Below are 115,343 nucleotides of genomic sequence, written 5' to 3' on the forward strand. Positions count from 1 at the left end.
GCCGAAGCCATATTGCTGGCGATGGGCCAGCAGCCGGACCTCTCGGCGGCCGCGGGCGAATACATGCGCATGTTGATGTGGGGCATATTGCCCTTCTACGGCTATGTCGTCCTGCGCTCATTCATCTCGGCACTGGAGCGGCCCGGCTGGGCGCTGGCGATCGTCTTCGTGGCGGTCGGCTTCAACGTGCTGGCCAACTGGTGCCTGATGTTCGGCCATCTCGGCTTCCCGGCCATGGGAATTGCCGGCTCGGGTCTTGCCACGACGCTGTCCAATCTCCTGATGTTCCTCGGCCTCGCTGCCGTCGTCTCCTACGACCGGACATTCTGCCGCTACCACGTGTTCGGCCGCTTCTGGCGGGCAGACTGGCCGCGTTTCCGCGCACTGTGGCGGCTCGGCCTGCCGATCGCGGCCATGGTCGCGTTCGAGGTCACCATCTTCAACGTCTCGGCGTTCTTGATGGGCCTCATCGACGCCCCCTCGCTCGCCGCTCACGCGATTGCGCTGCAGATCGCCTCGATCAGCTTCATGGTGCCGCTCGGCCTCGGACAGGCGGTGACGGTGCGCGTGGGCCGAGCCTATGGTGCCGGCGATGCCGGAGGCGTCGCCCGGGCCGGATGGACAGCCTACTCCCTGTCGCTCGCCTTCATGTCTGTGATGGCGCTGACAATGTTCGCCTTCCCGCGTGAACTCATCGGCCTCTTCATCGATGTGAACGACCCGGCCAATACGGCCGTGCTTGCGATCGGCGTGTCGTTTCTCGCCTATGCTGCGCTTTTCCAGATCGTGGATGGGGCCCAGGCGGTAGGCAGCGGCATGCTGCGCGGTCTGCACGACACCACCGTGCCGATGATCTTCGCCGGGATCGGCTATTGGGGGATCGGCCTTCCGCTGGGGGCTCTTCTCGCCTTCCGCTTCGGATTTGGCGGCGTCGGCATCTGGATCGGCCTGTCGACCGGCCTGGCGGCAGTGGCGCTGCTTTTGCTGATGCGCTGGCTCATGCGGCCGCGGCCGCAGCGGGTTTCCCCCTAGGGGCCGGCCAAAGGCAGGGACTCAGGCCTGCCGCTCCGGAATCCTCACGACCAGGCCGTCGAGTGCGTCGCGCACCTTGATCTGGCAGGACAGGCGGGAATTCGGCTGCACGTCGTAGGCGAAGTCGAGCATGTCCTCTTCCATCGCTTCCGGCTCGCCAACCTCATCGGTCCACGCCTCGTCGACATAGACATGGCACGTCGCGCAGGCGCAGGCGCCGCCGCATTCGGCCTCGATGCCGGGGATGGCATTGCGGATCGCGTTCTCCATCACCGTGGAGCCGTTCTCCGCCTCCACGTCGAAACGCGTGCCGTCGAAGGCGATGTATGTCAGCTTTGTCATGGGACATTCCGGAACAGTATTCCCCGCAGATAATCACTCCGGGGGCCATGTCAACCGCGCAGAATCAGCGGCTGATCGACGCGATGAAGTCCTTCACCTCGTCGATGCTGTTGGCCAGGCGCAGCAGCAGTGGCTTGTCATGCGGGTCCCGCTCGATCTCCGTCGCGATCGCGGCGACGCCGAAGGCACCGATGCCGGCTGCCGAGCCCCTGAGGCCGTGAGCGAGGAATGTACGCTCGGCCGCGGTCGCCGCCGCGATTCGATCCCTCACCGTCGTTGCCTGCTGGACGAAAAGCGCCAGTACCTCGCGCTCCAGTTCCCGGTCGCCGAGCGTCTGCCGGGCGAGGTGAACGAGGTCGACCGGTCGGCCGCGTGACGGCGGCGACGCCTCCCCGCCCGGATTGGAAAAAGCCACTGTCTGCAGATTCGTTTGCGGCATCGGCTCGGTCCCGGTGTCCATTGTCGATGCAGACATTATCCACGCTCCAACCAACAAGCCGTTAACGACGTCACACGCCATCCGGGTCCGCAACGCGGCGGATTCCGCTTACGAGCCGCGCTGTTAACCGTATCTTTAAAGTTTTACACATGGGCTGGAATGCAGGTTTCAATTGCCGGGCCGTGCCATTACGATACGGGTCTGGGTATTTTCGCGTTGCGCGCGGGCTGCTGGGAGCCGGAAACGGTTGGGTCGCGCACTTAGTAGAGGGTTGTAGCTGCATGGCGCGTAAACCGAACAACACTTCTCCCATCGACCGCGACGTGGAAAAGGAACTCGAGAAGGCCCTCGATTTCGACCTCGGCGAAGCCAAGGACGTCGACTTCTCGTCATCGATGGAAGAACTCGAGGCGCAGATATCGCAGGCGGCCGACGAGCTCGTCAAGGAGAGCCGTGCCGGCACGACTTCCTCGAAGACGCGCGACGCGTCGAGCGCCGCGGCTCCCGAGGTTTCCACCAACACCACCGGCAAGAATGGCAGTGCGAAGGCCGCGAATGCGCCCAAGGCGCCCGCTCCCGCCAATGTCGGTGCCGAGAGCAGAAAGGGCGAGCCGCTTCGTCCGGTCGAAGCCCCGGCGGGCAACGCCGTGCCCGCCTCGTTCCAGCCCGCCAACGACGACCGCCAGCGCGACTTCACCTCGCTGCAGCAGACTTTCGCGCGCGCTCCCTCCAGCACGCTTTCCGCATCCATGTGGCTGCTGAGCCTCGTATGGGTCGCCGGCGGCCTCGGCCTCGGCCATCTCCTTTATGCGCCGCAGATCTGGCAGATCCGCTCCGTCGACCAACTGCTGGCCATCCCGCAGGTGATCGCGCTCGCGGTAGCGATCGTGGTGCCTCTGCTCTTGTTCTGGGCCTTCGCAGCGATGATGCGCCGCGCGCAGGAGATGCGCCTCGCCGCCCAGTCGATCGCCGAGGCGGCGTTCCGCCTGTCCGAGCCGGAAAGCCTGGCTCAGGACCGCGTCCTCAAGGTCGGCCAGGCCGTCCGCCGCGAAGTTCAGGCCATGGGCGAAGGAATCGAGCGCACGCTGGCACGTGCCGTCGAGCTCGAGACGCTTGTCCACACCGAGGTGAACGAGCTCGAACGCGCCTACGCCGAAAACGAGATGCGGATCCGCTCGCTGGTCGACGGCCTCGGCAGCGAGCGCGAGGCGGTGATCACCCACGCCGAGCGCGTACGCGCCTCGATCTCCGGCGCGCATGAACTGCTTAAGGAGCAGCTCACCTCTTCGAGCACGATCATCCACGACAGCGTCGCGGATGCGTCGACCAAGCTGACCTCGATGATCATCAGTTCCGGCGATTCGCTCGTCGGCCGGATCAACGACAGCGGCCGCGCCATCTACACGGCGATCGACGACCGGATGGACACGATCTCCGATCGTATCGTCACCTCGGGCGAGGCTTTTGCTAGCCTGCTCGACACACGAATTGCCACGCTTAACGATCAGACCGACGAGGCGTCGCGTGCCCTTTCCGAAATGCTCGACAGCCGCACGTCCAACATCGTCTCCCTGCTCGGGGGCACGTCGAACGCGCTGGCGGAGGAGTTTGATTCGCGCCTTGCGGGTATCGAGCGCACGCTGGCTGAGCGCGGCCAGGCGCTGATCAGCGAGTTCGAAACGCGTGTTCAGGCGCTTGATCAGGGCACCGCCACGCTCAGCGCGGCGCTCGAAGCCCGTGCGCGCCAGATCAACGAGACGCTGGTCGACCGCGCCCGCGAGATCGCCGGTGCCTTCAACGCTGGCAAGGAGGGCATGGCCGGCGTGATCGAGGAGACCAAGTCGCGGATCGGCTCGGATCTCGCCGAGCTCGTCATGTCGACCTCGACCATGCTCGAAGGCCGGGCGAACGAGTTCACCCAGCGCATCGAGAGCGGCCGTCAACTTATCTCGACGGCGCTGGAAGCCGACCTTGCCCAGCTCACCGACGCGCGCGCAGCCCTCGACGAGACCGTAGGCTCGCATGCGATGAAGCTCGCGGAAGGTCGTAACTACCTGTCGAGCATTCTGCAGGAGGATCTCGCACGCGTCGCCGAGTCGCGCGCCGAGCTCGAGCAGCGCCTGGAAAACCATGCCCAGGCGGTCGCGCAGGGCCGCACTGCGCTCACCTCCGCGCTCGACGACGACATGCGTCGCCTGGCCGAAGCGCGCGCCGAGATCGACGCGCGCATCGCCGAGCACACCGCCACCCTCAATGAAGGACGCTCCTTCCTGTCGCGGGTGCTCGACGAGGACCTGCAGAAGCTCGAGCAGATCCGCGGCGAGATCGACCGGCGCGTCGAGGCGCATTCGAGCCTGCTGTCGGACGGGCGCACCGCGCTTACCGGCGCCCTGGACGAAGACCTCGCCAAGCTGGCGCGTGCCCGCGCGGCGATCGACGCCTCCGTGGAGCGTCACGTCGAGAAGCTGGCCGAAGGCCGCGATATCATGACCCGTGCGCTCGAGGCAGACCTCGACAAGCTCACCGACACGCGCGCCGAGATCGACAACGCGATCCAGCTCGGGATCGCACGTCTCGCAGACGGCCATGGTGAGGTCGGCCTCGCGCTGTCGCAGGAGATCGCCAAGATCGAGGATGCCTTCCGCAGCCAGATCGGCGTGGTCGAAGGCCGCACGCAGGCTATTGAGGCGGCACTGGCCAACGGCGTCGAGAATGTGCGCACGGTGCTCGAACGCAGCGCCGGCGCCGTCGCCGGCGCATTGCGCGACCGCGTGCTGGAGATCACGGCGGCCCTTTCCGAGGATGCGGGACGCGCCCTAGAGGACGCGGACCAGAAGATCGCGGAGCGCATCGACCTCGCCAACGCCGCCTTCTCGGCGCGCGCCGCCGAGATCGCCCAGGCCTTCGACAATGTCGATGGTCGCATCGTCGGCCGCATCGACCAGGTGTCCGACGTCATCTCGCGCCGCACCGACGAGTTTGCCCTCACCATCGACCATGTCGACGGCAAGTTGGCGGAACGCATCGACCTCGCGTCAGGCGTCATCCTCAGCCGCGCCGACGACCTGGCACGCACGATCGACCAGGCCGACGGCAAGCTGGCGGAACGCATCGAACTCGCGTCGGGCGTTCTCCTCAACCGAGCCGACGACTTGGCGCGCACCATCGGCGAGGCCGACGGCAAGCTGGCGGAACGCATCGACCTCACGTCGGGTGTCATCCTCAACCGCACCGACGAACTGGCGCGCACCATCCACCAGGCCGACGGCAAGTTGGCGGAACGCATCGACCTCGCGTCGGGCGTCATCCTCAACCGCACCGACGAACTGGCGCGCACCATCGACCAGGCTGACGGCAAGATGGCCGCTCATGTGGAGCAGGTGGCGAGCGTCATGTCTGCCCGCGCAGGCGATCTCTCTCGTGCCTTCGAGGAGGTCGACAGCAGGTTTGCGACCCATGTGGAGCAGGCTGCCGGAATCATCGCCGCCCGCGCGGACGACCTCTCCCGTGCATTCGAAGATGTCGACAGCAGGTTTGCCGGCCATGTTGAACAAGCTGCCGGCATCATCTCGGCGCGTGCCGACGACCTCTCGCGTGCGTTCGAGAGCGTCGACGGCAAGCTGACCGAGCGCATCGACCTCGTGTCGGGCATCATCGCCAGCCGTACCGACGATCTGGCGCGCACCATCGACCAGGCCGACGAGAAGATGGCGGCCCGCGTCGACCAGGCGTCCGGCATCATTTCGGCACGTGCTGGCGACCTCGCCCGCGCCTTCGAAGATGTCGACGGCAAGCTGGTCGAACGCATCGACCTCGCCTCCGGCGTGATCTCCGCTCGCGCGGAGGAACTGACCCGCGCCGTCGAGCAGGCGGACGAAAAGCTGAGCGAGCGCATCCAAGACGTCACCGGTGCTGTCGCCACCCGCGTGGGCGATCTGTCCCGTGCCGTTGCAAAGGTCGACGAAAGGCTGTCCGAGCGCATCGAACAGACCTCCTCAGTGATCAACGCACGGTCGGAAGAACTGGCCCGCGCCATCGACCAGGCCGACGGCAAGTTCAGCGAACGTGTCGAAATGGCGTCCGGTATCATCTCGACCCGCGCGAACGATATCGTCCGCGCAGTCGAGCAGATCGACAGTCGCCTCGCCGAGCGGATCGACCAGGTCGCCGGCACGGCGGACGCCCGGGCGGAGGATCTCTCCAAGACGATCCAGCAGATCGACGGCAAGATCGCCGAACGCATCGTGCTCGCATCGGACCTCATCGACGCCCGTGCGCGTGACCTGTCCAGTGCCATTGAGCAGGTGGATGACAAGCTGGCGCAGCGCGTCGACATCGTGGCCGACAAGATATCCGGCCGCGCCCAGGACCTGGTCCGCGTGTTCGACGATGCGGATTCGAAGCTAGGCGAGCGTATCGAACACGCCTCTGGCGTTCTCAATGCCCGCGCCGAGGATGTGGTCCGCACCTTCGCGGATGTCGATCGCACGATCGCCGATCGTGTGAACGTCGCAGCCGATACGCTTGGCGACAAGGTCATCCAGCTCGGCCGCGCCTTCGACGGCGTCGACCAGAAGTTCGCCCAGCGCATCGACCTCGCCGCCTCGGCCATGTCGGCGCGCGCGGACGATCTGTCGCGTGCCTTCGACAATGTCGACCAGAAGATCGCGGACCGGATCGACCATGCCGGCAGCGCCCTCTCCGCCCGCGCGGAGGACTTCGCCGGCGTGTTCGACGCAGCCGACCGCAAGCTGTCGATGCGCATCGAAGAAGGCTCCGCCGCGCTGTCGCACCACGCCGACGGCATCGTGCGTGCCTTCGACGACGTCGACCGCAGGCTCGTCGAGCGCGCCGAGCAGACGGCCGGGGAACTGCACGCCCGCGCCCGCGCCATCGACGACACGCTGTCCAATGTCGAGCAGCGGCTCGGCGACAGCGCCAGCTCGATCGCGGCGCAGATGGGAGACCAGATCAGTTCGGTCGAGCGTCGTCTCGCCGAGGGTGCGGAACTGGTCGGCCAGAAGCTGGTCGAGCAGGTGTCGGTGTCCGAGGCACAGCTCGTCTCGCGCGCTAATGTGATCGCGGAGACCTTCGCGGCCGTGAACAAGCATATCGGCCAGCGCACCAACGAGGCCGCGTCCACCTTCGACGCCCACACGCGCGAGCTGGGCGAGATGCTCGCCAGCCGCACGTCGGAGATCAGCCGGGTGCTCGAGGAGCAGGCAAAGCCGCTTGTCGACAAGTTCTCGGAAAGCGGCGGCGAGCTGCAGCGCAGCCTGGAGGAGGCGACGCATGCCGCGACCGAACGGCTCAGGCAGGAGAACGCCGCCCTGGTCAACGCGCTCGTCAGCCGCACGGCGGAGACGCTCGCGGCAGTCGACAAGGCACGCAACAGCCTTGGCGAAGGCGTCGCCGATCTGATCGAGCGACTCTCCTCGTCGAACGCGCAGCTCGGCCACCTGATCAACGTGGCGACCAACAACCTCTCCGAACTCGAGGAGCGCCTCTCCGGCACGACGCATACGTTCGCGACGTCGGCGGAGAAGGCCGCGCAGACCTTCTCGAGCTCGGCGCGCCTCATCGACGTCAACGCATCGAAGCTTACGGAGCTGTCCTCCAGCACGCTGAAGGACATCGCCGCGATCGCGCACCGCTTCGACGACCACAGCCGCGTGCTTTCCTCAGCGTCGGACCTGCTCGGTTCGGCGCAGTCGAACCTCGCCTCGACGCTGGACGATCGTCAGTCGGCCCTGGAGACGCTGGCCGTCGGCCTCGTCAAGAAGTCGGAAGACATCGAGCGGATGATGCGCTCCGTCGAGGGCATCGTCGAGCGTGTGTTCGAGAAAGCCGAGGGCCGGACCCGCGAGACCACCGAACAGATGCGCACCGCCGTGTCCGAGGTGGTGGAGTCGGCGACGCAGCGCTTTGCCGACGCGACGCAGGAAATCCGCCGTTCGGCGAGCATCATCCGCTCCGAACTGGAGGAAACGCGCAGCGAGCTGCGCAAGGGCGTGCTTGACCTGCCGGAAGAGACGAAGGAGACGACCACCGCCATGCGGCGCGCGGTCGCCGAGCAGATCAATGCGCTCAAGGAACTGTCGGACATCGTCGCCCGCTCGGGCCGCAGCTTCGACAGCAGCAAGCCGGGCTCCCTGCCGAGCTCCGCGCCTCCCGCAGCCCGTCTCGACGCTCCCGCGCCCCGCACACCGGCGGCGCCGAAGCAGCCGCAGCCGGCCGCGGCCCAGCCCGCACCGGCAGCCCCGCGCGCTGCGGCTCCGCGCCAGGCGGAAGCCCCTGAAGGCGGCTGGGTGACCAACCTGCTGCGCAGGGCGTCCGAGGAGGAGCAGGCCGAGCCTGCCTCGCCGCCGCGCGCCGAGGCGCCGCAGCGCTCGCCGCTCCACGTGGTCGAATCGCTCAACTCGCTGTCCGTGGACATCGCACGCGCCATCGACCACGAGGCCTCGATAGAACTGTGGGACCGCTACCGCCGTGGCGAACGCAACGTGTTCACCCGTCGCCTCTACACGCTGAAGGGCCAGCAGACCTTCGACGAGATCCGTCGCAAGTACCCAAGCCGAGCCGGAATTCCGCACCGCGGTCGACCGCTATTGCGACGACTTCGAGCGGCTGATCGCCGACGTGACGCGGACCGACCGTGACTCGATGATGGCCCAGACTTACCTCTCGTCTGACACCGGCAAGGTCTACACGATGCTGGCACATGCGAGCGGTCGCCTGAAATAGACGCCGCAAGCGCCTGAACAGGCAAAGAAAAAGGGCGGCGCCGAAGCGCCGCCCTTTTGCATTTCCACCCTGCGCCGCCGGCGCGGAACCTCAGCCGCGCAGAATGCCCTTGCCGGCGTAGCGGGCCTGCTTGCCGAGCATTTCCTCGATGCGGATCAGCTGGTTGTACTTCGCAAGCCGGTCGGAGCGGGCGAGAGAGCCGGTCTTGATCTGCCCGCAATTGGTGGCGACCGCGAGGTCGGCGATGGTCGAGTCCTCGGTCTCGCCCGAACGATGCGACATCACGGCGGTGTAGTGCGCCTTGTGCGCGGTTTCGACGGCGTCGAGCGTCTCGGTTAGCGAGCCGATCTGGTTGACCTTGACCAGGATCGAATTGGCGACGCCCATGCGGATGCCGTCGCGCAGGCGGGCGGAATTGGTGACGAACAGGTCGTCGCCGACGAGCTGGCACCTCGCGCCAACCAGGTCGGTCAGGATCTTCCAGCCTTCCCAGTCGTCCTCGGCCATGCCGTCCTCGATCGAGATGATCGGATAGTCGGCGACCAGCTTGGCGAGGTATTTGGCCTGAGCCTTCGGATCGCGCGTCTTCTTCTCGCCCTCGTAGACGTAGTTGCCTTCCTTGAAGAACTCGGTCGAGGCGCAGTCGAGCGCGAGCGCGATCTCCTCGCCCGGCTTGAAGCCGGCCGCCTCGATCGAGGCCATGACGAAATCGAGCCCGGCCTGCGCGCTCTTCAGGTTCGGCGCGAAGCCGCCCTCGTCGCCGACATTGGTGTTGTGGCCGGCATCCTTCAGCCGCTTCTTCAGCGTGTGGAACACTTCCGAGCCCCAGCGCACGGCCTCCTTCAGCGACGGCGCACCGACCGGCATGATCATGAACTCCTGGAAGTCGATCGGATTGTCGGCATGCGCGCCGCCGTTGATGATGTTCATCATCGGCACCGGCAGGACGCGGGCGGACGTGCCGCCGACATAGCGATAGAGTGGCAGGCCGGAGGCGTCCGCAGCAGCCTTCGCGACTGCCAGCGACACGCCAAGGATCGCGTTCGCTCCGAGTCGGCTCTTGTTCGGCGTGCCGTCCAGCTCGATCATGGTCTGGTCGATATGGATCTGATCCTCGGCCTCAAGGCCGCCGATCGTCTCGAAGATCTCGCCGTTCACGGCCTCGACCGCACGGGCCACGCCCTTGCCGAGATAACGTGCCCCGCCGTCGCGAAGCTCGACGGCCTCGTGCGCACCAGTGGAGGCGCCCGACGGCACCGCCGCGCGGCCGAAAGCGCCGTCTTCGAGAGTGACATCCACTTCGACCGTTGGGTTGCCCCGGCTGTCGAGAATTTCACGGCCGACAATGTCGATGATGGCGGTCATGGATCGGTCCTTTGCAAGGCTGCGGGAGAATTCGTCACGCTCTTAGCGAATGCGCGAAGCCAAGAAAATCCCGGCATGAAAAGAAAAGGCTCCGCGCAAGGCGGAGCCGAACCGATGCGTCAGCGCTGAGCGCCCTCGCCATCCGTCAATACCAGTATGGCGGAACCTTGTAGTAGTCGTAGGAGGCGTCGCGCGCCGCCTTGCCGTCGTCGCCGGTCAGTTCATTGATCGAATAAGCCGGCGCTGCCTTCAGCTGGTCCTGTGAGAATGGCACGACATAGCCGCCGCGGCTCTTCTCGTAGTCGAGGACCGACCACGGAATGGCGTGAAATTTCTCGCCGATGCCCAGAAAGCCGCCGAAGCCGATCACGGCGAACATGATCCCGTTGGATGTCTTCTCCAGCATCACGTCCTCGATGACGCCGATCTTCTCACCGGACGTGCTGTAGACGTCGGTGCCGATCACTCTCGAGGCGGGAATTGCGGCGGTATGCCCGGTGTGCGTTGTCATGGCGTGCTCCCTTCAAGAATTGCTGCCTGAAAGGAAACCGGCATCGCTGCCGGCAGTTGCTAAAGCGTATTCTCACGTTTCGTTGCAGCCGGTAACGAAACGCGATCAATCTCCGTGCTTTGCCACGCGGTCGAAGGTCATCAGCCGCTCGATCAAGCCGCGCATGTCGTCTAGGCGGACCATGTTGGGGCCGTCGGAGGGCGCGTTATCCGGATCCTGGTGGGTCTCGATGAACACGCCGGCGACGCCGACGGCCACCGCGGCGCGCGCGAGCGTCTCGACGAAGCGTCGCTCGCCACCGGTCGAACCGCCCTGCCCGCCGGGCTGCTGTACCGAATGGGTCGCGTCGAAGATCACCGGCGTTCCAATCTCTGCCATGATCGGCAAGGCACGCATGTCCGACACAAGCGTGTTGTAGCCGAAGGAGACGCCGCGCTCCGTGACGAGCACGTCCGGATTGCCGGATTCGGTGATCTTGGCGACGACGTTCTTCATGTCCCAAGGCGCAAGGAACTGGCCTTTCTTAACGTTGACCACCTTGCCGGTCTGCGCCGCGGCGATAAGCAGGTCGGTCTGGCGGCAGAGGAAGGCCGGGATCTGGAGCACGTCGACGACCTCGGCGACGATCCGGCATTGCCCTTCGGTATGCACGTCGGTCAGTACAGGCACGTCGAGTTCGCTGCGGAGCGCCTCGAACACCGGCAGTGCGCCCTCCAGCCCCACGCCGCGCTTTCCGGAAATCGACGTCCGATTGGCCTTGTCGTAGCTCGTCTTGTAGACGAAGCCGATGCCGAGCTCGGCGGTAAGCTCCTTGAGCGCGCCGGCCATGTCGAAGGCATGCTGGCGCGATTCGAGCTGGCAGGGTCCGGCGATCAGAGTGAGCGGACTGCTGTTGGAAAAAATCGCCCGACCGACGGCGACGGTGGTATTCGGTTGCATCAGTTCGGTCTCCTGAAAATGAAAGTCGCGCCTTGTCCGACGGCCGGCGGAACGACAAGTCCGGCTGGCGTTGCGAGATAGTCGATCCCGCCCGCGTCGAACAGATGCGACACTGCGTCCAGATCCCTCACAGTGAACGCGATCGCCGCAAGCGTCGCACCGCTCTCGCCGACACCGGGAGGATCATCCGGGCCGACCATCCGCATGGCGACGTTGGTGAACTCGACGGCATGCGTCGTATCATGTGGGCTTCGGCCGACGGCGCGCTCGATCAGCCGGATGAAGGAGCCCGCATGCTCGCCCGCGACGATCTCACAGATACCTGTCGCGCCATTGGCATGCCGTTCCAGCGAACCGCGGTCGATGGCCGGCGCATCGATGCGCTGGCAGGTGAACAGGAACGCGTCGGCGGTCTCGATGTCCGCCGCGAAGGCGAGCTTGAACGTCGCGGTGCCGACCTTGCCATGCGCATCGGCGGACGGCCGGGAGAAGGTGAGCATGTCGCCGCCCGAAATGTCCAACCTCGCAAAGGCTGCATGATCGCGGTCCGCGTCGTCGCTCGCCAGCACGATCGCCGAAAACCCCTCCTCGCCGCGCATGGCGCGGAAGACGTGATCGCGGGCGACGAAGACGTTTCCGTGCGCGATCGCCGTGGCGGCCGCCTCGCCGTCGCCGAGGGCCAGCGCCTCCAGAAAGGTGCCGCCCGTAAAATAGACGCAGGCATTGACCGTGCCGAAGGGATGGACGCCGTTCGGCGCAACCGTGAACCCCAGACGCGTCAACCGGTCTCGCGCAGCATCCACGCTGGCGGTGGGCAGAACGAGGTGATCGAGCGCGCGCTGTGTCATCGCGGCACCATGTGGCGCATTATCAGCCCGATTGGAAGCCCAGGCGGGCTTTAGTGATTGTCGCGTGGGACGCCGCTGGTATGTGCGACGTCGCGGTATTTCACGGCGGGCTTCAGAACCATGCCTTCGGAGAGCTGGTCGACCATGGAGCGCTGGATCTCCTGCCAGGGCGTCTGGTGCTTCGGATAATGATAGCCGCCATTGTTCTGTAATTCGGCGCGACGCCGCGTGATCTCGTCGTCGGTGACGAGGATGTCGGCCGTGCCCTTGCGCAGGTCCACCCGCACCCGGTCGCCCGAGCGCAGCAGCGCAAGACCGCCGCCGACGGCTGCCTCCGGCGAGGCGTTGAGGATCGAGGGGCTGCCCGACGTGCCGGACTGCCGCCCGTCGCCGATGCAGGGCAGCGAATGGATGCCCTTCCTGATCAGATAGGCGGGCGGCTGCATGTTCACCACTTCGGCCGCGCCCGGATAGCCGACCGGACCCGCGCCGCGCATGAACAGGATCGTGTGCTCGGTCAGGCCGAGCGCGGGATCGTCGATGCGGGCGTGATACTCCTCCGGCCCGTCGAAGACCTGCGCCGTGCCTTCGAACGCATCCGGATCGCGCGGATTGGACAGGTAGCGGTCGCGGAACTCCTGCGAGATCACGCTGGTCTTCATGATCGCGCTGTCGAACAGATTGCCCTTCAGGTTGATGAAGCCGGCATCCCGCTTCAGCGGCGAGGAGACCGGGCGGATGACCTTCTCGTCCATGTTCTCGGTAGTGGCGCAGTTCTGCCCCATCGTCCTGCCGTTCGCCGTCATCGCGTCCGGGTTCGGCAGCAGTCCGCCCTTCATCAGTTCGGCAACCACGGCCGGCACCCCGCCGGCATGGTGATAGTCCTCGCCGAGATATTCGCCGGCCGGCTGCAGGTTGACCAGCAGCGGCACGTGATGGCCGATCGCCTGCCAGTCGTCATTGTCGAGTTCGACACCGAGATGACGCGCGATGGCGTTGAGATGGATCGGCGCGTTGGTCGAGCCGCCGATCGCCGAGTTCACCACGATGGCGTTCTCGAAGGCCGCGCGCGTCATGATGTCGGACGGCTTCAGGTCTTCATGCACCATGCCGACGATGCGCTTGCCGGTCTCGTAGGCCATCTGGCCGCGCTCGCGATAGGGCGCGGGGATCGCCGCGGCACCGGGCAGCTGCATGCCGAGCGCCTCGGCAAGGCTGTTCATCGTCGTCGCCGTGCCCATCGTGTTGCAGTAGCCGACGGAGGGAGCAGACGAGGCGACGATCTCCATGAACTGGTCGTAATCGATCTCGCCGGCCGAAAGCCGCTCGCGCGACTTCCACACGACCGTGCCGGACCCGGTGCGCTCGCCCTTGTGCCAGCCGTTCAGCATCGGGCCGACCGACAGCGCGATCGCCGGGATGTTGACCGTGGCGGCGGCCATCAGCAGCGCCGGCGTGGTCTTGTCGCAGCCGATGGTCAGCACGACGCCGTCGAGCGGATAGCCGTAGAGCACCTCGACCAGAGCGAGATAGGCCAGATTGCGGTCGAGCGAGGCTGTCGGACGCTTGCCGGTCTCCTGGATCGGATGGACCGGGAACTCAAGCGGCACCCCGCCCGCCGCCACGATGCCGTCGCGCACGCGCTTGGCGAGCTCGATATGGTGGCGGTTGCAGGGCGAAAGGTCAGAGCCGGTCTGCGCAATCCCGATCAGCGGCTTGCCCGACTGCAACTCCTCGCGCGTGAGGCCGTAGTTCAGATACCGCTCCAGATAGAGCGCCGTCATGCCAGGATTGTCGGGATTGTCAAACCACTCCCGCGACCGCAGGCGCCTGGCTCCGTTTGCAACCGCCATAGATTCCTCCGCACTCTTCCATACTAGGGATATGGCATCGGCCATTTGTCGGCAAGCCGCGCGCGAGAGCCGATCGGGCCGGACTTTGGTGCGATAGACATCCTCGACCCGCTCCGATAGTCCGATCGAGGCACCATTCAAAACGAGGCACCCAGGGAGGAACGTCATGGCCGTTGACATGCAGGGAGAGGAGCGCATCGAGGCTCCGATCGCCAAAGTATGGGAAGCACTCAACGATCCGGAGGTGCTGAAAGCCTGCATTCCGGGCTGCGAGTCGCTGGAGAAGAAGTCCGACACCGAGCTCTCGGCGACGGTCGCGCTGAAGATCGGGCCGATCAAGGCGCGTTTTGCCGGAGAAGTGGAACTGCAGAAACTGAAGCCACCCCACTCCTACACGATCTTCGGCGAAGGTAAGGGTGGCATCGCAGGTTTCGCCAAGGGAGGCGCCGACGTCGTGCTAAAAGAGGAAGGGCCTGACGCTACGCTGCTCACCTACACCGCCAAGGCAGACGTCGGCGGCAAGATCGCCCAGCTCGGCAGCCGGCTGATCCAGTCGACGTCGAAGAAGCTCGCCGCCCAGTTCTTCTCGGAGTTCAACAAGAAGGTCAGCGCCGGTTAGCAACAGCCAGCGCTCGATACGGAATCCGGTCTAGACCAGCCGGCTCTGCTCAACCGCCGCGCCGATGAAGCTCGAGAACAGCGGGTGCGGCTCGAATGGCTTCGACTTCAGCTCGGGGTGATACTGTACGCCGATGAACCACGGATGGTCGGGATACTCGACCGTCTCCGGCAGCACCCCGTCCGGGGACATGCCGGCGAAGACGAGGCCGCAATCCTCCAGCCGCTCCTTGTAGTCGATGTTGACCTCGTAGCGGTGGCGGTGGCGCTCCGAGATATCCGTGTCGCCATAGATGTCGGCGATACGCGAGCCCGACGCGAGCCTCGCATCATAGGCGCCAAGCCGCATCGTGCCGCCGAGGTCGCCGGCTGCCTGGCGCTTCTCCAGCATGTTGCCCTTGAGCCATTCCGTCATCAGGCCGACCACAGGCTCCTTCGACGGGCCGAACTCGGTCGACGAGGCGCCCTCGATGCCGGCGAGTGACCGGGCGGCCTCGATGCAGGCCATCTGCATGCCGAAGCAGATGCCGAAATAAGGAACCTTGCGCTCGCGGGCGAACTTGGCCGCGAGGATCTTGCCTTCCGAGCCACGCTCGCCAAAGCCGCCCGGCACGAGAATGCCGTGCACCTTCTCCAGCCAGGGTGCCGGATCCTCCTTCTCGAAGATCTCGCTCTCGATCCAGTCGAGCTTGACGCGCACCTTGTTGGCCATGCCGCCATGCGACAGCGCCTCGATCAGCGACTTGTACGCATCCTTGAGGCCGGTATATTTTCCGACGATCGCGATCGTGACCTCGCCTTCCGGATTGTGGATGAGGCGCGACACCTCCTGCCAGCGCTCCATGCGCGGCTTGGGCGCCGGGTCGATGCCGAACGCCGCAAGTACCTCCGAATCTAGCCCTTCCTTGTGATAGGCAATCGGAACATCGTAAATGTGGGCCACGTCGAGCGCCTGGATGACCGCGCTTTCGCGCACGTTGCAGAACAGCGAAAGCTTGCGCCGCTCTTCCTTCGGGATTGGACGGTCGGCACGGACCAGCAGTATGTCCGGCGCGATGCCGATCGAGCGCAGTTCCTTGACCGAATGCTGCGTCGGCTTGGTCTTGAGTTCGCCGGCGGCCGGGATGTAGGGCATCAGCGTCAGGTGGATGTAGACGGCCCCTCCCCGCGGCAACTCGTTGCCGAGCTGGCGGATCGCCTCAAGGAACGGCATCGCCTCGATGTCGCCGACCGTGCCGCCGATCTCGCACAGGACGAAATCGTAATCGTCATTGCCTTCGCGGACGAAATTTTTGATCTCGTCCGTGACGTGCGGGATCACCTGCACCGTGGCGCCGAGATAGTCGCCGCGCCGCTCCTTCTCGATGATGTTCTTGTAGATGCGGCCGGTGGTGATGTTGTCCTGTTTGTTCGCGGAACGGCCGGTGAAGCGCTCGTAGTGGCCGAGATCGAGATCAGTCTCGGCACCATCGTCGGTGACAAAGACCTCGCCGTGCTGGTAGGGCGACATCGTGCCCGGATCGACGTTGAGGTAGGGATCGAGCTTGCGGATGCGGCAGCGATAGCCGCGCGCCTGTAGCAACGCGCCGAGTGCGGCCGCTGCAATGCCTTTTCCAAGCGAGGAAACCACGCCGCCAGTGATGAATACGTATCGCGCCATGGGATTCATCGCATAGCGCCGCGAACCTGATTCCGCCAGCCGAAAATCGCTTCGACTGCGTTTTCCCCCGGCATAGCCGCCATGCAAAAAGGCCGGGCAAGCCCGGCCTTTGAAAATCGCAATGTTTGCAGCTATTTAGAGGACGACCATGTCGGCACCGACCCGGACCCGCGTGTAGAGGTCCATGACGTGCTCGTTGACCATCCGGAAGCAGCCGTTGGACGAGTCGGTTCCAATCGTCCACGGCTGGTTGGTGCCGTGTATGCGGATGTGGGTGTCCTTCTTGCCCTGGTAGAGATACATCGCGCGGGCACCGAGCGGATTGTCCGGGCCGCCGGGCATGCCGTCCTTGTAGCGTCCGTATTTGGCCGGATCGCGCTTCTGCATCTCCTGTGTCGGGATCCAGCGCGGCCATTCCTGCTTGTCCTGGATCTTGCCGTTACCCTTGAACTTGAGGCCGTCCTTGCCGACCGCGATGGCATAGCGGCGCGCCTTGCCATTGGATTCGATGAGGTAGAGGAACTTCTCCGACGTGTTCACCACGATCGTGCCGCGGGAATAGCTGCTCGGGAAATCGACCACCTGCGGCACGAAGTCCGCCTTGACCCTGAATTTCTTTCCCTTCTCGTCACGGCTGCGCAATTCCGCGTCGCGGCGCTGGGTTTCGGGAAGCATCTGCTGCGGCGCGCCGAACAGCGTGCTGAAAAGACCGCGCTCCTGATTGTAGCTGCGCAGCTCGACCGGCGGCGTCGCGGCGGCGAGTTCGACGGGCTTTTCCTTCTTGGTGCCCTTTTTCACCTCGACCTTGGCGGACTTCTGGTCCGTCTTTGCAGGCTTCGTCGGTTTCTTTTCGGCCTTCTTCTCGACCTTTTTCTCGGGCTGCGTCGCGGAGGCCGTGCTCTTGACCGTCATCGAGAACGGCACCGCGCCCGACTCGGCGAATGCCGGCGCACCGATGCACACGGATGAAACCATCCCCGCCAGAACGATGGTCCTGATCTTCATTTTCACAAACCCCAATCCAATGCTCTTTGGCCGCCCAACAGCCGTGCGGCCGGTCCCCTCCTGTGGAAACCGGACACAACCTATGAGTTCTTATAGTTTCGAATCGGTAACGCGCTCAAGCAGCCGAAGACGCCTCGACACTTCACATTGGCGTCAATTCGGAGCCACACCGGCAAATGAACGCAACTTGTTGCGTTGCGGCAACAATTCTCTGGCCGGGCGGCGATAAGCCGCCCGCCGCGGGTTACTGGCCGGAGGGGACGCTCGGCGTGGCCGGCGTCGCGGGCGCGAGCGGGGTGAGCGGCGCGATCGGAACCGCGCCCTGGCCTTCCGCCGGAGTGCCGGCCGCGGGAGCCTGCTGTTCGCCGGAAGGCGCGGCGGGCGTCGTCGACGGCGCGCCCTGGCCGCCGAGCTGATCGAGGATACCGCTGCCCGAAGGCGCCTGCTGCTGGCCGGTCGAGGACGGCACCCGGTCGAGGATGTCGATCGGGCGCTCGCCGTAACGGGCCATGATGGACAGGAGCAGCGAGGTCGCGAAGAAGATCGCCGCCAGGATCGCCGTCGCGCGGGTGAGCGCATTGGCCGCGCCGCGCGCGGTCATGAAGCCCGAACCGCCGCCGATGCCGAGACCGCCACCCTCCGAGCGCTGGAGCAGCACCACGCCGACGAGCGCGAGCACGACCATGAGGTGGATGACGATAATGACGGTTTCCATGCGGGTATCCGGGCAATCTTGGCTGGATCTACGCGCAGTCCGGCGCGTGGCCGCGGGTCAATACACGGCTTTGCCCGCAAATCCAACCCCTGCGGCAATCTCGGCACCGGATATGGGAACTTAAGCGGTCATTTTACAATGGCCGCGCCGCAAAGCTCAGCCGATGGTCAGGTAAGCTTCGGCGATGGCAAGGAAATCTGCCGCTTTCAGGCTCGCGCCGCCGACCAGCGCACCGTTGACGTTGTCGATCGCGAGCAGCTCGCGCGCATTCGACGGCTTGACCGACCCGCCGTAGAGGATCCGCGTCGTCGCGGCCTGTTCGCCGATAAGTCCCGAAAGTTCCGAGCGGATGTGGGCATGCGCCTCGGCGACGTCCTCGACGGTCGGCGTCAGGCCGGGTACCGATCGCCCATACGGGCTCGTAGGCTATGACCGTGTTCGCGGCCGTGGCCGAAGCGGGCACCGATCCCGATATCTGGCGCGACAGGACGGCGAGCGTCTGGCCGCCTTCCCGCTCCGCTCTGGTCTCGCCGATGCAGATGATCGCCGTCAGGCCTGCCCGCCAGGCGGCCTCGGCCTTGGCACGCACGATCGCGTCGGTCTCGCCATGATCCGTCCGGCGTTCGGAATGACCGACGATGACGAAGCTCGCGCCGGCATCCTTCAGCATCTCGGCCGAGACATCGCCGGTATGCGCGCCGCTGGCATTGGCGTGGCAGTCCTGCCCGCCCGTCTTCACCGGCGACGATTTGAGCACGTCCGCCGCGCGTGTCAGAAGCGTGGCTGGCACGCAGATCAGCGCTTCGGTCTCTGCGTCGAGCCCTTGCATGAAGCCGTTGGCGATCGCATGCAGTTCCGGCATCGAGGCCGAAGTGCCGTACATCTTCCAATTGCCGGCGACGAGCGAACGTATACCGTGGGTCATGCGCGTCCTCCTGCTGCTGCGCGGCGGTCACTATCAAAATGCGGCCATAAAGCAATCGACAGTCGCCCGGAAGGGCGCTATTGCCGGTCCGGCAACGCAAGAAGATGCCGTTCGCGGCGGAAATTCCGGGAGTTTCGATGCTTGACTCGTTGAGAAAGGCCGCAGGCACGTGGGTCGCCAAGCTGCTGCTGCTGCTGCTCGTGGTGAGCTTCGCGATCTGGGGAATCTCCGGTCAGCTGCTGACGGGAACCGGGTCGAGCAGTGTCGTCACCGCCGGCGGCACCAAGGTCTCCTTGCTCGACTATCGCCTGGCCTATGACCGCCAGCTGCAGATGATCTCGCAGCAGCTCGGACAGCGCATCACGCGCGAACAGGCCGCGATGTTCGGCATCGACCAGCAGGTGCTGACGCAGCTCACCGCCGGCGCCGTGCTGGACGAACAGGCACGACTGATCGGGCTCGGCGTCTCGCGCGACAAGATCGCCCAGCTGACGGCGGAAGACCCTGCCTTCCGCGGCGCGGGCGGCCAGTTCGACCGACGGCAGTTCGAATTCGTGCTGAACCAGGTCGGGATGCGGCCGGAGGACTATTTCCGCAATCGCGAGCAGGTGGCGGTCCGCCAGCAGATCGTCGAGGCGGTTTCCGACGGTCTGAAGGCGCCCGATACGTTCCTGCGCGCGGTATCGCTCTATCAGGGCGAGAACCGCACGATCGAATATGTCACGCTGCAGAAATCGATCATCGGCACCGTGACTGCTCCGGCCGACGATGTGCTAGCCAAGTGGTTCGAGGACAACAAGACGCGCTACGCGGCGCCGGAGTATCGCAAGATCGCCTACGTCAAGCTCGAGCCCGAGGATATCGCCGACGCGGCGGCAATCAGCGATGAGGACGTGGCGAAGGACTACGAAGCCAACAAGAAGCGCTACACGACGCCCGAGACCCGCACGATCGAGCAGCTGGTCTTTTCCGACAAGGCTGCCGCTGACGCTGCCGCCGAGAGCATTCGCGGCGGCTCATCCTTCGATTCCGTCGTGACGGCGCAGGGCAAGACGATGGCCGACATCCAGCTGGGCACGTTCGAGAAGGACAAGGTGGCCGACGCGGCAGTGGCCGACGCCGCCTTCAAGCTGTCGCTGAACGAAGTGAGCCCGGTCGTCGAAGGCGCGTTCGGCCCGGTGCTCCTTCGCGTCACCGATATCAAGCCGGAAGTGGTCAAGCCGCTTTCGGAGGTCGGCGAGCAGATCCGCAAGGACCTGGCCCTGGTCGAGGCCAACACACAGTTGCTCAACGTGCACGACAGCTATGAAGATGCCCGCGCCAGTGGCCAGACAATGGAAGAAGCGGCAGCGGCCGCAAAGCTGAAGGTGGCCACCGTTGAAGCAGTCGACCGCAACGCGCAGGACCCGGCCGGCACGGTGATCTCGACCATCCCCTCCTCCCGAGAACTGCTGCAGGGTGCCTTCGAGACGCAGCCGAACGTCGAGAACCCGCCGCTGTCGCTCGGTTCGAGCGGGTTCGTCTTCTACGAGGTCAAGGAGGTCACCCCTGCCCGCGACCGCACGCTAGATGAAGTCAAGGACAAGGTCGTCGCCGACTGGATCGCAGAAGAAAGCGACCGCCTGTTCTCGACCAAGGCGGCGGAATTGGAAAAGCGCGTCAAGGACGAGAACTCGCTCGACACGGTCGCGACCGAACTCGGTCTCGAAAAGCAGGTGAAGCGCGGTCTGCGGCGTGGGGCGGAGGACGTCGACCTCGGCCCCGACGGTGCCGCCGCGGTCTTCGCCGTCGCGCAGAGCGGCGCGGGGGTCACCACGCCGGCGGACGGCAACACGAAGATACTCTTCCGCGTGACAGAGGTGTTCGAGCCGGCCGGCGCAGGAGCCGAGGCCGTGTCGGCCGAGAATCGGCAGGCCTATGCATCGGGCATGGCGGACGACCTGCTCGACCAGCTGGTCGCGCGGCTCCAGGGCGAGTTCGCCGTGACGACCAACCCCACCGCCATCCAGCAAGCGTTGAGCTTCTGACAGGACAACCATGGCCGACTTCAAGCCCTTCATCGCCAAGGTCGCCGCTGGAAAGGCGCTCACCTTCGAGGAGGCGCGCGAGGCGTTTGACATCGTGATGTCGGGCGAAGCGACACCGTCGCAGATCGGCGGCTTCCTGATGGCCCTGCGCGTTCGCGGCGAGACCGTGCCGGAGGTGATGGGCGCTGTCGCCACGATGCGCGACAAGATGCTGCGCGTCGCAGCCCCTGGCAACGCGATCGACATCGTCGGCACGGGCGGCGATGGCACGCACAGCCTCAACATCTCGACCGGGTCCGCCTTCGTCATCGCCGGCTGCGGCGTGCCGGTGGCCAAGCACGGCAACCGCAACCTCTCCTCGCAGTCGGGCGCGGCGGATGTGCTGATGGCGCTCGGGATCAGGATCGACCTGTCGCCCGAAGCGATCTCGCGCTGCATTGCGGAGGCCGGCATCGGCTTCATGTTCGCACCGGCTCACCATCCAGCGATGAAATATGTCGGCCCCTCGCGTGTCGAGCTCGGCACGCGCACGATCTTCAACCTGCTCGGACCGCTCTCGAATCCCGGCGGCGTGACACGGCAGCTGGTCGGCGTTTTCGCGCCGGAATGGGTGGGACCCGTCGCGGAAGCCCTGAAGGAACTCGGGTCCGAGAAGATCTGGGTCGTCCATGGCGACGGTTATGACGAGATCACCACGACCGGCGAGACGCGGGTCGCGGAACTCTCCGATGGCGTGCTTTCCGAGTTCACGATCACGCCGGCGCAATATGGCCTGGCCTGGCACACGCAGGCTGAGCTCAAGGGCGGCGACGCCGCCTTCAACGCCAGGGCACTGCGGGATATGCTGGCCGGCGCGCCCGGCGCCTATCGCGACACCGTGCTGATGAACGCCGGCGCGGGGCTTGTCGTTGCCGGTGTGGCGGCCGACATGAAGGAAGGCATCGCGCTGGCCGTCCGGTCCATTGATGACGGCAAGGCGCTGGCGCGGCTGGAGAAACTGGTGCAGGTGTCCAACGCATGACCGATATCCTGCGCAAGATCGAGGCCTACAAGCGCGACGAGATCGCCGCCGCCAAGGCGCGCACGCCGCTCGCCGAACTCAAGGCACGGATCGCAGGCGGCGAGCAGCCGCGCGGTTTCCTCAAGGCCCTGCGGGCGAAGCGCGCCAAAGGCGAGTTTGCTCTGATCGCGGAGATCAAGAAGGCGAGCCCCTCGAAAGGCCTGATACGGGCGGATTTCGACCCACCGTCGCTTGCCGCCGCGTATGAGGCCGGCGGTGCCGCCTGCCTCTCCGTCCTCACCGATGCCCCGTCCTTCCAAGGCGCGCCGGAATTCCTGACCGAGGCGCGCTGCGCCTGCGCCCTGCCCGCGCTGCGCAAGGACTTCATGTTCGACGCCTACCAGGTGCTCGAGGCGCGCGCCTGGGGTGCGGACGCGATCCTGCTCATCATGGCGAGCCTCTCCGACGACGACGCGAAGTCGCTCGAGGCCTGCGCGTTCGATCTCGGCATGGACGTTCTCGTCGAGGTGCACGACGAAGCGGAGATGGAGCGCGCGCTGAAGCTCGCCTCATCGATGATCGGCGTGAACAACCGCAATCTGCGCACCTTCGAAGTCTCGCTCGACGTGTCGGAGCGGCTGGCCCGCATGGTGCCGGCCGACAGGCTGCTCGTCGGCGAAAGCGGCATCTTCACCCATGCCGACTGCATGCGGCTCGCACGCCACGGCATCGGCACCTTCCTGGTGGGCGAGAGCCTGATGCGCCAGGCCGACGTCGCGGCGGCTACGCGCCTGCTGCTCAACGGCGCCGCCGCAGCGGCGGCCGAGTGACGATGACCGCCCCCTCGCCGGGCCTCACCCATATCGCCGCCGACGGGCAGGCCGATATGGTGGATGTCGGCGCGAAGGCCGAGACGCAGCGCGTCGCGATCGCCGAGGGCTCGGTGGTGATGAAGCGCGAAACGCTCGACATGATCGTCGCCGGCAATGCGAAGAAGGGTGATGTGATCGGCGTCGCCCGCATCGCCGGCATTATGGCGGCCAAGAAGACGCACGAACTGATCCCGCTCTGCCACCCGCTGCTCCTCGACAAGGTGGGCTTGGAGATCGAGCCCGATGCAGCCCTTCCGGGCCTGCGCGTCACGGCGACTGCGCGCGTCACCGGCAAGACCGGCGTCGAGATGGAGGCATTGACCGCGGCTTCCGTCGCCTGCCTCACCATCTACGACATGGCCAAGGCCGTGGACCGCGAGATGGAGTTGACGGGCATCCGCCTGGTCGAGAAGACCGGCGGCAAGTCGGGCGACTACCGCCGGACGAACGGCTGATCCAATGGCGCTGATGCCGGTGAAGGACGCCCTGGCCCGCCTCCTCGACGGGGCTGCCCCGCTCGCATCCGAAACCGTCGCGATCGGCCAGGCCGCGTGGCGCGTGCTCGCCACAGACATCGCGGCGCTGCGCACCCAGCCGCCCTTCGACGCCTCCGCGATGGACGGCTATGCGGTCCGCGCCGCCGACGTCGCATCGGTGCCCGCGACGCTGCGTGTCATCGGCGAGGCGCCGGCCGGCAAGGGGTTCACGGGCACGGTTGGCCCCGGCGAAGCGGTCCGCATTTTTACCGGCGCACCGGTTCCTGCCGGGGCCGACGCCGTGCTGATCCAGGAGAACACGCGCCTCTCGCCCAATGGTGTGGAAGCATTGGAGCCCGTCGCGGCCTTCCGCAACATCCGCCGGCAAGCTCTCGACTTCCGCGAAGGTGAGCCTCTGCTCGAGGCGGGCCGGCTCCTCGATCCCGCCGCCGTCTCGCTGGCGGCTGCCGCCAACCACGCGGCGCTGCCGGTCATCCGCAAGCCGCTGGTCGCTATCCTCGCCACGGGCGACGAACTGCTGCCGCCGGGCAGCGAGACCGGGCCGGACCAGATCATCTCCTCGAATGCCTATGGCGTGGCTGCCGTGGTCGAAAAGATGGGTGCCGTCCCCCTCGATCTCGGCATCGTACGTGACGACCGCTCTGGGATCGCCGCGGCGATAGATGGCGCACGCGCAGCGGGCGCGGACATCATCGTCACGCTCGGCGGCGCCTCGGTCGGCGACCACGACCTGGTGCGCGAGGTGCTGAGTTCTGCCGGTATGACGCTCGACTTCTGGAAGATCGCGATGCGGCCCGGCAAGCCGCTGATGTTCGGCCGATTGGGCGACGTGCGGGTGCTCGGGCTCCCCGGCAATCCGGTGGCCTCTCTCGTCTGCTCGCACCTTTTCGTCGCGCCGCTCGTCGCGCAACTGGGAGGACGGCCCCATATGTTGGACATTCGGGACGCGGTTCTGGGTGTCGACATGACCGAAAACGACCAGCGTGAGGACTATGTCCGCGCCCGTGTCGAGAGTCGCGACGGCCAACTCGTTGCAGCGCCCTTCCCTGTGCAGGATTCTTCGATGCTGCGGATTCTGGCCGACGCCAACGCCCTCATCGTCCGTCCGCCCTTCGCTCCCGCAGCCCCTGCGGGCTCTCCCTGCCGCGTGGTTCTGCTGCGATGAGAAGCCGGCTCGGCAAATAGCCTGAACGAACGGTAAACAAATTCACTAAAATTTAAGCGGTTGCAGAACACATATCGAACAGATAGTGTTTGTTCTGGTTTTGTTTGTCTGGCGATTCTTGGAGGGCGAAATGCTGACGCGCAAGCAACACGAGTTGCTGATGTTCATCCACGAGCGGATGAAGGAGTCCGGCATTCCCCCTTCCTTCGACGAGATGAAGGAGGCGCTGGACCTTGCCTCGAAGTCCGGCATCCACCGCCTGATCACGGCGCTGGAGGAGCGCGGCTTCATCCGCCGCCTGCCCAACCGGGCGCGCGCGCTGGAAGTCGTCCGCCTACCGGAATCGATGTCTCCCGCCCTCGCCGGCCCGCGCAAATTCTCCCCGAGCGTCATCCAGGGCAGCCTCGGCCAGAAGCCGGCCGAGCCGCCGCGCGCGCCCGTTGCCAGCAACGATGCGGGCAGCGCGATCTCGATCCCCGTCATGGGCCGCATCGCGGCCGGCGTGCCGATCGACGCCATCCAGCACCAGACCCACGCGATCATGGTGCCGCCGGAAATGCTGTCGGGCGGCGAGCACTATGCCCTTGAAGTGAAAGGAGATTCGATGATCGAGGCCGGCATCTTCGACGGCGATACGGTCATCATCCGCAACACGAACGCGGCCACCCCCGGCGACATCGTCGTGGCCCTGGTCGACGAGGAAGAAGCCACACTCAAGCGCTTCCGCCGCAAGGGCGCCTCGATCGCTCTCGAAGCCGCCAACCCGGCCTACGAGACGCGGATCTTCGGCCCGGACCGGATCAAGGTGCAGGGTCGTCTCGTCGGCCTCATCCGGAAATACTGAGCGTCGCGAAGAGCCGACGAGTGGTTCAGGAAGCCGGCTTCGTGCCGGCTTTTTTGTTTGCGGGCTCGTAAGGAGCCATGCCTCTGGCGGCGCGCGAGAAGCGGCGGTGGTCGTGCCAGGGACGCGTGCCGGACAGGGCGTAGGTGACGGAAGCGTTTCCCACACCGTCGAAGCGGATCTCTGCGCTGCCGTCCAGCGCAAGCCGTCGCGCGGTGATGATTTGCACTTTGCTGTGCGGGCAGGGATTGGCAGCCGTCGGATCGGCGATGACGATTACGCTCGCCGTGTCGCAGGCCTGCTCGGCGTCGGGCATCGTCAACGCATGAGCGACCACGGCTCCCGACTCATGTTCGACCCGGCACAGGTCGCCCGCGCAGAAGAATCGCGCCGGAGAAATATCCATGACGGTGCCAGTGGTTCCGGCTTCCGTCTCCTTTGCCGGCTTCATGATACCGGTTGCCATCGTCGCCCGCGACCAGTCTTCGACCGTAAACGCATTCGGACGGTCGCGGTTGACTGCCAGCATGCCGTCCCGCGTCCTGATCCCGACCAGTCGCGCATCCTCGGAGACGTAGGCCTGCGGCAATTCGCGAAGCGTCAGGCTTGCAAAGCCCACGACGGCGAGCGGGACCGCGAGCAGTCTCACCGCGGTCGTCGTGGCAAGCGTGAGCGGCACCAGCGCAAGCGCGAGCAGGACAACGGAAGCGGAGGGAACCGCGCCGATCGCATCGACCGGCGTGCGCTCGGCGAGCCAGCGGACGATGGCAAGTGCCAGCGACAGCCCCTGCCCCATGATTATGAAGACTGGCCCATCGAGGCCGAAAGGCATCAGCACCATTCCGGCCACCGCCGCCGGCATCACGACGACCGAAAACACGGGCATGGCCGCGAGGTTTGCGACAAGGCCGAGCGGCGAGACACGCTGGAAATGCCAGGCGCCGAAGATGCCGGTCGCGACGCCGGCGATCAGCGACGTGGCCGCCAACCCCGCGGCGTAGAAGACGACCGTTCGCGCAATCCGCAGGAGCGCGCCACGCTGTGCAGGATTCGGTTGTGCTCGGCGCGCTCTGCGTTCCGCCCACCAGCCATAGGCGGAAACGAGCGCGGCCGTTGCCGCGAACGACATCTGGAAGCTTGGCCCGACGACCTCGTGCGGCGAGAGCACGATGATGATCAGGGCGGCGATCGCCAGGTTGCGCATCGTCAGCGCCGCGCGATCGAAAAGCAGCGCGACCAGCATCACCGCGATCATTAGGAAGCTGCGCTCGGCGGCGACCTGCGAACCTGAGATAAGAAGATAGGCGGCAAGTGCTGCCAGCGCGCCGACAGCCGCGTATTTCCGCACCGGATGGCGCGAGGCAAATCCGGGAAAGGCGGCAAAGCCGAGCCGCAGCGACCCGATCACCACGCCCGCCACCAGCGCCATGTGCAGGCCGGAGATCGACAGCACATGCGCGAGCCCGGTGATGCGCAGCGTCTCGTTGACATCCTCCGGGATTCCCGCACGCACGCCGGCGACGAGCGCGGCCGCGATCTCGCCCTCGGGCCCACCGATATGGCCGCGGATGCGCCCGGCAAGCGCGAGGCGCCGCGCTTCGATCCAGGCTTCCACGCGCGCGCGCAACGAACTCTCGTCCGCCGCCGGCAAAACCTCAGGCCGCTTGAGAAAGAAGCCGCTCGCGCCAATCCGGTCGAAATAGCTTTCGAAAGCGAAATCGTAGGAGCCGGGACGCAACGGCCCGAGCGGCGGCGCGAGCCGCGCCAATCCCGTCACCGCAGCACCCGGCTCAAGGCCCGGCGGCGCGGATCGGGCCGTCAGGCGCACGCGGTCGGGCTGATAGCGCAACTTCGGCCGCTCTGTCGCCATCACCGCGAGCGTCAACCTTATGCGCCCCTTCTCGCGGGTTTCGATCGTCTCGACACGCCCCGTCAGCCGTGTGGTGATTTCGCCGCCGATCACCTTCGTGCTGGAGCGCCAGGTTTCCACCTTGCCGAAGAAGGCACCACCAACGAGGAGCAGAAGTGCCAGCGCGAGATATCTCGCCACCGCGACATTACGGGCCAGCCAGGCAACGGCTCCGAAGAGACCAGCCAGCGAGAGGATCGGCGTCCAGCCTGGCTCGAAGTCGAGTGCGAAATAGACGGCCGCTCCGGCGCAGAGCAGCACGGGCACGAGGAGGAATGCGCCGCCCCGATCTATCTCGAGCTGAACGGCCGATGCCGCCTGTTCGGACGCGTGGACGGGACCCGCTTCCACGCGCCCTGCCGCGATCATGCGCCGCGGCATCGGCGGGCTCAGGGCAGGTAACGGCTGATTGGACAGTCCGGTTTGATCTCGCGCGGCCGGCAGCGCCTGCAGCGTCGCAAAAGCCGGCGAGAACAGGCCGCGCTCGTCCTGTCTCTGATCGCTCCCCTCGCCGTCCATGCGACAGCCACCCGACGACCTTGCGCCTCAGACACTTCATGCTACATGAACCGCAACGAAACGCTACCCGCGCGGCCTGCGCCGCCATCCGGAACAGTCCATGTCCAGTCCAGTCGTCACGCGCTTTGCGCCCTCGCCCACGGGCTACCTCCACATTGGCGGCGCCCGCACCGCGCTCTTCAACTGGCTCTATGCCCAACACACCGGCGGCAGGATGCTGCTGCGCATCGAGGACACCGACCGCGAACGCTCCACCGAGGCGGCGACCGCCGCGATCCTCGACGGGCTGAGCTGGCTTGGCCTCAACTGGGACGGCGAGCCGATCTCGCAGTTCGACCGCGCCCCACGCCACCGCGAGGTCGCCGAGCAGCTCGTCGCTACGGGCAAGGCCTATTATGCCTACGAGACGCCGGCCGAGCTGGACGCCATGCGCGAGAAGGCGAAGGCCGAGGGTCGTCCGCCCCGCTACGACGGCGCCTGGCGCGACCGCGACCCGTCCGAGGCACCCGCGGGCGTGAAGGGCGCGATCCGCATCAAGGCGCCGCACGAGGGAGAGACTGTCGTGCACGACCGCGTCCAGGGTGAGGTCCGCTTCCCCAACAAGGATCTCGACGACTTCATCATCCTGCGTTCGGATGGCAATCCGACCTATATGCACGCCGTCGTCGTCGACGATCACGACATGGGCGTCACCCACATCATCCGCGGTGACGACCACCTGACCAATGCCGCCCGCCAGACCGTCATCTACCAGGCGATGGGCTGGGACGTGCCGTCGATGTCGCACATCCCACTGATCCACGGCGCCGACGGCGCGAAGCTTTCCAAGCGCCATGGCGCGCTGGGCGTCGAGGCCTACCGCGCGATGGGCTACCTGCCCAAGGCCCTGCTCAACTATCTCGCGCGCCTCGGCTGGAGCCATGGTGACGACGAGGTGATGTCGATCGAGGACATGATTTCGTGGTTCGAGATCGAGGACGTCAACAAGGGCGCCGCCCGCTTCGACTTCGCCAAGCTGGAGGCGCTCAACGGCGTCTGGATGCGCCGTACCGATGACCGCGAACTGACCGACACGCTGGTGGCGACACTGCCCTTCCTTCCCGGCGGAGAGGAGATGCTGGCCAAGCTGACGGACGCCAGGCGCGCCCAGCTCCTGGCTGCCATGCCCGGCCTGAAGGAACGCGCGAAGACCTTGGTCGAGCTTGCCGACAGCGCCGGCTATCTGTTCGCGCAGCGGCCGCTTCCGCTGGATGAGAAGGCGGCAGGGATTCTCGATGCCGACGCGCGCGCGGTCTTGGCGAAGGCGGCAGAAGCCCTCGCCTCTGTGCGCAACTGGACAGCGCAGGATACCGAGGCGGCCGTGCGCGATGTCGCCGAAGCTGGAGGGCTGAAGCTAGGCAAGGTTGCACAGCCCTTGCGCGCCGCCCTCACCGGCAGGAGCACCTCGCCCGGTGTGTTCGACGTCCTCGCCGTGCTCGGCCGCGATGAATCGCTTGCGCGCATCCGCGACCAGGCAGGATGATCCGGGAAAGGAGCCAAAGGACGATGTTCAAGCTCTATGGCAGGCCGGGCTCAGGCTCAGGAGCGGTCGAGGCGATCCTGCGGCTCGCCGACATCGAGTGCGAGGTTGTCGACCTGGCGCGCTGGCCGGAGGGCGAACCTCCGGCCGAACTGCTCGCCATCAACCCGCTTGCCCAGGTGCCCGTGCTGATTCTGCCAGATGGGAGCGCCATGACCGAGTCGGCCGCCATGTGCGTGCATCTCGTCGATCTGCACCCATCCGCCGGCCTGTCGCCGACAATCGGCGAGCCCTCGCGGGCGGCCTTCCTGCGATGGATGTTCTATCTCTCCACCAACATCTACATGAGCGAGCTGCGCTACTTCTATCCGCACCGCTACACGGCCGACGCGTTCGGCGCCGACGCGGTCAAGCAGGCCTCACTCGATCGCAAGAGCTTCGAATGGTCCGTCTTCTCCGAAGCCCTCGGCAACAGGTCCTTCGCTCTTGGGGACAGACTGTCGGCCGTCGACATCTACGCTGCGATGCTCATCAGCTGGATCGAGGATCTAGACGAGTTCTGCGCCCGGTTTCCGGCCTTGCGGGGCCTCTATCATCGCGTTGCGGAAGTGCCTCAGATCGCCAAGGTCTGGGCGCGCCATGGCATGCCGACATAGGTTAATGAATTCTCAGATGGTCTCCGAAAATTCACTGGACCGCCCGTGTTTTGCATTGCAGCATCAGGCGAACGGTCAACTTGGCACCATGTCGTAAATGCGATAGCACAAGCCGGCATAAACACCGGGCGGGTTCATCTCTTCGCGCCGCATCATCCATCCTCGCGGCGCGTTTCTGGGGCATCGAAGGGAGTTGCAATGACAAACAAGACGGCGAAACTCGAATTTGGCGGCAAGTCCTTCGACATGAAAGTTCGAAGCGGGTCCGTGGGGCCGGACGTGATCGACATCGCCCCCCTGTTCAAGGAAACGGGCGCCTTCACCTACGACCCGGGCTTCACCTCCACCGCCTCCTGCGAGTCGGCCATCACCTATATCGACGGCGACGAGGGGATCCTGCTGCACCGCGGCTATCCGATCGACCAGCTCGCCGAGCACGGCGATTTCCTGGAGACCTGCTACCTGCTGCTCTACGGCGAATTGCCGACCAAAAGCCAGAAGGAAGACTTCGACAACCGCGTCACGCGCCACACCATGGTGCATGAGCAGATGGTCAACTTCTTCCGCGGCTTCCGCCGCGACGCGCACCCGATGGCGGTAATGTGCGGTGTGGTCGGCGCACTTTCGGCCTTCTATCACGACTCGACCGACATCTCCGATCCGCACCAGCGCATGATCGCCTCGATCCGCCTGATCGCGAAGATGCCCACCATTGCGGCGATGGCCTACAAATATCATATAGGCCAACCCTTCGTGTATCCGCGGAACGATCTCTCCTACGCCGCGAACTTCCTGCGCATGTGCTTTGCGGTGCCGGCCGAGGAATACGAGGTCAATCCCGTGCTGGCGCGCGCCATGGAACGCATCTTCATCCTCCATGCCGACCATGAGCAGAACGCATCGACCTCGACCGTTCGTCTTGCCGGCTCGTCGGGCGCCAATCCCTTCGCCTGCATCGCCGCCGGCATCGCTTGCCTGTGGGGGCCCGCACATGGCGGCGCCAACGAGGCCGCGCTCAACATGCTGTCTGAGATCGGCACCGTCGACCGCATTCCGGAGTTCATCGCCCGCGCCAAGGACAAGAACGATCCGTTCCGCCTGATGGGCTTCGGTCATCGCGTCTACAAGAACTACGACCCGCGCGCGAAGATCATGCAGCGTACGACGCATGAGGTGCTCGGCGAGCTCGGCATCAAGGACGATCCGCTGCTCGACGTCGCGATGGAACTGGAGAAGATCGCGCTCACGGACGACTACTTCATCGAAAAGAAGCTCTATCCGAACATCGACTTCTACTCCGGCATCACGCTGAAGGCGCTCGGCTTCCCCACCACCATGTTCACCGTGCTGTTCGCAGTCGCCCGCACGGTCGGCTGGATCGCACAGTGGAAAGAGATGATCGAGGATCCGCTGCAGAAGATCGGACGTCCGCGCCAGCTCTACACCGGCGCGACCGAGCGCGATTACGTGCCGATCGCCAAGCGCTGATCGGAACACGCGCAGGAATCGAGACGGGCGCTTAGGCGCCCGTTTTTTGTTTGATGTAGGACATCACCACGCCTGCGGCGGTCTCCCCAGGCGGCCGGTCCGTGGCGAGGCGTCGGCGGACCTCGGCGAAGCCTTCGCGCTGCCAGGCTCGCATTTCCGTGTCGGTGAACAGGCATTCGAGCGAACGGGCAATGTGCTCCGGCCGGACATATTGATTGTAGTATTCGGGCGCCACCGGCCGGTCGGCGATGAGGTTCGGCAGGAGGGCAGACCATGAGGTGATCAAGCCCTCGAACTGGCGGGAGAGCCAGTCGAACTTGTAGCAGGAGACGAGCGGGACGCCGGCAAGCGCGAGCTCCAGCGACACCGTTCCGGACGAGATGAGGGCCGCATCCGCCGCGCCGAAGGCCTGCCACTTCTCATCCGCCCCGACAATGATCTCAGGCGCCTGTCCCCATTCTGCAACACCTGCGGCGACACGGTCGCGCAGGCGCGGTAATGTCGGCAGGACAATACGCAGCCGGTTGCCGCGCGCGCGCAGGATGTCGATCGTCTCGCCGAACGGCTTGAGCAGATGACCGATCTCCGACCCGCGCGAGCCGGGAAGGACGACCAGCGTCTTCTCGCGCCCGGGCGCGAGGTCGCGTGCGATCGCCTGCGCAGCCACGGCCGACCTCACTCCGGGATCGGCCGTCAGCCGATGCCCGACGAAGGTGCCCTTTGGCCCGCCCAACTTGTCGAGCACGTCCGGCTCGAACGGCAGCACGCATAGGATGTGGTCGACATGGGGCTTCATCGCCCGCGCCCGGCCGGGCCGCCAGGCCCACACACTCGGGCAGACATAGTGGACGATGGGAATGGAGGGGTCGGCGGCGCGTACCTTCTTCGCGACGCGCAACGAGAAGTCCGGACTGTCGATGGTGACGAGGCAGTCGGGCTTTGCCGCCACGATCTCCCGCGCGGTCTGTCCGATCCGGCGGATCAGGCGCGGCAGGTCGCGCACCACGGCTGCGACGCCCATCAGGGCGATTTCGGATGAATTGAACAGCGACGAAAGGCCCTGCGCCTCGAGGTGCCGCCCGCCAATCCCGGTAAGGACGATGTCGCGGCCTGATGCGGCGAGCAGCGCGGTCACCAGGTCGGCGCCTAGCAGGTCGCCCGACTCCTCCCCCGCGACGACCGCGAGACGCAGCGGCCGGTCGGTCATGTCGTCCAGTCCCGTTCGACCAGGCCGACGACGAACAGGCCCAGTTCGTCTGCACGCGCCGTGACCGCTCCCATGTCGAGCACGATCGACCGGTCGGCTTCGACGCCTATACCTGCAAGCCCGGCCGCATGCGCGAGTTCAACTGTTCCGACCCCTATGGTCGGAAGATCGACGCGGAGCTCCTGCGCCGGCTTGGCACATTTCACCAGCGCGCCGCCTGCACGTCCCTCGATACGACCGTTCGACCGCAGTTCCACGGTGCGCTGCAGCAGCCCGTCGGTTCCTTCGATGCCTTCGAGCGCCACAGCCCTTCCCCCGATCGCGATCGCGGCCTGCCCTATGTCCAGCGCGCCGATCGCGCGGGCGGCAATCGCAGCCGCCTTGAGGTCGTCGCGGTCCCGCGCGCTCGGCGCCCTCACGGTCAGCACGCCGGGCGGCGCAAGCAGGTCGGGCAGGATCTGGTGCGCTCCGACGACCGTGATGCCCAGCCTTTCATAGTAGCGGACGATCGCGCGCAGCAGATTGTCGTCCCCCCGCGCGAGCGAGGCCACAATGCGCGGCGCCATGTGGAGGATACCAAGGCTTGGACGCACGGAACGCAAGCGCGGTCGACGGCTCACGCCGCCTGCCATGACGAGATGCGTCACCCCTTCGCGCCTGAATCTTGCCGCCAGTTCGCCGATCCGCTCGAGCGGCATGATCCAGTGGTCCTGGCCGGTCAGCACCGTCGACGCGGCATCGGCTTCGCCTTCGATCAGCACGACGAAGGGACGATGACCGGATGCGGCCAACGCATCGACAAGTTCGATGGGCAACTTGCCGGCGCCGGCCCCGACGGCGATCCGCTCGCCCGGACGAAGCTGGAACGCCGATGTCCGCTCAGACCTCGCCATCGTCGTCAGACTGGTCTTCCCTGCCCCGCCACGGGGTTGCGTAGGAACGGCGGCCAGAGGAGCGCATGAAGGCAAGCACGTCCAGCACCGCGGGAGAGTCGGCAAAGCGCTTCTCGGCTGCTGCCATGTTCTCGTCCATAGTGCGCGAACGGTCGAAGATGGCCTTGAAGGCGTTCCTGACCGCATGGATCTCGGAGCGGGACATTCCTGACCGCTTCATCCCGATCAGGTTCAGGCCCCGCAACGCGCCGTTCGGTCCGCGCAGCATTCCGTAGGGAATGACGTCCTCGAACACGGCCGTCATGCCGCCGATGAAGGCGTGGTGGCCGATGCGCGTGTTCTGGTGCGCCGCCGAGAGGCCGCCGAAGTTGACGAAATCACCAACGACGACATGGCCACCGAGCGTTGCGAGGTTCGCCATGGTGACGTTGTTGCCCACAGTGCAATCATGCGCGATGTGCGTGTAGGCGAGGAAATAGCCGTTGTCTCCGACGACGGTTTCGGCCTTGCTCGTGTCGCTGCCGAGATGCATCGTCACGCCTTCGCGGATCAGGCAGTTGCGCCCGACGACCAGCGTGGTGCGTCCGCCCTTGTGCTTATTGTTCTGAGGTGCCGCACCCAACACCGCCTGCGGGAACACCTTGCAGCCCTCACCGAGGCTGGTGGCGCCGAGGATCGAGACATGGCTGACCAGTTCCACGCGATCGCCGAGAACGGCATCGGCGCTTACATGGCAGAATGGCCCGATCCGGACGCCGGCCCCGAGCTGCGCACCCTGCTCGACCACCGCAAGCGGGTGAATGATGGTTTCGCCTGCCACGCCGCTCATGCTCCGGTGCTGCCCGCCGGCGTCGTCATTGCGGATATGATCGCTTCGGCGACCTTGGTCCCGTCAACGACCGCCTCGCACTTGAACTTCCAGATATTCGCCCGCTGACGCTCTTTGGCGACCTTGATCTCCAGCCGGTCGCCCGGCACCACCGGCTTGCGGAACTTTGCCTCGTCGATCGTCAGGAAATAGACGAAGGAGGGCTTCTCCGACCTCAGCGAATGCAGGCATATCGCGCCGGCTGTCTGCGCCATAGCTTCGATGATCAGCACGCCCGGCATCACCGGCTTCTCGGGAAAATGCCCCTGGAAGTGCGGCTCGTTCATCGTGACGTTCTTGATGCCGGTCGCGGAATTGTCGCCGTCGATATCGACGATCTTGTCGACGAGCAGAAACGGATAGCGATGGGGCAGCAACTTGAGCAGCCGGTCGATATCCAGTGTTTCCAGTTGTTTCGCGCCCGGTTCAGCCATTGCCGTTCTTTCTCCTGGACCTGTCCTGCGCCATGCCGCGCAAGAGCGACACCTCGCGGAGCCAGCTCTTCATCGGCTGGGCAGGCGCACCTCCCCATCTTTCGCCTGCGGGAACGTCATGCATCAGCCCGCTGCCCGCCGCAAGTTGCGCGCCGCTTCCGATCGTCAGGTGATCGCCAATGCCAACGCGTCCGCCCAACATCACGTAGTCGCCGATGACGACGGAGCCGGAGATGCCGACCTGTGCGGCGATGGCGCATGAGCGCCCGATGCGCACGTTGTGGCCGATCTGAACCAGATTGTCGATCTTGGTCCCTTCTCCGATGATCGTGTCGCCGAGCGCACCCCTGTCGATCGTGGTATTCGCGCCGATCTCGACATTGTCCTGAATGATGACGCGGCCGATCTGCGGCACCTTCTCCAGCCCGGAACGCCCGGCTACAAACCCGAAACCGTCCGCACCGATCCGCGCTCCGGCATGGATGATCACCCGATCGCCGATCAGCGCCGCCTGAATGCTGGCGCCAGGACCGATGAAGGTGTTGCGGCCGATCTGGCATGACGGCCCGATGACCGCGTTGGGCGCGATGACTGCGCCGGCACCGATCATGGCGCCCGGCCCAACGACCGCGCCGGGCTCTATGGTCGCACCGGCCTCAACCTTCGCATCGCTCGCCACATGGGCTGAGGGTGAAATGCCGACGACGGGAGAAAACCACGGCGCGGGTTTCGTCGCTTCAGGGAAGAGATGACGCGCAACGAGCGCAAATGCCTGCTGCGGGCGCGGCGTTACCAGCACGGCGACACCCGCCGGGACCGAGGGCGCGAGGTCCGCCGTGCACAGAACCGCGCCGGCCCGAAGCCGGGGCAGCAACCCAAGGCCCCTGCGCCCTTCCAGGAATACAAGGTCACCGGGACCACCCTGATCAGCAGGGGCGATTCCGGTTATTTCCACACCACCGGCATCAGGGTTCCCGAGAGATGCACCACATAGCTCTGCGACCTGCGCCGCATCGATCCGGCGGACGGGCGAGAAGAACACCGGATCGCTCATGAATGCCCCAGACTTCCGGGCCAGACGCCCGGAAGGGGTACCAGTAATTTTTAGAACTTGGCCGACATGCCGAAATTGAGGTTCTGCACGATGTCGGTGTCCTCCTTCAGAACCGGGATCGCATAGTCGATCCGGATCGGACCGAACGGCGACGCCCAGATCAGGCCGGCACCGACCGACGCGCGCCAGCGCATGTCGAAGGAGGCCTGGTTGGCCCCAGGAACAACCCCGGAAACACCTCCGTCAACACCGAAGAGCGTGGCAGCGTCGGCGAACAACGCGCCCTTGACGCCTATGCTGGGAGGCAGCACAGGCAGAGGGAACTGTGCCTCTGCGGTGGCATGGAAATAGGTCGTGCCGCCAAGGTGATCGAAGTCATCCTTGTCCGTGGATCCGTTCGTATCGGCGGGTCCGATGCCGTTGTAGGCAAAACCGCGGATCATGCGGTCGGAACCCTTGAACTGGTCGAACACACGCAGACCATTGTCATCGAACGGCTGGATGTGTCCGGCGCCGAGCGTCACCAGGCCGACGATGTCCTGCTGTTCCGACAGGGCACGATAGTAGTTGCCGCGTGCCGTGATCTTCGCCCACTTGGCGTCGCCGCCGAGACCCGCGACCTCGCCCGTCAGCGTGGCATAAATGCCCGAATGCGGGTTCTTCATGTCGTCGATGGAGTTATACTGCAGCGTCGCGCTCACGGACGACTTGATCCAGGGACTCGCCTCGATACCAGCAATGATTGCCGGCGACAGGTCACACGAGGTCGCGACACCGCCAACTGGCTCGCAATCGTCGGTATAGCCATACTCCTCCGACGTCAGATTATACGCCAGCTGCGTCGTCAGGTTCTGCGTGATCGGCAGGCCGAAGCGGATCGTCGCTCCCGTCGTTTCGGATTCGTAGTTCGTGTAGCGCTGCGTCTGACGATACACATCGAACCCGGCCGCGATGCGCCTGCCGAGGAAATAGGGTTCCGTAAACGACAGCGAGTAGTTGCGCGTATCCTTGCCGCCGCCGGCCGAAATCCGGATGAACTGGCCGCGGCCGAGGAAGTTGCGTTCGCTAACCGAGCCCTCGACCGAGAAGCCCGCGTTTTCACCCGTGGTGTAGCCGCCGCCGATCGAGAACTCGCCGGTCGACTTCTCCACCAGATCCACAACCAGGATAACCTGGTCGGGCTCGGAGCCCGGAGCAGTGGCGATGTTCACCGTCTCGAAATAGTCCAGCCTCTCCAGGCGGCGCTTGGCGCGCTGGATTAGGACCTGATTGAACGCGTCGCCTTCCGAAATGTCGAATTCGCGGCGAATGACATAATCGCGCGTGCGTTCGTTACCGCGGATCTCGATGCGCTCGACATAGGTGCGAGGACCCTGGTCGATCGTATAGACGACCGAGATCGTGCGCGTCTCGAAATTACGGTCGCCACGCGGCGTCACCTGAGCGAAGGCATAACCGGAACCGGCCACCCGCTCGGTCAGACCGATGATAGTGTCCTCGACCTTCTTGGCGCTGTAGACGTCACCCGAGTGCGTTCTGATTTCCGAATTCAGCGACTTGGAATCGATGCCCTCGATCGAGGTCTCGACCGACACGTCGCCGAAGGTATAGCGCTCGCCTTCGTCCACGGTGAAGTTGACGGTATATTCGTTCGTCGCCTCGTCGAGCTCTGCCGAGGACGAAACGACCTGGAAATCCGCATAGCCGCGATCGTAGTAGAAGCGGCGCAGCGCTTCCTCATCGGCGCGCAGGCGGTTCTCGTCGTAGATGTCGTCACGGAACAGGAACGAGAGCAAATTCGAGCGCTTGGTCGAGATCACGTCTCCAAGACGACGATCCCCGAAGGCGTTGTTGCCGACGAAGTTGACGGACTTGATCTTGGTGCGGCCGCCTTCATTGACCGTAAAGACGACGTTCACGCGGTTCTCGCCCAGGTCCATGATCTGCGTCTGGACCTCGGCATCGTCGCGGCCGATGGCGCTGTAGGCAGCCTTGATCGCCTCGACGTCGGCTTCCATCTGCGCCTGCGAGAATGGGCCGCGCGGCTTGAGCTGGACGACGCGCGCGAGGTCCGCATCCTTACGCTTCTTGTTGCCCTGGAAGAGCACCTGGTTGACGACCGGATATTCCTGCACCTCGACGATGAGGGTGCCGCCCGACTGGTTGATCCGCACGTCGGAAAAGAGGCCGGTCGCGAAAAGACGCTTCACCGACTCGTCGATATCGGCCGCGGAAAAGGTCCGGCCCGGCTGAATGCTAATATTGCCCCGAATCGTGTCCGCATCGACACGGCTGTTGCCACGCACAGACACACTGCTGACGACGGCCGCTTCCGCGACAGAAACCATAGCGACCTGCACGACAAGAGACGCCGGGAATACCATTCCGGCGGCAAGGGCTGCCGCGGATGCCGCGCCCATCAGTCTTTTAGTTGCCTTCATAGGGCTGTCTTACCTTGTTCTCGTAGTCCCCACGGCGAGAAACCGGACGTGACGGTCATTCCGCCTTACCGTAATAGCCGGATTTTCCTTACACGCAAGGCTTCTGGTTAATTTGCGTTTACGAAGCCATTGAGCGTGGCTTTCTCGTCACGCCAAACGCCGGTCATGGTTAATAAGTGTCGAATTTTCATTGGGTTCAGCATCCGAAGAGGTCGTTCCAGACCACGAAAGCCATGAACAGGAGCACGGCGAAAAGACCGATTCTGTAGACCGCTTCCATCGCCCTTTCGGGCACGGGTCGGCGGGTCACGGCCTCGATTCCGTAGAAGACCAGATGGCCTCCGTCGAGCGGCGGAATCGGCAGCAGATTGAGGAAACCGATGCCGACCGACAACAGCGCCACAAGATTGACCAGCCACAGGAAGCCGAGCTGCGCGGCCTGCCCCGACATCTTGGCGATCTTGATCGGCCCGCCGAGTTGGCATTTGTCCTCGCGGCCGAAGGCGAAACGCTTGAGGAACTGTCCCGTCCGACTGATGATCGACCCCGTCTCCACGACAGCCTGGCCGACCGCATCGAGCGGACCGTAGTGCTCCACCCTGCCCTGCCCGACCTCCTGGTTGGTGGCGACGCCGATAACGCCCACCTTGATCGTATTGCCCAGGGCGTCCTTCTGTTCGGTCAGCCTTGGGGTGGCGGTGAGCGTGATTTCCTTGCCATCGCGCAGCATCACGAAGGCGAGCTGATCGTCCGTCCGGCCAGACACGTAGCGCTGGACGTCGGCGAAGCTCTCGACCCGATTTCCATCGACCGAGACGAATCGGTCGCCAGGCTTGAAGCCTCCCTGCTCAGCGGCACTGCCGGCCACAACCTCGGCGACCACCGGCTGAATCACCGGCCGCCCGTAAGTGCCGAAAAGAACAGCGAAAACCGCGATTGTCAGCAGGAAATTGAAAAGCGGGCCGGCAAAGACGGTCAGCGCCCGCTTCCAGACCGGCTGGGTGTGGAACGCGACCTTGCGCTCCGCCTCGGTGAGCGTCTCCATCTCCGCAGCGTCAGGCGTCGAGGTCGCGTTCATGTCGCCGGTAAACTTGACGTAACCGCCGAGCGGAATCGCCGACAGCTTCCAGCGCGTGCCGTGACGGTCGTTGAAGCCGACGAGTTCCGGACCGAAGCCGATCGAGAACGCCTTCACGCCGATGCCGCACCAACGCCCGACGAGATAGTGCCCCATCTCATGCACGAAGACAACGATGGTCAGCACGAACAGGAACGGCACAATCGTGCCGATGATCACCCCATCCACACCCACGATCGAATTGACAATATCGCCCAACAGGAATGCCTCGAATTCTGCGGCCGGCCGCGGTGGCAGGAAGTTGCGTTTGCAAACCGGGCGATTCCGTGACGGCCAATGGGCCGGTCAGACGGGAAACAGCCCGTGGGACGGAAAAGCCGGACCGGCCAGCAACCAGCCCGCGAGATACAGCGCCACCGCCGCCGCGACAAGACCATCCACCCGATCCATGACGCCGCCGTGACCGGGAATGAGGTGGCTGGAGTCTTTTGCGCCGAATCTGCGTTTGAAGCCGGATTCGAACAGGTCGCCTGCCTGCGACACGGCGGACAGCGGCAGCGCGAGCAATCCCATCAAGAGCGGCGACGGGTGTCCGGCGAACCAGGCGACGGCAAATCCAGCGACAAGTGCTGCGACGGCCCCGCCGACTGCCCCGCTCCAGGTCTTGCCGGGGGAAATCGACGGTGCGAGCTTCGGCCCGCCGACCGCACGGCCGACGAAATAGGCGAAAATGTCGGTGCCCCACACGACTGCGAACAGATACAGGATCGCGAGCAGTCCGGAGAGATCGCCACCGCGCAGGAAGGCGAGCGCCACGGCCGGCAGAACCGCGTAGGCCATGCCGATCGCAGCCAAGCTCCCCAGTTCGCGGACCTGGCCGATCGCCAGCACGAAGATCGCGGGAACGACCGCGAGAATCAGCATCCAATGGCCTGAAAGGCCGGTAAGGAGAGCGGCCAGCGCGATCGCCACGAGGATCCACGCCGCAAGCCACACCGTCCGATCCCGCTTCAGATCGGACACTGTCGTCCACTCGTAGAACACCAGTGCGCCGATCGCCGTCGCGAGCACACGAAACGGGGCGGCGCCGAGCCAGGTCAGGCCGAGAACGATCGCAGCAAGAACGACGGCCGAGATGACCCTGAGCTGAAGGTTACTCATCGCGCGGTCACCGCTTCGACCCGCGCCCTCACGAGGCGACACCCGCTTCGCGAACTCCGCCGAAGCGGCGCTCGCGCGCCGCGAAGGTCTGGATCGCATCGACGAGATGCGTCTTGTTGAAATCCGGCCAATAGCAGGACAGGAAGACCAGCTCGGAATAGGCCGCCTGCCAGAGCAGGAAGTTCGACAGCCTGATCTCGCCGCCGGTGCGGATGATCAGGTCCGGGTCGGGAATCTCCGCCGTATCGAGGAACGTGCAGAATGTCTCCGGCGTGATGTCGCCCGGCGCGAGCCTGCCGGCAATAGCCGCTTCGGCAATCTTGGTGGCCGCGCGTGCGACCTCGTCGCGTGAGCCGTAGTTGAAGGCGATGACGAGATGTAGGCCGGTATTGTCCCGGGTGAGTTGCTCGGCCTCGTCCAGCAGCGCGCTGATATCCCGCTGCAGGCTCTGCCGTTCGCCGATGACCTGCACCTTCACGCCGTTCTGGTGCAGTTCCGCAAGGTCGCGGCGGATGAAGAGCTTCAGCAGCCCCATCAGGTCCGTCACTTCCGACTTCGGGCGCGACCAGTTCTCGGACGAGAAGGCGTAAACGGTAACCCAGCCGATCCCGAGATCAGCGGCGTTCTGCACCATCTGCCGAAGCGCCTCGACGCCGGCGCGGTGGCCTGCCGCGCGCGGAAGCCCCCGCTCCTGTGCCCAGCGGCCGTTGCCGTCCATTATGATCGCGATGTGCTCAGGCTTCAGTTTCAATCGAGCACTCCCGTCAACGGCATTCGCGCCGACTTGCTCGTCAGACCTGCATGATCTCGGCTTCCTTCTCCGTGAGAAGGCTGTCGATGGTCGAAATCGTGTCGTCGGTCATCTTCTGGACCCTGTCGGAACTGACACGCATCTCGTCCTGGCTGATGGTACTATCCTTCTCGGCCTTCTTCAGGCTGTCGATACCGTCGCGCCGGACGTGGCGGGCCGCAACGCGCGCCGCCTCGCCGTACTGATGGGCGATCTTCACCAGTTCCTTGCGCCGCTGCTCGTTGAGTTCAGGCAAGGGGATGCGAAGCGTCGTGCCATCCATGATGGGATTGAAGCCGAGATTGGCTTCCCGGATAGCGCGGTCGACCGCGCCTACCAGAGACCGGTCCCACACGCTGACGCTGATCATGCGCGGCTCCGGCACGCTGACGGAGGCCACCTGGTTGATCGGCGTCGGCGCGCCATAAGCCTGCACGACGATCGGATCGAGCAGGTTCGCAGAGGCACGGCCGGTCCTCAGCGACGCCAGATCGTGCTTGAACGAGCTGATCGCACCGTCCATGCGGCGCTGGAGATCCTTGAAATCCACTCCGTCAGCCATGTATTTCTCCCCGTCTGTTGGTGGTTGCGCCTGAGCTTGACGTCAGGCGTCCGCGACGATCGTGCAGTGGCCTTCACCACGCAGAATAGCGCCAAACCCACCTTTTTCGTGAATCGAGTAGACGATTATCGGAATGTTGTTCTCACGCGCAAGCGCAATCGCCGCCGTGTCCATGACTTGCAGGCCCTGCGTCAGCACTTCCCGATGCGTGATGCGGTCGTAGCGCACTGCATTCGAATCCTTCTTCGGGTCCGCCGAGTAGATTCCGTCGACCTGCGTGCCCTTGAAGAGCGCGTCCGCGCCGATTTCCGCAGCCCGCAGCGCGGCGGCAGAATCGGTGGTGAAGAAGGGATTGCCCGTCCCGCCGGCGAAGATCACGACCTTGCCTGCGTTCATGTAGGCGGTCGCCTGGCGCTGCGAGAAGCTCTCGCACAGTTCCGGCATGGCGATCGCCGACAGGACGACCGTGTCGACGCCCAGCTTGACCAGCGAGGTGCGCATGGCGAGCGAATTGATCACGGTGGCCAGCATGCCCATGTGGTCGCCGGTGACGCGGTCGCCTCCCTTGGAGGCCACGGCGAGGCCGCGGAAGATGTTGCCGCCACCGATGACGAGGCCGACCTCCACCCCCATCTCGCGGGCTTCGGCGATGTCGGAGGCGATGCGGTCGGCGACGGAAACGTCGATGCCGAAATGCTGGTCGCCCATCAGCGCCTCGCCCGACGCCTTGAGGAGAACGCGGCGATAGAGAGGCTTTGCCGGCATCGATTGCTTTCTCTTGAAGGACAGGCGTTTCGGAAACGGTGCTGCGATACACGAAGGGCGCCGCGATGTCACGCGGCGCCCTTGCTTATCCCTGTCGGGATCAAGGAGTTACTTCTTGACCGTCGCGGCGACTTCGGCTGCGAAATCAGTCTCTTCCTTCTCGATACCCTCGCCGACTGCATAGCGCACGAAGCCGGTGATCTTCGCGGCCGCGCCGATCTCCTTCTCCGCTTCCTTGAGCGCCTTCTCGACGGTCAGGTCCGGGTTCATGACGAACGCCTGCTTCAGCAGCACGACTTCCTCGTAGAACTTGCGCAGGCGGCCTTCGACCATCTTCTCGATGATGTTCTCGGGCTTGCCCGACGCGCGGGCCTGCTCGGAAAAGATCGCCTTCTCGCGCTCGATCGCGGCAGGGTCCAGCGCGTCGATGTCGAGCGACAGCGGGCTGGTCGCCGCGACATGCATCGCCACCTGGCGGCCGAACGCCTTGGCGGCCTCGGCATTGCCCTCGGTCTCGATCGCGACGAGCACGCCGATCTTGCCCAGGCCGTCGGCGACCGCGTTGTGGATGTAGGTCGCGACCGCGCCCTTCGACACCGCGAGCTTGGTCGAGCGGCGGAAGCTCAGATTCTCGCCGATCGTGCCGACCGCGTCCTTGATCGTGTCCGTGACCGACTTGTCCGAGCCCGGATAGTTGGCGGCGGCTACCTTGTCGGTCTCGCCATAGGCGAGCGCGACCTTGGCGACATTGCGCACGATGTCCTGGAACTGGTCGTTACGGGCGACGAAGTCCGTCTCCGAGTTCACCTCGGCCACGGAGGCTTCATGGAATCCGCCGTCGACGCCCACCAGGCCCTCGGCTGCGGTGCGGCTGGCCTTCTTGTCGGCCTTGGCGATACCCTTCTTGCGCAGCCAGTCGATCGCCGCTTCCATGTCGCCGTTGGTCTCGGTCAGCGCCGCCTTGCAGTCCATCATGCCTGCGCCGGTCAGCTCGCGCAGTTCTTTGACCTGTGCCGCCGTAATGCTCATTTCAGCCTCTTCATCTCAAAAAACGATGGCGCGCGATTGGCATCGTGCGCCTGGAAAGGATGGGCGCAGCCGAAGCCGCGCCCATTATCTGGGTTCGGCTCAGGCCGGCGCGGTTTCGTCCAGGGCCGGCTCCACCGGAGCCTCGGCCGAGGCGCCGACGTCGACGCCCATGGCGCCCTGCTGCCGCGCGATGCCGTCGATCGCGGCGCGCGCGATGAGGTCGCAGTAGAGGGCGATGGCGCGCTGCGCGTCGTCATTGCCGGGGATCGGATAGTCGACCTTGTCCGGATCGCAATTCGAATCGATGATCGCGACGACCGGGATACCGAGACGCTTAGCTTCCTGGATGGCGATCGCTTCCTTGTTGGTGTCGATCACGAACATCAGGTCCGGCGTCGAGCCCATGTCCTTGATCCCGCCGAGAGCCTTGGTGAGCTTCTCGCGCTCGCGGTCGAGGTTCAGGCGCTCCTTCTTGGTGAAGCCCTGGGCCTCGCCGGCCAGCAGTTCGTCGAGCTTGCGCAGGCGCTGGATCGAGTTCGAGATCGTCTTCCAGTTGGTGAGCATGCCGCCCAGCCAGCGCGAATTGACGTAGTATTGCGCGGAACGCTGCGCGGCGTCGGCGACGATGTCCGAAGCCTGACGCTTGGTGCCCACGAAGAGCACGCGGCCGCCGGCGGCGACGGTGTCGGAGACGACCTTGAGCGCCTGGTGCAGCAGCGGAACGGTCTGCGACAGGTCGATGATGTGGATGTTGTTGCGGGCGCCGAAGATATAGGGCGCCATCTTGGGGTTCCAGCGGTGGGTCTGGTGTCCGAAGTGGACACCGGCATCCAGCAGCTGGCGCATGCTGAAGTCGGGCAGTGCCATGTCTTATCCTTTTCCGGTTTGCCTCCACGGACGCTCGACGCTCGGATTTCTCGTTGCGCCACCGGAGGCGTCAGCCGGATTTCTCCCGGAAGACCACCCAAGTCCGTGTGTGGAATGGCCGCGCATATAGATGCGTTGCGGCCGAAACGCAAGCGCAAGCGCGGATACGGGATGCCTCAGCTCGCTGCGAAATGGCCCGCAAGCGCACCAAGATCGATATTGCCGCCGCTGAGCACGATGCCGACCCGTTTGCCGGCGCAATCGATCCTGCCGGAGAATATCGCGGCGGCGGCAAGGCAGCCCGTCGGCTCCACCACGATTTTCATCCGCTCGGCAAAGAAGCGCATCGCCGAAACCAGGGCCTCGTCCGGAACCGTCTCCACCGCCTCGACTTTCTCGCGGATGATCGGAAAGGTGAGCAGGCCGAGCGCGGTCGTCAGCGCGCCGTCGGCGATGGAACGCGGCACGGCAATCTCTATAATCTCGCCCTTGTCGAACGACTGCTGTCCGTCATTGCCCGCTTCCGGCTCGACGCCGAAGACGCGGCAGCCGGGCGACAGCGCCTTCGCGGCAAGCGCGCTGCCGGCGAGCAATCCGCCACCGCCGAGCGGCGTCACGATCATGTCGAGGTCACCAACCTCTTCGATCAGTTCCAGCACCGCCGTCCCCTGCCCGGCGATTACCTCGGCATGGTCGAAAGGCGGAATGACCGCCGCGCCGGTCTCGGCGGCAAGCCGTTGCGTGACCTCGCGCCGGTCCTCCTTATAGCGGTCGTAGAAGACCACCTCCCCGCCGTAGCCCCGCGTACCGGCGACTTTCACCGTCGGCGCGTCGCTCGGCATGATGATCGTTGCGCCGACACCAAGCAGCTTCGCCGCATAGGCCACAGCCTGGGCGTGGTTGCCGGAGGAAAAGGCGAGCACGCCCCGCGAGCACGCAGCCGGGTCGAGCGCGGCGATCGCATTATAGGCGCCGCGGAACTTGAAGGCGCCGCCGCGCTGCAGGTTCTCGGCCTTGAAGAACAGCGAGGCCCCGGTCACCCGATCGGCCGTCCGCGAGGTCAGCACGGGCGTCCTGTGCGCATGGCCTGCGATGCGGGCCTGAGCAGCTCGCACGTCCTCGAAGGTCGGAATGCGCAGCGCCTCGGCTACCGAATGTGCGGTCACGATCAGCTCCCGATCCCGGTTAATATCGCCTGACGCCTATTCGGGCTTCTTGCATGTGTCCTTGCTGTCGAGCAGATCGAGCCCAACCAGCTTGGCCTTGATGGAGAACTCGCCGTAGCTCATCGTCAGGTCGCGGGTAAAGCCGTTGTCGTAGAGCTTGAAGCTGATCGCATAGTCCGGCACCTCTTCGCCATCGTCCTTGGAGAGGTCGAAATAGGCGATGGAAACCGGCCAGATCGGCGCGGACTGAAGGCTCTTGAGCGCCGGCAGTTCAGGATCGTTCGCCGACGGCGTGGTCTTCTTGCCGATCACCACCGTCGTGGTCATTACCTTGTTGGCATCGTCCGATCCGTCGAAGATCGAGGTTTCATAGAAGTTCTCGCCGGCCTTCGCCTTCTCGATCAGCTCGATCATGTGCTGGGTGGGAAAGTGCGTCGTCGGCAGGTCGACCGTCTCGGCCTGGGGCTTCTGCAGCTTGACCGCCAAGCCCTTGCCGTCGATCGAGGCTGATCCCTTCGTCTCCTTGTCCAGCCCGTCGTCGACGAAGAACTTCGTCACGAAGTCGAACGACTTGCCCTCGCCGTCCTCGTAGGTCGTCATCTGGTAGTCGTTCATGCGCTGCGTCTCTTCCACGTTCATCTGGGAGACGAAGCGGTAATTGGTCGAATATCCCTCGCAACGCGATCCTGTGAACTCGTAGACGATGCGACCGGCCACGCCGGTGACGCCGGATTTTTCCGAAGCCTCGCCGAGGTCGAGGTCGTAGACCGCACGGTGCGCCAGCAGCGCACCTGCCGCGCTGGCGAATTCGATCGGAAAGACAGTGGCGAAAAGAATAGCGGGAAGGACAAGGCGCGAAGCGCGCATCTAACGTTCTCCGGTGACCGCTCCGCACGGATGCGGCCGGTTAAGTTGACTCGCCGGCATTCTCCACTCTAGTCGTGGCCGAAGCGAGGCGGACCATGCGGTCCCTTCGCGAACAATGGCACGAGTCTGATTAACGGGGAACGAAAATTGGCCGACACGATCGAAGCCCGCCTCGCCGCCGAGGGCGTCACACTGCCGGTCGCCGCCGCGCCGGCCGCGAACTACGTGCCCTTCATGCAGAGCGGCAACCTGCTCTTCACCGCCGGGCAACTGCCGCTTGCCGACGGCAAGCTCCTCGCCACGGGCCTTCTCGGCCGCGATCTCGATACCGCGACGGGTCGAGAAGCCGCCCGCGCCTGCGCGATCAACATCCTCGCTCAGGTGAAGGCCGCGACCGGCGATCTCGAAAAGATCGCGCGCCTCGTCAAGATCACGGTGTTCGTCGCCTCGACGGCAGACTTCACCGAGCAGCATCTCGTTGCCAACGGCGCTTCGGATTTCCTTGCAAAGGTGCTGGGCGAGCGCGGCAAGCACGCCCGTTCCGCGGTCGGCACGGCCTCGCTGCCGCTTAACGCGCCGGTCGAGGTCGAAGCGATCGTGGAACTCGCCTGAGGCTCGATCGATGTCCGATATCTCCTGGCTGACCGAACGCCCGATCGCGCATCGCGGCTATCACGACATGAACAAGACGCGCTGGGAGAACACGCTCTCGGCCTTCGACGCCGCTGCCAAGAAGGGCTTTGCCATCGAATGCGACGTCGAGCTTTCCGCCGACGGCGTGCCGGTGATCTTCCACGACCACGACCTGCAGCGGCTCGCCGGCCAGGGCGGGCTGGTCTGGCAGAAGACGGCCGCCGAGATGGGCGCGCTGAGGATCGGCGGCACGGCCGACCATGCGCCGACGCTGCGCGAAATGCTGAACCTGGTCGCCGGACGCGTTCCGCTGGTCATCGAACTCAAGGGCATCGCCGGCCACGACGAAGGGCTAGTGGAGGCTGTGGCGAAGGAATTGCGTGCCTATGACGGCAAGGCCGCGATCATGTCCTTCGACCACTGGCTGATCCGCCAGTTCCCGGTCCATGCGGCGGGCATTCCGGCCGGCCTCACCGCCTGGGGCGACAAGCCGCACGAGATCGAGGCGCATTTCTCGATGCTCGCCAACGGCCTCTCCTTCACCTCCTACCACTACGGCCACCTGCCCAACCGCTTCGTCACCTTCATGCGCGAGACGCTCGGCCTGCCGGTGATCACCTGGACCGTACGCGACGCCGACGCGGTCAAGACCACCTTTGCCCATGCCGACCAGATGACCTTCGAGGGTTTCGATCCCAACGTCATGGCCTGACGCAACGTATCTTGCCCCGCCGCGCCGCTGGTCCCACATTGGGGCCCATGGACTCAGCGGCAGGCGGTGGCAATTCCGGATCGAGCGATGTCACGCTGAAGGTCGTGACGGGCATGGGCGACTTCTCGAAAGAGGAGTGGTCAGGCCTGTCCGGCGCATCGCGTGGCGATTGCAAAACGTCGTACAACCCCTTCATCTCGCATGACTTCCTGTCCGCACTGGAGGATGCAGGTACCGTCTCGCGCCAGACCGGCTGGCAGCCGCAGCACCTGCGGCTCGAGGCCCCCGGCGGCGCGCTGATCGGTGCGGTGTCGTGCTATCTGAAGTCGCACAGCCAGGGCGAATACGTCTTCGACCACGGCTGGGCCGACGCGTTCGAGCGGGCCGGCGGACGCTACTATCCGAAGCTCCAGGTGTCGGTTCCGTTCACCCCTGCGACCGGACCGCGGCTGCTTGTCTCGCGCGGCGCGTCTGAGCCGGCGGTGCGGGCAGCACTTGCAGGCGGCCTGAAGACCTTGACGGACCGGCTCGGCGTCTCCTCGGCCCACGTCACCTTCGCGATCGACGAGGACATCGAGCTTCTGGAGGAGGCCGGCTTCCTGCCGCGCACCGACCAGCAGTTCCATTTCCGCAACGAGGGCTATGGCGACTATGCCGATTTCCTCGACACCCTGGCCTCGCGCAAGCGCAAGGCGCTGCGCAAGGAGCGCGCCGCGGCGGTGCAGGACGGCATCACCATCGACCGGCTCACGGGCAAGGACCTGACTGAGTCCGTCTGGGACGACTTCTTCCGCTTCTACATGGACACCGGCAGCCGCAAGTGGGGCCGGCCCTACCTCAACCGCAAGTTCTTCTCGCTGATCGGCGAACGCATGGCCGACGACGTGCTCCTGGTCATGGCGAAGCGCAATGGCCGCTATGTCGCCGGCGCGATCAACTTCATCGGCGGCGACCGCCTGTTCGGGCGCAACTGGGGCTGCATCGAGGACCACCCCTTCCTGCATTTCGAAGTCTGCTACCATCAGGCGATCGACTTCGCGATCGAGCGCGGTCTGAAGGTCGTCGAGGCGGGCGCGCAGGGCGAGCACAAACTCGCGCGCGGCTACATGCCCGTGACCACCCGTTCGGCGCATTACATCGCCCACCCGGGACTGCGACGGGCGGTCGCCGACTATCTGGAGCGGGAGCGGCAGGAAGTGGCGCAGATCGGGGAATATCTTGAGGGACACGGCCCCTTCCGGCGCGGAGAATTGCAGGAGCGGGAATAGTCCGCGGACGAACGCACTGCCGCTTGCCAACTTTCGCCTGCCGCCATAGCACACCGCCATGTCTCTCGAATCCGTCCGCGCCTTCTTCGAGGCGAACGCACCCGACATCGACGTCATCGTGACAGAGGCCAGTTCGGCAACCGTGACGCTTGCGGCCGAGGCGCACGGGGTCGAGCCGGCGCAGATCGCCAAGACGATCTGCCTACGCGCCGGCGAAGGGACGCTGCTTCTGGTCACCAGCGGCACGGCGCGGCTGAGCAACCGCAAGTTCAAGGACCGCTTCGGCGGCAAGCCGCGTATGCTCGACGCCAAACAGGTGCTGGAACTGACGAGCCATCCGGTCGGCGGTGTGTGCCCGTTCGGCCTCGCGAGCCCCCTGCCCGTCTATTGCGACGTCTCTCTCAGGAGCTTTGACGAGGTCGTGCCTGCGGCCGGCGCCACCAATGCCGCCGTGCGCATCACGCCCGAGCGCATGGCGGCGCTCACCTCGGCCGAATGGGTTGACGTCTGCGGCGAATAGCTGACAAGACAGCGCGGATTTTGCTCAACGGGTGGATGAACGAGATGGCTGTCGCCTACGATCCTTCGAACGTCTTTGGAAAAATCCTGCGCGGCGAGCTTCCCGCTCACAAGCTCTACGAGGATGACGACACCTTCGCCTTCATGGACATCATGCCGCGTGGTGACGGCCATTGCCTGGTCATCCCGAAGGCGCCGTCGCGCAACATCCTTGACGTCTCGGAAGACAGCCTCGCCGCCGTCGCGCGCACCACGCAGAAGCTCGCCAGGGCCGTCGTGAAGGCTTTCTCGGCCGACGGCGTCACCGTTCAGCAGTTCAACGAGACCGCGGGCGGACAGGTCGTGTTCCACCTCCACGTCCACGTCATTCCCCGCTTCGAGGGTGTCGCCCTCAAGCCGCATACCGGCCAGATGGAAAAGCCCGAAGTGCTGACCGCCAATGCGGACAAGATCCGCGCGGCCCTCAGCGAAATCTAGACCGGCGTCGGGGCAGGCCGCGCGGCCTCCGCGAGGCGGGTCTGCGCGTCGTAGATCCTGAGGCCGAGCATCCACGAGCCGACCGCGATGGCGGCTCCCGCCAGCACGTCCATCAGATTGTGCCCGCCGTGTGCCAAAATCCCCGGCAGAAGCAGCAGGCTTACCGGCACAAGCACGAAGCGGGCGATCCGGTAGGGCCACAGCGCGAACAGCGCCATCAGCGCCATCACCGTGTGGAACGACGGAAAGCCGACCAGGCCCGTCACACCCATCGCCGACAGGTCCGTCACGCCATCGCGGAAAAGCCTATTGAGTTCCGCGCCATAAGCCGAACTGACGACGGGCCGCACGATCCGTTCGACCTCGGGATCGAGCGTCCAGTAGGCCGCCGCACCGCCCGACGGCAGCATGGCCCAGCAGAAGATCGTCGCGAGCGACGCGATCACCGTGCCGAGGGCCGCCGCATGCAGCCGCCGCCGGTCGAGCAGGAAGCCCAGCGCAATGAAGGCCGCGAGCAGTTGGATGAACGTCAGCGTGTAGAGTTTCCGGACGATCTCGTTGAAGTCCGGATGCTTCGCGAACCAGGCGGTGAACGCCGGCCAGGAATAGCCCAGCCAGGCGTCCATCCTGACCAGCGCCGCATCGACCGGGGCCGTGGGACGCGGCAGCAGATGCGATGTTGAAGAACGCGCCGAAGGCCGAATAAGCGACGAACAGGCCGAGCACATGCGTCGCCAGCGCGATCCGCTCGCTGTCGCGCACCTGCCGGTAGATCTGGCCGATGCCGATCATCAGCGCCGCGAAGCCGACGGAAAAGGTGAAGAATTCGGGGCCGAAGGCAATGTCCTTCCACCAGGCGAGGAAGAAGCTCGCGACGCCGAGCGCCGCCGTCACCAGAAGGATCGTCCGTTCAGCCGGATGGAATAGCAAGATCTGTGTCCCCGCGCCCGCAGGCACGGTAACGCCATGCGGTTAAATCCCGGTAAGCCGCTAGAGACCGAACAGCATTCCGGCGATCAGCACCGCTTCGGCCACCACGATGCCGGCGAGCATGTTCTGGCGGGCCGCCAGAAAGGCGGCGAAGCCGGCTGCCGCCGCTCCGACCCGCAGCGCCGTGGGCGTGTCCGCCAGCGCGCCGCCGGGAAAGACGATCAGGTTCGCGATCACGGCCGCCACCAGCGCGGTCGCGATCGCATCGCACCAGCACCATCGCGTCGGAGTCCTCCGCCACCCGTCCGCCGATGAACACGCCGAGATAACGCCAGAAATCGGTCGCCAGCCATCCGGCCAGCAGAATGAACAGGTACGGCCACCACCATGCCTCGCTGCCGAAATAGGTCATGCCTGCCGTCGCCTCGCCCAGAGATGATAACCAAAGGCGAGAAGTCCGCCCACGAGGCCTGCCGCGAGGAGATCGAATCCCGGCACCAGGACATGCGCGACCGGGCCAAGGGCCAGGCCGAGAACCATCGCCACATACCCTGCCCGCTCGCGCGCCGAACCCCACATCGAGGTCAGGAAGTAGATCGGTGTCAGCAAAAGCAATGCCGCAGAAGCGATCGGCGGCAGCTGGCCGGCGATCAGGTAGACGACCGCGACCACGACCATGTTCAGCAGGACGAGCGTTGCGCCGAGCCCACCATACCAGGCCGTGCGCGCGTCGCGCGGCACGTTGCGCAACTGCGCCATCGCCAGCACCCAGGAAGTGACTGCGACGAAATGGGACAAGGCGTAGAGCACCCATTTGCGCGTGCCTGCCGCGCGAAGCTCCGGTGCACCAGGGCAACCACCATCGGCGTGAGCCGCACCGATGACAGGGCCACCGCGAAAGCGGCGGCCGGCAGCGAATTCCCGGCCATGATCGCGCCGACGAGCACCACCTTGGCCGGAAGCGCCCAGATTACGGTGACCATGAACACCGCCTCGTAGATGGACAGTCCCGCCTCGCGCGCGAGCCCGGCGAAGCCGACGAAGGCCGAGCACAGGATCAGTCCCGGCAGCGAGAAAGACGTCCGCACGCCGCGCCAGAACCAGGCGGCGCGATCGACCCGCTCACCCGGCGGGATATCTCCGTAGTCGTCCATGATGTCGCCTCTAACACATGCATGAAAGCCGCGCGACCGTGGTTGCCTAGACGAATCCCGACGGAGAAGAACATGCATACGGAAGAAGTGGGCCGGCTCTGGGAAGCCAATGCGCGGGCGTGGACGATGCAGGTCCGCGCCGGCTACGACGTCTATCGCGATGCGCTCAACACGCCCGCCTTTCTCGACATGCTGCCGCCCGTCCGCGGCCTCCACGGCCTCGACATAGGCTGCGGCGAAGGCGCCAACACGCGGCAGGTCGCGCGCCTCGGCGCCCGCATGACCGCGATCGACATCGCGCCCACCTTCATCGCGCATGCCGCGGAGGAAGAGAGGCGCGCGCCGCTCGGCATCGACTACCGCACCGCTGATGCGCTTGCCCTGCCCTTTGCCGACAGCAGCTTCGACTTCGCCACCGCGTTCATGTCGATGATGGACGTGGCGCAACCGGGACAGGCCGTCGCCGAGGCGGCACGGGTGCTGCGTCCGGGCGGCTTCTTCCAGTTCTCCATCCTGCACCCCTGCTTCGTCCCGCCGTGGCGCAAGAACATCCGCGACGAGACCGGACAGCCCGTGGCAATTCAGGTCGCGCGTTATTTCGACGGCATCGATGGCGAAATCGAGAGCTGGTATTTCTCGGCCGCCACCGAGGAGGAGCGAAAGGCGTTCGGCCCGTTCCGCATCCCGCGCTTCCATCGCACGCTCGGCCAGTGGGTGGACATGATCGCCGCCGCCGGCCTGGTCCTGGAGAAGCTCGGCGAGCCTATGGCCAACGAGGAGCTCGCCGCGGCCGAGCCGCATGTCGCCGATACGCGGGTGGCACCGATCTTCCTGCACATGCGCACACGCAAGCCGGTGTAGGCCTGCGTCATAACCGTTGAAACAGAAGGGCCGCCCGAAGGCGGCCCTTTTTCCGTTGGTGCGCCCGCTCACTTGCGCGGGAGCTGCGGCACCATGCTGCGCTTCGGCGGGTCCTGAGGCTTCGCCGCGGCCTTCGCCTTCGGCGTCGCGGCCTTTGCGGCCGGCTTCACCTTCGCCTTTTTGGCGGCAGCTTTCCTCGGTGCCGGCTCTTCCTTCTTCGGCTTGACCGGAACCTCATCGGCGACCGCCTCGAGCTTCAGCTTCGAATCGAGGCCGCTGCCGTCCACGGTGATCCGCACCGTGCCGCCCTTCCTGAGCTTGCCGAACAGCACCTCGTCGGCGAGCGGCTTCTTGATGTGCTCCTGGATCACGCGTCCGAGCGGACGGGCGCCCATGCGCTCGTCGTAGCCCTTGTCGGCAAGCCAGGCGATCGCCTCAGGCGCGAGGTCGAAGGTGACGCCGCGGTCTGCGAGCTGTGCCTCGAGCTGCATCACGAACTTCTGCACCACCTGATGGATCACCGGCACCGGCAGAGAGCCGAACGGGATGATCGCGTCGAGTCGGTTGCGGAACTCCGGCGTGAACAGCTTGTTGATCGCCTCGACGTCGTCGCCCTCGCGCTTGGTCGAGCCGAAGCCGATCGCCGCGCGCTGCGCATCCGACGCGCCCGCATTGGTGGTCATGATCAGGATCACATTTCGGAAGTCGATCTTCTTGCCGTTGTGGTCGGTCAGCTTCCCGTGGTCCATCACCTGCAGCAGGATGTTGAACAGATCGGGATGCGCCTTCTCGATCTCGTCGAGCAGGAGCACGCAGTGCGGATGCTGGTCGACCCCGTCGGTCAGCAGGCCGCCCTGGTCGAAGCCGACATAGCCGGGAGGCGCGCCGATCAGGCGAGAGACCGTGTGGCGCTCCATATATTCCGACATGTCGAAGCGCAGCAGTTCGACACCCAGCGAGGCGGCGAGTTGCTTGGCGACCTCGGTCTTGCCGACGCCGGTCGGGCCCGAGAACAGGTAGGAGCCGATCGGCTTCTCCGGTTCACGCAGGCCGGCACGCGCCAGCTTGATCGAGGAGGCGAGGGCGGTGATCGCCGTCTCCTGGCCGTAGACCACGCGCTTGAGTTCGGCTTCGAGATTGGCGAGCACCTTCTCGTCGTCGGCCGAAACCGTCTTCGGCGGGATGCGCGCCATCGTGGCGATCGTGTGCTCGATCTCCTTGATGGTGATGGTCTTCTTGCGCTTGCCTTCCGGCAGAAGCATCTGCGAGGCGCCGGTCTCGTCGATCACGTCGATCGCCTTGTCCGGCAGCTTGCGGTCGGAAATGTAGCGCGCCGAGAGCTCCACCGCGGCCTTGATAGCCTCGCTGGTGTACTCTCACCTTGTGGAAGTCCTCGTAGTACGGCTTCAGCCCCTTCATGATCTCGATCGCATCCTCGAGCGAGGGCTCGTTGACGTCGATCTTCTGGAAGCGGCGGACCAGCGCCCTGTCCTTCTCGAAGAACTGGCGGAACTCCTTGTAGGTGGTCGAGCCGATGCAGCGGATCGAACCGGAAGAGAGCGCGGGCTTCAGCAGGTTCGAGGCATCCATCGCACCGCCCGAGGTGGCGCCGGCGCCGATCACGGTATGGATCTCGTCGATGAACAGAATCGCGCCCGGATATTCCTCAAGCTCCTTCACGACCTGCTTCAACCGCTCCTCGAAGTCGCCGCGATAGCGGGTGCCCGCGAGCAGCGTGCCCATGTCGAGCGCGAAGATCGTGGCGTTGAGAAGCACGCTCGGCACGTCGCCTTCGACGATGCGCTTGGCGAGCCCTTCCGCGATCGCCGTCTTGCCGACGCCCGGATCGCCCACATATAGCGGGTTGTTCTTGGAGCGACGGCACAGGATCTGGATCATGACGGTTGATCTCGTTCATGCGGCCGATCAGCGGGTCGATCTTACCGACCTTGGCCTTCTGGTTGAGATTGACGCAGTAGGCGGTCAGCGCGTCCTGCTGCTTCTTGCCCTTGCCGTTCTCGTCCTGCTGCTCGCCGTTGCGCTCGTTCGCCTGGTCCTCCTCGGCACCGCGCGGCGTGCGCGATTCCGAGGCGCCGGGGCGCTTGGCGATGCCGTGCGAGATGTAGTTGACCGCGTCGTAGCGGGTCATCTGCTGTTCCTGCAGGAAATAGGCGGCATGACTTTCCCGCTCGGCGAAGATCGCGACGAGCACGTTGGCGCCGGACACTTCCTCGCGGCCGGACGACTGGACATGGATCACCGCGCGCTGGATGACGCGCTGGAAGCCGGCCGTCGGCTTGGAATCCTCGTCATAGCCGGTGATCAGGTTGTCGAGTTCCTTGTCGACATAGTTGACCACCGTCTTGCGGAGTTCGTCCAGGTCGACATTGCACGCCCGCATCACGGCGGCCGCGTCAGTGTCGTCGATCAACGCCAGAAGCAGGTGCTCCAGCGTCGCATATTCGTGATGACGCTCGTTGGCGAACGTCAGCGCCTGATGGAGCGCACGCTCGAGGCTTTGTGAGAAAGCCGGCATTCAGTACCTCGCTCTTTCTCCGTCCTGGCGCGGTGGGAGGCCCACGCTGACGGACTTCACTTCTTCTCCATCACGCACTGCAAAGGATGCTGGTGCTGACGGGCAAAATCCATGACTTGCGTCACTTTGGTCTCGGCGACCTCGAATGTATAGACCCCGCACTCGCCCACTCCGTGATTGTGAACGTGGAGCATGATGCGGGTCGCGGCCTCGCGGTCCTTTTGGAAGAACCGTTCGAGGATATGCACGACGAACTCCATCGGGGTGTAGTCGTCGTTCAGAATGAGCACGCGGTAGAGGCTGGGCTTCTTCGTCTTCGGCTTGGTGCGCGTGATGACGGCAGTCCCTCGTCCGGGGTTGCCCTTGTCGCTTTCACCTGCCTGCATGCGCCGTTTCTGCAACCGCATTGGCGCCCCGCCTGTCGTCACCTGTGCCCACCTAACCCTTCGCGCCCGGACTCGAACACGAATGTAGGTGTTCGGATGGTGATTTTAAGACGTTCCGCCGCGCTGACAATATGCCCGGTCGGTCAGGTCAGGGGAAAGTGGGGGATCAACGACGCGACCGGGCCGGCCTTTGGCGCGTGCGGTCGAAGACAGGATGAAACAGGAAAAGGGCCCGGCACCAGATCGGCGCTGGGCAAGATCAGATCACGCTGCGTACCATCTCCCCGGCGAGGTGAGTGGTATAACGGGCCGCCAGGAGGGAGTTGGCTTGCACGAGCGCAGGCCGGCGCTCCAAAATGAACTGCCTGACGGTCGTCAGGCCACCACGACGGTCGATTTCGGCGGGACGCGGTTGTAGAGGTCGATGACGTCCTGGTTGATCATGCGGATGCAACCCGACGACATGTTCTGGCCGATCGACCACCATTCCGGCGAACCGTGGATGCGATAGCCGGTGTCGTTGCCGTCCTTGAACAGATAGAGCGCGCGTGCGCCGAGCGGATTTTCCGGGCCGCCGGGCTGGCCACCGCGCCACTTCTCAAGCTCCGGCTTGCGCGCGATCATCTCGGACGGCGGCGTCCAGACGGGCCACTGCTTCTTATGCTGAACCACCGCCCTGCCCGACCATTCAAAGCCGGCCTTGCCGATGCCAACACCGTAGCGCAGCGCATCGCCGCCTTCCTGGACGAGGTAAAGATGATGCTCGGCCAGTTTCACCACGATGGTGCCCGGCGCCTCGCCGGTCGGATCCGGGACGATCTGCCGCTGAAATTCCCGTGGCACCTTGGCATAGGGAATCGCCGGCAGGGAGAAGGTTCCTTCCTGGACCGAAGCATACATCAGGTCAGGATCGGTGATACCCTTGTCGACGCTGATCTTCGGACGGATGGAGCCGGTGGTCGTCGTGTCTATCCCGAGGTCCGGCATTTCCAGGCTGGTCGAACATCCGCCCAGCGCCACGCCGCCCATCGCAAGGACGAACCCCCTGCGCGTCAACTCAACCCGATCACCCATGACACACCCACTCCAGACAGTGGGCGATTCTTATCGCGATCATGGTTCACAAATGGATAACGACCCTGCTTCAGCCGCAGCCCGCCGTATCCATTGGTCATGCCTGTTCTCCGGGCGGTTGATCGCGCGGCGCGGCGATGGTTCACACTCCACACAACGCACCTCGATTCGACCGCAGGACGATCATGGCAAAGACACTGACGAGCTTCGCGCTGATCGCGCTTCTGACGGCGGTCCTGATGGCCTTGTCGCTCTATCTGGCGCAGAAGGCCTATCCGTTCGGCCCCGTCGGCGTTAGCCGCCTCGAATCGCTGGCGAGTTCCGCCAGCTTCATCCCGCTGGCTGCGCTCTACTTCTCCTCGGCCGCGCTCCTGATGATCCTGCCGCTCCGCGCGGCGAGCTTCGTCTTGCTGAACGCGACGGATCGACTGTTCTTCACCGTCGTTGCTTTGTTCGCCACCATCGTCGGTTGCCTTCTGGCACGCACCGCATTCGGCATGCCGCGCGCGCTGTGGCAGTTGTTGGACTGGCAGTTCATCTTCGTGCCGGCGATTGTGGTAAGCCACCCCCTCCTCGACGAGGTGCGGCGCAACGTGCTCCTGCGCGGACTAAGCCTCGTGATCTTCGTCGCCGCGACGCTCGCCTGCCTGTTCTGGTCGTTCAGGTTCTGACCTCGGCAGGCCGTTCCTCCGGCTCGAGCGCCGGTGTCACGTCCAGCGCCGGCCGCGCGGCCGCGGCAGTCACTTCAAGCTCGTGGATCCATTCGCGCCAGATCGCGACCAGCAGGGCCATCAGCACCGGTCCGACGAAAAGGCCGAGGAAACCCATCGTCTTCACGCCGCCGACCAGACCGAAGATCGTGGGCAGGAACGGCAGTTTGATCGGTCCGCCGACCAGCTTCGGCCGGATCGTCTTGTCGACGACGAAAAGCTCGATCGTGCCCCAGGCGAACAGCGCGATGCCGGCGAAGGGCGAGCCGCTCGCCGCGAGATAGACCGAGACCAGCGTCATCGACAGCGGCGCGCCGCCGGGTATCAGTGCCATGACGCCGGTGATGACGCCGAGCGTCACCGGCGACGGTACGCCGGCGACGTAATAGGCGACACCGAGCACGATGCCCTCGCCGAAGGCGATGATGGTCATGCCGGTCACGGTGGAGCTGATGGTGGCAGGCACCACGCGCGATATTCGGTCCCAGCGCCCCGGCAGCACGCGTTCGCCGATCAGGTCGACCTGGCCCAGGAAGCGCGTGCCGTCGCGATAGACGAAGAACAGCGCGATCAGCATGAACAGGAGGGTCAGGAAGAGTGAGAACGCGCTGCCGCCGGCAGCGACGACGGTCAGGTAGATGTTGCGGATGTTCGACCCGCTCACGAGCTGCACGACCTCGCCGAAACCGCCCGGATGGCCGAAATAATGCGTCCATTGCTCGGCAAGAAATTCGCCGACCCAAGGCAGCGTCGCGATCCAGTCTGGCGTCGGCGTGCCGGTCCTGTTCGCAGCGATCACCCAGGATACCCATTCCTGCGTCTCGGCCACCGCATAGCGCGCCACCAGCGCGATCGGTGCTATGAGGAAGGCCAGGATCAGCAGCAGTGCGAGCGTTGCCGCGACCGACCGGTTCTCGCCGGAAAACCTAAGCAGCCGCCGATAGAGCGGCCAGGTCGCGAAGGCGATGACGAGCGCGGCAAGCACCGGCACAACGAAACCGTGAAAGAAGTAGGCACCAGCGAGCACAATCAGCACCAGCAGCCAACGCGCCGCCGTCAGCGGCGGCACCACAGCGGGCCGCGCGTTACGCATCGGTCCGAACAACGGAATCTGGTTCTGCATTCGCTCTCCCGGCAACGACGGCACAATTGGCATGGTTATCGTCCGCCGCCTGCAAGATTCCAGCTTTAGCGCCGGATTTTTGCATCATCATGTCGGGTGGAACCGCCCGGTTCAACTCCTTGCCGTCGAAAGGTAACGTCAAAGATGGAGCGGCTCATTCGCCAAAAGGACGGCAGAACAGGATTCGGTCACCTGTGAAGATCTATGGAGACCGCCCGACGGGTCGCGGCGATCGGCGTAGCATGACAATTCCGGAGACGAGGACCAAGAGTACCGGGTTGACGATCTGAACGGCGAGCAAAGCGTATGCGCCAAGCCTGCCGTCCAGATAGGCTTTGAGCGACAGGAAGAGCACCGCGTGCAGGATCACGCCGCCCAGAAGCATCGCCGCGATCGCCGGAATGCCGAGTCCGGGGCGCTGCAGGGCGACCCACATCGTCCAGAACGAGAGCGGCAAGAAAATCAGCACCGAAGTCAGAAGGCCGGGATTATAGCCACCGCCCGCGATCGCGGGAGCGATATGCGCGATCGAATTGATGGCGAGAACGCCGAAATAACCGAAAGCGATTGCGGGCCACCGCCGTCCGAGAAGAGCGCACACCGGACCGGCGATCCACACCACCGGGATATTCACCGCCGTGATGAAGGATTCGGGAATGCTGCATTCGGCGGGGTCGGCGAAACCGAAGGTGGCGCACAGTGCGCCGCGGAACGCGTAATGCACGCCCTGCGCGTCGACGCCATGCTCCTCGAACTGATGCAGCATGTAGGCGGCAGTGGCCGCCCATGTCAGCCAGACGATATCCCTTGTGCGCGGGACGGACCGGTCGCCGCGAAGATCGCCCCGGATCAGGCCGAACAGCAGGATCAGCATCAGGCCGAGCCCGATCCACGGCCAGAGATGAGAAAACGGCAGCATCACCGGACGATAGACGGTGGCTTGCCGATGTCAAATATCCGGCTGCCGCGCTCAGGACCAGTTCAACTGATGGATAAAAATGTAGCGATAAGCAATTGGAATCGATCTGGAGCGGGTACCGGGAATCGAACCCGGGTATTCAGCTTGGAAGGCTGCTGCTCTACCATTGAGCTACACCCGCAACGTCGACGACACCTCGTGCAGTGGTGGAGGGGGTTGGATTCGAACCAACGTAGGCTGAGCCAACGGATTTACAGTCCGTCCCCTTTAACCACTCGGGCACCCCTCCTGAACTGCGACAGGGTCGAGCGACGAGCGAACTTCGCTACCGCCTGTGCGGCCCGAAATCAGCGAGGGGCCTTATGGCGGCAAGGCCCCGCACTGTCAACACGCCTGCGTTGGAAAAGGGCAACGAAATGACGCCTCCGACCGCATAGGCAAGTTCGAGTCCGCAGGCTATAAGCCGCGAATGAGCAAGCCAGACAAGCCGCGCACGGCGAAAGACACGCATTACGCCAAGCTGCGCCGCGCCCACCGCGACGAAAAGGCCGGCGGCACGCGCCCTTTCAGGCCACGACAGCCGGTCAAGCCGGGCGATCCGCCGTCCGACGGGCTGGTGCGGCTCTACGGCCTGCACACTGTGCGCGCGGCGATCGACAATCCCCGCCGCACGATCGCCAGGATGCTCGCCACACGCAACGCGCTCGAGCGGATGGACGTCGCTGACCCGACGTTACTGCCCTTCCCGGTCGAGATTGTCGAGCCGCGCGACATCGACAAGATCACCGGCAGCGATGCCGTGCACCAGGGCGCGCTGGTCGAGGCGCGGCCGCTTGAGCCCAAGGCGCTGGCGGAACTTGCCGACACGCCGCTCGTGGTCGTGCTCGACCAGGTGACAGATCCGCACAATGTCGGTGCGGTGATCCGCTCCGCGGTCGCCTTCGGCGCCGGCGCGCTGATCGTCACGGCGCGCCACAGCCCGCAGGAATCGGGCGTGCTGGCCAAGGCCGCCTCCGGGGCTCTCGAACATCTGGATCTCATCGAGGTGCGGAACCTGGCCGAGGCGCTGAATGAACTTCACGAGGCCGGCTTCCGCACGATCGGACTTGATTCGGAAGGCCCCTCGACCTTCGAGGACACGCTCTCGGGCGACCGGATCGCGCTGGTGCTCGGAGCCGAAGGCAAGGGCCTGCGCCAGAAGACGCGCGAGACGGTGACCGCGCTGGCTCGGCTCGACATGCCCGGTCCGATCCATTCGCTCAACGTCTCCAATGCCGCTGCGGTGTCGCTCTACGCCGCGGGGAGGCACCTCAGGCGGTAAAGGCGCGTCAGTTGAACTCGAAGATCGAGCGGAAGATGCCAGGCGCGATCACCGAGATCGGATTGACCTGCACCTGGGGCGACTTGGTGCTGCCGGCCACCTTGTAGGTGATGCCGATCAGGCCGCGGTCGCGACCATTGCCAAGAATCTGGCCGAGCAGCGGGATTTCCCCGAACAGCCTGTTGAGGCCATAGGCCGGCATGAACGTGCCGGTGATCGACATGTTGCCATTGGCATCGTAGAGCGCGCCCTGGAACGTCGAGCCGATCGTCGGCCCGCGCAGCACACCGTTGTCGATGTTCAGATATCCCGTGCCCTTCTCGATCTGCGCAAAGCCGCGTTCGAAGCCGACGCGGGAGGTGTCGATCTCTCCCTTGACCGCTTCGTTGAGGGTCCGCGAATCTCCGGCCGGCCGGCTCGCGACGATCGAGCGGAGCCGCGGCTCGTCGACCAGCGTGAAGTTGCGGGCGTCGATCTGGCCGCGCAGCGGAGAATCCCCCTGCGCGCCGAGCGCCATGGTGATCTTCCCCCCTCCATATAGGGGTAGATGTCGAGGAACCTGAGCACTGCGCCCGCATTTCCGGATTCGACCTTGACAGAGCGTTGTCCGGATTCGGTGCGGTCAGACGCGGTGAACACGTCTCCGGTGCCCGTCGTCCCGGACGCATTCAGCGAAAGAATCCGCGAGCCCGAGCCCCGATAGGCGACCTTGACGTTGGTCATGGCCTCGTTCTGGAAGCCCGCCACATAGGCGACGTCGGCGTCGAGCGTCACCTGGACGGAATCCTTGCCCCCTCCGCCGCCTCCGCTGCCGGCAGCCTCCAGACTTTGCTTGATCAGCGAACGGGCGTCGAAGACATTGCCCCGTATCGTCACCGCATACCCGTTACCATCGCGCTTGATGTCGACCGAGATGTCGTCGTTGCGGTTCAGCTTCACCTTCTGGAACCGCGCGCGCGACAGACCCGACGAGGTGACCGTTGCCGACCCCGCGAGCGAGAAGGACTGGCCCGACAGCTCGATGTCAGAGATTCGCGTCTCCCCGCCGACGATATCGTAACCGAAGGAGAGCTTGGCGGGGATGCCGGGGCCTTTCGACCATCCCGCCCATGGCACGGCGACACGCGCGTCTGCCAAATCCGCAACGATACGCCGCGCGGCCCCTCGCCCGACATCTTCACGCTCACCGGACCATCCAGAAGCGATTCGAGGCCCGGGGCGACCGCGTTGCGGGTCTTGGCATCCATGACGAGCGTGATGTCGCGCTTACGCGCCACGCCGCTGTCGCCGAGCGGTTCGGAAATGTCGAGCGTCGCGGTCATCCCGTTCAGCTTCGCGTTCGCCTTGATCTCCGCCACCGTCGGCACGACCTCGATCGTTCCGGATGCGTCGCTGACATTCTGGCCCTCGAAGGGCTTTGCGATCGAAAGTCCGGTGTAGGACAGCTTTACCGCCCATCCGAGATTGGACATGTCGGTTCCGGCCTGGAGCGGTATGCGCGCCTCGACTTTGCCGCTGACCTGGCCGGAGAGGTCCTCCGGCGCGATCGGAAGGTGTCGCATGGCATCGATCGGCTTGTAGCTCGCGAGCTCCGCCACCGCGTCGGCCGTGCCCGCAATGTCGATGTCGAGCTGCCCGATGACTGGAGGCAATTCGGCACGCCGGATGACGAAGGTCCCATTGCTCGCGGCGACGGTTCGCCCCGTCGACAGGAAGACGGTTCCGGACGAGAGCCGCACGTCGACATCGGTGCCCTGGAAGCTGATGGAGCCAACCCCGTCGCGGACCGGCGGGATCTGGCCGGTCACATCGAAGCGGGTGCCCGACACCTCGAAATAGCCGGATATCTCGTCTCGCGACAGCGGCGTGCCGTTGCCGAGGCGGCCCGGCGCAACCGACATCGAGAGGCGCGAATTCTTGATCGTGCCGCCGAACAGCTTCTCGTTCGCCCATCTGTGCGCGCCATAGGCCGCGAACCAGGGCCATATCTGCTTGACGTTGCTGACCGTCATTTCGGGCACGGACAGAGCGAGATCAATTCCCGGCGAGCGCCCCTCGACGAAGGAGACGATCGCGGTTCCCATGACCTGGCCGCTCGATGTGCGCACACCGATGTCGCGGGCGGTCAGCCGCCGGGTCACGGGGTCGAACGTGCCTGCAATCCGCGCGAGGATTGGCAGGTCAGGCTCGCTCGATCCTTCGGGCGCAAGAAGGGAGCCGTCGCTCACGAGCTCATAGCGATAGTGAGCGGCCTCTCCCTCGACTGCCGGTGCCGGCCCGACCGCGCCGTGCCCGCTGAACCGCGAACGGCCGGCCACCAGTTCCGCCCGCTCGATCTCGATCTTCTGCGCATCCGGCTGGAAGGAGGCGGCGATGCTGGCCGAGCCGCGCATGGATTCGCCGCTCGCGAACACGATGCCCGCATCGTCGAGTGTCGCATCGAGCCGCAGTTGCCCCCCGTCCCCCTCCGCCTCGCTGCCCGCAAGATCAATGCGCGCGGCCCCGCCGAGGCGCATGATCGCAGTTTTGGGATCTCCGTTCAGGCTTGTGAGATCCCGCTCGAACTCTGCCCGTTCGAAAGTTAGCGACGTGGCGAACGCCACCGGCCGCAGGCCTTTCCCGTCGCGATCCGCTGTTCCCTCAAGCCGGAATGTTCGTCCGGACCAGCTCGCCGCCGCTTCGAACGAAATTGCGCCCGAAAGGCCGCGCTCGATCTTGGCCTGTTCCAGATGAAGGGTCCCGCCGGGAACGCCCGCTGGCAGCAGGATCTCGACATTCGTGAAATCCAGCCTGCGTGTCGCCCCCGCGTCGAAGGCTTCGAACGTGCGATGAACGGCCGCGAATGCCGCCTTCATGACCAGTCCAGGATCGATCAGTCCGTCGGCATCCGTCAGCGATGCCAAAGTCGCGTTAGGCCCCTCGCCTGGAGGGAGGGCGGAAAGGCTGATACGCGCATCCTCTATGCCGGCGCTTCCAAGCCTGACCTGTCCGGTCAGCAACGGCAGGAAACGGAGGCCGAAACGCAGCGATCCGGCCTCCACAAGGTTCGCTCCGCCGGCGCCGCGACTGATACGGACGTCGTCGACCTGGAATGCGATGAAGCGGGACGCGTCGACGGACAGGTGCGGCTCGCCCATCGTTGCGTCCACGTCGAACCCGGCCAATCGAGTCAGCGCGGCTTCGGCCTCGATCCGGATCCTTTCGCCGCCGATGCCTGGAATGCCGAAGAGAAAGACGGCCGCGGGCGCGGCGAGCACTACGAGCAGGATCGCAGCCAAGGTCCAGGCGAGAATGGGAACGATCCGAAACCCCATCCTCGGGTCAGGAACGAGGCGCTCCTGCGCGCATGCCGACGGCAGTTCGTGCAACCGGGCGATCTCGTCGCGGCGGAATCGTATCTTCTCGTGCTTCGGGGTTACATGCTCCAACGGGTCATCCGGTCGGCTTCGAGACGGTCACGGACATGGACGAATCCTCCTCCGCCATTATATGCGCGAAACCCGGCCGATAATCATCAACAAGGGCGCAGTTATGACTGATCTGAACACAGGCGACCCCGCTCCGGGTTTCGAGCTTCCGAAGGCGGGAGGCGGCACGGGATCCCTCGCGGAACACGCCGGCAAGCCGCTCGTCCTCTACTTTTTCTGCAAGGACGGCGGGGACGCCTGCGTCAACGAGGCGAAGGACTTCTCGCGTCTGAAGCACGAATTCGACGGCATCGGCGTGGATGTGGTGGGCATTTCGCCGGATGGTGCAAAGTCGAAGGAGCGCTTTCGCAGCAAGCATGAGGTCACGGTCGACCTGCTTTCCGACGAGACCCGGCGGACGGCCGACGACTACGGCGTGTGGAAAGAGAAAAGCATGTACGGACGAACATATATGGGCGTCGAGCGCACGACGTTCCTGATCGGTCCGGAGGGCAAGATCACAAGGATTTGGCCAAAGGTCCGCGTCGCCGGGCACGCAGAGGAGGTTCTCGACACGGCGAGGAGCTTGGGCAAGGCCGAATAGCCCTTCGGCTGCCGAAAATCCGGGCAATTCGGCCCGCCAGGAAAACTTTGTTAACCCTAACAATGTGTAATCACACTCATCTCCAGACGAGAAGAGTGAACCCGGTGAGCCAGTCCCGTCAGTCTACGATTTTCGGCAAACGCAAGGAGCCGCACACCGTCATCATCGCCAGAGGCGATCAAATCCGTCACTTCACCGTCCGCCCATGGATGGCCGCCGTGGCGGGGTCGGCGCTCGCGGCGGTCGCCGTCGGATATCTCCTGGCGACGTCGTATCTCGTCCTGCGCGACGACCTGATCGGTGCGACGGTTGCGCGGCAGGCGCGCATGCAGCAGGCCTACGAGGACCGCATATCCTCCCTGCGCGCCCAGGTCGACCGCATCACCAGCCGTCAGCTCCTGGACCAGCAGATGATGGAGGAGAAGGTCGGCGAACTGATTTCCCGCCAGCAGGAGCTGGCCGCGCGCCAAGCCAAGATCGGACCGCTGCTCGATAGCGCGGGAGACCTGAAGACTTCCAATGACAACACTGTTCCGACGCCCGCGCCGCGGCCGGACGTCCGCGCCGGCCTCGATGCAACGACCCATGCGACGCTCGCAGGCTTCCTGCCCGACCTACGCGGCGGCAGCGCGAATTTCTCGGCCGCCGACAATGCCGATCGCCTTTTCGTCTCGATCAACCAGTCGCTGCGCTCGATCGAGGCCGATCAGATGGATCGCCTGAAGTCGATGACCGAAAAGGCCTACCGGACAGCCGACGCCATTTCCAATGCGCTGGAGGGTGCTGGCCTTTCGATCGCCAAGGGCTACGGGACGAGTTCGGTCGGCGGTCCGCTTGTCCCGCTCGACCAGAGCATGCAGTTCGACGCGGTGGTCGACGAGCTTGACGAGGCCCTCACGGCACTCGACACGGTCAAGGAGAAGGCACGCCAGCTGCCGATATCGAATCCGGCGCCCGGCAAGCAGGTGTCGAGCACCTTTGGCGTCCGCAAGGATCCGCTGCTCGGAACCCCTGCCCTGCACGCCGGAATGGACTTTCGCGCAACGACGGGCTCGAGCGTGCGCGCCTCGGGGGCCGGCACCGTCGTTACCGCCGGCTGGAACGGGGGCTACGGGCGCATGGTCGAGATCGACCATGGCAAGGGCCTCACGACCCGCTACGCCCATATGAGCAAGATACTCGTTGCCGTCGGTGACAAGATCGAGGCCGGAGAGATCGTCGGCCGGGTCGGCAGCACGGGCCGTTCGACTGGTCCGCATCTGCATTACGAGGTCCGCCGCGACGGCAAGCCGCTCAATCCCCTGACGTTTATCAAGGCCGGCAAGGCAATCGCCGGTCTGATCTGACGTGTCCGACGGAGGCAGGGACTACTCGATATCCGCAACCGCTTCGCCGGGGCTTCCGGAGATCTTCTGGGCCAGCGAGGCTTCCATGAACTCGTCAATGTCGCCGTCGAGCACGTCAGAGGGACTCGTGCTCTCCATGCCGGTCCGCAGATCCTTCACGAGCTGGTAGGGCTGCAGGACATACGAACGGATCTGGTGCCCCCAGCCGATGTCCGACTTGGAAGCTTCCGACGCATTCGCGACAGCCTCCCGTTTCTTCAGCTCTTCCTCATAAAGGCGCGAGCGCAGCATCTCCCAGGCCTTAGCCTTGTTCTTGTGCTGCGAACGCTCGGCCTGGCAGGCGACCGCGATGCCCGTTGCGATATGCGTGATGCGCACCGCCGAATCGGTCGTGTTGACGTGCTGGCCGCCGGAGCCCGACGCGCGATAGGTGTCGATCCGGACATCCGCTTCGGTCACTTCGATATCGATCGAATCATCGATCACCGGATAGACCCAGACGCTGGCGAACGAGGTGTGCCGCCGCGCGTTCGAATCGTAGGGGCTGATGCGGACAAGGCGATGGACGCCCGATTCCGTCTTCAGCCAGCCATAGGCGTTATGGCCCTTGATGAGCACGGTCGCAGACTTGATGCCGGCCTCTTCGCCGTCATGATCCTCAAGGAACTCGACCTTGAACCCGCGCCGCTCGGCCCAGCGCGTATACATGCGCAGCAGCATCGACGCCCAGTCCTGGCTTTCGGTGCCGCCGGCGCCGGCGTGGATTTCGAGGTAGGTGTCGTTGGCGTCAGCCTCGCCGGACAGCATCGTCTCGATCTGGCGCGCGCGCACCTCGCCCGACATGGCCTGGATCGCCGCCTCGGCCTCCTGGATGATGGCTTCGTCGCCCTCTTCCTCACCCATCTTGATCAGCTCGATATTGTCTTCGAGCTTGCTGGTGAGTTCGCGGACGGCGCGGATGCCGTCATCCAGCCCCTGGCGCTCACGCATCAGGGCCTGGGCTTCCGCCGGATTGTTCCAGAGTTCGCCGTCCTCGGCACGGTTGTTCAGGTAATCGAGCCTCTTGATTGCCTGATCCCAGTCAAAGATGCCTCCTCAGCAGGCTTATGGCCTGCCTGATTTCGTCGACTCGTTTCTCGGTTTCTGCGCGCATGCGCTGGTCTTTTCCTGCAAGGGGCCGGTGGGGAAATTGAATCGGCGCGGACCATAGGGATGGTCCGCGCCGGTGTAGAGGGAAGTCGCCGTGCGAAGACGCGCGGCTCGAAACAGTCAGTAGAGGCCGCCACCGCCGGTCTGGATCGCGCGGTTCGCCGACGGGGAAATCTCCTCGGCCGAGCCCGCCGCCATGTCGGAGCCGATCACCCAATAGGTGTCGGCCGGGCCGGTGCCGGGCTTGAAGGCCTCGATGATCGCGCCGGGATCACCCTTGCCGGCGCGCATGCCGGTCTTGCGGTTGACCGCGATGAGCTTCATGCCCTCCGGCACGCGGAAGTCGACCGGGCGCTGGTCCTTGAGCACGACCTGCATGAACTCCTTGAAGATCGGCGCCGCGAGGCCGCCGCCCGTCGAGCCTTTGCCCATCGGGACGGGATTGTCGTAGCCCATGAACACGCCCACGACGAGGTCCGGCGTGAAGCCCACGAACCAGGCATCCTTTTCCTCGTTGGTCGTGCCCGTCTTGCCGGCGATCGGATGGCCGAGGTCGGACAGGATCACGGCGGTGCCGCGCTTGACGACGCCTTCCATCATCGAGGTGATTTGGTAGGCGGTCATCGGATCGAGCACCTGCTCGGAATTGTCGACGATCTCCGGCTCCGGCTGATCCTGCCAACTCGTTGCCACGCAGCCTTCGCACGAGCGCGTGTCGTGCTTGAAGACCGACTTGCCGTAGCGGTCCTGGATACGGTCGATCAGCGACGGCTTCACTTCCTTGCCGCCGTTGGCGATAATCGCATAGGCCGTGACCATACGCATGACCGTGGTTTCGCCCGCGCCCAGCGCCATCGGCAGATAGGGCGCCAGATTGTCGTAGATGCCGAACCGCTCCGCATATTCGACAACGAGCTTCATGCCCATGTCGTTGGCAAGGCGGACCGTCATCAGGTTTCGCGAGCGCTCGATGCCGGCGCGCAGAGTGGAGGGTCCCGCCGATTCGCCGCCGTAGTTCTTCGGCGTCCAGACCTGGTTGCCTTGCGTGATGGTGATCGGCGCGTCGAGCACGACTGAGGCCGGCGTGTAGCCATTGTCCAGTGCCGCCGCATAGACGAACGGCTTGAACGAGGAGCCGGGCTGGCGCATCGCCTGCGTCGCGCGGTTGAATTCCGACGACGCGAACGAGAAGCCGCCGGCCATGGCGAGCACGCGGCCGGTGTGCGGGTCCATCGCGACGAGCGCGCCTTCGACCGCCGGCCGCTGCCGCAGGATCCAGTTGCCCTTCGCCTGATCCTTCTCGACATAGACGACGTCGCCCGGCACCAGGACGTCCGCGGGCGACTTCGCCTTCACGCGCTGGCCGTTCACGACATGGCGCATCGCCCAGCCCATGTCCTCCACGGACAGGCTGATTTCCTCGCGCTCCTTCGACAGGTCGCCCGACACTTCGCGGCCAGGCTGCAGGCCCAGCCGGAGGCCCGACGAGTCGGAATCGAGCACCACCGCCAAACGCCACTCAGGCACGTCGTAGAGCGCCTTGAGCTCGCCCAACGGCACACCCCAGTCGGCGCCGAGTTCGATCTTCTTCTCCGGCCCGCGATAGCCGCGCAACGTGTCGAACTTGATCAGGCCGTTGTGCAGCGCCTGGCGCGCCTCGACCTGCATCTTCGGATCGATGGTCGCACGCACCGACAGGCCGCCCTCGTAGAGGGCCGTCTCGCCGTAGCGGGCGATGATCTCGCGGCGCACTTCCTCGGTGAAATACTCGCCGGCGAACAAATAGGTGCCGTTGCGGCGCGGCTTGACGTCCAGCCCGGTCGCCTTCGCCTTCTCACCCTCTTCCTTCGACACGTAGCCGTTCTCGACCATCTGGTCGATCACCCAGTTGCGACGCTCGATGGCGCGGTCCGTGTGGCGGAACGGATGGTAATTGGACGGCCCCTTCGGCAAGGCCGCGAGATAGGCCGATTCAGCGACGGTCAGCTCGTTCACCGACTTGTCGAAATAGGTGAGTGCAGCGCCAGCGATGCCATAGGCATTCAGGCCGAAGAAGATCTCATTGAGATAAAGCTCAAAGATGCGGTCCTTCGAATAGGCCTGCTCGATGCGGAACGAGAGGATCATCTCGCGGATCTTGCGGTCGTAGCTCTGCGTCGAATCGAGCAGGAAGTTCTTGGCGACCTGCTGCGTGATGGTCGACGCGCCGACCGGACGGCGGCCGGAGCCGGCGTTCTTGATGTTGGTGACGACGGCGCGGAACAGGCCGGTCACGTCGACGCCCGGATGCTGGTAGAAATTCTTGTCCTCGGCCGAGAGGAAAGCCGCCTTGACGCGATCGGGAACGGCCTGGATCGGCAGATAGAGCCGCCGCTCCCGCGCGAACTCCGCCATCAGGGCGCCGTCGGAGGCGTGCACCCGGGTGGTGACCGGCGGCTCGTAGTTGGCCAGCACCTCGTAGTCGGGAAGGTCCTTCGTTACCTGCGACAGGTACACCGCAACGCCGCCGGCCACGAGCAGGGCCAGAGCAACGCCGATGCCGAAGAAATATCCGATCAGGCGAATCATGCTCGCTCCAGTTTCGATCCGGTCTTACGCAAGTCCGGCGACATCATTCCCGCAGGCGCCCGGCCCGCCTGTACCACGCCGTGTCGCCTCAATGTGCGCGCCATGTGTGGAAATTGCGGCAAGGTCCAGTCCGCAACGCAGGAACAACAACTTATTGGCACCGCTGTGCCGTTCCTGCAACGCGGAATGAACCGATACGTCATCCTCCCGCCCCGGCCCGATCGCCCGCGAACGCACCAATCGCGCCGCAGATACTGCCGATCGCCTTCTTGCGCCACTCCGGATCCTTGAGCCGCATCTCGTCTCCGGCGTCGGACAGATAGCCGAGTTCGACAAGCACGGACGGGACGTCGGGAGCGCGCAGGACACGGAAGCCGGCCGAGCGATGGGGGTTCTTGATCATTTCGATCTGCGTCGACAGTTCCCCAACCAGCGTACGCGCAAATCTGAGCGAGAACGAATGGGTCTCGCGCCGCACCAGGTCGGTCAGGATGTCCGCCACGTCGCGGTTCTCGTCCGAGACGGCGATTCCGGCCACCTGGTCGGCGAGGTTCTCGCGCTCCGCAAGCGCGCGCGCGTCCTCGTCGGAGGCACGGTCCGACACCGTGTAGACCGTCGCACCGTTCACCCCCTGTGCGCGGATCGTATCCGCATGAACGGAGATGAACAGGTCTGCCGCTGCCTGCCGCGCGATCCGTACACGCTCGTCTAGGCGCAGGAACTCGTCCTTCTCGCGGGTCATCACGATGTTGTAGCGGCCTTCCTGCTCGAGCTTCTGCTTCAGCTCATTCGCGAAGGCGAGCGTGATGTCCTTCTCGACGGTGCCCGTCAGGCCGGCGGCCCCGCCGTCGATGCCGCCATGGCCGGCGTCGAGCACGATGGTGAAGCGTTTCGGAGCGACCATCTTTTCCGGCTCTCCCAGACGGTCGTCTTTCGGCGCCGCGGTCGAACCGGTCTTGTCGGCCTGGAGAAGCAGGGCCTGCTCAAAATCCTGCTCGCTCGCGGCCACAATGTCCACGACGAGCCTGTGCCCCTTCGGAGGTCTCGTTTTTGAGTACATCGAACGCTTCGACCTTGAACGGCCCCTTCCCGCCGACAATCATGCGGGAACGGCCGGCGTCGAGATGGCCGCACCTTACTTCCCGCACCAGGCCGCGCGGCTTCAACGAATCCGGCTCGATCACAAACGCCGCCTCCGGCAGGTCGATCACGAGACGATGCGGCGCCCGTAGCAGGAACCACCGCACGAGCGGCTCGCGGTCGAAATGAACCAGCAGCCGCACGCGCGTCGCATCGCCCGCCATCGTAAACTGCGTCGCGCGCAGGAGATCGCCGGCCTTTTCTTCGGCCGAAGCAGGTGCGCCGGAGAGCGACAGGCATGCGAGAACCGTCAGAACGCATGCCAGCAGGCGTCCGAACCCCTTCGAAAGCGACGAAAGACGGCCTCGCAGACTGGACAAACGCGCTTCCCCTCGTTCCGGCCGGTTGGCCTGCCTACATAACTGTTGCGTCCATGCGTTCGTTAATGATTGGTAGCGGCATTTGGTTAACCAAGCATTGCCGGAGGCCTTTGCGGGAAACCGTCGCCGGCATCGCTTTGCCGGCGTGGAAATCAGGGTTGCCATCGCCCCTGCCAGACCATAAAAGCAACCATGGGTCACTTCAATGCCCGGAGCCGCGCGGCGGCGTTGCCAGCATTCCCTCACCATGCAGGCTACGAAGATCGCGACCGATGCTCCGACAGCGGCAGAAGAGACTTCCTTGATTTTCTTCAAGGTGTTTCGGGATATTCGGAACCCTTTGCGTGAGGAAAGCGGCCGAAGCCTCGGTTTCGCGCCGGCTCTGTATGAGCAAAAATGAGCTGGTCCGGCATGCCCGGGCCTTGGTTGAAACGGAGCTGCCGGGCCAGGCAATGTTTGCAGGCGCCATCACGAAACTCTCCGGACCTTCCCGCGCCACTCTGGCCGCGGACGTCGGAGTTTCGGCGCCGATAGGCCCGAACGCGGACTTCCCATTGTCCGGCACGACCCCACACCGCCCCTCGCAGCGTCTGCTGCGGCGTTTGGCGCGGTTCCCGGCTGCCGGGGAGATAAACATACATGCCCAACAACAAAATGCTGATAGACGCCTCCCACCCGGAGGAAACGCGGGTCGTCGTCACCCGCGGTAATCGTATCGAAGAATTCGATTTCGAATCGAGAGACAAGAAGCAGCTTCGCGGCAATATCTACCTTGCCCGCGTCACGCGGGTGGAGCCGTCGCTTCAGGCAGCCTTCGTCGAATATGGCGGCAACCGTCACGGGTTCCTCGCCTTCAGCGAAATCCATCCCGACTACTACCAGATTCCCCTGGCCGACCGGCAGGCGCTGCTGAAGGCGGATGCCGAGGACGCGGAAGCCGACGAGGCCGAGGAGGAGGACAAGAAGTCCCGCCGCCGGCGCGGCGGCAAGAACCGCGGCCGCAACAGCGACCAGAGTCGTCGCGATTCTGCGACCTCCGCCAAGTCGTCCGACGACGAAGCCGATGGCGAGGCGACGGAGACGACCGAGTTGGAAGATGCCTCGCCCACGGCTTTCGCCGAGACTGAAGCGGCGGACGACACGGCAGCCTTTTCCGAAGAGCAGTCCGCCGACGAGCCCGCTGCTTCGTCAGACGCGTCGGAAGACGGCAAGACGATGCTCGCCGAGATCGAATCCGACGTGGTCTCGGAAAGCCTCGAGGAAGCCGCGCGCAACAACGAGAGCGATCGGGCGGCGGCGATATCGAGGAAGTCTCCACCTCCGGCGGAGGCGAGGACGATGTCGAGTCGGTCGGCGCCGAGGACGCGCTCGAGGAACTGCCGAGCCGTGCGCCGCGCCGGCCCAACCGGCGCCAGCATAAGATTCAGGAAGTGATCAAGCGCCGGCAGATCCTGTTGGTCCAGGTCGTCAAGGAGGAGCGCGGCAACAAGGGTGCGGCGCTGACTACTTACCTGTCGCTCGCCGGCCGCTATTCGGTGCTGATGCCCAACACCGCGCGCGGCGGCGGTATCTCGCGCAAGATCACCTCCGCGGTCGACCGCAAGCGCCTCAAGGACCTGGTCGAGGATCTGGAAGTGCCGCAGGGCATGGGCGTGATCCTGCGTACGGCCGGCGCCAACCGCACCAAGGCCGAGATCAAGCGCGACTACGAATATCTGATGCGCATGTGGGAGAACGTCCGCACGCTGACGCTGCAGTCGACCGCCCCTGCCCTCGTCTACGAGGAAGGCTCGCTGATCAAGCGTTCGGTGCGCGACCTTTACAACAAGGACATCGAGGAGATCCTGGTCGCGGGCGACGACGGCTACCGCGAGGCCAAGGACTTCATGCGAATGCTGATGCCGAGCCACGCCAAGGTGGTTCAGCCCTACCGCGATCCGATCCCGATCTTCGCCCGCAACGGCATCGAGGCGCAGCTCGACCGCATGCTGCAGCCGCAGGTGACGCTGAAGTCGGGCGGCTACATCATCATCAATCAGACCGAGGCGCTGGTCTCGATCGACGTCAACTCAGGACGCTCCACCAAGGAGCATTCGATCGAGGAGACAGCGCTCCACACCAATCTGGAAGCCGCCGAGGAAGTGGCGCGCCAGCTCAGGCTGCGCGACCTTGCGGGCCTGATCGTCATCGACTTCATCGACATGGAGGAGAACCGCAACAACCGTGCGGTCGAGAAGCGGCTCAAGGACCATCTGAAGAACGACCGCGCGCGCATCCAGGTCGGCCGGATCTCGCATTTCGGCCTGCTGGAGATGTCGCGCCAGCGCATTCGCGCCAGCGTGCTCGAATCGACCATGAAGCCCTGCCCGCATTGCGGCGGCACCGGCCACATCCGGTCGGATTCGTCGGTCGCGCTGCATGTGGTGCGCGCGATCGAGGAGTTCCTCATCAAGGACGCGCGCAACCACATCACGGTGCGCACGCCGGCCGCGACCGCGCTCTACGTGCTCAACCACAAGCGCCGCAACCTGACCGAGCTCGAGGAGCGTTTCGGCCTGACGATCTCGATCGAGGCGGACGAGACGCTCGGCAACCAGCTCTACGCGATCACCCGCGGTGCACCGGTCGAGCGCCCCGTCGTCACGACCATCACGGAACAGCCGCTCACCGGTCCTGTCGAAGAGGAAGACGTCGTCGTCGAGGAGATCGAAGACGAGGACGAGGTTGCCGTCGAAGCGACGGAGGAACGCCGTCCGCAGCAGTCGCATGGCGAACGCCACGAAGGCGATGGCGAGGATGGTGCGCGCCGCAAGCGCCGGCGCCGTCGTCGCCGCCGCGGCGGGCGCGATCGTGACGGTGCCGAGCAGGGTTCGCATCCGGCCGAACAGTCGGCATCGGATGACGCAGTGTCGGACGACGCTGCTGTTGACGAGGCCGAGGACGAGGGCGGCGAGGAGACCGAGGCTCCCGAGAACGAGGCCATAGCTGCGGACGACAGTGCAAGGAAGCGGCGGCGCGGCAAGCGCGGCGGACGCCGTAACCGCCGCGACGAATCCGAGACCACCGGCGAGGACGCTGCAACCGAGACCACGACCGAGTTCGCCGAGGAAGAAGGCTTCGTCGCGGCTCCTCCTGTGGAGGAAGTGCAGCCCGAGGCGATCACTCCGGCGGCCGAGGCCGAACCGGAAGCGGTAGAGGCTGTCGAGGAGCCCGTGAAGAAGCCGCGCCGCGCGCCGCGCAAGACGAAGGCTGCCTTGGCCGCGGAGGCCGCAGCGGCGGCGGAGGCCGAGGTTGCGCCCGTCGCTCCGGCCGCCGCCGAGCCGGAAGCAATCGTCTTCGCCGAGCCGACAGCAACTCCGGCGGCGGAAGAGCAGCCGGCTCGTCCGTCTCGGCGGCGTCCAGGCGCAACCGACATCGACGCGCCGGTCGTTCCGAAGGTGAGCTCGAGCGTGACGGAAGCCGGCACCGAAGAGAAACCCAAGCGCGCCGGCTGGTGGCAGCGGAAGAGCTTCTTCTGATCGCTGATCTTCTCTGAAAAGCCCGCGCAGCCAGTTGGCCGCGCGGGCTTTTCATTGCGTATTTGCTCCCGATCGATTGTCTGCGCCGCGAGCGAGAACCTATGCCGGCAGTTGTGCTTTCGGCGCGAAGATCGACCAGTTCATCGCCTTGGCGAGCTTCTCGAGTGCAATCGATCCGAGTTTCGAATTGCCGTTCTCGTTGAGACCAGGCGACCAGACGGCGATCGAGGCGACGCCGGGCACGACACACAGGATTCCGCCGCCGACGCCGCTCTTGCCCGGAACGCCGACGCGGAAGGCGAAATCGCCCGAGCCGTCGTAATGGCCGCAGGTCAGCATCAACGCACTGATGCGGCGCGAGCGCTCCGAGGAAACCACCGAATGGCCTGTCTCCGCATGGCGGCCATCATGCGCGAGGAACCGGCCCGCGAGCGCAAGCTGGCGGCAGGACATCGCGATCGCGCAGTGATGATAATAGACTCCCAGCGCCATTTCCGGCGCATGTGTGATGTTGCCGAACGAGCGCATGTAATTGGCGAGCGCCACGTTGCGGAACCCGGTTGCCTGTTCCGAAGCCGCCACCTGATGGTCGATGTAGACCGTATCGTCGTCGGCAAGGAACTGGATGAAGCGCAGGATCTCGCCGATCGCCTCGCGAGGCTGATGGCCCGACAAAAGCACGTCCGTAACCACGATCGCCCCCGCATTGATAAACGGATTGCGCGGAATCCCGCGCTCGTGTTCGAGCTGGATGATAGAGTTGAACGGATTGCCGGACGGCTCCCGCCCGACGCGCTTCCACAGCGTGTCGCCAACCTTGCCGAGCGCAAGCGTTAGGGTGAAGACCTTCGACACGCTCTGGATCGAGAACGGAATTTCGGCATCGCCACGCGCGATCAGCCGGCCGTCATTCATCGCAACGGCGATGCCGAACCGGCCCACGTCAACCTTGGCCAACTGCGGGATATAGGTCGCGACGTCGCCACGGTCCGGGCGCACTGCCATTTCGGCGGCGATCTCGGTCAGAACGGTTTCGATGTCGGTGGCCATCCCTTTCACCTCAGCCAGTCGCCCAGACGCTGCATCGCGGTCTCGATTTCGCGCACGCTGCCGGCATAGGAAAACCGCATGAAGCGGTTGCCGTTTGCAACGTCGAAGTCGTGCCCCGGCGTAGCGGCTACATGGGCCTCCGCGATCATGCGGCGCGCGAACTCCATGCTGTCATTGGTATGGGCTGAGACGTCGCAATAGGCATAGAACGCCCCGTCCATCGGCGCCGCGATACGAAAGCCGAGCTCCGGTAGCCGCCGCAGCAGCATCGCACGGCTCTGCCGATACGTGTCCTTGATCGACTCGAGTTCTGCAGTTGCCCCGAACGCTTCGCAGGCGGCCAATTGCGACAGTTCCGGCGCCGAGATGTAGAGGCTCTGCTGCAGTCGCTCGATGGGCCGCACCAGTTCCTCCGGCACAACCATCCAGCCGATCCGCCAGCCGGTCATGCAATAATATTTGGAGAAGGAGTTGATGACGACCGCATCGTCGCCGAAAGCGAGCGCGGTAACGTCGGGCGCCGCGTAGGAGAGACGGTGGTAGATCTCGTCGGAGATCGCCGCGATGCCGAGCGCGCGCGTCCTTTCCAGTATCCGGCCAAGCTCGACCTTCGGAATAACCGCTCCGGTCGGATTGGCCGGACTGGCGAAAAGGATGCCGGCGAGCGGCGCGGCGCGGTGCGCCTCCTCCAACAGATCGGCGGTCAGATAGCCTTCCTCACCGAGCTCGATCTCGACCGCCTCCAGTCCGAGCGCCGCAAGGATGTTGCGGTAGGCCGGATAGCCTGGCGAGGTGATCGCGACGCGGTCGCCGACGTCGAAAATCGCGAGAAAGGCAAGATTGAACGCCGCAGAAGACCCCGTCGTCACCACAACCCGCGCGGGCAAGACCTCGACCCCGTAGTGCTCGCCATAATGCGAGGCGATCGCACGCCGAAGTGCTGCAATGCCGAGCGCGTCCGTGTAGCCGATCTGCCCCCGGGCGAGTGCGGCGCTCGCGGCCTCGCGCACGGCGGCCGGCGCGGGTCCCGACGGCTGGCCGACCGCCATCGAGATGACGTCGACGCCCTGCTGGCGGAGCCGGTTCGCCTCGGCCAGAACGTCCATCGCGTGGAACGGCTCGATGCGGCTGCGTCGTGAGGTGCTGATAACCATGAATGCTCCGGTCTGCGAGGCGCGCCGCACATTTGCCGGAATGGTGTGGGGATCACAAGTTCAGGAATGCCGCGTTTCGCCTTTTAATCGTCTGCTTGCTCGTCTAGGTGTAGCCCCCGACATGACCGCATTCACAGACACCAGCAGCTTGACGCGACGCCTCGCGCACGGCGCGCTCGCCGTTGCAGTCGCCGTCCAGTCTTTCTGGTTCACCCCGCCCGCGAAAGCGCAGCAGCGCAGCGTTCCGATCGTGCGTGACGCCGAGATCGAGGCGCTCGTGCGCGACTACGTCCGCCCGATCCTCAAAGTGGCGGGCCTTACGAAGGCCGGGGTCGACATCGTTCTGGTCAACGACGACAGCTTCAACGCCTTCGTCGCCGGGCGGCGCATGTTCATCAATACGGGCGCACTCCTGACGGCGGAGACGCCGAACGAGATCATTGGCGTCATCGCGCACGAAGCCGGACACCTTGCCGACGGCCACCAGGAGCGGCTGCGTGATCAGCTGGCGCGCGCCCGGACGATGGCGGTGGTGGCCTCGCTGCTGGGCATCGGTGCGACGGTGGCAGGTGCTGCGGCTAATTCCGGCGACATGGCGCGCGCCGGCACCGGCATTGCCATGGGCGGCACGGAAGTGGCGCGGCGCACCCTGCTCGGCTACCAGCGTACCGAGGAAGCGGCGGCCGACATCGCGGCACTGCGCTATCTCGACGCCACCGGCCAGTCCGCGAAGGGAATGCTGACCACGTTCAGCCGCTTCCAGAGCGCGCTTGCGCTGAGCGGTGCGCGCATCGATCCCTACCAGGTCAGCCATCCGATGCCGCGCGACCGCATTGCCAATCTGACTGAGCGCGCGCAGAAGAGCCAGTATTTCGGCGCGATGGATCCCCCGGCCCTGCAATTGCGCCACGACATGATGCGCGCCAAGATCGCCGCCTTCACCGGGGGCCAAGGTGCCACGTCGCGCATGTTCCGCAAGGACGCACGCGGCATCCCCGCCCTCTACGGCGATGCCATCTCCACCTATCTCTACGGCAATCCCCGCGCAGCGCTCAGTAAGATCGACGCCCTGATCAAGCAGCAGCCGCAGAACGCCTATTTCCACGAGATGCGCGGCGACATCCTGATGAAGGCGAACCGCGCCTCGGAGGCGGCGGACGCCTATGCCAAGGCGGTCAAGCTCGATCCGTCGCGCTCCGGGCTGATCAACGTCAGCTACGGCCAGGCATTGCTCGCTGTCGGCTCGCCGGACGCCGTGAAGCGGGCGGTGACGGAGATCAACAAGGGCATAGAGCGCGATCGGGAGAACCCTTCGGCCTATCGCCCGCTTGCCCAGGCCTATGGCCAACTGGGCGACATCGGGCTTGCGGAGCTCGCGAGCGCCGAAGGCGAATATTATTCCGGCAAGTATCTCGACGCGAAGATCTTCGCGGCGCGGGCGCAGACCAAGCTGAAGCAGGGTTCCCCCGGCTGGCTGCGCGCGCAGGATATCATCAACTACCGCGAAGCCGGAAAAAAGCGGAAATGACCCGACAGGGTCGGAAAGAGGACAGGGTCGCACGATGAGCAAGACGCTCGCATTTGGTCTCGCAGGTGTCGCGGTCTCCGCAGCCATGCTCGGCTTCGGCTTCTATGCAGGCAAGCAGCAGCCGGCGATCGCCGCGGCGACGCCTCCCGCCGTCGCAGGGCCCATCGAGGGACGAGCCCAGATTGAGCAGGTCGTGCGCGACTATCTGTTGGCCAATCCCGAACTGATGGTCGAGGTGCAGGCCGCCCTCGAATCCAGGCAGGAGGAGAAGCAGCGCGTCGCCCAGCAGTCGACGATCGCGTCCGACAAGGACCTGATCTTCAACGGCAAGTATGACGGCTGGGGCGGCAATCCGCAGGGCGACGTCACGCTGGTCGAGTTCTTCGACTACAATTGCGGCTTCTGCAAACGCGCCTTCCCGGACATGCTGTCCCTCGTGAAGGACGACCCGCAGGTCCGCGTCGTCTACAAGGAGTTCCCGATCCTCGGACCGGACTCTCAGAAGGCTCACGTCGTATCGATGGCGTTCCGCGCGTTGATGCCGCAGAAGTGGACGGAGTTCCACCACTCGCTGATGGGCATGTCGCGCGCGACTGAGGAAAGCGCGCTCCGCATCGCTCTCTCGCTCGGCGCCGATGAGGCGGCCCTGCGCAAGGAGATGGAGAACCCGCAGATCGGCGCGGCTTTCGAGGAGACGTACAATCTCGCCACCAAGCTGGCGATCACCGGCACACCCTCTTATGTCGTCGGCAAGGAGGTCGTATTCGGTGCGCTCGGCAAGGCCGTGCTGGAGGAAAAGGTGGCGCTCGCGCGCGGCTGCGGCGAGGAAACCTGCTGAAAACCCCACTATCGGCGCCCGCGTTTGTGGACATCCCGACAAGACACTTGCGCTTGGCGGCGCACACTTTAAGCCGGACCGGTAGACGGCGGTCGCCTCGCGGCTGCCGTCCTTGGATGGATTGCTGAATGACGAAACTGGTCTACGTGCTCAACGGCCCGAACCTGAACATGCTGGGGATACGCGAACCCGGCATCTACGGCGGCAAGACCCTCGCGCAGATCGGCGAGGATTGTGCGGCCGAGGCCGCCCGCTTGGGCCTCGGCGTCGAGTTCCGTCAGTCGAACCACGAGGGCACATTGGTCGACTGGATTCAGGAGGCAGGCGCCAAGGCGAAGGGATTGGTCATCAATCCCGGCGCCTACGGCCATACCTCCATCGCACTCCACGATGCGATCCGCGCCGTCCAGCCTCTGCCCGTCGCAGAGGTCCATCTTTCCAACATCCACGCCCGCGAGGAATTCCGTCACAAGACCATGATCGCGCCCGTCGCGACCGGAATGATCTGCGGCTTCGGCCCGCTCGGCTACGTTCTGGCGCTTCAGGCGCTTGCCGCGCGGATCTGACCAAACGATAAGGAAACGCCATATGTCGACCAAGAAGACCGGTATCGACCAGCAGCTGATCCGCGACCTGGCAAGCATACTGGACGATACGAACCTGTCCGAGATCGAGGTCGAGCAGGGCGACCTGCGCATCCGCGTGTCGCGCCAGATCAACGTGCAGGCCTATGCCCCGGCGACCCAGTTCGCAGCGCCCCCCGTGGCCGCGCCGGCCTCCGCAGCGGCAACCTCCGCTCCCGCCGCTTCCGTCGACACGTCGAAGAACGCCGTCCCCTCACCGATGGTGGGCACTGCCTATGCGGCGCCATCGCCCGACTCCAAGCCTTTCATCGAGGTCGGCCAGCAGGTCCGCGAAGGCCAAACCCTGCTGATCATCGAGGCGATGAAGACGATGAACCAGATCCCCTCGCCGCGCTCCGGAACGGTGACGGCCATCCTGTTCAAGGACGCACAGCCTGTCGAATACGGTGAACCCCTCGTCGTGATCGAGTAGGGAGGGGAAGGCTAGCGCCCATGTTCCAGAAGATACTCATCGCCAATCGCGGCGAGATCGCGCTGAGGGTTCTCCGCGCCTGCAAGGAGCTCGGCATCCAAACGGTGGTCGTGCATTCGACCGCTGATGCCGATGCCATGCACGTGCGGCTCGCGGACGAGAGCGTCTGCATCGGCCCGCCGCCGTCGCGCGAAAGCTATCTCAACATCCACCAGATCGTCGCCGCCTGCGAGATCACCGGGGCGGACGCGGTCCATCCCGGCTACGGCTTCCTGTCCGAAAATGCACGCTTCTCCGACATCCTGAAGGCACACGGCATCACCTTCATCGGTCCGTCGGGCGATCACATCCGCATCATGGGCGACAAGATCGAGGCCAAGCGGACTGCCAAGCGGCTCGGCATTCCGGTCGTTCCCGGGTCCGACGGTGCCGTTTCCGACGAGCGCGAAGCGAAGCGCATCGCCGCCGAGATCGGCTATCCGGTGATCATCAAGGCGTCGGCCGGAGGCGGCGGGCGCGGCATGAAGGTCGCGCGCACCGAAGCCGACCTTGAAGTGGCCCTCCAGACGGCGCGCTCGGAAGCGGGCGCCGCCTTCGGCGACGACGCGGTCTACATCGAAAAATACCTGGAGAAGCCGCGCCACATCGAGATCCAGGTATTCGGCGACGGCATGGGCAAGGGCATCCATCTCGGCGAGCGCGACTGCTCGCTGCAGCGCCGTCACCAGAAGGTCTGGGAGGAGGCGAACTCCCCTGCCCTGAACGCCGACCAGCGCGCCCGCATCGGCGCCGTCTGCGCCAACGCGATTGCCGACCTCGGCTATTCCGGTGCCGGCACGATCGAGTTCCTCTACGAGGACGGCGAGTTCTACTTCATCGAGATGAACACGCGCCTCCAGGTCGAGCATCCCGTCACCGAGGCCATCACCGGCATCGACCTGGTGCATGAGCAGATCCGCGTCGCCTCCGGCGCCGGCCTTTCCGTCACGCAGGACGAGGTGCGCTTCTCGGGTCACGCGATTGAGTGCCGCATCAATGCGGAGGATCCGCGCACCTTCACGCCGTCGCCGGGCACCATCACGCATTTCCACACGCCGGGCGGCCTCGGCATCCGCGTCGATTCGGGTGTCTATTCCGGCTACAAGATCCCGCCCTATTACGACAGCCTGATCGGCAAGCTGATCGTGCACGGCCGCAACCGCGTTGAATGCATGATGCGGCTGCGCCGGGCCCTGGACGAGTTCGTCGTCGACGGGATCAAGACCACCCTGCCGCTCTTCCGCGACCTGGTCGGCAATCCCGATATCGCCAATGGCGACTACGACATCCACTGGCTCGAAAAACATCTCGCCAGCCAGGAAAGCTGACGCGGCGAGGCCATGTCGCGCCCCTATGCGCCCGAGAGAGAATCCCGACCGACCTTCTCCTGAAGGCCTACGCGTCGGGTGTCTTCCCGATGGCCGACAGCGCCGACGATCCGGAGGTCTTCTGGGTCCGGCCCGAGATGCGCGGCGTCATCCCGCTCGACGCCTTCCACGTCCCCAAGAGCCTTGCCAAGATCATCCGCCAGGCGCGCTTCGAGATCGCCTATGACCGCAACTTCGCAGCCGTGATCCAGGGCTGCGCCGAGGAGCGCGACGTTCGCCGCTCGACTTGGATCAACGGCCCGATCCGTGAAGCCTACGGCCACCTGTTCGAGATCGGCCACTGTCACACCGTCGAGGCGTGGCGCGAAGGCCGGCTCGTCGGCGGGCTCTACGGTGTCTCGCTGGGGCGCGCCTTTTTCGGCGAAAGCATGTTCTCGCGCGAGACCGACGCGTCGAAGGTCTGCCTCGTCCATCTGGTCGAGCGCCTGCGCACCCGCGGCTTCGTCCTGCTCGACACGCAGTTCACGACTGATCACCTGAAGCGCTTTGGCGCGATCGACGTGCCGCGCCGCAAATATGAGAGGCTGCTGGAAGATGCGCTGGTGGGTGAAGCACGCTTCTGAAGACTTCTCCAGCGTCAGGCACGCTGGAAGGCGACGTTGATTCCCAGTCCGACCAGCACCACGCCGCCCGCACGCTGCATCAGTCTCACCGCACGGGTGGACCGCTGGAGACGGCCGAGCAGCGATCCAGCGAGAAGCACGCAGACGATGTCGGCGAGCGAAAACATGAGGTTCACGACCGTTCCGAGCAGCAGGAATTGCAGCCAGACCGGGAAGCTCGCGCCGGAATCGATGAACTGCGGCAGGAAGGCCATAAAGAAGATCGCGGTCTTCGGATTGAGCACTTCCACGGTGACGCTTTCGGCGAAGGCACGCCGGCCGGACTTGCGCCGCACCTGCGGCAAGCCGGTGCCGTCGACGCCTCGCGAGCGGAACAGGGCAATCCCGAGCCATATGAGATAGGCGGCGCCGATGAGCTTTACGGCGAGATAGAGCACAGGCACGGCGTGAAACAGCACCGACAGGCCGGCCGCCGCCGCAAGGACATGGACATAGCAGCCGACATGGATGCCGAGGCTGGCCATCAGGCCCGCGACGCGGCCGCCAGCAAGCGTCTGCGCGGTTGCATACAGCATGGCCGGACCAGGTATGAACGCGAAGACCGCCGCCGTGGCGAAGAACGCGGCGAGAACGTCGTAACTCGGCATCTGAAGCTCCGCCCTTGATGCCTCGACCCTTAGACCAGATCGAGACGTCGAGCCAGCGCTACCGACGAAGCTATCAGTTCGTCTTCGCAGCCTCGGGCGCCGGAACCTCGGACTTCTGCTTGCAGGATTTCAGCCACACATCATAGACGGGATGCTCGACGGCATTGAGGCCCGGGCTTTCGGCCAGCATGTAGCCGGTGAAGATCCGGCGGATCTTGCGGTCCAGAGTGATCTCGTCGACCTCGACGAAACTGTCGGTCTTCGGCTCTTCCGTGTCCGGACGAGAATAGCAGACGCGCGGCGTCACCTGCAGCGCGCCGAACTGCACCGTCTCGTTGATGTAGACGTCGAAGGTGATGATCCGGCCGGTAATCTTGTCGACGCCGGTGAACTCGGCGACCGGATTGGAGATGCGGGTCGGGCCCTTCGGCGTCTCGACGGTCTGTTCCTCCGGCGCCCCCTCTGCGGGGGCCTCGCCTTCCTGGGCGTGGGCAAGCGAGGCGAGAATCGGCAGCGCGCCCGCGACGATCGATGCTTTCAGGAAAGGAGGCATATATGTCTCACCCTGTCGGCCGAATCCCAGCGATGGCCGCGCGACGTATTCCGGTAGCCGCGAAATATGGCGACAAAAGGCGATGCTCAGTTGCCCGGCGTCCAGGCGTCGTAGTCGCCCGTCACACGCGGGCGCTCCTGATGGCCGAGGATCGAGCCCTTCGGGCGATACGCAGCCGGCGTGCCGGTCAGGTTGGGCTGATGCGACTTCTGCCACTCGCGCGGCTTGTAGTCTTCCTTCGACGGCAGGATGTCGGTTCGATGATGGATCCAGCCATGCCAGCCTGGCGGAATATCGGTCGCCTCCGCATAGCCGCTGAAGATCACCCAGCGGCGCTGCCTGCCTTCGGAATCGACACCGCCGGTGTAGTAGATGTTGCCGTTCTCGTCGCGGCCGACCTCGGTGCCGCGCCGCCAGGTATGGAAGCGGGTGCCGAGTGTCTGGCCGTTCCACCAGGTGAAGAACTGGGTGAGGAATTTGAGCATGCCGGCCCCGGGATCGAGCGAATATCGAACGCTTCAAGCTTTGCCGCTTATGGCCCCGCGGCGCGTGCAAGGCAAGGGCCAGCCGACGCGCAAACTGCCGCGCCGCTAGTCCGACGCTTCGGAGCGAAGCGAAAGGGTAAAGCCGGCATGGCTCTGTGCAAAGCCGAGCCTGCGATAGAAGCGATGGGCATCGGTGCGTGACGCGTTCGATGTGAGCTTCACCTTCGAGGCGCCGAGCACGCCTGCCCGCTCGATCGCGAAGCGCCGCATCGCGGTTCCGATGCCGCGCCCGCGCATGTCCGCCCTCGTCTGCACTGCCGCGACAGTCAGGTGCATCGCGCCGCGGCCCGACAGGGAGCGACCGAGGATGGTCTGGAACGTTCCGACCACTTCGCCGTCTATCTCCGCCACAAAGATCGCATTGGTCGGGTTCGCCGCGATCCAGTCGAAGGCGGCGAGATAATCCGGCAGGGCCGACGGGTCGGCGGTGTCGTCATGTCCGCCGAGTGCATCGTCTGCGAAAAGGGCAACGAGCGCCGGCACGTCATCGCGACCGGCCGCCCGGATCAGCAGCCCTGCAAGCTCGTTCGTGGCGGTCAAATTCCTCTCCTCTCAGGGTGTCATCAGGTCGCGACCACCAGTCACAATCGCGCCCGATTCGCTCCCTAGCAAATTTCCACGCTGCACAGCTGATCGGGGAAGGCATGATACCGGATATCATCGCGACGCAAGGCAATTGGCTGTTCCGCTGGCGCAGCTACATCCTCCTCGCCTTCATTCCCCTCGGCATATGGGCGATAAGTTCACCGGAGCCGATTGAGGCGAATTTCGGCGTGATCGCCGATCGTGCGTGGGAACTTTTCTGCATCGTGCTCGCGTTCCTCGGTCTGGCAATACGCGTCCTTACCATAGGCCACACACCGCGCGGCACCTCGGGACGCAACACGAAGGAACAGATCGCCGAAACACTCAACACGACGGGCATGTATTCGATCACCCGCAATCCGCTCTATCTCGGCAATGCAATCACCTATGTGGCGATCGCGCTCTTCACGCAGAGCCTCGCCTTCACGCTGATCATGGTGCTGTTCCTGGTGATCTACCTCGAACGTATCATCGCGACAGAGGAGAAGTTCCTCGCAGCGAAGTTCGGTGCCGAGTACCGCGCTTGGTCGGATCGCGTACCCGTGTTTTTCCCGAGACTCTCGCAGTGGACGCGACCGACGCTGCCATTTTCCTTCCGAAACGTGCTGCGCCGAGAATATTCAGGTTTCTTCGCCATCATCGTCGCAGTGGTCGCGATAGACTATGCACATGAGGCGTTCGGCGAAGGCGAGGTTGGCATCGACGTCGCCTGGGCGGCGTTTCTGCTCTCCGGCGCCACGATCTACGTCGTTCTGCGTTCGCTCAAGAAGCACACCCGCGTTCTCGCTGTAGAAGGCCGGTGAAGACACGACCGGATCGATTTCGAGGACCGGCGCGACCATCGCCCTTTCAGCCGCGCCTCAGCGCCCACTGATGCGCCGGGGTTGAAGAAACCGGCCATCGATGCGACATGTGGGCCAATCTCCAGACTCCGGACAATCCCATGGTCACCTATCTCGAAGCCGCTTCGGCGCCGCTCAAGAACACCGGCCAGATCAGGCTCTACGACGAGGCCGCGTTCGAAGGCATGCGCAAGGCGTGCCGTCTGACCGCTTCCTGCCTCGACGAGCTCGTCGGCATCGTCGCCCCCGGCGTGCCAACCGAAAAGATCGATCGCTTCGTCTTCGAATACGGCATGGACCACGGCGCGATCCCCGCGACGCTGAACTATCGCGGCTACACGAAATCGTCCTGCACTTCGATCAACCATGTCGTCTGCCACGGCATCCCCGACGCCAAGCCGCTGCGCGAGGGCGACATCGTCAACATCGACGTGACGTTCATCCTCGACGGCTGGCACGGCGACTCCTCGCGCATGTATCCGGTCGGCCGGATCAAGCGCGCGGCCGAACGGCTTCTCGAGGTCACGCATGAATGCATGATGCTCGGCATCGCCGCGATCCGGCCGGGCTTGCGCACGGGTGTCATCGGCGCTGCGATCCAGAACTATGCCGAGGCGGAGCGCTGCTCGGTCGTGCGCGACTTCTGCGGCCACGGCGTCGGTCTGCTCTTCCACGACGCGCCCAACATCTTGCACTACGGCACTCCCAGCGAGGGCGTCGAGATGCGCCCGGGTATGATCTTCACCGTCGAGCCGATGATCAACCTCGGTCGCCCGCATGTGAAAGTTCTGTCGGACGGCTGGACCGCCGTAACGCGCGACCGTTCGCTCTCCGCGCAGTACGAGCACACGATCGGCGTCACCGAGACCGGCTGCGAAATCTTCACGCTGTCGCCCGCGGGGCTCGACCGGCCCGGCCTTCCGGCTTAGTCTTCCGCCTCGGGCGCTGTCCGGGGTGGGAGACGAATGCAGCCTGACGAGATCGACGAACGCGGTTTGTTTGCCGAGGGGCCGCCGGCGAACCTCGACAAGGCCGTGCGTAAGGCCCCTCAACTCGAAAAGCCGCACTTTCACGGCCACCGCGACAGGTTGCGGGAGCGGATGCGCGCCTCCGGCCCCGCGGCGCTCGCCGACTACGAACTTCTCGAACTCCTGCTCTTCCGCTTCGTGCCGCGCGCCGACACCAAGCCGCGGGCCAAGGCTCTGCTCGACCGTTTCGGCACCCTCGCCGAGGTGCTGGGCGCTCCCACGCATCTTTTGGCCGAGGTCAAGGGTATCGGCCCGTCGGTGGCGTTCGACCTGAAACTGGTCGCGGCCGCCGCCGAGCGCATGCTGCAGAGCCAGATCCGCGGCCGCCAGGTGCTGTCGTCATGGACGCAGGTGATCGACTATTGTCGCGCCGCCATGGCCTTCGAGCCGCGCGAGCAGTTCCGCGTCCTCTTCCTCGACAAGAAGAACGCGCTGATCGCGGACGAGGTGCAGCAGGTGGGAACCGTGGATCACACTCCGGTCTACCCTCGCGAAGTGGTCCGCCGGGCGCTCGAACTGTCGGCCACGGCCATCATCCTGGTCCACAACCACCCCTCGGGTGATCCTACGCCGTCGAAGGCGGACATCGACATGACACGCCTGATCGCCGAGACTGCCAAACCGCTCGGGATCGCGGTGCATGATCATCTCATCGTCGGCAAGAACGGCCATGCCTCGATGAAAGGCCTGCGCCTGTTCTGAGGAAACTGCCTCCAGTCGCAGCCGGTCGAGAAAAGAAAAAGGCCATCCTCGCGATGGCCCTTCCTTTGCGCGACTGGAAAGCCGGGCTTATTCGGCGTCGTCTTCCTTGGCGGCCTTCTTCTTGGCCGGCGCCTTCTTCTTCGGCGCAGCCTTCTTGGCCTCGGTCTTCTCGGCGCCCTCGTCCTCGTCGTCAGCCAGCAGCTCTTCCTTCGAGACCTTGACGTCGGTGACGTTCACCTGCGTCAGGAGATGGTCGACGACCTTCTCCTCGAACAGCGGAGCGCGGAGGTTGGCGAGCGCGGACGGGTTGTTGCGGTAGAAGTCGTAGACCTCCTGCTCCTGGCCCGGATAGCGGCGCACGAACTCGAACAGCGCGCGCTGCATCTCGTCGTCGGTGATCTGGATGCCAGCCTTCTCGCCCATCTCGGCGAGAACCAGGCCGAGGCGCACACGGCGCTCGGCGAGCTTCTGGTATTCGGCGCGCGCCTCTTCCTCGGTCGTATCCTCGTCGGCAAAGGTCTTGCCGGCCTGCTGCAGGTCGTTCGTTACCTGCTGCCAGATATTGTTGAACTCAGCCTCGACGAGCTTGGAAGGAGCCTCAAACTGGTAGGATTCGTCCAATGCATCGAGCAGCTCGCGCTTCACCTTTTGGCGGGTCAGCGCGCCGTACTGGCTCTCGAGCTGGCTGCGCACGATCTCGGTCAGCTTCTCGGCCGATTCCAGGCCGAGCGTCTTGGCGACCTCGTCGTTGATCTCCAGCTTGCCGGGCTTGGCGACTTCCTTGACGGTGATGTCGAAGGTCGCTTCCTTGCCGGCCAGATGCGCCGCCTGGTAGTTCTCCGGGAAAGTGACCGTGATGGTCTTCTCGTCGCCCGCCTTGAAGCCGACGAGCTGCTCCTCGAAGCCGGGGATGAACTGCTTGGACCCGAGGGTGAGCTGCTGGTCGGTGCCGGCGCCGCCGTCGAACGCCACGCCGTCGAGCTTGCCGACGAAGTCGATCGTGACGCGGTCGCCCTCTTCCGCCTTGCCCTTCTTCGGCTCGTAGGTGCGGGCGGATTCGGCCACGCGCTCCATCTGCGCCTGGACCTCGTCCTCCGGCAGGTCGAGCACCTGGCGGGTCACCTTGATACCGGTGACGTCCTTCAGCTCGATGGCCGGGATCACCTCATAGGCGACCGTGAACTCGAAATCCTTCTGGCCGGCGAGGATGGCTTCCGCCTCCTTCTCGTCCTCGGTCATCTGGACTTCCGGCTGCATCGCAGCCTTCTCGCCGCGCTCGGCGAGGATGTCGCGGGTCGAATTGTTGAGGATCTCGTTGACGACCTCGGCCATGAACGACTTGCCGTACACCTTGCGAAGGTGCGCGAGCGGCACCTTGCCGGGGCGAAAGCCGTTGATGCGGGCCTTGCCCTGCGCGTCGCCGAGGCGGGAGACGAGGCGGCTCTCCATATCGCTCTTCGGCACGACGACCTTGATCTCGCGCTTGAGGCCCTCGTTCAGCGTTTCCGTGATCTGCATACTCGTTCCTTTGGTCCTCTCGAAATCCCTGTGCTCGAACGGCACACGGCCATTTCGACTGACGGAAATCCTGCCCTGAATGGCTGTTGGTGCGGGTGAAGGGACTTGAACCCCCACGACTTGCGTCACAGGAACCTAAATCCTGCGTGTCTACCAGTTCCACCACACCCGCTCAGAAAGCCCGTCCGGCTCCCCGAAGCGTGCGCTCTATATCACCTCGATTGTGGCGTTCAAAGGAAATTTGCCGCGAAAAGCGCCTTTTCGAGGGCGGTTTTCCCCATTCTATCCACAGGCTAGCGGACGTATTCGCTCAATAGAGCGGTTCCTCGAAAAGCACCGTCTCTCCGTCGAGGAAACGCTTGATCTGCGCCGAGCCGTCGGCGGCGACGGCGGCCACCACCGCGAAGGGACGCACACGCATGTCGACTTCGATCGGCTTGCCCTCTCCTTCCGGCAGGTAGAAGCGTTCCAGGCCGTAATCCACCGACGCGCTGCCACTGGCCGCCGGAGCCCCTGATGCCATGCCGGAGACCACCACCTCGCCTGCTTCCGCGGCGGGCAGAAGCGCCCTGTCGAAGGCAGCCGACTTCACGCCGAAGTAGCCATCGTCCTGCTTGTGCAGGAGAACCCAGACGGGCTTGGCCTCGTAGTCGCCGTCCCCTGTCGGCGGCGGCGTGAACAGCGGGGCCGGAACGGTCGAGATGTCGTATCCCAGCCGCACATAATCGCCGCGCAAAAGATCGCGCGGATCGACGGGCTGGACCTTGAGCAGGACCTCCTGGCCATTGCGCAGCACCGCGGCCCGCCCGGCGATGTTCCAGGACAGGAAGCCGATCTGCAACGCCGAGATCAGCAGCGCACCAACGAGGATCAAACGGGAGGATTTCATCACGCAGCTCCCTGAACGGTGGCGCTCGCGGCGATGCGGCGCTCGATACGGATGATGACAAAGGCCAGGACGCCGAGACCGATGGCCGCGAGCAGGAAGAAGCCGGCGGTCCCCAACATAGTGCCGACGGTCGCGATGTACACGAACGAGATTTCCACGGCGAAGCCGAGATAGGCGAGCCAGCGCACCTTGCGGCCGGCCTTGCCGCCGATGATCAACGCGCCTGCGATGGCGGCGAAGTTCGCTGCTGCGAGCAGGGAAAACATCGGCACGGAGTCAGCGAATACGAACTGCAGCGTGAACATGCCGACGAGGAAGCCGATGAGCGCATCGGCCGCCAGGCCGTCACCCAGCCTGGTGAGGCGGTCGACGATCTCCCCGCCGCGCACCGAGGCAACGAACGCCGCTGCCGAGACCAGCGCCATCACGGCCGGGATCAGGAGCTGGTCCGTGTCCAGATAGAGAAACGTGAAGTGCGCGACCAGCGACAGAACGATCAGGTGCCGGGCCGGGAGGCTGCGTGTCCAGACAGCGACCGCCCAGAGAGCCGCGAGAAGCAGCGGATACCAGGCATTGACCTCGAGGTTGAAGCTGAAGATGGGCCAGGCGGCCCAGGCCGCCGAAAGGCAAACCGACGCCGCCGCGAGTACCGGCGAGCGCAGCAGAGCAGCGGCCAGCGCGGTGCCGACGCACCAGACGAGGATGGCCTGCGTCTCGTCGCCGCTGAGGTGATACATTTGTCCGATCAGTGCGATACCACCGCCGAAGGCAGCCGCGGAGACCAGCCAGAGCGCCTCGGAAAGTGCCGCATGGTCGCGGAGCTTGAGGAAGGCACCGCCGAGATAACCGCCCGCAATCACCGCGAAGATGGCAAGGACGCGGCCAACACGCGGGATCTCTTCCCAGTTCGCGGCGATCAGGATGAGGATCGCAGCCGACATCAAGAGCGCCGCCATGACGGCGAGTACCTGGCCGAAGCCGATGCCCTTGCCATGATTGGCCGCGACGTCGTCGCGGAGCTGTTGGCCCAGCGCAGCGGAGACGAGCCCCCTCGCTTCCCATCGGGCAATATCCTGCCCTACCTTGTCGACATACCCGGCCATGGATCTCCCCAAGTTTCGTTCGACCTTTGACCGTCCGCAGGTATCGGCGCGATGTCGCCCGTCCGGCGGATCGCAACCGTCCCATTGCGGCGGCTTTGCGGCCGTCGGTTAACGGCCATTAATGGTGCATTGCACAATATGCATTGCTGCCATGCAACATTTGCCCTTTGAACCGGAGCCGAACGCACCTATTTCTGGTTCGTAACAAAGACAGACGAATACGAAAAAGAAGAAACGAGCACTGAAATGAACATCATCCGCAACTACCGCAACTGGCGTCGCTACCGGGAAACCGTGTCCGAGCTGAACCGCCTGTCGAACCGCGAACTCACCGATCTCGGCATTTCCCGCAGCGACATCCCCTTCGTCGCGCGCAAGTCGATCTGACGAATATAGAAATCTCGCCAGGGTCTACCTCCTCCCAGACCCTGTGAGATACGGCCGGAGTTTACCTCCTCCCAAACGACGGCCACCGAGACACCCGCCGGACCTCCTCCCCCGGCGGGTGTTTTCGTTTCCGGAGGAAAGCTCCCGAATTTCGTACGCAGACGGGCCGCCTAGCGCTCGCCCATCACGCCCCGTGACTTCCACTGGTCGAGCGGCATGATGTCCGGCCTGCCGCCCATTGGCTCATACCAGCTGTCCACCGCCCATCTCGTCCCGCCCTGTTCGGAAAGCACCGCGGTGGAATGAGGATAGCGGCCGTCCACGAACATGCCCCGCGAGACGTTGGATTCGACACGGTGGTGCCGGATCAGGCCCCTCCCCTGGAGATAGAGCATCAGGGTGCGGGTGTTGGTCGATTCGTCGATGCAATCCATCTGGCCCATGCGACCCGACTGGGCGATGGTGGACTTGGCAGTATCACGCACGCCGATCGCCTGGCCGGCGCGGGTCTCGAAATAGGCGACCGCCGAGCCGATTGCCTGGCGCTCCGCGTTCGCGGAGCCTTTTCCGCCGGCCATGATCGACGCGAAGCGGTTCGCGTCCGCCGAAGTCAGGGCGAGCGTCGTGCGGTTGCGGCAATCGAAGCCGTGGCACACGGAAAGCTTCGAGACCGTGGTCTCCTTCTTTACCGCCGAATAGTTCGAAGAGGTTGAGACACATCCCGCCGCCAGCGGCATTGTGAGGGCGAGGATGGCGAACAAGCTGAATCTGTGCTGCATGCCGCGCAGACTATTCGGCCCTCTCGACGCACGCAATCCGCGAGACGTTGTGTTTTGCGCCCTCCGCGACTATTCCACTCTCCATGAACGACAGACCCATTCATGTCATAGGCGGCGGCCTCGCCGGCTCGGAAGCCGCGTGGCAGATCGCCAGCGCCGGTGTGCCGGTGATCCTGCACGAGATGCGCGGCGTGCGTGGCACCGAGGCGCACAAGACCGATGGGCTCGCCGAGCTCGTCTGCTCCAACTCCTTCCGCTCGGACGATGCCGAGACCAACGCTGTCGGCCTGCTTCACGCCGAGATGCGGCTTGCCGGCTCGCTCATCATGGCCTGCGGCGACGCGCATCAGGTGCCGGCGGGCGGGGCACTCGCGGTCGACCGAGACGGCTTTTCCGATGCAGTGACGGCGAAGCTCGCCGCACATCCCCTGGTGACGATCGTGCGCGAAGAGATAGCCGGCCTGCCGCCGGCCGAATGGGACCAGGCGATCATTGCCACCGGCCCCCTCACCGCGCCCTCGCTTGCCGAAGCGATACGTGCCGAGACCGGGGCCGATGCGCTCGCCTTCTTCGACGCGATCGCGCCCATCGTCCATTTCGACACGATCGACATGACGAAAGCCTGGTTCCAGTCGCGCTACGACAAGGTCGGCCCCGGCGGCACCGGCAAGGACTATGTCAACTGCCCGATGGACAAGGCGCAAGTACGAGGCCTTCGTCCAGGCGCTGCAGGACGGGCTCAAGACCGAGTTCAAGCAGTGGGAGGGAACTCCCTATTTCGACGGCTGCCTGCCGATCGAAGTCATGGCCGAGCGGGGCGTCGAGACGCTGCGGCACGGACCAATGAAGCCGATGGGGCTTACCAATGCGCACAATCCGACGGTCAAGGCCTACGCCGTCGTGCAGCTTCGCCAGGACAATGCGCTCGGCACCCTCTACAACATGGTCGGCTTCCAGACGAAGCTGAAGCATGGCGAGCAGACGCGCATCTTCCGGATGATCCCCGGCCTGGAAAACGCAGAATTCGCGCGGCTCGGTGGGCTGCACCGCAACACCTACATCAACTCGCCGACGCTTCTCGCGCGCGATCTGCAGCTCAAGGGGCGTCCCGGCCTGCGCTTTGCCGGCCAGATCACCGGCTGCGAAGGCTATGTCGAGAGCGCTTCGATCGGCCTGCTCGCCGGCCGCTTCGCCGCAGCCGACAGGATCGGCCGCGCGCCATCGCTGCCACCCGCGACGACCGCCTTCGGCGCGCTGCTCGGACACATCACCGGCGGGCATCTGGTGTCCGACGACGAGCCTGGAAAGCGTTCCTTCCAGCCGATGAACATCAATTTCGGTCTTTTCCCGCCACTCGCCGCCGGGACGAAGCTCAAGCCTGACGATTTCGAAGGCCGCTTCCGTGGGAAGGACAAGACCATCGCCAAGAAAAAGGCGATCACGGCCCGAGCGCTGACGGATTGCAGGGCGTGGCTGGGAATGACGTCAGAATTGAAAGCCGCCGAGTAGCCGTAACGGATCACATTGGGGGAAAAACGTGTCGAGCTTTGCCAGCACCTTCTTCCGCGTCGAGCGCGACGGGCCGGTCGCAATTCTCTCCATGAACCGGCCGGACAAGGCCAACGGTATGACGCCGGATTTCTGGACCGACCTGCCTCAACTGATGGACGAACTCGGCCGAGACGAGACGGTTCGCGTCGCGATCCTGCGCGGCGAGGGCAAGCATTTCACCGGCGGCATGGACCTCGCCGCCTTCGCGGATGTCGCCACTCTGCTCCAGAAAGAGGCGGGCCGGGCTGCTTACGCGCTGCGCGACATGATCCTGCGGCTGCAGAATGCCTTCAACGCGATCGAGCGCGCCCGCTTCCCGGTCATCGCCGAGATCCACGGCGCCTGCATTGGCGGCGGCATCGACCTGATCACCGCCTGCGACCTGCGCATCGCATCGGAGGAGGCGCATTTCTCGATCGAGGAGATCCATATCGGTATGGCAGCCGATGTCGGCACGCTGCAGCGCCTGCCAAAGCTGATTTCACCATCGATCGCCGCTGAGCTGGCCTATACCGGCCGGCGCTTTCTGGCGGACGAGGCGAAGGCGATCGGGCTGTTGTCCAGCGTCCTGCCCGACCGCGAGGCGCTTCAGTCGGCTTCCCGCCAGATCGCGCGCGACATCGCCGAGAAATCACCGCTCGCGATCGCCGGCATCAAGCGCAACCTTGCCTATGCTCGCGACCATTCGGTCGCCGACGGGCTCGATTACATCGCAACCTGGAACGCCGGCATGCTGCGGCCGGCGGACCTGATGTCGGCGGTGCAGGCGAAGATGGCGAGGACGAAGGCGACGTTCGCGGACCTACTGAAGGCTTAGTGGGCTTCACTCCGCCGGCTTGAGCCCCTGCCCCGCCCTTGGCAGCCCCGGCTTGCCGGCTTCCGAAGGGTTCCTCCGCACATAGTCGGCCTTCAGGCTTTCCGAGGTCTCGCGCGAGCCGTCGTGGCTCCAGCCCGGCGGCATGAAGACGTAGCCGAGCCGCTGGCGCAGTGTCAGCCCGGGCGCGAAGGCGTCCTTGAACAGGCCGACATATTCGTGGAACGCAACCTTCAGCGGATTGAAGGTGCCGATGTTCTTCACGATGCCGTAGCGCGGCCGGTCCTCCTCCAATTCCTCGACGAAGGTACCGAACATCCGGTCCCAGATAATCAGCGTGCCGGCGTAGTTCGCGTCGAGGTAACGCGGATTCGTCGCATGATGGACGCGGTGATGCGACGGCGTGTTGAACACCGCCTCGAACCAGCGCGGCAGCTTGCCGATCGTCTCCGTATGGATCCAGAACTGCCAGACGAGGTTGAAGCCGAACACAAAGGCGATGACCGCCGGATGGAAGCCGAGCAGCACCAGCGGCGCCTGCAGCACGAACATGCCGGTGAACAGCCCCGTCCAGCTCTGACGGAGCGCGGTCGAGAGATTGTAGTGCTGGCTCGAATGATGGTTGACGTGCTCGGCCCAGACCCAACGCACCCGATGGGCGATGCGGTGGTACCAGTAGTAGCGCAGGTCATCGAGCAGGAAGGCCGCGACGAAGACCCAGACCGACAGGCCGAGATCAAAGAGACGATATTGCCACAGCCAGGCCAGCGCGCTGAACGAAACGAAGCCGAGCAGCAGTCCGGCGACGACGTTTCCGGTGCCCATCAGGAGACTCGTCAGCGCGTCGCGGGTCTCGAATTCGCCCTTGGCGCGACCGGTGCGCACGAGCCAGAGTTCGAGCAGGATCGCGACCACGAAGAATGGGATCGCGATCTCGGTCACGTTGGGAAAGGAATACTGTTCCATCAGGCGGCCCTCCTGCCGATGGTTCGGGGTGTCAGCGCTGCAGCCACCCGGTCAGCGACCTCGGCGCTCTCAAATTCGAACACCGCGCCCGGAAAGGTGAAGTCCGGGAAGCGTGCCAGCAATGAGGCCTCGCCGCTCCGCCGTATGGACGCGACGTCCGCCGGCGTGAGCAGCCGGGTTAGGAACTTGGCACCCATCGCATGGACCAGTCCGATGCGCCCGTCCGCGGTTTCCAGGAATGCCGAGCACCGATCTGCGGTCAGATGGACGGCGCGGACTTCGACATTCGGATAGTCGAGCGCGAACCGCTCGCGCGCAACGTCTGCGCTCGCGAGCGAAGCCTTTCTGCTGCCGCCGGTCAGATGGATCAGCGCCACGATCAGGCTGATGCCGACCACCACCAAGGCGGCGAGGACGGGCAAACTCATCAAGCTCCTCCGGCTCGGCGGGTCTCGTTCCGCACCTTCGGCGAAGCATAGCAGCCTTGACGTTTACGTCAAAGTATCACCAGCCGCGTGAGGCACGGCGGAACAGCAGCCAGTGACGGCGCAACGCGGAGATATCGGGCGTCGGCTTCCGGTAGGCTGAGGACGGATCGGTCCTGCCGAGCCGTGCGGGCAAGGTCGCCATCGGGAGGAAGGCGGGGCGAAGCGAGGCCGGCACGTTGGACACCCCGGCATCGAAGGCACGCAGGTGCTCGCTCGCGAGCGACACCATCGCGCTCGCAGCCGCCGCCATCGCGGCGGGATTTTCTCCGGCAATGAAAGCGTCGCGATCGAGGCCCGAAGCGGCGAGGATGTCGAGCGGCACGAAGCACTGCCCTCGCGAGCGATGAAACGGCATCAGCCGGATCAGTCGGGCAATGCCTGTCGCGCATCCCGCGTGACCCGACGCCTCGCCCGCGTTCGCCGTCGCTGCGGGATCGAGTACGAGTGCAGCCAGTTGGAACAGCGCCGACACTGTTTCCCCGCAATAGCCTTCGAGATCCGTCCGGCTCGGCATCGGGTCGTCGTAGAGGTCGAAGACGCGCGCTTCGAGATAATCGAGGAACGTCTGCCTGGGCAGCCGGTGGTCGGCGATCGCCTTGAGAAGGGCGACCGCAATCGGATGTCCGCTCCCCGGCTCATCCGAGGAGATCACGTCGCGCCACCATTGCAACCTGATCTCGCCGGGCATCGGCTCCGAGATCAGGTCCCGCACCCGGGCGATCTCCACGTCGAACGCATAGAGCGCGAGCAGTGCGTCACGCCTGTCCTCCGGCGCGTAGAGCACGCTCAGATACCGGTCCTGGTCGGCCGTGCGCACGAGGTCGGCAAGATATGAATCGAGAGAGGCCATTCACTCGACCGCGATCAACGCAGCGGCAACCGCCCGACCATCTGCGAGCAGCACATTGAACGTGCGCAGCGCCGCCCCCGTCGACATCGGGTCTGACGAGATGCCGGCCGCGCGCAGGGCCTCCCGCACCGGCTTGGGGATAGGCCGCAGGTCGCGCCCCATGCCTACGAGCAGAATCTCGATGTCGTCGCTTTCCGCGAAGACCCTCGCAAGGTCGTCGATGTCGATCGCCGCCGGATCCTTCGGCTCCCAGCCATAGATGCCGGACGGAAGACACAGGATCGAGCCGCGATGCGACATGTCCGCGAAGCGGAACCCGCCATTGCCATAGGCGTCGATCGGCGCACGCCCGGGAAAATGCGCCTGGCGGATCACGATACCCGGGCCTGTGGGAGCCTGAGCCATGGCTCAGGCCTTGGTCGGTGTTGCCCCGGCGCCGGCCTTCGGTGCTGTCGGCTCGTCGCGGTCGAATATTCCCGGCCGGAGATTGAACAGGATCAGCAACGGCCCAGCGACGAAGATCGATGAATAGGTGCCGACCACAATGCCGAAAATCATCGCCAAGGTGAACGAGGCGATGACCTCACCACCGAACAGATAGAGCGCAATCAGCGCGAACAGCGTGGTGATGCCGGTCAGGAAGGTACGCGAGAGTGTCTGATTCATCGACAGGTCGAGCAGCTGCTCGATCGGCATCTTCTTGTAGCGCCTGAGATTTTCGCGCACGCGGTCGTATACGACCACCGTGTCGTTGATGGAATAGCCCACCACCGTCAACAAGGCCGCGATACTCGACAGGTTGAACTCGAGCCCCATGATCACATAGAAGCCGATCATCATGATGACGTCGTGTAAGGTCGAAATAATCGCACCGACGCCGAACTGCCATTCGAAGCGGAACCAGATGTAGACCAGCATGGCCAGCATCGCGGCGATGACGCCGATCGTTCCTGCCCAGGCCAGTTCCGAGGACACCGTCGGTCCAACTGATTCAATCCGCCTGAACTCGTAGTCGCCCGACAGTTCTCCCCTCACCTTCTCGACCACGCTCTGCTCGGCATTGTCGCCGGCGTCCTGGCCTTCGATGCGGATCAGGAACTCATTCGCATTGCCAATCGCCTGCACCTGCACGTCGCCGATGTTCAGCTCGCCGAGACGCGCACGGATGTCGGCCGCGTCGCCTTCGCCCTGGATCGCCTTGACCTCGATGCTCGAACCGCCAAGGAAATCGATGCCGTAGTTCATGTCCTTGACGAAGAAGAGGGCCATGGAGGCAATCGATATAGCCAGCGAGAACGCGAACGCATATCTGCGCCATGACATGAACGGAATCTTGGTGTCGTCTGGAACCAGCTTGACGAAGCCTTGCGGCATCTCGGTCGGCCGGTAGCGACGCAGCCAGATCGCGATGAGCCAGCGCGTCAGCGTGAAAGCGGTGAACACCGTCGTCACGATGCCGATGGCGAGCGTCACGGCGAAACCGCGGATCGGACCCGATCCGAGATAGAACAGGATCACCGCCGCGATCAGCGTGGTCAGGTTGGCGTCCACGACGGTCGACAGCGCGCGCGAAAAGCCCGCGTCGAGCGACTGGACGATGGAGCGGCCGGATCTCCGCTCCTCCTTCACGCGTTCGTAGATGATGACGTTCGAATCGACCGCCATGCCCATGGTCAGCACGATACCGGCGATGCCGGGCAGCGTCAGCGTCGCTCCCAGCAGCGTCAGAACCGCGATGATCAGCGCGACGTTGGCGATCAGCGCGATATTGGCGATGATGCCGAGCGAGCCGTAGGCAATGACCATGAAGGCGAGCACCAGAACGGCCGCGATCGCCGAGGCGAACTGGCCCGCCGAGATCGAGTCGGCACCGAGGCTCGGTCCCACCGTGCGCTCTTCGATGATCGTCAGCGTCGCCGGAAGCGCGCCGGCCCTGAGGAGCACGGCGAGGTCGTTGGCGCCCTCGACGGTGAAGTTGCCGGAGATCTGGCCGGTGCCGCCGAGGATCGGCTCGCGAATCTGTGGCGCGGAGATGACCTGGTTGTCGAGGATGATCGCAAACAGTTTGCCGACATTCTGCTGGGTCGCCTGGCCGAACAGCGTGGCGCCGCGATTGTCGAAGCGGAACGACACGACCGGCTCGCTGGTGCGCTGGTCGAACGTGGCCTGCGCGTCGACGAGATTCTCGCCGGAGACGATGACACGGGTCTCGATGAGATAGGCCTCGGGCGGATCGTCGGTCGAATACATGACGACCGAGCCGGCCGGCGGGCGGCCTTCGATGGCGTCCTGCACCGGCATGGTCGAATCGACCATCTGGAACGTCAGCTTCGCGGTCTGGCCGAGGATGTCCTTCAGCCGGTCGGGATCCTGGAGGCCGGGCACCTGCACGAGGATGCGGTCGTCACCCTGGCGCTGGATGAGAGGTTCCGTCGTGCCGAGCTCGTTGACGCGCCGGCCGACGACCTCGATCGACTGCGACAGCGCGGAGCTCATCCGGTAATTGATACCCTCTTCCGTAAGGGTGTAGCGCAACAGGCCGGGCTCCGGCTCGTCGAAGTCGAGTTCGCTGATCGATCCGCCGGTAAAGAGGCCGGACGCGACCGGCGCCGTCATGTTGGTGAGCGCGTCCTTGGCTTTCTGGACATCGGCCGCGTCGCGGATCCTCACCTGCACCGAATTGGCCGTGCCCGACAGACCGGTGTAGCCGATCCGCGCGTCACGCAGCGAGGCGCGGATGTCGTTGCGGGCGGTTTCGAGCCGCTCTTCGACCAGATCCTTGCGATCGAGCTGCAGGAGAATGTGCGAGCCGCCCTGCAGGTCGAGGCCGAGCGTCATCTGCCGCTTCGGCATCCAGTCGGGCAGCGCGTCGAGAAACGACTTGGAAAACAGGTTCGGAGCGGCAATCACCACGCCGACGGCCACCGTCAACCAGATGAGGATGGTCTTCCAGCGTGTGAAATGAAGCATTTCCGTTCCTCTCGACCGGCCTTCTGCGGGCCGTATCTCAGCCCTTGGCGTTCTGGTTGGCGACCGGCTCGCCCTTGGCCCGTCCTCCGCGATCGTCGCGCGCACGGCCGTGACCTTCACATTGTTGCCGAGGTCGATCTCGACTTCGCCGCGCTCGTCGATCACCTTGGCCACCTTGCCGACCAATCCGCCTCCGGTGACGACCTGGTCGCCACGGCGGATGTTCTTCAGCATCTCCTCACGCTTCTTCAACTGCGCACGCTGCGGACGGATGATCAGGAAATACATGATCACAAAGATCAGCACGAACGGCAGGATGCTGATCAGCATCTCGGATCCGCCGGCGACGCCGGTCTGCGCGTATGCAGGGGTGACGAACATCAAGAACTCCCGAAAAGGACAAAGGGCCGGTCCGTGCGGGCCAGCCGAGGTGGGCGGAATATAGTCGGTCAAGGCGTCAATGCAACCGCGCGCGGCCGCCGCAGGCGCGCTTTTCCCGCCCGAATCCGCGTGTTATGCCGCCTGCCCGGCCCGGATCGTGCCGGCGCATGCAGACATGGGAAGAGAAATGACGCAGGAATCCATTGAGGCCAAGCTGGACAAGCTCATCCAGGCTGTCGCGCGCCTTGCGCCGCCGACGCCTCCGCCGGCCGAGTTTGCCGCGGCCGAAGGTTTCGTATGGGATGCGGAGCGCGGTTATCCGGCGCCTGTGCCGCGGGTGAGCCGCGTCGAGATCGGCCTGATCAAGGGCGTGGACCGGGTGCGCGACATCCTCGTCGACAACACGATGCGCTTCGCCTCCGGGCTGCCCGCCAACAACGTGCTCCTGTGGGGCGCGCGGGGCATGGGCAAATCCTCGCTGGTGAAGGCCGCGCACGCGCTCGCCAACCGCGAAGGCCCCTCGGCGGGCAGGCTGAAGCTGATCGAGATCCACCGCGAGGACATCTCCACGCTGCCGCGGCTGCTCAACCTCCTCAAGGCCGAGCCTTACAGGTTCATCCTGTTCTGCGACGACCTGTCCTTCGACAACGACGACACGTCCTACAAGTCGCTGAAGGCTGCGCTCGATGGCGGCGTCGAGGGCCGGCCGGAGAACGTCATCTTCTACGCGACGTCGAACCGGCGCCATCTTCTGCCGCGCGACATGATCGAGAACGAGCGTTCGACCGCGATCAACCCGCACGAGGCGGTCGAGGAGAAGGTCTCTCTGTCCGACCGCTTCGGCCTGTGGCTCGGTTTCCACAAGTGCAGCCAGGACGAATATCTCGCAATGATCGACGGATACGTCGCGCATTACGGGCTCAAGGTCACGCCCGAGACGCTGCGCCATGAGGCGCTGGAGTGGGCGACCACCCGCGGCAGCCGGTCGGGACGCGTCGCCTGGCAGTTCATCCAGGATCTCGCCGGCCGGCTCGGCCAGCGCATCTCCGAATGAAAATCCGCCCTGCCTTTGGCGCCGCCCCGGACGTGTCCGGAGCGAGATCAAAGGCAGGGCGGGACCGGAGTTGGCGCGGCGGGCTGGAGGTCCGGACGTCGCGCTAAGGCTCTTCCTGGCTATTCGAGATATTGCTGCGGGTCGACGGGGTTCGAGTTCTCGCGAACTTCGAAGTGCAGCTTCGGCGTATCGGTGCTGCCGGTCATGCCGGAGGTGGCAATCTCCTGGCCGCGCTTGACCGTGTCGCCGCGGCTGACCTTGATCTCGCCGGTATGGCCGTAGACGGTTACCTTGCCGTCTGCGTGGCGCACCAGCACGGTCTTGCCGAAATCCTTCAGTCCTTCGCCGGCAAAGATCACGACGCCGTTCTCGGCCGCCTTGACCGGCGTGCCTTCCGGCACCGCGATGTCGATGCCGTCATTGAACGAGGCGCCGTTCGAGTTGCCGTAGGTGCCGACGACGCGGCCGCGCACCGGCCAGCGCATCTTGCCGATGCCGGTCGAATCCGGAGCGGCCTCGCTGCTCGCGGCCTCGGCGTCCTTGATCACCTTGTTGTCGGCCTTAGGAGGCGTGTAGGTGGCGAGCTTTGCCGCTTCCGGCTTCGCCCCCTTCTTGGCAGGGCCGGCGGTGCCGGTGATTACCGGATCGACCTTCGGCGCCTGCGCGACCTGCTGGCCGGCCGCGGGAATGATCAGCTTCTGGCCGATCTTGAGGTTGGCCGTCTCGCCGAGATTGTTGACCTTGCGGATTTCGGCAGCCTTCGCGCCGGTCTTCTTGGCAATTGCATAAAGTGAATCGCCGGCGGCGACCGTATAGCCGCCGCCCGTCTGCGCGGTGGGCTTCGGCGCGGCGGGAGCGGCGCTGTTGTCGGCGGTCTTCGTCTCGACTACCGGTTCCTTGATTTTGGGCTGCTGCGGCAGCACGGCCAGGTTCTCCGGCCGCTTGCCCGGGCGCGGCAGATCCGCCGGCGCATCGATCTTCACGCCGCGCGACGACTTGGCGTCCGCCACTTCCCGCGTATTGTCCGGCGCGGATACGGGAGCCTTGCTGGAATAGACATAGGTCGGGATCACGACCTGCTGACCGACGGTGACCGTATCGGCGCTCGCGATCCCGTTCGCCTTCATGATTTCCTTGACCGGCACGCCGAACCGCTTCGACAGGTTGTAGAGGGTCTCGCCCTCCTTGAGCGTGACTTGCGTGCCGCCGGCGCGCGACCAGCCCTGATGCGCCTCCTCGGTCTGGGCAGCGGGAGCCCTGGCAACCGATCCGGTCGGAGTCGTGTCCACCCTCGGCGCCTCGGCGACGACCGCGGGCGCAGGCTTGGATACAGGTGCGGAGGCGACCGGGGGAAGCGAGGAGCGCGTCACGGGCTGCGGCGCAACCGCCGTCCGGGCTGCCGATTCTGCATAGGTGCCGTTCGCGGGAGCGGGCCTGGCGGCGACATCGGCGGGGAAAGGCTGATTGTCCTTGCTGACGATCGAGCGCTGATTGGCGGTTGAACCGGTCAGAATGTCGTCAGTGAATCGGCTGACACCGGAGCTGCATCCCGCGGCCACACCGCCGACCAGGACAAGCGCTGCGCCGCGCGCGAGAATGCGCTGACTCTTCTGCAACGACCCGAACCGCATGACTACACCCGCACACCAGTTACCGAACTGGCATGATTAAAGCGCGTTAATGTTACTGGTCGGTTAAGTCTTGGCGGGGCTTGAAGAAAATTCGACTAAATTGCGGCCGCGACCCCTGAGGCCAGCGGCTGCAGGCGAGCCGTCGCGATATCCTCGCGGTCGAAGCGGCTGCCCACCTTGGTCAGGCGCGCCATCTGCTGCACGCCCTCCGGCGGACCGATCGGCGCGATCAGCACGCCGCCGCTCGCCAACTGGTCCACGAAGGTACGCGGAAGCCCTTCGAACGCAGCCCAGACGATGATGCGGTCGAACGGCCCTTCCGCGGGCACGCCGTTGATCCCGTCCATGTGGCGAACCGAGACATTGGTGATGCCGAGCGCGTCGAGCCTCTGCCGGGCATTGGTCGCCAGCGTCCTGTAGCGCTCGACGGTGAGCACGCGCGCCGCAAGCCGCCCCATCACGGCCGCGGTGAAGCCGGAGCCGGTGCCGATCTCCAGCACGCGGTGGGACGGCTCTAGCGTGAGGGACGCAAGGATCTTGGCCTGGAAATCGATCCCTTCGACCGCCTCGCCGCATTCGATGGGCAGCATGCGGTCGGACCAGGCGTGCGCCTGCCACTGGCCCGGGATGAAGCCGCGCCGCGGCGTGGCCTCCATCGCGGCGATCAGGCCCTTGTCCTCCAGCCCCCGGCCGCGCATGCGCAGAAGAAACGCCGCGAAGGATTCGCGGTCTGCCTGGGTCTCGTTGCTCATCGGAGCACCGCCGCCAGCGCGTCCCGCGTCTCATGCGCGGTGAGGTCGAGCTTCATCGGCGTCACCGAGATCTTCCGCGCATCGAGCGCATGGATATCGGTGCCCTTCACCGGTTCGTTCATCTGCTTGCCAAAGCGCAGCCAGTAATAGGGCAAGCCGCGCCCGTCCTGGCGTTCGTCGACCCACAGTCCGTGCACATATTTCCCCTGCGATGTGACCTCGACGCCTTCGACTTCCTCGACCTCGCAATTCGGGAAATTGACGTTCAGGAACACGCCTTTGGGCAGGTCCGTGCCGATCAGCTTGTGCAGCAGGTCAGGCGCCAGAGATTCGGCCGTGCGCCACGGCACGACGCGGCCGTCGTCGTGGAACTGGTAGCTCTGGCTCAGCGCGATCGAGCGGATTCCGATCAGCGTGCCCTCCATCGCGCCCGCGACAGTGCCCGAATAGGTCACGTCGTCGGCGATGTTGGAGCCGGAGTTCACGCCGGAGAGGACAAGATCCGGCGGCTCGGGCATCAGATTGCGCACGCCCATGATGACACAGTCCGTCGGCGTGCCGCGCAGCGCATAATGCTTGTCGGCGACCTTGCGCACGCGCAGCGGCTCCGACAGCGAGAGCGAATGCGCGAAGCCCGACTGGTCGTTCTCCGGCGCGACCACCCACACGTCGTCGGAGAGCTGCCGGGCGATGCGCTCGAGCACCATCAGTCCCTCGGCATGGATGCCGTCGTCATTCGTGAGCAGGATGCGCATGTTCAGGCTCGCTCGATCTTTTCCATACCGCCCATATAGGGCCGCAGAACTTCAGGAATCGTCACCGAGCCGTCTTCGTTCTGGTAGTTCTCGATGACGGCGATCAGGGCGCGGCCGACGGCGACGCCCGATCCGTTGAGCGTGTGGACGAAGCGCGTCTGCTTCTCGCCCTCCGGCCGGTAGCGCGCCTCCATGCGGCGGGCCTGGAAATCGCCGCAGACCGAGCAGGATGAAATCTCGCGATAGGCGTTCTGCCCCGGCAGCCAGACCTCGATGTCGTAGGTCTTGCGCGACCCGAACCCCATGTCGCCGGTGCACAGCAGCATGGTGCGGAACGGCAGGCCAAGGCGCTTCAGCACCTCCTCGGCGCAGCCTGTCATCCGCTCGTGCTCCGCATCCGCCGTCTCGGCATCGGTGATCGACACCAGCTCGACCTTGTTGAACTGGTGCTGCCGCAGCATGCCGCGCGTGTCGCGGCCGGCAGAACCTGCTTCCGAGCGGAAGCACGGTGTCAGCGCCGTCATGCGGCGCGGCAGCGTCTTGGCGTCGAGGATTTCCTCGCGGACGAGGTTGGTCAGCGGCACCTCGGCTGTGGGGATGAGATAGAATTCTCTTCGGTCCGGTTGTTGGGTTAGCTCGAAATCGAGGATCTCGTTGAATGTCCGCTTGTCTACTTGGAATCCGAGCAAGCGCTCGATATCCGAGACAGAAACGGTGCCTGCTATCATCGCATTTAGCAATCGTTCCCTGAGTGGAACGCTGATCCCGGTTGCGAACAAATCCTCTTTGAACTTAGGCAGCTGCCCTGTCCCGAACATAGCCTCGTCCTTGACGAGCAGCGGCGGCTGCACCTCTTCATATCCATGCTCGTTCGTATGCAGGTCGAGCATGAACTGCCCGAGCGCCCGCTCCAGCCGCGCCAGCTTGCCCCGCACCACCGTGAAGCGACTGCCCGAGAGCTTGGCCGCCCGCTCGAAGTCCATCAGGCCGAGCGCCTCGCCGATCTCAAAATGCTCCTTCGGCTTGTTGCCCATGCGCGGCTGGCGCTCGGTGATCAGCTCCGTGCCCCATTCGCGCACCTTGACGTTATCGTGCTCGTCCTTGCCGACTGGAACGTCGTCCAGCGGGATGTTGGGGATCACGGCCAGCGCGTCGTTCAGAGCCTTGTCCAGCTCGCGCTCGCGCGCCTCGCCGTTCTGGATGAACTCCTTGATGCCCCTGACCTCGGCCTGCAACTCCTCTGCGCGGGCGGAATCCCCTGCCCGCATCGCATTGCCGATCTCCTTCGAGGCCGCGTTGCGCCGCTCCTGCTTGACCTGGAGTTCGCCGAGATGGGCGCGCCGGTCCTCGTCCTTCTGGATCAGGTCGGACACCGTCGATTCCGCGGACGCCTGCGACTGGCCGCGCTTCATCAGCGCCTTGGCCAGGATGTCGGGGTTTTCGCGGATCCATCTGATGTCGAGCATGATTTGTTCCGTTGACGCGTTTTCGGTGAGATCGCCCCCTCACCCGAACGGTCAGGGGGTTAAACCGTGCAACGGACCGACGCAATACGGATGCGCATCGTGTCGAGGCTCGAAACGAGAATTGAACGCGCGCCGGCGCCTATTCGGCGGGCTTGGCCTCGGCCTGCGCCTTCGCTGACTCGGCAGCCTCCGCGGCTTCCCGTGCCAGCCTTTGCTTCTCTCGGTCGCGCTCGACCCAGCGAGCCAGGATGATCGACAGTTCGTAGAGCAGGATCGTCGGAACGGCGAGACCGATCTGGCTCACCGGGTCGGGCGGCGTCAGCACCGCGGCGACGATGAAGGCGATGACGATCGCCCATTTGCGCTTGTCCGCCAGCCCCTCGGACGAGAGCAGCCCGACACGCGCCATAAGCGTCGTCACTACCGGCAGCTGGAACACCAGACCGAAGGAGAAGATCAGCGTCATGATCAGTCCGAGATACTCGGACACCTTCGGCAACAGCGAGATTTCGACATGGCCGTCCCCGCCAGTCTGCTGCATGGCGAGGAAGAACCACATCACCATCGGCGTGAAGAAGAAGTAGACCAGCGCACCGCCGATCAGAAACAGCACGAATGACGCTACGAGGAAGGGGGCGAACGCCTGGCGCTCGTTCTTGTAGAGCCCAGGCGCGACGAATTTGTAGATCTGCGCCGCGATCAGTGGGAAGGCGATCAGCAGGCCGCCGAACATGGCGATCTTGATCTGCGTGAAGAAGAATTCCTGCGGCGCGGTGTAGATCAGCTCGACCTTGCTCGAATCGAGCCCCGCCCACTGCGTTGCCCACTGGAACGGAATCACCAGCAGGTTGAAGATCTGCTTGGCGAAAAAGAAGCAGCCGAGGAACGCGACGAAGAAGCCACCTATCGACCAAATCAGGCGAGTGCGCAGTTCAATGAGATGCTCGATCAGCGGTGCTGACGATTTCTCGATTTCGTCGTCTTCGGTGCTCACGCCTTGGTTCCGGCTTTCTTGCGGGTTGCCTTGGGCTTCGCCGGGGCAACAGTTGCAACGACAGGCTGGGCCGCGACAGGTGCGGCAGGCGCTTCGGCGGCGGTGGATGCGACCGGAGCCGGCGCCTCGGCGACGGCGGCCGGGGCGGCTGTTTCACCCGGGATCGCCGCAGTGCCGGCCTTCAGCGGTTCGGCGGGGTGTACGTCCGGCGAAGCCGTGGGCTTGGGAGCCGGCTTAAGCGCGGCCTCGAGCCCGGCGCGGACATCGGCGGCCGCCTTTTCCATCGGATTGAGGGCCTTTTTGATGTCGCTCGCCGGATTGAGGCCCTTGAGCTGGTCGATCGACGACTTCACGTCGTCGAGCTCAGCCTCCTTCAGCGCCTCATCGAACTGCCGGCGGAAATCGTTCGCCATCGACCGCATCTTGGCGGTCGTGCGGCCGAAACTGCGCAGCATGCGCGGCAAGTCCTTAGGCCCGACGACCACGATCATGACGATCGCGATCACAAGCATTTCCGTCCAGCCGACATCCAGCATGGCGATTACTCCGGCCAGTCAGATCGGGCAGCGTCCAAAGGGCGCCGCTCAGGTCTTGCTGACGGTCTCCTTAGCCGACGTCACGGTCTCGTCGGCGCGATGATCGACCGTCTTCGGCGCATCGGCTGCCTCGTCGTCCGCCATGCCCTTCTTGAAGCTCTTGATGCCCTTGGCCATGTCACCCATCAGCTCCGGGATCTTGCCCCGGCCGAATAGGAGAAGCACGACGACCAGCACGATGAGCCAGTGCCAAATCGAGAAGGAACCCATGACTATCCTCTTTCGAACAAGTTCGTTGGCATGATCTAAGCGTTTTTGCCGGCTCTTTCAAACACAAGCACGTCGCTTTCACGAATCGTGAGCGTTATGTCGCGCCGGCCGGCCGGGTACCTGGCCGCATTTCATACGAGCGCGTACAGGTTGATCGGCGCCCGCGACCCGGATTTCGAACAGTTCTGCGTCGCCCAGGAAGCGCCGCGAGATGATCCGGCCGGGCGTTCCGGCATCGCCCTCTCCCGCCGAAATTCCGCCAAGCCGCACCGCGACCTGTGCCGCCGCGCCATCGGTAAGCCCGGCGGCTGCGAAGTTCCCGACCGGCGTCGCCACGCGCCCGTCGGCCACCTCGCATTCGAAGACATTGATTTCCGAAAAGAATCCGGCGGCAAAAAGGCTGTTTGGACGATTGTAGAGCTCTTCCGCCGTTCCAGTCTGCACGAGCCTGCCGTCGCGCAACAGCGCGATGCGGTCGCCCATGCGCATCGCCTCCTCCGCGTCATGCGTCACCACGATCGCCGTCGCGCGGCTTTCGCGCAGGATGGCGAGTGTTTCGGCGCGGACGGAATCCTTCAGGCGCGAATCGAGGCCGGAGAACGGCTCGTCCATCAAAAGCACCGTCGGCCGCGGCGCGCAGCGCGCGGGCGAGTGCCACCCGTTGCTGCTCGCCGCCGGACAGGAGATGCGGATAGGCCTGCGCATATTGCTGCAGGCCGACGCGCGACAGCGCGATCCCGGCCTCCCGGTCCGCTTCCGCGCGCGACATCGCCGTCAGGCCGAAGCGCACGTTTTCCAGGATCGTGAGATGCGGAAACAGCGCGAAATCCTGGAAGACCAGACCGATTGACCGCTTCTCCGGCGGCAGGAACACCGACGGCCCGGCGATTTCGCGCTCGTTCATCAGCACCCGCCCGGACGTCTGCGGTTCGATGCCGGCGGCGATCCTGAGCAGTGTCGTCTTGCCGGAGCCGGATGGGCCGAGCAGGCAGAGCACCTCGCCCGGCTCCGCAGTCAGAGATACGTCGGACAACGTCTCGCCATTGCCGGCGAAGGAGTGCGAAATGTTCTCGAAGGACAGCCGCGCCGCGAATGTCACCCCGGCCGGCACCCGGGCCGCGGACTGCGCAGCGTTCGTCATCTATCCTAGCACCTCGACCGGTCGGGCCGCGAAACGGCCGGTCCGGTCAATCATCCCCGCCCTTGGGTGTCAACAGGCCGAGCTCCTCGAGGTCGATGTCGGTCAGTTCGTCCTCGTCGTCGGCAAGCAGGCCGGGATCGGCCATCGGCGTGGGGACCTGGAAGTTGGACGGCATCCGCGCCGAAAGCAGCCCCGCCCCCTTCAGCTCGTCCATGCCGGGCAGGTCACGGATCTCAGCGAGGCCAAAGTGGTCGAGGAACGCGTCGGTCGTGCCGTAGGTCACCGGGCGGCCTGGCGTGCGGCGGCGGCCGCGCATCCGCACCCAGCCCGTCTCCATCAGCAGGTCCAGCGTGCCCTTGGAGGTCTCGACGCCGCGGATCTCCTCGATCTCGGCCCGCGTCACTGGCTGGTGATAGGCCACGATCGACAGGACCTCCAGCGCCGCGCGCGACAGCTTCTTCTGCTGCACCGCGTCGCGGTTCATCAGGAAGGCAAGGTCGCCGGCCGTGCGGAAGGCCCAGCCGTCGCCGATGCGCATCAGGTTGACGCCGCGCTTTTCGTAGATGCGCTGCAGTTCGGACATCACATAAGGCACGTTGCTGCCCTGCGGCAGGCGCGCGGCGAGCGCTTTCTCCGACACGGGTTCCGCCGACGCGAACACGATCGCCTCTGCCATACGCATGGTCTCGGCCAGATGCAGCCGCGTGGCGGGATTGTCGAACACGTCGCGCGTGCCCGGCTCTTCGTCGTCCATGACGGACATGACCGCGTTCCCACCTTCAGTCATAGGCAACCTCCGCCAGCCGGTCGGCCTTCGGTCCGCCGCGCAGGTAGATCGGCGCGAACGCGCCGTCCTGGCGGACTTCAAGCTTGCCCTCGCGCACCAGTTCGAGGCTCGCCGCGAAGGAACTTGCGATCGCCGTGGCACGCTCCTGCGGCGCGGCGATGTATTCGATCAGGAACTGGTCGAGTGCCGTCCAGTCCTTCATCCTGCCGACGAGGCGGATCAGGATGTCGCGCGCCTCCTTGAGCGACCAGACAGCACGCTTGGCAATCCTGACATTGGTGATCGCCTGGCGCTGGCGCTGCGCCGCATATGCTGTGAGCAGGTCGTAGAGCGAGGCGGAATAGGTGTTCGTCGTCTCAACCACGACCGTTTCAGGCATGCCGCGCGCGAAGATGTCCCGGCCGAGCCGGTTCCGGTTGACGAGCCGCGCCGCCATGTCGCGCATGGCCTCCAGGCGCTTCAGGCGGAACTGCAGGATCGCCGCCATCTCCTCGCCGCTCTCCTCCTCGTCACCCGCCTGCTTCGGGATCAGCAGCTTCGACTTGAGGAAGGCGAGCCAGGCCGCCATGACGAGATAGTCGGCCGCGACCTCGAGCTTCAGCTTCCGCACCCGGTCGATGAAGACGAGATACTGCTCGACCAGCGCCAGGATGGAGATCCGCGCGAGGTCGACCTTCTGGGTGCGCGCAAGATGCAGCAGCAGGTCGAGCGGGCCTTCGAAGCCGGACACGTCGACGACAAGGGCCTCGTCCGGGTCCGGACGCGGATCGTCGTTGTCCGCCCACAGGCGGTCCATCGGCGTGGGCTTAGCCCTGCTGTCGCTCCGCTCGTTCACGCGAAGACCCGTTCCTCATGCGACGGCCTCGAAATAGGCCGCGAATTCGTCCCGAACGGCGCGTTCGTCCGCCCCGTCCGTCCTGCCGAGCGGCGCCATTGCGCGCTTCGCCCGTTCCAGCGCCTTGCCCTGCAATGCCGGAACGGCCGAGGCGACGGGCGCCATCTCGTCCATCAGCCCGTTGCAGTGAAGAACCACATCGCATCCGGCCGCAAGGCTCGCGGCCGCGCGGGCGGCGAAATCCCCAGAAAGCGCCTTCATCGACAGGTCGTCGCTCATCAGGAGCCCGTCGAAGCCGATCTCGCCGCGGATATAGTCGGAGATGACCGTCGGCGAGGTCGTCGCCGGCCGCTCGGGGTCGATGGCCGAATAGATGACATGCGCCGTCATCGCCATGCCGAAGCCGGCATTGGCCTTGAACGGCGCGAAATCGTGCCGGCGGAGCTCCTCCAGCGGCGTGTCGACCACCGGCAGCGCATGATGCGAGTCCGAAAATGCCCGTCCATGCCCGGGAATGTGCTTGATAACCGGCAGCACGCCACCGGCAAGCAGGCCTTCCGCCGCCGCCTTGCCCAGGGCGGCAACCGTGTCGGGGTCCTTGCCGTAGGCGCGGTTGCCGATCACGTCATGCGCGCCCTCGACAGGCACGTCGAGGACCGGCAGGCAGTCCGCTGTGATGCCGAGCGCCGACAGGTCGAAGGCGTGCAGACGCGATAGCAGCCATGCCGCCCGCAGGCCCGCTTGCGGATCATGCCGGTAGAGCGCGCCGAGCGCGGAACCCGGCGGATAGTTCGGCGCAAGCGGCGGCCGCAACCGCTGGACGCGCCCGCCCTCCTGATCGATGAAGACGAGCGCATCGCTGCGGCCGGTGCAGTCGCGCAACGCGCCGACGAGGTCGCGGATCTGGCCAGGTTCCGAGACGTTGCGCGCGAACAGGATGAACGCCCATGGCCGCTCGTCGCGGAAGAACGCCGCCTCGTCGGGAGTAAGCGACAGGCCGGGTACAGCCCAGGATCATGGCTTTTGATTCGGTCATACGACGAGTCTAGAGCAAAGCGGCGCGCGCTGCACATGGCACTCGCTTCCAGAGAGATGCGGCCTGCAGGACCGAGTCTTCTCGACCGCACCTCACCGCCCTCCTCGGCCCAAACGGAAACGGGCGCCGCGAGGCGCCCGTCGAATTCCGCTTCTGCTTATCAGGATCACTGCGTGACGAAGCAACTCCCGCCTGCTGTCTTCAGCTTGGCGCAGAGGATGTTGGCGTCGTTCTTGGAAGCCGCGGGCACGCGCACGCGCCACATCGTCCCCTTGCCCGACACTTCGGCCTGGACGATGTTCACTCCCTTGCCGCCCAGCACCCCGCCGTAGCGGCGTGCGAGGTCCTCATAGGAGGCCTGGGCACCCTCACGGGTAGGCTGCGACGCGATCTGCACCGTCCAGAGGCCGGCCACCGGCGCGGTCGCAGCGGGTGCGCTCGCTTCCTGGACGGCCGGAGCCGCGGGCTGCGGGGCCGGCTCGGCGCGAACCGGCGCGGGCGCGGCGGCCGCCTGGCGGACAGGCTCTTCCGCAGCCGGCTGTGCCGTCCGGCTCGGACGTGGCAACGGCATGATCACATCGGACGCGGCCGGCGTTTGCAGGCCGGTTGCGCTGTCGTCGGCGGCGCTGTCGGGAGGCAAGATCGACACGTCGTCCCGCGCGCCGGGCACGGCCGAAGGCACCTGAGCACCGGGCTGCGCCGCGGCCATCGTCGCCGGATCGGCGTTGGTCGGCATGGTCGCCATCGCGGTGCCGGTCGTCTCGCCGGACGCCACCGCCGGCGGATCCTCGCGCGGCACCAGCGTTCCGTCCGGACGCACGATCATGGTGCGCACCTTCTTCGGCGCGATCGCCGCGACTTCCTGCGAAGGCTCGAGCCCTGCGCCGTTTCCTCCGGCGTCACGCGCTCCTCGGACTTCACGGTCGGAGTCTCGACGCCCGGCAGAGCGGCCGTCGGCTGTTCAGCGGCTGCCGGCGGGTTGGTAGCAGTATCCACCGCAGGTGCTGCCGGGCGGGCTGCAGGCGGCGGCGCGATCGGCTCTTCCGCGCCCGACACGAGCTTGTTCTGCGATGGGGCGGCAGCCGGTTGGCCGCGCACCTGCTCGTAGACCTTGCCGTCCTGGTTCGGGACGATCGCCCCGCCCGGATTCTCCGGCTTGACCTTGATCGGCGACGGATCGGCCTTGACGAGCGCCGGCGCACCATCTCCGACCGAGCCGCCGGTGAAGGCATAGGCACCGATACCGCCGATCACCGCAACGCTTGCAAGCAGGGCGGCGATCAGCAGACCGCGGCTCCGCTTCGGCTGTTCCTTCTCCATCTCCTCGCCGTAGAAATCTCCGGCGAAGGCGTCGTCGTCCTCGGCATAGGGCGGCTCGCCGCCCTGATCGAGCTGGAAGCCGGCAAGCTGGTCGTCATAATCCGTGACCGGCGCGTATTGCGTCGGCTGCGCGGCATACTGGTTCGGATAGGCCGCGCGGGCCGGTTCCGGAGCACGCTCGACATAGTAGCCGGCGCCGGGATCGGGCTGGGCAACGGATCTCGCGGCAGACGGGGTAGGCTTCGGCTCGGGAACCCGCGACAGCTGCTGGAACGCCGTCGCGAAGTCCGCATCGAGATCGTCGAATCCGACGGGCGTGACATTGGGCTCGTCGAAGGCGAAATCGGGAATATCCAGTTCGTCGGCAAGCGCCACCGCCTGGTCGGAAATCTCGACCGTCTCGATGTCGGGCGCGAAATTGGCGTCGTCCAGCAGATCGGCAAGGTCGGGAAACTCATCCTCGACCTGCTGCGGTTGCGGAGCAGGCTTCGCTGCGGCCGGAGCCGGCGCGAAGGCCGATGCAGCCGCCCCGCCGGCGGCGGAAGCCGCCAGACCGGCACGCGGCGCAAGCGGCATGTCGCTCTTCGGCGCTGCATACGGAGCTGCGGGACGCGGTGCTTCCGCACGCGGCGGTTCCACCGGAACAGGTGCTGCCGCGGCGACCTCGCGTTGCGGCGCAGCCTGCGTCCGCCACGAGGAGAAATCCGGCCGCGCCCCGGCCGCCGGTTCGGCGGCGATAGGGGCAGCAGACGGCGCCGGAGCGACCGTCACCGGGCGCAGGGTCTCCCGCGCCGTGGCATTCGGGTTGGCAACCGGATTGCTGCGGCTGAGGCTGCGGACGATCGGCGGCTGGGCCGCAAGCGCGGCGAGCGCCGCAAACGGATCCGCATCGTCCAGGTCCGGAGCAGCCGGCACCGGCGCCGCACGTTCAGCGACCGGCTCGGAGCGGCCCGCCTCGACGGACTTCATTTCGGCATAGCGCTGGCGCCAGTCGAACACCGGCGCCGCGGGACGCTCCTGCGCCACCGCACGCCGCTCTTCCGTGAAGGTGAGCGGACGCAGCGTCGCGGGCTTGGCTTCCGTCGACGGACCGGCGGTTTCGCGCGTCATCGGCTGGGGCTCGATATAGGGTGCCAGTTCGGCCTCGAGATCGATGACCGGATCATCGTCCACCTCGGCGGCGGCTTCAAGCTGCCGCTCGGCTGGATCAAACGCCATTTCGGCGTCGGCAAACTGCTGCTCCTCGTCGGTCTCTGCCACCGCTACAGCTTCAGCCTCGCCCCCGGCGAGCGTCTGCTCGAGTTCGGCGGCGAGATCGTCATGATCGAGATCAGCCTGATCGAAAGCGAAATCGTCGAAGGCCGGCATATCCGCCGTCACCTCTTCCTCGGCAGCCGCGACGACTTCCTCTGCCGCGGTCTCCTCGACGGCGACAAAATCGGCCGGCTCCTCATAGGTGGGCTCCGGATGATATGCCGACGTATCGTCGGAGGCCGCCGCCTCGACGGCGGAAGCCTCGGCCTCGGCGACCTCCTCGGAGATCGCGGACACCGCGTCCGACTGCGGCAGCACATGCGCATTGCCGGTGCGGCCCAGAAGCTGGCGCAGCTCGTCCTCGATTGACAGGGGCTTGCTTGGCGCGGGAGCGACCGCCGCCGGCTGCGCCACCATCTCAGGCGCCTCGGCGCGCAGTTCCACCTCGTCCGCCACGACGGTCTGCGGGGCAATTTCAGCCTCCGCCTCGGCGATGACTGCATCGTCATCGACGAACGCCGCGAAATCCTCAATGATATCGTCTGCCGCGAAATCCTCTTCCGCCGCCAGACCCTCGTCCGCGACGTATTCCTCTTCGGCTACGTGGTCGACATCGTCGATATGATCCGCCACGGCCATGCCTTCGAGGATCTGTCCGACGGTGTCGTCCACCTCGGCATCAACGGCATCCTGCTCAATATGAGCCGAAACCTCTTCGTCCATCCCGGCGGCAAGGTCGAAATCCTCGAACGCGGCATCCAGATCGGCAAGATCGTCTCCGAGCGCGACTTCCATCGCCTGGAGGTCCACATCGGTCTCAACGGTCGCAGCAACCGGCTCGGACGCCTGCTCCTCTGCCGTCTCGGACAGCATGTCCGCGAAAGCATCGTCGAAATCAGCCTGCAGCGTCTCGAATTCCGTAGCACCCTCCTCGGGCTGCGGAGCGCGCGCC

At 65.1% G+C, this 115,343-nt stretch carries 99 protein-coding genes, 3 tRNA genes and 8 pseudogenes (2 of these 110 running past the window's edge); 37 read left to right on the top strand and 73 right to left on the bottom strand.

All coding sequences use genetic code 11. From position 1 onward, the window contains the following. On the top strand, positions 1-1,032 hold the 3' portion of the coding sequence (locus LRS09_RS25120; RefSeq protein WP_257809761.1) for an MATE family efflux transporter. The gene continues 363 nt to the left of window position 1, outside the view; only the last 1,032 of its 1,395 coding nucleotides appear in the window; its start codon lies beyond the left edge, outside the window; its stop codon occupies positions 1,030-1,032. A gap of 21 nt (positions 1,033-1,053) precedes the next feature. Here the strand turns inward: LRS09_RS25120 and LRS09_RS25125 are convergent, their stop codons facing one another. Both LRS09_RS25125 and LRS09_RS25130 read right to left on the bottom strand, forming a co-directional pair. Continuing rightward, positions 1,054-1,374, bottom strand: coding sequence for a 2Fe-2S iron-sulfur cluster-binding protein (locus tag LRS09_RS25125; RefSeq protein WP_085465514.1), 321 nt, complete (start codon positions 1,372-1,374; stop codon positions 1,054-1,056). A gap of 64 nt (positions 1,375-1,438) precedes the next feature. Beyond that, complete coding sequence (locus LRS09_RS25130; RefSeq protein ID WP_257809762.1) at positions 1,439-1,849, bottom strand: Hpt domain-containing protein; 411 nt, start codon at positions 1,847-1,849, stop codon at positions 1,439-1,441. A gap of 245 nt (positions 1,850-2,094) precedes the next feature. Here LRS09_RS25130 and LRS09_RS25135 point away from each other — a divergent pair, with 245 nt between their 5' ends. Further along, the gene (locus LRS09_RS25135) at positions 2,095-8,472 is read left to right on the top strand and encodes a kinesin (protein ID WP_257809763.1); all 6,378 of its coding nucleotides are present in this window, start codon (positions 2,095-2,097) and stop codon (positions 8,470-8,472) included. Positions 8,473-8,647: 175 nt separating this feature from the next. Here the strand turns inward: LRS09_RS25135 and eno are convergent, their stop codons facing one another. From eno to LRS09_RS25160, 5 genes are all read right to left on the bottom strand, one after another. Continuing rightward, positions 8,648-9,922 carry a phosphopyruvate hydratase gene (eno, locus tag LRS09_RS25140; protein ID WP_257809764.1) on the bottom strand — a complete coding sequence of 425 codons (1,275 nt, stop codon included), beginning with the start codon at positions 9,920-9,922 and terminating at the stop codon, positions 8,648-8,650. A 145-nt stretch (positions 9,923-10,067) separates the two neighbouring features. Then, on the bottom strand, positions 10,068-10,433 hold the full coding sequence (locus tag LRS09_RS25145; RefSeq protein ID WP_085465517.1) for a PRC-barrel domain-containing protein: 366 nt from the start codon (positions 10,431-10,433) through the stop codon (positions 10,068-10,070). A gap of 105 nt (positions 10,434-10,538) precedes the next feature. Then, complete coding sequence (gene kdsA / locus LRS09_RS25150) at positions 10,539-11,372, bottom strand: 3-deoxy-8-phosphooctulonate synthase (RefSeq protein WP_257809766.1); 834 nt, start codon at positions 11,370-11,372, stop codon at positions 10,539-10,541. Continuing rightward, on the bottom strand, positions 11,372-12,220 hold the full coding sequence (locus tag LRS09_RS25155; RefSeq protein ID WP_257809767.1) for a VOC family protein: 849 nt from the start codon (positions 12,218-12,220) through the stop codon (positions 11,372-11,374). Before LRS09_RS25155 ends, kdsA begins: the two co-directional genes overlap by 1 nt. Positions 12,221-12,270: 50 nt before the next feature. Next, positions 12,271-14,073 (bottom strand): IlvD/Edd family dehydratase, encoded by a 1,803-nt coding sequence (locus LRS09_RS25160; protein WP_257809768.1) that lies wholly within the window; start codon positions 14,071-14,073, stop codon positions 12,271-12,273. Positions 14,074-14,239: 166 nt separating this feature from the next. Between LRS09_RS25160 and LRS09_RS25165 the strand changes: the two genes are divergently transcribed. Beyond that, positions 14,240-14,692, top strand: coding sequence for a carbon monoxide dehydrogenase subunit G (locus tag LRS09_RS25165; RefSeq protein ID WP_257809769.1), 453 nt, complete (start codon positions 14,240-14,242; stop codon positions 14,690-14,692). A 30-nt stretch (positions 14,693-14,722) separates the two neighbouring features. On the opposite strand, the gene LRS09_RS25170 is transcribed toward LRS09_RS25165, so the two are convergent. The 4 genes and pseudogenes from LRS09_RS25170 to tpiA all read right to left on the bottom strand — a co-directional run bounded on the left by LRS09_RS25170 (position 14,723) and on the right by tpiA (position 18,996). Beyond that, complete coding sequence (locus tag LRS09_RS25170) at positions 14,723-16,351, bottom strand: CTP synthase (RefSeq protein ID WP_257809770.1); 1,629 nt, start codon at positions 16,349-16,351, stop codon at positions 14,723-14,725. A gap of 135 nt (positions 16,352-16,486) precedes the next feature. Beyond that, positions 16,487-17,356: a L,D-transpeptidase gene (locus LRS09_RS25175; RefSeq protein WP_257809772.1), complete on the bottom strand. Its 870-nt coding sequence runs from the start codon at positions 17,354-17,356 to the stop codon at positions 16,487-16,489. A gap of 244 nt (positions 17,357-17,600) precedes the next feature. After that, positions 17,601-18,071, bottom strand: coding sequence for a preprotein translocase subunit SecG (gene secG / locus LRS09_RS25180; RefSeq protein WP_257809773.1), 471 nt, complete (start codon positions 18,069-18,071; stop codon positions 17,601-17,603). A 156-nt stretch (positions 18,072-18,227) separates the two neighbouring features. Further along, a pseudogene (gene tpiA / locus LRS09_RS25185) lies at positions 18,228-18,996 on the bottom strand (triose-phosphate isomerase). 137 nt (positions 18,997-19,133) lie between these two features. Between tpiA and LRS09_RS25190 the strand changes: the two are divergent. The 6 genes from LRS09_RS25190 to lexA all read left to right on the top strand — a co-directional run bounded on the left by LRS09_RS25190 (position 19,134) and on the right by lexA (position 25,401). Then, positions 19,134-21,023 (top strand): peptidylprolyl isomerase, encoded by a 1,890-nt coding sequence (locus LRS09_RS25190; protein ID WP_257809775.1) that lies wholly within the window; start codon positions 19,134-19,136, stop codon positions 21,021-21,023. A 10-nt stretch (positions 21,024-21,033) separates the two neighbouring features. Beyond that, positions 21,034-22,044, top strand: a complete 1,011-nt coding sequence (gene trpD, locus LRS09_RS25195) for an anthranilate phosphoribosyltransferase (protein WP_257809776.1) — start codon at positions 21,034-21,036, stop codon at positions 22,042-22,044. Continuing rightward, on the top strand, positions 22,041-22,853 hold the full coding sequence (gene trpC, locus LRS09_RS25200) for an indole-3-glycerol phosphate synthase TrpC (RefSeq protein WP_257809777.1): 813 nt from the start codon (positions 22,041-22,043) through the stop codon (positions 22,851-22,853). Before trpD ends, trpC begins: the two co-directional genes overlap by 4 nt. Before the next feature lie 2 nt (positions 22,854-22,855). Next, complete coding sequence (gene moaC, locus LRS09_RS25205; RefSeq protein ID WP_257809779.1) at positions 22,856-23,350, top strand: cyclic pyranopterin monophosphate synthase MoaC; 495 nt, start codon at positions 22,856-22,858, stop codon at positions 23,348-23,350. Between the two features lie 4 nt (positions 23,351-23,354). Next, the gene (glp, locus tag LRS09_RS25210) at positions 23,355-24,557 is read left to right on the top strand and encodes a gephyrin-like molybdotransferase Glp (protein ID WP_257809781.1); all 1,203 of its coding nucleotides are present in this window, start codon (positions 23,355-23,357) and stop codon (positions 24,555-24,557) included. Positions 24,558-24,687: 130 nt separating this feature from the next. Continuing rightward, positions 24,688-25,401 (top strand): transcriptional repressor LexA, encoded by a 714-nt coding sequence (lexA, locus tag LRS09_RS25215; protein ID WP_257809782.1) that lies wholly within the window; start codon positions 24,688-24,690, stop codon positions 25,399-25,401. A gap of 25 nt (positions 25,402-25,426) precedes the next feature. Here the strand turns inward: lexA and LRS09_RS25220 are convergent, their stop codons facing one another. After that, positions 25,427-27,826 (bottom strand): ComEC/Rec2 family competence protein, encoded by a 2,400-nt coding sequence (locus LRS09_RS25220; protein WP_257809783.1) that lies wholly within the window; start codon positions 27,824-27,826, stop codon positions 25,427-25,429. A 100-nt stretch (positions 27,827-27,926) separates the two neighbouring features. Between LRS09_RS25220 and gltX the strand changes: the two genes are divergently transcribed. The 3 genes from gltX to gltA all read left to right on the top strand — a co-directional run bounded on the left by gltX (position 27,927) and on the right by gltA (position 31,489). Then, positions 27,927-29,348 carry a glutamate--tRNA ligase gene (gene gltX / locus LRS09_RS25225; RefSeq protein ID WP_257809784.1) on the top strand — a complete coding sequence of 474 codons (1,422 nt, stop codon included), beginning with the start codon at positions 27,927-27,929 and terminating at the stop codon, positions 29,346-29,348. 23 nt (positions 29,349-29,371) lie between these two features. Continuing rightward, positions 29,372-30,001 (top strand): glutathione S-transferase family protein, encoded by a 630-nt coding sequence (locus LRS09_RS25230; protein ID WP_257809785.1) that lies wholly within the window; start codon positions 29,372-29,374, stop codon positions 29,999-30,001. Positions 30,002-30,199: 198 nt separating this feature from the next. After that, positions 30,200-31,489 carry a citrate synthase gene (gltA, locus tag LRS09_RS25235; protein ID WP_257809789.1) on the top strand — a complete coding sequence of 430 codons (1,290 nt, stop codon included), beginning with the start codon at positions 30,200-30,202 and terminating at the stop codon, positions 31,487-31,489. A gap of 31 nt (positions 31,490-31,520) precedes the next feature. On the opposite strand, the gene lpxB is transcribed toward gltA, so the two are convergent. From lpxB to LRS09_RS25310, 15 genes are all read right to left on the bottom strand, one after another. Then, positions 31,521-32,696, bottom strand: a complete 1,176-nt coding sequence (lpxB, locus tag LRS09_RS25240; protein WP_257809791.1) for a lipid-A-disaccharide synthase — start codon at positions 32,694-32,696, stop codon at positions 31,521-31,523. After that, the gene (locus LRS09_RS25245) at positions 32,693-33,589 is read right to left on the bottom strand and encodes an LpxI family protein (protein WP_257809793.1); all 897 of its coding nucleotides are present in this window, start codon (positions 33,587-33,589) and stop codon (positions 32,693-32,695) included. Before LRS09_RS25245 ends, lpxB begins: the two co-directional genes overlap by 4 nt. Further along, a complete protein-coding gene (gene lpxA, locus LRS09_RS25250) occupies positions 33,576-34,418 on the bottom strand; it encodes an acyl-ACP--UDP-N-acetylglucosamine O-acyltransferase (protein WP_374684881.1) in 843 nt (280 codons plus the stop codon). Before lpxA ends, LRS09_RS25245 begins: the two co-directional genes overlap by 14 nt. Then, complete coding sequence (gene fabZ / locus LRS09_RS25255) at positions 34,415-34,891, bottom strand: 3-hydroxyacyl-ACP dehydratase FabZ (RefSeq protein WP_257809794.1); 477 nt, start codon at positions 34,889-34,891, stop codon at positions 34,415-34,417. The genes lpxA and fabZ overlap by 4 nt, the downstream gene beginning before the upstream one ends. Next, a complete protein-coding gene (lpxD, locus tag LRS09_RS25260; RefSeq protein ID WP_257809795.1) occupies positions 34,884-35,945 on the bottom strand; it encodes a UDP-3-O-(3-hydroxymyristoyl)glucosamine N-acyltransferase in 1,062 nt (353 codons plus the stop codon). Before lpxD ends, fabZ begins: the two co-directional genes overlap by 8 nt. Positions 35,946-35,995: 50 nt before the next feature. Next, the gene (bamA, locus tag LRS09_RS25265; RefSeq protein WP_257809796.1) at positions 35,996-38,386 is read right to left on the bottom strand and encodes an outer membrane protein assembly factor BamA; all 2,391 of its coding nucleotides are present in this window, start codon (positions 38,384-38,386) and stop codon (positions 35,996-35,998) included. Between the two features lie 196 nt (positions 38,387-38,582). Then, positions 38,583-39,722 carry an RIP metalloprotease RseP gene (rseP, locus tag LRS09_RS25270; RefSeq protein ID WP_257809797.1) on the bottom strand — a complete coding sequence of 380 codons (1,140 nt, stop codon included), beginning with the start codon at positions 39,720-39,722 and terminating at the stop codon, positions 38,583-38,585. Between the two features lie 87 nt (positions 39,723-39,809). After that, positions 39,810-40,625, bottom strand: a complete 816-nt coding sequence (locus LRS09_RS25275; protein WP_257809798.1) for a phosphatidate cytidylyltransferase — start codon at positions 40,623-40,625, stop codon at positions 39,810-39,812. Between the two features lie 28 nt (positions 40,626-40,653). After that, positions 40,654-41,343: an isoprenyl transferase gene (locus tag LRS09_RS25280; protein ID WP_374684935.1), complete on the bottom strand. Its 690-nt coding sequence runs from the start codon at positions 41,341-41,343 to the stop codon at positions 40,654-40,656. 73 nt (positions 41,344-41,416) lie between these two features. Further along, entirely contained in the window at positions 41,417-41,977 is a 561-nt protein-coding gene (frr, locus tag LRS09_RS25285; protein WP_257809799.1) for a ribosome recycling factor, read from the bottom strand. Positions 41,978-42,019: 42 nt separating this feature from the next. Beyond that, a complete protein-coding gene (gene pyrH / locus LRS09_RS25290) occupies positions 42,020-42,742 on the bottom strand; it encodes a UMP kinase (RefSeq protein ID WP_257809800.1) in 723 nt (240 codons plus the stop codon). 108 nt (positions 42,743-42,850) lie between these two features. Then, positions 42,851-43,771 carry a translation elongation factor Ts gene (gene tsf / locus LRS09_RS25295; protein ID WP_257809801.1) on the bottom strand — a complete coding sequence of 307 codons (921 nt, stop codon included), beginning with the start codon at positions 43,769-43,771 and terminating at the stop codon, positions 42,851-42,853. Between the two features lie 99 nt (positions 43,772-43,870). After that, positions 43,871-44,638, bottom strand: a complete 768-nt coding sequence (gene rpsB, locus LRS09_RS25300; RefSeq protein ID WP_257809802.1) for a 30S ribosomal protein S2 — start codon at positions 44,636-44,638, stop codon at positions 43,871-43,873. 176 nt (positions 44,639-44,814) lie between these two features. Continuing rightward, positions 44,815-45,804, bottom strand: a complete 990-nt coding sequence (locus tag LRS09_RS25305; RefSeq protein WP_257809803.1) for a threo-3-hydroxy-L-aspartate ammonia-lyase — start codon at positions 45,802-45,804, stop codon at positions 44,815-44,817. A gap of 36 nt (positions 45,805-45,840) precedes the next feature. After that, the gene (locus LRS09_RS25310) at positions 45,841-46,671 is read right to left on the bottom strand and encodes a cell envelope integrity EipB family protein (protein ID WP_257809804.1); all 831 of its coding nucleotides are present in this window, start codon (positions 46,669-46,671) and stop codon (positions 45,841-45,843) included. 147 nt (positions 46,672-46,818) lie between these two features. On the opposite strand from LRS09_RS25310, the gene LRS09_RS25315 reads away from it, so the two are divergent. The 5 genes from LRS09_RS25315 (at position 46,819) to LRS09_RS25335 (ending at position 50,280) form a co-directional block, all read left to right on the top strand. Then, positions 46,819-47,283: a RidA family protein gene (locus LRS09_RS25315; RefSeq protein ID WP_257809805.1), complete on the top strand. Its 465-nt coding sequence runs from the start codon at positions 46,819-46,821 to the stop codon at positions 47,281-47,283. Positions 47,284-47,293: 10 nt separating this feature from the next. Then, complete coding sequence (locus LRS09_RS25320; protein WP_257809806.1) at positions 47,294-48,016, top strand: glycerophosphodiester phosphodiesterase; 723 nt, start codon at positions 47,294-47,296, stop codon at positions 48,014-48,016. Between the two features lie 113 nt (positions 48,017-48,129). Next, a complete protein-coding gene (locus tag LRS09_RS25325; RefSeq protein ID WP_374684936.1) occupies positions 48,130-49,284 on the top strand; it encodes a GNAT family N-acetyltransferase in 1,155 nt (384 codons plus the stop codon). A 58-nt stretch (positions 49,285-49,342) separates the two neighbouring features. Beyond that, complete coding sequence (locus LRS09_RS25330) at positions 49,343-49,804, top strand: YbaK/EbsC family protein (RefSeq protein WP_257809808.1); 462 nt, start codon at positions 49,343-49,345, stop codon at positions 49,802-49,804. A gap of 44 nt (positions 49,805-49,848) precedes the next feature. Beyond that, a complete protein-coding gene (locus LRS09_RS25335) occupies positions 49,849-50,280 on the top strand; it encodes an HIT family protein (RefSeq protein WP_257809810.1) in 432 nt (143 codons plus the stop codon). Here the strand turns inward: LRS09_RS25335 and LRS09_RS25340 are convergent. Continuing rightward, the gene (locus tag LRS09_RS25340; protein ID WP_257809811.1) at positions 50,277-50,906 is read right to left on the bottom strand and encodes a phosphatase PAP2 family protein; all 630 of its coding nucleotides are present in this window, start codon (positions 50,904-50,906) and stop codon (positions 50,277-50,279) included. The genes LRS09_RS25335 and LRS09_RS25340 overlap by 4 nt on opposite strands. Before the next feature lie 28 nt (positions 50,907-50,934). Here LRS09_RS25340 and LRS09_RS25345 point away from each other — a divergent pair, with 28 nt between their 5' ends. Further along, a complete protein-coding gene (locus tag LRS09_RS25345; RefSeq protein WP_257809813.1) occupies positions 50,935-51,207 on the top strand; it encodes a hypothetical protein in 273 nt (90 codons plus the stop codon). Positions 51,208-51,270: 63 nt separating this feature from the next. Here LRS09_RS25345 and LRS09_RS25350 read toward each other — a convergent pair. The 3 genes and pseudogenes from LRS09_RS25350 to LRS09_RS30430 form a co-directional block, all read right to left on the bottom strand. Next, positions 51,271-51,622, bottom strand: a pseudogene (locus LRS09_RS25350) (AzlD domain-containing protein). After that, the gene (locus LRS09_RS30125) at positions 51,619-52,008 is read right to left on the bottom strand and encodes a hypothetical protein (RefSeq protein ID WP_308240339.1); all 390 of its coding nucleotides are present in this window, start codon (positions 52,006-52,008) and stop codon (positions 51,619-51,621) included. Before LRS09_RS30125 ends, LRS09_RS25350 begins: the two are co-directional and overlap by 4 nt. Further along, positions 51,891-52,442 carry an AzlC family ABC transporter permease gene (locus tag LRS09_RS30430; protein WP_374684882.1) on the bottom strand — a complete coding sequence of 184 codons (552 nt, stop codon included), beginning with the start codon at positions 52,440-52,442 and terminating at the stop codon, positions 51,891-51,893. The genes LRS09_RS30125 and LRS09_RS30430 overlap by 118 nt, the downstream gene beginning before the upstream one ends. Between LRS09_RS30430 and LRS09_RS25360 the strand changes: the two genes are divergently transcribed. Further along, positions 52,437-53,225 carry a class I SAM-dependent methyltransferase gene (locus tag LRS09_RS25360; RefSeq protein ID WP_257809814.1) on the top strand — a complete coding sequence of 263 codons (789 nt, stop codon included), beginning with the start codon at positions 52,437-52,439 and terminating at the stop codon, positions 53,223-53,225. The two genes, LRS09_RS30430 and LRS09_RS25360, sit on opposite strands and share 6 nt — an antisense overlap. A 68-nt stretch (positions 53,226-53,293) precedes the next feature. Here the strand turns inward: LRS09_RS25360 and clpA are convergent. From clpA to LRS09_RS25375, 3 genes and pseudogenes are all read right to left on the bottom strand, one after another. After that, positions 53,294-55,761: pseudogene (gene clpA, locus LRS09_RS25365) on the bottom strand (ATP-dependent Clp protease ATP-binding subunit ClpA). Between the two features lie 56 nt (positions 55,762-55,817). Continuing rightward, on the bottom strand, positions 55,818-56,147 hold the full coding sequence (gene clpS, locus LRS09_RS25370) for an ATP-dependent Clp protease adapter ClpS (RefSeq protein WP_257809815.1): 330 nt from the start codon (positions 56,145-56,147) through the stop codon (positions 55,818-55,820). 375 nt (positions 56,148-56,522) lie between these two features. Then, positions 56,523-57,221: a L,D-transpeptidase gene (locus tag LRS09_RS25375; RefSeq protein ID WP_257809816.1), complete on the bottom strand. Its 699-nt coding sequence runs from the start codon at positions 57,219-57,221 to the stop codon at positions 56,523-56,525. A gap of 185 nt (positions 57,222-57,406) precedes the next feature. Between LRS09_RS25375 and LRS09_RS25380 the strand changes: the two genes are divergently transcribed. Next, complete coding sequence (locus tag LRS09_RS25380; RefSeq protein WP_257809817.1) at positions 57,407-57,892, top strand: hypothetical protein; 486 nt, start codon at positions 57,407-57,409, stop codon at positions 57,890-57,892. Here LRS09_RS25380 and LRS09_RS25385 read toward each other — a convergent pair. From LRS09_RS25385 to LRS09_RS25400, 4 genes are all read right to left on the bottom strand, one after another. Continuing rightward, on the bottom strand, positions 57,882-59,054 hold the full coding sequence (locus tag LRS09_RS25385) for an AI-2E family transporter (protein WP_257809818.1): 1,173 nt from the start codon (positions 59,052-59,054) through the stop codon (positions 57,882-57,884). The two genes, LRS09_RS25380 and LRS09_RS25385, sit on opposite strands and share 11 nt — an antisense overlap. 202 nt (positions 59,055-59,256) lie before the next feature. After that, complete coding sequence (locus LRS09_RS25390) at positions 59,257-59,928, bottom strand: HXXEE domain-containing protein (RefSeq protein ID WP_257809819.1); 672 nt, start codon at positions 59,926-59,928, stop codon at positions 59,257-59,259. A gap of 152 nt (positions 59,929-60,080) precedes the next feature. Continuing rightward, positions 60,081-60,154 (bottom strand) — tRNA-Gly (locus LRS09_RS25395). A gap of 23 nt (positions 60,155-60,177) precedes the next feature. Further along, positions 60,178-60,262, bottom strand: a tRNA-Tyr gene (locus LRS09_RS25400). 180 nt (positions 60,263-60,442) lie between these two features. On the opposite strand from LRS09_RS25400, the gene LRS09_RS25405 reads away from it, so the two are divergent. Further along, positions 60,443-61,294 (top strand): RNA methyltransferase, encoded by an 852-nt coding sequence (locus LRS09_RS25405; RefSeq protein WP_257809820.1) that lies wholly within the window; start codon positions 60,443-60,445, stop codon positions 61,292-61,294. 7 nt (positions 61,295-61,301) lie between these two features. Here LRS09_RS25405 and LRS09_RS25410 read toward each other — a convergent pair whose 3' ends face one another. Both LRS09_RS25410 and LRS09_RS25415 read right to left on the bottom strand, forming a co-directional pair. Continuing rightward, positions 61,302-61,811: a hypothetical protein gene (locus LRS09_RS25410; RefSeq protein ID WP_257809822.1), complete on the bottom strand. Its 510-nt coding sequence runs from the start codon at positions 61,809-61,811 to the stop codon at positions 61,302-61,304. Positions 61,812-62,229: 418 nt separating this feature from the next. Further along, entirely contained in the window at positions 62,230-64,722 is a 2,493-nt protein-coding gene (locus LRS09_RS25415) for a DUF3971 domain-containing protein (RefSeq protein WP_257809823.1), read from the bottom strand. A gap of 103 nt (positions 64,723-64,825) precedes the next feature. On the opposite strand from LRS09_RS25415, the gene LRS09_RS25420 reads away from it, so the two are divergent. Together LRS09_RS25420 and LRS09_RS25425 are read left to right on the top strand one after the other, a co-directional pair. Beyond that, positions 64,826-65,305, top strand: a complete 480-nt coding sequence (locus LRS09_RS25420; RefSeq protein ID WP_257809824.1) for a peroxiredoxin — start codon at positions 64,826-64,828, stop codon at positions 65,303-65,305. Positions 65,306-65,409: 104 nt separating this feature from the next. After that, entirely contained in the window at positions 65,410-66,651 is a 1,242-nt protein-coding gene (locus LRS09_RS25425; protein WP_257809825.1) for a peptidoglycan DD-metalloendopeptidase family protein, read from the top strand. A 21-nt stretch (positions 66,652-66,672) separates the two neighbouring features. On the opposite strand, the gene prfB is transcribed toward LRS09_RS25425, so the two are convergent. The 4 genes from prfB to LRS09_RS30135 form a co-directional block, all read right to left on the bottom strand. Continuing rightward, positions 66,673-67,804 (bottom strand): peptide chain release factor 2 gene (prfB, locus tag LRS09_RS25430; RefSeq protein ID WP_257809827.1). Its coding sequence is split into 2 segments (ribosomal slippage): positions 66,673-67,737 and positions 67,739-67,804, totalling 1,131 coding nucleotides; the frame shifts between segments, so codons are not numbered across the junction. A 116-nt stretch (positions 67,805-67,920) separates the two neighbouring features. After that, positions 67,921-70,368 (bottom strand): penicillin-binding protein 1A, encoded by a 2,448-nt coding sequence (locus tag LRS09_RS25435; protein WP_257809829.1) that lies wholly within the window; start codon positions 70,366-70,368, stop codon positions 67,921-67,923. A gap of 199 nt (positions 70,369-70,567) precedes the next feature. Continuing rightward, positions 70,568-71,386, bottom strand: a complete 819-nt coding sequence (locus tag LRS09_RS25440) for an N-acetylmuramoyl-L-alanine amidase (RefSeq protein ID WP_308240341.1) — start codon at positions 71,384-71,386, stop codon at positions 70,568-70,570. Continuing rightward, positions 71,352-72,143 (bottom strand): AMIN domain-containing protein, encoded by a 792-nt coding sequence (locus tag LRS09_RS30135; protein WP_308240342.1) that lies wholly within the window; start codon positions 72,141-72,143, stop codon positions 71,352-71,354. Before LRS09_RS30135 ends, LRS09_RS25440 begins: the two co-directional genes overlap by 35 nt. 324 nt (positions 72,144-72,467) lie before the next feature. Here LRS09_RS30135 and LRS09_RS25445 point away from each other — a divergent pair. Next, positions 72,468-75,346 (top strand): annotated as a pseudogene (locus LRS09_RS25445) (ribonuclease E/G). A gap of 99 nt (positions 75,347-75,445) precedes the next feature. Here the strand turns inward: LRS09_RS25445 and LRS09_RS25450 are convergent. Further along, a complete protein-coding gene (locus LRS09_RS25450) occupies positions 75,446-76,396 on the bottom strand; it encodes a glutaminase (protein ID WP_257809830.1) in 951 nt (316 codons plus the stop codon). Between the two features lie 5 nt (positions 76,397-76,401). After that, positions 76,402-77,550, bottom strand: coding sequence for a pyridoxal phosphate-dependent aminotransferase (locus tag LRS09_RS25455; protein ID WP_257809831.1), 1,149 nt, complete (start codon positions 77,548-77,550; stop codon positions 76,402-76,404). A gap of 121 nt (positions 77,551-77,671) precedes the next feature. On the opposite strand from LRS09_RS25455, the gene LRS09_RS25460 reads away from it, so the two are divergent. The 6 genes and pseudogenes from LRS09_RS25460 (at position 77,672) to aat (ending at position 82,962) form a co-directional block, all read left to right on the top strand. Continuing rightward, entirely contained in the window at positions 77,672-79,078 is a 1,407-nt protein-coding gene (locus tag LRS09_RS25460; RefSeq protein WP_257809832.1) for a M48 family metalloprotease, read from the top strand. Between the two features lie 34 nt (positions 79,079-79,112). After that, complete coding sequence (locus LRS09_RS25465) at positions 79,113-79,916, top strand: DsbA family protein (RefSeq protein ID WP_257809834.1); 804 nt, start codon at positions 79,113-79,115, stop codon at positions 79,914-79,916. A gap of 128 nt (positions 79,917-80,044) precedes the next feature. Further along, positions 80,045-80,482 (top strand): type II 3-dehydroquinate dehydratase, encoded by a 438-nt coding sequence (gene aroQ / locus LRS09_RS25470; protein ID WP_257809835.1) that lies wholly within the window; start codon positions 80,045-80,047, stop codon positions 80,480-80,482. Between the two features lie 22 nt (positions 80,483-80,504). Then, positions 80,505-80,972 carry an acetyl-CoA carboxylase biotin carboxyl carrier protein gene (accB, locus tag LRS09_RS25475; RefSeq protein ID WP_257809836.1) on the top strand — a complete coding sequence of 156 codons (468 nt, stop codon included), beginning with the start codon at positions 80,505-80,507 and terminating at the stop codon, positions 80,970-80,972. Between the two features lie 20 nt (positions 80,973-80,992). Next, complete coding sequence (gene accC / locus LRS09_RS25480) at positions 80,993-82,339, top strand: acetyl-CoA carboxylase biotin carboxylase subunit (RefSeq protein WP_257809838.1); 1,347 nt, start codon at positions 80,993-80,995, stop codon at positions 82,337-82,339. A gap of 12 nt (positions 82,340-82,351) precedes the next feature. After that, positions 82,352-82,962: pseudogene (gene aat, locus LRS09_RS25485) on the top strand (leucyl/phenylalanyl-tRNA--protein transferase). 14 nt (positions 82,963-82,976) lie between these two features. Here aat and LRS09_RS25490 read toward each other — a convergent pair. The 4 genes from LRS09_RS25490 to LRS09_RS25505 form a co-directional block, all read right to left on the bottom strand. Next, on the bottom strand, positions 82,977-83,609 hold the full coding sequence (locus LRS09_RS25490; protein WP_257809840.1) for a LysE family translocator: 633 nt from the start codon (positions 83,607-83,609) through the stop codon (positions 82,977-82,979). A 73-nt stretch (positions 83,610-83,682) separates the two neighbouring features. Beyond that, positions 83,683-84,162, bottom strand: a complete 480-nt coding sequence (locus LRS09_RS25495) for a DUF2155 domain-containing protein (RefSeq protein WP_257809842.1) — start codon at positions 84,160-84,162, stop codon at positions 83,683-83,685. 86 nt (positions 84,163-84,248) lie between these two features. Continuing rightward, positions 84,249-84,647, bottom strand: a complete 399-nt coding sequence (locus LRS09_RS25500; protein ID WP_257809843.1) for an NADH:ubiquinone oxidoreductase subunit NDUFA12 — start codon at positions 84,645-84,647, stop codon at positions 84,249-84,251. 105 nt (positions 84,648-84,752) lie between these two features. Further along, positions 84,753-85,247, bottom strand: a complete 495-nt coding sequence (locus tag LRS09_RS25505; protein WP_257809845.1) for a GNAT family N-acetyltransferase — start codon at positions 85,245-85,247, stop codon at positions 84,753-84,755. A 104-nt stretch (positions 85,248-85,351) separates the two neighbouring features. On the opposite strand from LRS09_RS25505, the gene LRS09_RS25510 reads away from it, so the two are divergent. From LRS09_RS25510 to radC, 3 genes are all read left to right on the top strand, one after another. Beyond that, positions 85,352-86,095 (top strand): isoprenylcysteine carboxylmethyltransferase family protein, encoded by a 744-nt coding sequence (locus LRS09_RS25510; protein ID WP_257809846.1) that lies wholly within the window; start codon positions 85,352-85,354, stop codon positions 86,093-86,095. Between the two features lie 140 nt (positions 86,096-86,235). After that, entirely contained in the window at positions 86,236-87,063 is an 828-nt protein-coding gene (gene map, locus LRS09_RS25515; RefSeq protein WP_257809847.1) for a type I methionyl aminopeptidase, read from the top strand. A 36-nt stretch (positions 87,064-87,099) separates the two neighbouring features. Beyond that, positions 87,100-87,864 (top strand): DNA repair protein RadC, encoded by a 765-nt coding sequence (gene radC, locus LRS09_RS25520; protein WP_257809848.1) that lies wholly within the window; start codon positions 87,100-87,102, stop codon positions 87,862-87,864. 87 nt (positions 87,865-87,951) lie between these two features. On the opposite strand, the gene tig is transcribed toward radC, so the two are convergent. From tig to LRS09_RS25540, 4 genes are all read right to left on the bottom strand, one after another. Continuing rightward, a complete protein-coding gene (gene tig / locus LRS09_RS25525) occupies positions 87,952-89,382 on the bottom strand; it encodes a trigger factor (RefSeq protein WP_257809849.1) in 1,431 nt (476 codons plus the stop codon). Positions 89,383-89,469: 87 nt separating this feature from the next. Further along, positions 89,470-89,554 (bottom strand) — tRNA-Leu (locus LRS09_RS25530). Positions 89,555-89,692: 138 nt separating this feature from the next. Continuing rightward, entirely contained in the window at positions 89,693-90,271 is a 579-nt protein-coding gene (locus LRS09_RS25535; RefSeq protein WP_257809850.1) for a GDYXXLXY domain-containing protein, read from the bottom strand. Next, on the bottom strand, positions 90,271-91,374 hold the full coding sequence (locus tag LRS09_RS25540) for a DUF2157 domain-containing protein (RefSeq protein ID WP_257809851.1): 1,104 nt from the start codon (positions 91,372-91,374) through the stop codon (positions 90,271-90,273). Before LRS09_RS25540 ends, LRS09_RS25535 begins: the two co-directional genes overlap by 1 nt. 246 nt (positions 91,375-91,620) lie before the next feature. On the opposite strand from LRS09_RS25540, the gene LRS09_RS25545 reads away from it, so the two are divergent. Beyond that, positions 91,621-91,761 (top strand): DUF1127 domain-containing protein, encoded by a 141-nt coding sequence (locus LRS09_RS25545; protein WP_085465584.1) that lies wholly within the window; start codon positions 91,621-91,623, stop codon positions 91,759-91,761. 170 nt (positions 91,762-91,931) lie between these two features. Here LRS09_RS25545 and LRS09_RS25550 read toward each other — a convergent pair whose 3' ends face one another. Further along, positions 91,932-92,540: a hypothetical protein gene (locus LRS09_RS25550; protein WP_257809853.1), complete on the bottom strand. Its 609-nt coding sequence runs from the start codon at positions 92,538-92,540 to the stop codon at positions 91,932-91,934. 83 nt (positions 92,541-92,623) lie between these two features. Here LRS09_RS25550 and trmFO point away from each other — a divergent pair. Both trmFO and LRS09_RS25560 read left to right on the top strand, forming a co-directional pair. Beyond that, positions 92,624-94,049, top strand: a pseudogene (gene trmFO, locus LRS09_RS25555) (methylenetetrahydrofolate--tRNA-(uracil(54)-C(5))-methyltransferase (FADH(2)-oxidizing) TrmFO). A gap of 28 nt (positions 94,050-94,077) precedes the next feature. Next, the gene (locus LRS09_RS25560; RefSeq protein WP_257809855.1) at positions 94,078-94,908 is read left to right on the top strand and encodes a crotonase/enoyl-CoA hydratase family protein; all 831 of its coding nucleotides are present in this window, start codon (positions 94,078-94,080) and stop codon (positions 94,906-94,908) included. Positions 94,909-94,914: 6 nt separating this feature from the next. Here the strand turns inward: LRS09_RS25560 and LRS09_RS25565 are convergent, their stop codons facing one another. The 5 genes from LRS09_RS25565 to secDF all read right to left on the bottom strand — a co-directional run bounded on the left by LRS09_RS25565 (position 94,915) and on the right by secDF (position 100,560). Continuing rightward, the gene (locus LRS09_RS25565; protein WP_257809856.1) at positions 94,915-95,871 is read right to left on the bottom strand and encodes a sterol desaturase family protein; all 957 of its coding nucleotides are present in this window, start codon (positions 95,869-95,871) and stop codon (positions 94,915-94,917) included. Continuing rightward, entirely contained in the window at positions 95,871-96,293 is a 423-nt protein-coding gene (locus LRS09_RS25570; protein ID WP_257809857.1) for a hypothetical protein, read from the bottom strand. The genes LRS09_RS25565 and LRS09_RS25570 overlap by 1 nt, the downstream gene beginning before the upstream one ends. 82 nt (positions 96,294-96,375) lie before the next feature. Continuing rightward, entirely contained in the window at positions 96,376-97,209 is an 834-nt protein-coding gene (locus LRS09_RS25575) for a phytoene/squalene synthase family protein (protein ID WP_257809858.1), read from the bottom strand. Further along, entirely contained in the window at positions 97,210-97,614 is a 405-nt protein-coding gene (locus LRS09_RS25580) for an Mth938-like domain-containing protein (RefSeq protein ID WP_257809859.1), read from the bottom strand. A 3-nt stretch (positions 97,615-97,617) separates the two neighbouring features. Then, positions 97,618-100,560 carry a protein translocase subunit SecDF gene (gene secDF / locus LRS09_RS25585; RefSeq protein ID WP_257809860.1) on the bottom strand — a complete coding sequence of 981 codons (2,943 nt, stop codon included), beginning with the start codon at positions 100,558-100,560 and terminating at the stop codon, positions 97,618-97,620. Positions 100,561-100,747: 187 nt separating this feature from the next. On the opposite strand from secDF, the gene LRS09_RS25590 reads away from it, so the two are divergent. Then, positions 100,748-101,614 carry an ATP-binding protein gene (locus LRS09_RS25590; protein ID WP_257809861.1) on the top strand — a complete coding sequence of 289 codons (867 nt, stop codon included), beginning with the start codon at positions 100,748-100,750 and terminating at the stop codon, positions 101,612-101,614. Between the two features lie 119 nt (positions 101,615-101,733). On the opposite strand, the gene LRS09_RS25595 is transcribed toward LRS09_RS25590, so the two are convergent. The 13 genes and pseudogenes from LRS09_RS25595 to LRS09_RS25655 all read right to left on the bottom strand — a co-directional run. Beyond that, positions 101,734-103,230, bottom strand: coding sequence for a peptidoglycan DD-metalloendopeptidase family protein (locus tag LRS09_RS25595; RefSeq protein ID WP_308240343.1), 1,497 nt, complete (start codon positions 103,228-103,230; stop codon positions 101,734-101,736). Between the two features lie 110 nt (positions 103,231-103,340). Then, positions 103,341-103,997, bottom strand: coding sequence for a protein-L-isoaspartate(D-aspartate) O-methyltransferase (locus LRS09_RS25600; RefSeq protein ID WP_257809864.1), 657 nt, complete (start codon positions 103,995-103,997; stop codon positions 103,341-103,343). Further along, positions 103,994-104,752 (bottom strand): 5'/3'-nucleotidase SurE, encoded by a 759-nt coding sequence (gene surE / locus LRS09_RS25605; protein ID WP_257809865.1) that lies wholly within the window; start codon positions 104,750-104,752, stop codon positions 103,994-103,996. The genes LRS09_RS25600 and surE overlap by 4 nt, the downstream gene beginning before the upstream one ends. A gap of 2 nt (positions 104,753-104,754) precedes the next feature. After that, a complete protein-coding gene (gene serS / locus LRS09_RS30435; protein ID WP_257809866.1) occupies positions 104,755-106,218 on the bottom strand; it encodes a serine--tRNA ligase in 1,464 nt (487 codons plus the stop codon). Positions 106,219-106,357: 139 nt separating this feature from the next. Continuing rightward, the gene (tatC, locus tag LRS09_RS25615) at positions 106,358-107,212 is read right to left on the bottom strand and encodes a twin-arginine translocase subunit TatC (RefSeq protein WP_257809867.1); all 855 of its coding nucleotides are present in this window, start codon (positions 107,210-107,212) and stop codon (positions 106,358-106,360) included. After that, positions 107,209-107,748, bottom strand: a complete 540-nt coding sequence (gene tatB, locus LRS09_RS30440) for a Sec-independent protein translocase protein TatB (protein WP_374684883.1) — start codon at positions 107,746-107,748, stop codon at positions 107,209-107,211. The genes tatC and tatB overlap by 4 nt, the downstream gene beginning before the upstream one ends. Positions 107,749-107,796: 48 nt before the next feature. Next, entirely contained in the window at positions 107,797-108,018 is a 222-nt protein-coding gene (locus tag LRS09_RS25625; protein ID WP_257809868.1) for a twin-arginine translocase TatA/TatE family subunit, read from the bottom strand. A 35-nt stretch (positions 108,019-108,053) separates the two neighbouring features. Continuing rightward, positions 108,054-109,159: pseudogene (locus LRS09_RS25630) on the bottom strand (ABC transporter ATP-binding protein). A gap of 46 nt (positions 109,160-109,205) precedes the next feature. Continuing rightward, positions 109,206-109,946 carry an SMC-Scp complex subunit ScpB gene (gene scpB / locus LRS09_RS25635; protein ID WP_257809869.1) on the bottom strand — a complete coding sequence of 247 codons (741 nt, stop codon included), beginning with the start codon at positions 109,944-109,946 and terminating at the stop codon, positions 109,206-109,208. Beyond that, positions 109,939-110,742, bottom strand: coding sequence for a ScpA family protein (locus LRS09_RS25640; RefSeq protein WP_257810313.1), 804 nt, complete (start codon positions 110,740-110,742; stop codon positions 109,939-109,941). The genes scpB and LRS09_RS25640 overlap by 8 nt, the downstream gene beginning before the upstream one ends. Positions 110,743-110,796: 54 nt before the next feature. Then, positions 110,797-111,817, bottom strand: a pseudogene (gene nagZ / locus LRS09_RS25645) (beta-N-acetylhexosaminidase). A gap of 166 nt (positions 111,818-111,983) precedes the next feature. Further along, positions 111,984-112,643, bottom strand: coding sequence for an SPOR domain-containing protein (locus LRS09_RS25650; RefSeq protein WP_257809871.1), 660 nt, complete (start codon positions 112,641-112,643; stop codon positions 111,984-111,986). Continuing rightward, positions 112,640-115,343, bottom strand: partial view of a hypothetical protein gene (locus LRS09_RS25655; protein ID WP_257809872.1) — the 3' portion only. Its footprint extends 197 nt past the window's final position; 2,704 of the gene's 2,901 nt are visible here — the last part of the coding sequence; its start codon lies off the right edge, out of view; its stop codon occupies positions 112,640-112,642. Before LRS09_RS25655 ends, LRS09_RS25650 begins: the two co-directional genes overlap by 4 nt.

The organism is Mesorhizobium sp. J428, assembly GCF_024699925.1.
GTDB lineage: Bacteria > Pseudomonadota > Alphaproteobacteria > Rhizobiales > Rhizobiaceae > Mesorhizobium_A.

Bases quoted from the DNA above. Each gene is read 5' to 3' on its own strand.
- LRS09_RS25125 (WP_085465514.1), bottom strand. From the start codon at position 1,374: ATGACAAAGCTGACATACATCGCCTTCGACGGCACGCGTTTCGACGTG.
- LRS09_RS25130 (WP_257809762.1), bottom strand. From the start codon at position 1,849: ATGTCTGCATCGACAATGGACACCGGGACCGAGCCGATGCCGCAAACG.
- LRS09_RS25135 (WP_257809763.1), top strand. From the start codon at position 2,095: ATGGCGCGTAAACCGAACAACACTTCTCCCATCGACCGCGACGTGGAA.
- eno (WP_257809764.1), bottom strand. From the start codon at position 9,922: ATGACCGCCATCATCGACATTGTCGGCCGTGAAATTCTCGACAGCCGG.
- LRS09_RS25145 (WP_085465517.1), bottom strand. From the start codon at position 10,433: ATGACAACGCACACCGGGCATACCGCCGCAATTCCCGCCTCGAGAGTG.
- kdsA (WP_257809766.1), bottom strand. From the start codon at position 11,372: ATGCAACCGAATACCACCGTCGCCGTCGGTCGGGCGATTTTTTCCAAC.
- LRS09_RS25155 (WP_257809767.1), bottom strand. From the start codon at position 12,220: ATGACACAGCGCGCGCTCGATCACCTCGTTCTGCCCACCGCCAGCGTG.
- LRS09_RS25160 (WP_257809768.1), bottom strand. From the start codon at position 14,073: ATGGCGGTTGCAAACGGAGCCAGGCGCCTGCGGTCGCGGGAGTGGTTT.
- LRS09_RS25165 (WP_257809769.1), top strand. From the start codon at position 14,240: ATGGCCGTTGACATGCAGGGAGAGGAGCGCATCGAGGCTCCGATCGCC.
- LRS09_RS25170 (WP_257809770.1), bottom strand. From the start codon at position 16,351: ATGGCGCGATACGTATTCATCACTGGCGGCGTGGTTTCCTCGCTTGGA.
- LRS09_RS25175 (WP_257809772.1), bottom strand. From the start codon at position 17,356: ATGAAGATCAGGACCATCGTTCTGGCGGGGATGGTTTCATCCGTGTGC.
- secG (WP_257809773.1), bottom strand. From the start codon at position 18,071: ATGGAAACCGTCATTATCGTCATCCACCTCATGGTCGTGCTCGCGCTC.
- LRS09_RS25190 (WP_257809775.1), top strand. From the start codon at position 19,134: ATGCTTGACTCGTTGAGAAAGGCCGCAGGCACGTGGGTCGCCAAGCTG.
- trpD (WP_257809776.1), top strand. From the start codon at position 21,034: ATGGCCGACTTCAAGCCCTTCATCGCCAAGGTCGCCGCTGGAAAGGCG.
- trpC (WP_257809777.1), top strand. From the start codon at position 22,041: ATGACCGATATCCTGCGCAAGATCGAGGCCTACAAGCGCGACGAGATC.
- moaC (WP_257809779.1), top strand. From the start codon at position 22,856: ATGACCGCCCCCTCGCCGGGCCTCACCCATATCGCCGCCGACGGGCAG.
- glp (WP_257809781.1), top strand. From the start codon at position 23,355: ATGGCGCTGATGCCGGTGAAGGACGCCCTGGCCCGCCTCCTCGACGGG.
- lexA (WP_257809782.1), top strand. From the start codon at position 24,688: ATGCTGACGCGCAAGCAACACGAGTTGCTGATGTTCATCCACGAGCGG.
- LRS09_RS25220 (WP_257809783.1), bottom strand. From the start codon at position 27,826: ATGGACGGCGAGGGGAGCGATCAGAGACAGGACGAGCGCGGCCTGTTC.
- gltX (WP_257809784.1), top strand. From the start codon at position 27,927: ATGTCCAGTCCAGTCGTCACGCGCTTTGCGCCCTCGCCCACGGGCTAC.
- LRS09_RS25230 (WP_257809785.1), top strand. From the start codon at position 29,372: ATGTTCAAGCTCTATGGCAGGCCGGGCTCAGGCTCAGGAGCGGTCGAG.
- gltA (WP_257809789.1), top strand. From the start codon at position 30,200: ATGACAAACAAGACGGCGAAACTCGAATTTGGCGGCAAGTCCTTCGAC.
- lpxB (WP_257809791.1), bottom strand. From the start codon at position 32,696: ATGACCGACCGGCCGCTGCGTCTCGCGGTCGTCGCGGGGGAGGAGTCG.
- LRS09_RS25245 (WP_257809793.1), bottom strand. From the start codon at position 33,589: ATGGCGAGGTCTGAGCGGACATCGGCGTTCCAGCTTCGTCCGGGCGAG.
- lpxA (WP_374684881.1), bottom strand. From the start codon at position 34,418: ATGAGCGGCGTGGCAGGCGAAACCATCATTCACCCGCTTGCGGTGGTC.
- fabZ (WP_257809794.1), bottom strand. From the start codon at position 34,891: ATGGCTGAACCGGGCGCGAAACAACTGGAAACACTGGATATCGACCGG.
- lpxD (WP_257809795.1), bottom strand. From the start codon at position 35,945: ATGAGCGATCCGGTGTTCTTCTCGCCCGTCCGCCGGATCGATGCGGCG.
- bamA (WP_257809796.1), bottom strand. From the start codon at position 38,386: ATGAAGGCAACTAAAAGACTGATGGGCGCGGCATCCGCGGCAGCCCTT.
- LRS09_RS25275 (WP_257809798.1), bottom strand. From the start codon at position 40,625: ATGAGTAACCTTCAGCTCAGGGTCATCTCGGCCGTCGTTCTTGCTGCG.
- LRS09_RS25280 (WP_374684935.1), bottom strand. From the start codon at position 41,343: ATGGACGGCAACGGCCGCTGGGCACAGGAGCGGGGGCTTCCGCGCGCG.
- frr (WP_257809799.1), bottom strand. From the start codon at position 41,977: ATGGCTGACGGAGTGGATTTCAAGGATCTCCAGCGCCGCATGGACGGT.
- pyrH (WP_257809800.1), bottom strand. From the start codon at position 42,742: ATGCCGGCAAAGCCTCTCTATCGCCGCGTTCTCCTCAAGGCGTCGGGC.
- tsf (WP_257809801.1), bottom strand. From the start codon at position 43,771: ATGAGCATTACGGCGGCACAGGTCAAAGAACTGCGCGAGCTGACCGGC.
- rpsB (WP_257809802.1), bottom strand. From the start codon at position 44,638: ATGGCACTGCCCGACTTCAGCATGCGCCAGCTGCTGGATGCCGGTGTC.
- LRS09_RS25310 (WP_257809804.1), bottom strand. From the start codon at position 46,671: ATGCGCGCTTCGCGCCTTGTCCTTCCCGCTATTCTTTTCGCCACTGTC.
- LRS09_RS25320 (WP_257809806.1), top strand. From the start codon at position 47,294: ATGTCCGATATCTCCTGGCTGACCGAACGCCCGATCGCGCATCGCGGC.
- LRS09_RS25325 (WP_374684936.1), top strand. From the start codon at position 48,130: ATGGGCGACTTCTCGAAAGAGGAGTGGTCAGGCCTGTCCGGCGCATCG.
- LRS09_RS25330 (WP_257809808.1), top strand. From the start codon at position 49,343: ATGTCTCTCGAATCCGTCCGCGCCTTCTTCGAGGCGAACGCACCCGAC.
- LRS09_RS25335 (WP_257809810.1), top strand. From the start codon at position 49,849: ATGGCTGTCGCCTACGATCCTTCGAACGTCTTTGGAAAAATCCTGCGC.
- LRS09_RS25340 (WP_257809811.1), bottom strand. From the start codon at position 50,906: ATGGACGCCTGGCTGGGCTATTCCTGGCCGGCGTTCACCGCCTGGTTC.
- LRS09_RS25360 (WP_257809814.1), top strand. From the start codon at position 52,437: ATGCATACGGAAGAAGTGGGCCGGCTCTGGGAAGCCAATGCGCGGGCG.
- LRS09_RS30430 (WP_374684882.1), bottom strand. From the start codon at position 52,442: ATGCATGTTCTTCTCCGTCGGGATTCGTCTAGGCAACCACGGTCGCGC.
- clpS (WP_257809815.1), bottom strand. From the start codon at position 56,147: ATGCAGGCAGGTGAAAGCGACAAGGGCAACCCCGGACGAGGGACTGCC.
- LRS09_RS25375 (WP_257809816.1), bottom strand. From the start codon at position 57,221: ATGGGTGATCGGGTTGAGTTGACGCGCAGGGGGTTCGTCCTTGCGATG.
- LRS09_RS25380 (WP_257809817.1), top strand. From the start codon at position 57,407: ATGGCAAAGACACTGACGAGCTTCGCGCTGATCGCGCTTCTGACGGCG.
- LRS09_RS25385 (WP_257809818.1), bottom strand. From the start codon at position 59,054: ATGCAGAACCAGATTCCGTTGTTCGGACCGATGCGTAACGCGCGGCCC.
- LRS09_RS25390 (WP_257809819.1), bottom strand. From the start codon at position 59,928: ATGCTGATCCTGCTGTTCGGCCTGATCCGGGGCGATCTTCGCGGCGAC.
- LRS09_RS25405 (WP_257809820.1), top strand. From the start codon at position 60,443: ATGAGCAAGCCAGACAAGCCGCGCACGGCGAAAGACACGCATTACGCC.
- LRS09_RS25410 (WP_257809822.1), bottom strand. From the start codon at position 61,811: ATGGCGCTCGGCGCGCAGGGGGATTCTCCGCTGCGCGGCCAGATCGAC.
- LRS09_RS25420 (WP_257809824.1), top strand. From the start codon at position 64,826: ATGACTGATCTGAACACAGGCGACCCCGCTCCGGGTTTCGAGCTTCCG.
- LRS09_RS25435 (WP_257809829.1), bottom strand. From the start codon at position 70,368: ATGATTCGCCTGATCGGATATTTCTTCGGCATCGGCGTTGCTCTGGCC.
- LRS09_RS25450 (WP_257809830.1), bottom strand. From the start codon at position 76,396: ATGGCCACCGACATCGAAACCGTTCTGACCGAGATCGCCGCCGAAATG.
- LRS09_RS25455 (WP_257809831.1), bottom strand. From the start codon at position 77,550: ATGGTTATCAGCACCTCACGACGCAGCCGCATCGAGCCGTTCCACGCG.
- LRS09_RS25460 (WP_257809832.1), top strand. From the start codon at position 77,672: ATGACCGCATTCACAGACACCAGCAGCTTGACGCGACGCCTCGCGCAC.
- LRS09_RS25465 (WP_257809834.1), top strand. From the start codon at position 79,113: ATGAGCAAGACGCTCGCATTTGGTCTCGCAGGTGTCGCGGTCTCCGCA.
- aroQ (WP_257809835.1), top strand. From the start codon at position 80,045: ATGACGAAACTGGTCTACGTGCTCAACGGCCCGAACCTGAACATGCTG.
- accB (WP_257809836.1), top strand. From the start codon at position 80,505: ATGTCGACCAAGAAGACCGGTATCGACCAGCAGCTGATCCGCGACCTG.
- accC (WP_257809838.1), top strand. From the start codon at position 80,993: ATGTTCCAGAAGATACTCATCGCCAATCGCGGCGAGATCGCGCTGAGG.
- LRS09_RS25490 (WP_257809840.1), bottom strand. From the start codon at position 83,609: ATGCCGAGTTACGACGTTCTCGCCGCGTTCTTCGCCACGGCGGCGGTC.
- LRS09_RS25495 (WP_257809842.1), bottom strand. From the start codon at position 84,162: ATGCCTCCTTTCCTGAAAGCATCGATCGTCGCGGGCGCGCTGCCGATT.
- LRS09_RS25500 (WP_257809843.1), bottom strand. From the start codon at position 84,647: ATGCTCAAATTCCTCACCCAGTTCTTCACCTGGTGGAACGGCCAGACA.
- LRS09_RS25510 (WP_257809846.1), top strand. From the start codon at position 85,352: ATGATACCGGATATCATCGCGACGCAAGGCAATTGGCTGTTCCGCTGG.
- map (WP_257809847.1), top strand. From the start codon at position 86,236: ATGGTCACCTATCTCGAAGCCGCTTCGGCGCCGCTCAAGAACACCGGC.
- radC (WP_257809848.1), top strand. From the start codon at position 87,100: ATGCAGCCTGACGAGATCGACGAACGCGGTTTGTTTGCCGAGGGGCCG.
- tig (WP_257809849.1), bottom strand. From the start codon at position 89,382: ATGCAGATCACGGAAACGCTGAACGAGGGCCTCAAGCGCGAGATCAAG.
- LRS09_RS25535 (WP_257809850.1), bottom strand. From the start codon at position 90,271: ATGAAATCCTCCCGTTTGATCCTCGTTGGTGCGCTGCTGATCTCGGCG.
- LRS09_RS25540 (WP_257809851.1), bottom strand. From the start codon at position 91,374: ATGGCCGGGTATGTCGACAAGGTAGGGCAGGATATTGCCCGATGGGAA.
- LRS09_RS25545 (WP_085465584.1), top strand. From the start codon at position 91,621: ATGAACATCATCCGCAACTACCGCAACTGGCGTCGCTACCGGGAAACC.
- LRS09_RS25550 (WP_257809853.1), bottom strand. From the start codon at position 92,540: ATGCAGCACAGATTCAGCTTGTTCGCCATCCTCGCCCTCACAATGCCG.
- LRS09_RS25565 (WP_257809856.1), bottom strand. From the start codon at position 95,871: ATGGAACAGTATTCCTTTCCCAACGTGACCGAGATCGCGATCCCATTC.
- LRS09_RS25575 (WP_257809858.1), bottom strand. From the start codon at position 97,209: ATGGCCTCTCTCGATTCATATCTTGCCGACCTCGTGCGCACGGCCGAC.
- LRS09_RS25580 (WP_257809859.1), bottom strand. From the start codon at position 97,614: ATGGCTCAGGCTCCCACAGGCCCGGGTATCGTGATCCGCCAGGCGCAT.
- secDF (WP_257809860.1), bottom strand. From the start codon at position 100,560: ATGTTCGTCACCCCTGCATACGCGCAGACCGGCGTCGCCGGCGGATCC.
- LRS09_RS25590 (WP_257809861.1), top strand. From the start codon at position 100,748: ATGACGCAGGAATCCATTGAGGCCAAGCTGGACAAGCTCATCCAGGCT.
- LRS09_RS25600 (WP_257809864.1), bottom strand. From the start codon at position 103,997: ATGAGCAACGAGACCCAGGCAGACCGCGAATCCTTCGCGGCGTTTCTT.
- surE (WP_257809865.1), bottom strand. From the start codon at position 104,752: ATGCGCATCCTGCTCACGAATGACGACGGCATCCATGCCGAGGGACTG.
- serS (WP_257809866.1), bottom strand. From the start codon at position 106,218: ATGCTCGACATCAGATGGATCCGCGAAAACCCCGACATCCTGGCCAAG.
- tatB (WP_374684883.1), bottom strand. From the start codon at position 107,748: ATGCTGGATGTCGGCTGGACGGAAATGCTTGTGATCGCGATCGTCATG.
- LRS09_RS25625 (WP_257809868.1), bottom strand. From the start codon at position 108,018: ATGGGTTCCTTCTCGATTTGGCACTGGCTCATCGTGCTGGTCGTCGTG.
- scpB (WP_257809869.1), bottom strand. From the start codon at position 109,946: ATGACTGAAGGTGGGAACGCGGTCATGTCCGTCATGGACGACGAAGAG.
- LRS09_RS25640 (WP_257810313.1), bottom strand. From the start codon at position 110,742: ATGGACCGCCTGTGGGCGGACAACGACGATCCGCGTCCGGACCCGGAC.
- LRS09_RS25650 (WP_257809871.1), bottom strand. From the start codon at position 112,643: ATGATCGTGCGTCCGGACGGAACGCTGGTGCCGCGCGAGGATCCGCCG.